We start from the raw sequence: 109,022 nt of genomic DNA on the forward strand, positions 1-109,022 counted from the left end.
CTGGCGGACGCGCCCTTGCCGGATCACGGCCTGTGACGCCTGGGACCCAACGAGCTGCGCCCGCCAGCCATCAGGCGACCGCCCGACCTACATCGCAATACACAGGGACCCAGGGGCAGGCGCAGGGCGTCGGCGACCGCCAGCTCCGCACCCAGTCCCCTGGGTCGGACAAGCGTTGCGCGCTTTCCGGGATGACGGGCGGGGTTGCTGGCGGGGTTTGCTTGAAGCGGTGAAACCTCTCACCCTCCCGCCCCTGCGGCGCGGGCCCCTCCCTCTCTCGAAGAGAGAGGGTTTGGTGGGGCGCGTCCCCAAATGAAAAAGGGGAAGAGCCCGGAAGCTCTTCCCCTCTTCGGCCTTGCGATCCCCCAGAGGGGGAGACGCCTTAGAACTCTTCCCAGCTGTCGACGGCCAGGGCGGCCGAGCCTTCGGTGGCGAAGGCGGCGGCGCGGGCCTGGGCGGCGCGGGCGGGGCTGGCGGCCGGGCGCGAGGCCGGGGTGGCGGCCCGCGGGGTCGAGGCGGCCATGGCGGCGCCGGCGACCTTGAAGCGGCCGACCTGCACGGCCAGTTCGCCGGCCTCGCCTTTCAGCGAGTGGGTGGCGGCGGTGGCTTCTTCCACCATGGCCGCGTTCTGCTGGACCACCTGGTCCATCTGGTTCACCGCGACATTGACCTGGTGCAGGCCGGTGGACTGCTCCTGGGCGCTGGCGGCGATCTCGCCGACCAGGGCGTCGATGCTGGCCACCTGGTCGACGATGGCGCGCAGGGCCTCGCCGGTCTGGCCGACCAGGGACACGCCGGCCTCGACCTGCTGGGTCGAGGTCGAGATCAGGCCCTTGATCTCCTTGGCCGCTTCGGCCGAGCGCTGGGCGAGAGCCCGCACTTCCTGCGCCACGACCGCGAAGCCCTTGCCGGCGTCACCGGCGCGAGCTGCTTCGACGCCGGCGTTCAGGGCCAGGAGGTTGGTCTGGAAGGCGATCTCGTCGATGACGCCGATGATGTTGCCGATCTGGCCCGACGACTGCTCGATGCTGGCCATGGCGCCGACCGCCTGGTCGACGATCCGGCCCGAGCGCTCGGCGCCGGTGCGGGCGCCGGCCACGAGGCTGGAGACTTCCTTGGCGCCCGAGGCGGTCTTGCGGACCGTGGCGGTGATCTGGTCGAGGGCGGCGGCGGTCTCTTCCAGGCTGGCGGCCTGCTGCTCGGTGCGGCGCGACAGGTCGTCCGAGGCCTGGGCGATCTCTTCCGAACCGGCGCGGATGCCGCCGGCGGCGCCGTTGATGCCGCGCATGGCTTCTTCCAGGCGGGCGGCGGCGGCGTTGAAGTCGGTCTTCAGCTGTTCGGCGTCGGGGGCGAAGGCGGCGGTGATGCGGAAGGTCAGGTCACCGTTCGACAGGTGGCCGAGGGCCTCGGCCAGGGCCGACACGGCGACGGCGTCTTCCTGGGCCTTGCGGGCCTTCTCGGCCTCGACGCGGGCCCGCTCGGCCTCGGTCAGGCGGCGCTGCTCGACGGCCTCGTCTTCCAGGCGCAGCTTGTGGATGGCGGCGTCCTTGAAGCTCAGCACGGCCTGGGCCATCTGGCCGACCTCGTCCTTGCGGCCGACGGCGGGGACCTCGATGGTGTTGTCGCCCGAGGCCAGGCGGCGCATGGCGGCGGTCATGGCGGCGACCGAGGCGCCGATGGTGCCCGACAGCATCCAGCCCATCAGGCCGGCGATGACCAGGGCGGCGATCCCGCCCAGCACCAGCGACAGGATGGCCATGTCCATGGCCTGCTTCATTTCCTTGGCGCGCAGGGCGACGCGCTCGCTGGCGGCGGCCGTCAGCTCGTCCTGAACGGCGCGGATTTCGGTGAGGCTCTTGCGGCCCATCAGTTCGCCAGCGGAGACGCGGCCCATCACCGGGTCGTTGGCCATCGCCGTCATGGCGGGCTCGGCGATGGTCTTGCGCCATTCGCCCATCGCGCCACGCAGGCGCTGGATGCGGGCCTTCTGTTCGGGAACGGTGGTCTTGGCCTCGAAGGCGTCCAGCGCCTGGTCGAACTGGCCAACGCCTTCCTTGTAGGTCTGGGCGAAGCTGTCGTCGCCGAGCAGGGCGTAGGCGCGCAGGGCGTTCTGCTGCTCGAGGACCAGGGTCATCATCACCTCGGCCTCGGTGGCCAGGGAGAGACTGCGCTGGTTGGAGACCGAGGCCTCCTGGATGCGCTGCAGGCTGGTGAACACCACGCCCGACGAAATCACGAAGGCGATGATCAGGGCGCTGAACGCGATCCCCAGCTTCGCCGATATCTTCAGGTCGTTGAAACGCATTTCGCCCAGGTCCCGACTTATCATTTGATGAGTGCAGGAACTGGGCGAAAAAACTTAAGCAGAAATTGTAAAACGCCGAAATAACGGCGCTATTCTACTTATTCAGATGCGACACAATACCGCATCACCCATCTGAACAGTAGACAGTTCACCTCCGAGATCACGGGTGCGCGCGCCCGCGTCGAGGGCGCCCTTGACCGCGGCCAGCAGGCGGTCGGCGGCTTCGACTTCCTTCAGCGACCAGCGCAGGGCCATCTCGAACGACAGGATGGCGGCCAGCGGATTGGCCAGGCCCTTGCCGGCGATGTCGGGGGCCGAGCCGTGGATCGGCTCGTAGAGGCCCGGCTTGTTGGGATCGCCGATGGCGGCCGAGGGCAGCATGCCCAGCGAGCCGGTCAGCATGGCCGCCGCGTCCGACAGGATGTCGCCGAACAGGTTGTCGGTGACGATGACGTCGAACTGCTTGGGGGCGCGCACCAGCTGCATGGCGCAGTTGTCGGCCAGGATGTGCTCCAGCTCGACATCCGGATATTCGCGGGCGTGCAGTTCGGTGATCACCTGCTTCCACAGCAGGCCCGATTCCATCACGTTCGACTTCTCGGCCGAGTGGACCTTGTTCTTGCGGCCGCGGGCCAGCTCGAAGGCCACGCGCCCGGCGCGCTCGATCTCGCTGGTGGTGTAGAGGGCGGTGTCGTAGCCCTTCTTCTGGCCGTCGGGCAGCACGTCGATGCCGCGCGGCTCGCCGAAATAGACGCCGCCGACCAGCTCGCGAACGAACATGATGTCCAGGCCCGAGACCAGCTCGGTCTTCAGGCTGGAAGCGCCAGCCAGGGCCTCGAAGCAGTAGGCCGGGCGCAGGTTGGCGTAGACGTTCATCGCCTTGCGCAGGTTCAGGAGGCCGGCTTCCGGGCGCAGGTGGCGCGGGGCGTCCGCCCAGTTGGGACCGCCGACGGCGCCCATCAGCACCGCGTCGCTGGCCAGGGCGCGATCACGGACCTCGTCGGTCAGCGGCGTGCCGTGGGCGTCGTAGCTGGCGCCGCCGTAGATGGCTTCCTCGACCACCAGGCTGGGCACGAGGGCGGCCGCCACGCGGCGCACCTCCGCGCAGACTTCCGGACCGATGCCGTCGCCGGGGAGCAGGAGAAGCGTAGCCATTTCAGATCTCGCGATAGGCGGAAACGTCGAAGGAGGACATGCGGCGCTCGTATACGCCAAGCTCTGCGCAGGCCGCGCGCCACGCGGCCATATGCGGCGAAGCGCGATGGAAGGCCAAGGCCGCTTCGTCGGTGAAGTGCTCGAAAACGCGGATCAGCCCCGGATCGAGGGGGTCCTCGGTCAGCGCGTAGTCCAGGCAGCCCGGCTCGCCGCGCGATCCGTCCACCTGGGCCGCCAGGTGCGGACGCAGGTCTTCGAGGCGCTCGGGCGCGATGCGGATGGAGCCGGCGAGGATCAGGGTCATTCAAAACACTCCCCCTTCCCCCTTGATGGGGGAAGGGTCGGGGATGGGGGTGGAAGCCTGTCAGGATGTAGCGCGAACCCAGCCGCCGCAGTCACCCCCACCCCAGCCCTCCCCCATCGAGGGGGAGGGAGCACGCCTTCAGTTCTCCAGCCAGGGCTGGCCGATGGCGCGCTTGCTTTCGAAGACGTCGATGTCGGTGGCGTGCTGCAAGGTCTCGCCGATGGCGTCGAGGCCTTTCAGCATCTTCTCCTTGCGCACCGGATCGATCTGGAAGCTGAAGGTCTTGCCCGAGGGCGAGACCACCGTCTGGGCTTCCAGGTCGACGCTGACCATGTGGTTGCCGCCCTTGGCCTCGTCCATCAGCACCGCGACCTCGTCGGCCGCCAGCACCACGGGCAAGAGGCCGTTGTTGAAGCAGTTGTTGTTGAAGATGTCGGCGAAGCTGGTCGAGATCACGCACATGATCCCGAAGTCCATCAGGGCCCACGGAGCGTGCTCGCGCGAGGAGCCGCAGCCGAAGTTGTCGCCGGCGATCAGCACGGACGAGCCCTTGTATTCGGGGCGATTGAGCACGAAGCCCTCGATCTCGTTCCCGTTCGGATCGAAGCGGAAGTCGAAGAACAGGCCCTTGCCCAGGCCCTCGCGCTCGACGGTCTTGAGGAACTGCTTGGGGATGATCTGGTCGGTGTCGATATTGGCCAGCGACAGGGGCGCCGCGCGGCCGTCGAGACGGGTAAAGGCTTGCATCAGTTCGTCTCCGACAGCAGGGCGCGCACGTCGACCAGGTGACCGGCGATCGCCGCCGCCGCCGCCATGGCGGGCGACACGAGGTGGGTGCGGCCGCCGCGGCCCTGACGGCCCTCGAAGTTGCGGTTGCTGGTCGAGGCGCAGCGTTCGCCCGGCTCCAGGCGGTCGGGGTTCATCCCCAGGCACATCGAGCAGCCCGGCTCGCGCCAGTCGAAGCCCGCGGCCTTGAAGATGGCGTCCAGGCCTTCGGACTCGGCCTGTTCCTTGACCAGGCCCGAGCCCGGCACGACCATCGCCTTGACGTGCGGGGCCACCATGCGGCCGTGCAGGAAGGCTTCCTGCACCACGGCGGCGGCGGCGCGCATGTCCTCGATGCGGCTGTTGGTGCACGAGCCGATGAAGACGCGGTCGATCTTGGCTTCCGAGATCGGCTGGCCGGCGGTCAGGCCCATGTAGTCGAGAGCGCGATGGGCGGCGGCGCGCTTGTCGGCGGTGGCGAAGCTTTCCGGCTCGGGAACATTGCCGGTGATCGGCACGACGTCCTCGGGGCTGGTGCCCCAGGTGACCATCGGCACGAGGGCCGCGCCGTCGATGACGACGGTGCGGTCGAAGACGGCGCCTTCGTCCGAGAAGAAGGTCTTCCAGTGGCTGACGGCCATGTCCCAGGCCGCGCCCTTCGGCGCGGCGGGCTTGCCCTGCACATAGGCGAAGGTGGTTTCGTCCGGCGCGACCAGGCCGGCCTTGGCGCCGCCCTCGATGGTCAGGTTGCAGAGGGTCATGCGGCCCTCCATGGTCAGGCTGCGCACGGCCTCGCCGGCGTATTCGATGACGTAGCCGGTGCCGCCGGCCGTGCCGATCTCGCCGATGACGGCCAGGGCGATGTCCTTCGCCGTCACGCCCGGACCCAACTGGCCGTCGACGCGGACCAGCATGTTCCTGGCCTTCTTCTGGCGCAGGGTCTGGGTGGCCAGCACGTGCTCGACTTCCGAGGTGCCGATGCCGTGGGCCAGGGCCCCGAAGGCGCCGTGGGTCGAGGTGTGGCTGTCGCCGCAGACGATGGTCATGCCCGGCTGGGTGCGACCCTGCTCGGGACCGACCACGTGGACGATGCCGTTGCGGATGTCGCCCATCGGGAAATACTCGATCCCGTTGTCGGCGACGTTGCGGCCCAGCGTCTGGAGCTGGAGGCGCGCCTCCTCGTCCGCCACGGCGTCGACGCCGGCGGCCTGGTTCTCGGTCGGCACGTTGTGATCGGCCACCGCAAGCGTGCGGTCGGGCCGGCGCACGGGGCGACGCGCGGCGCGAAGGCCGGCGAAGGCCTGCGGCGTGGTCACCTCGTGGATCAGGTGCAGGTCGATGTAGAGGATGGCCTCGCCGTCGGTTTCGTTGACGACGTGGGCGTCCCAGATCTTGTCGTAGAGGGTCTTTGTTGCGCGGGTCATAGCGATCCGCATCTAGGCCCGATGGGCGGGCGCGTAAAGCGAGGAAACGCCGAAAATCCGCTGTGTGACCGCCAAGCAGCGATCGATCCTGCCCCGGGGAAGCGTGCAAACAACGTCCGGGCGCACATTTCTTGCCCCGAAGCCTGGCCTGAAGGCTCGAGAGCGACGGTCGCCTTGGTCCCCATCCGGCAGGACGAGGACCATTGAACGCAACCTCTAACGACTAAGGGCGCGCCGGTCGTAGTGACCTGTCGGCGCGCCCTGGCATCGTTTGTACACTCCAGGGGCCGATGGCTCCGCCTGAAGAGGGCCGTCCACTAGAAAGGAGACGGTCTGGAAGCCCGCCGTGTCTGAACAGCGAGGGTGAAATCATCATGCCACAGAACAACGATCCGTCAAGATGCGTGCTTATGCACAAAGCTTGGCCGTTCAGCGGGCCGGGGCCTTGGCGTCCTCCTCGCGGACGCGCTTGAGCAGCCCCTCCCACGAACCCTTGGGCACGGGACGCATGCTGAGCAGGATCTGGTCGCCCCGGCCGTCGCAGTTCCAGTCGGCGAGCACCAGCCCGGTCTTGGGAACGTAGAAGGCGCCGGCGTCGATGACCTGGTCGCCGTCGCGGTCGACATAGAGCCGCCCCCTGACCTGGTAGAAAGTCATGTGGTGCACGCGGCGCACCGGCTTCATGTCGGCCCGGCGGATCCAGTCGCCGTCATAGCCGCCGGCGAAGAAGATGCGGATCTCGTTGAGATCGATCTCCATCCCCCGCCGGCCGTTGGGCGCCAGAAGCTCGGGCTCGTCCCTGGTCTGGGGCAGGTTCGGGGTCGTCAACGGCGCCCCCGCGCTCGCCAGTATCGCGATCGCCAGCAGGCCGGCCGCCATCGCCCTGCGCCGCATGACACCCTCCCCGCCCACTCGCGCCAAGATTGCGCAACACGCCCGGAGAGAGCAACCGCAAAAGCAAAAGGCCCCGGCGTTTCCGCCGGGGCCTTCGAACACTTCGCCGTAGCGAGCGAGCTGCTTATTCGGCGTCCTTGCGGACGTTGACGCGCTCGGCGATACGGGCCGACTTACCGCGACGGTCGCGCAGGTAGTACAGCTTGGCGCGACGGACGACGCCGCGACGCTTGACTTCGATGCTTTCGATGCTCGGCGACAGGATCGGGAACAGACGCTCCACGCCTTCGCCGAACGAGATCTTGCGGACAGTGAAGCTCTCGTGGAGGCCAGCGCCTTGACGGGCGATGCAGACGCCTTCGTAGGCCTGGACGCGCTCGCGCTCGCCTTCCTTGATCTTCACGTTGACGCGCAGGGTGTCGCCGGGACGGAATTCCGGGATCGCGCGGACGGCCAGCAGACGGGCCGATTCTTCTTGCTCGAGCTGAGCGATGATGTTGATCGCCATGATCATTTCTCCTTGGGCTTACCCGTTTTCGGGCCGCCTTTTGCCTGTTGATTGGCGAGATGCTTTTCCCAGAGGTCGGGACGCCGCTCGCGGGTCGTTTCTTCACGCATACTGCGCCGCCACTGGTCGACCTTCTTGTGGTCGCCCGACAGCAGCACCTCGGGGATGTCGAGCCCTTCGAACGTCCGCGGTCTCGTGTACTGCGGATGCTCGAGGAGGCCGTCCTCGAAGCTTTCTTCCAGCGTGCTCTCGATGTTCCCCAGCACACCCGGGGCCAGTCGAACGCACGCCTCGATCACCACCATCGCCGCCGCCTCGCCACCGGCGAGAACCGCGTCTCCGACGGAGACCTCCTCGAACCCGCGCGCGTCTAGCACCCGCTGGTCCACCCCCTCGAAGCGGCCGCACAGCACCACGACGCCAGGCGCCTTGGACCACTCCCTTACGCGCGCCTGGGTCAGGGGCCTGCCCCGGGCGCTCATGTACAAAAGCGGCCGCCCATCGAGCTCCAGGCTATCCAGCGCAGAGGCGATGACGTCCGCTTTGAGCACGGCTCCCGCGCCGCCACCCGCGGGGGTGTCGTCGAGGAAGCCGCGCTTATCCTTGGAAAAGGCGCGAATGTCCAGTGTTTCCAATCGCCACAGGTCGGCCTCCTTCCAGGCGGTCCCGATCATCGAGACGCCGAGCGGGCCGGGGAAGGCCTCGGGGAACATGGTCATGACGGTGGCGGTGAACGGCATGGGCGCGGTTTAGCGGGAGATGGGGGGATTGTCGAAGGGGGACCCCCTCAGTCGCTCCGCGACAGCTCCCCCAAAGGGGGAGCATCTCGGCGCCAATAGATCCTCCCCTCTGGGGGAGGTGGCCCGAAGGGCCGGAGGGGGGCCGTTTTCAGCTGCCGCTGAGCTGGAAGGTCATCAGCCACTCCCCTCTCCGTCGCCTTCGGCGACACCTCTCCCACAGGGAGAGGGTCCTGGTTTTGGAAAACCGCCTCACATCTGCTATATCCCCGCCTCGACCCCGCACATTCCTCGAATTTCCCGGACCGCCCCTTGAGCGTCACCCTCGACCTGTCCCGCGTCACGCCCTCGACTGACGCGGCCAAGCCGCCCGTCAACCTGTCGGGCTTGACCCGCCCGCAGCTGATCGCCGCCCTGACGCAGAGCGGCGTGGTCGAGCACGGCAAGGCCAAGATGCGCGCCACCCAGGTGTTCCGCTGGATCCACCATCGCGGCGTCACCGATTTCGCCCAGATGAGCGACGTGGCCAAGGAAACCCGCGCGCGGCTGGCCGAGACCTTCACCATCGCCCGCCCCGAGGTGGTCGAGCGCCAGGTCTCCAAGGACGGCACCCGCAAGTGGCTGATCCGCATGGCCCCCGGCATCGAGGTCGAGACCGTCTATATTCCGTCCGTCGGCCGGGTCGGGGCCCTGTGCGTGTCCAGCCAGGTCGGCTGCACGCTGAACTGCAGCTTCTGCCACACCGGCACCCAGCCGCTGGTGCGCAACCTGACCACCGCCGAGATCGTCGCCCAGGTGCAGATCGCCAAGGACGACCTGGCCGAATGGCCGTCGGACAAGGAAGACCGCCTGCTGTCGAACATCGTGTTCATGGGCATGGGCGAGCCGCTGTACAATCTGGGCCAGGTCTCGGACGCCATCGAGATCATCAGCGACAACGAGGGCATCGGCATCTCGCGTCGCCGGATCACGGTGTCGACCTCGGGCGTCGTGCCGATGCTGGAGAAGCTGGGCAATACGACCCAGGCCATGCTGGCCATCAGCCTGCACGCCACCAACGACGAGCTGCGCGACGTGCTGGTGCCGCTGAACAAGAAGTACCCGATCGCCCAGCTGATGGAGGGCATCCGCGCCTATCCGGGCCTGAGCAACGCGCGCCGGGTGACCTTCGAGTACGTGATGCTGAAGGGCGTCAACGACAGCCCCGACGAGGCCCGTGCGCTGGTCAAGCTGATCAAGGGCATCCCCGCCAAGATCAACCTGATCCCGTTCAACCCGTGGCCGGGCAGCCAGTACGAATGCTCGGACTGGGGCGCGATCGAGACCTTCGCGGCGATCCTCAACAAGGCCGGCTACTCCTCGCCGATCCGCACCCCGCGCGGCCGCGACATTCTCGCGGCCTGCGGCCAGCTGAAGAGCGAGAGCGAAAAGGTCCGCGCCAGCGCCCTGCGCAAGCTGTCGATGGCGGCCATGGCCGGCATGCTGGAAGACGACGCCGACGACGCGGCTTAGGGGCGCATTGCGGTCCTCCCTTCTAGCCCGTCATTCCCGCCACAAGCGCGGGAATGACGGGAGGATATGGGGGGTCCCCTCCCACGCGAGCCCCCTACGCAAGTCTCGCCAACCCGTGTTAGAGCTTGCCCCTCAAGTCCCAGGGGGTCGCGTAAACATGCCTCAGATCCAGTCGCCCGAGATCCAGGCCTTCGCCAACGGCCTGCTGACGACCCTGACCCATGTGGGCGTGACCATGGCCATGCTGATCGCCGGAGCGGCGATCTACATCCTCCTGACCCCGCATCGCGAGATCAAGCTGATCCGCGAGGGCAATGCGGCGGCCGCCCTGTCGCTGGGCGGGGTGATGACGGGCCTGGCCATACCGCTGGCCGCCTCGCTGGCGGCCTCGACATCGGTGATCGAGATCCTGCTGTGGGGCGTGGCCACGCTGGCGCTGCAGCTGCTGGTCTTCCGCCTGACCGACATGATGCTCAAGGGCCTGCCCGAGCGGATCAACGAGGGCGAGGTCTCGGCCGCCGCCCTGCTGGTGGGCGCCAAGCTGGCCACCGCCATCATCATCGCCGCCGGCGTGGCGGGCTGAGGCGAAAGGAACGGGCGGAGCGGGGCGCGTGCATTTCCCCAAGCTTCCAGACTGGCTGGTCTACGGCGCCGTGGTCGCCGCCCTTCTGGTGGTCGCCGTCGGCCGCCAGGAGCGCGCCGACGCGCCTCCGCCGCCGCCGCCGGTGCCCGGCGAGGAAGGCGTGCCCCTGGGCCCGGCCTCGCCCTTCGACCCGTCGATCGTGGTGCAGGTGCCCGACAAGCAGGAGCCGGCCTCGGGCACGGCCTTCTCGGTGGGGCAGAACGGCGTCTGGCTGACCGCCCGCCACGTGGTCGACGGCTGCAAGCAGGCCGCCATCCTGGTCGCAGACGGCCGCGGCGTGGCCGCGCGGGTGACCATCGACCCGCGCTTCGACGCGGCCATCCTGACCACCGAGGGCGGCGCCCCGGCCATGCCGGTGAACCTCGCCGACCCGCGCAAGGGCATGCGGGCCTTCCATCCCGGCTTCCCGCAGGGCCACGCCGGCGAGGTGGCCTCGCGCCTGATCGGCCGCGAGAACCTGGTGATCCACGGACGCGGGGCCCGCACCGAGCCGGTGCTGGTCTGGGCCGAGGTCGGCCGCACCGACAATCTGAAGGGCACCCTGGCGGGCCTTTCCGGCGCCCCGGCCCTGGACAGCGCCGGCCGCGTGATCGGCGTCACGGTGGCGGAGTCGCCGCGCCGCGGCCGCATCTACACCACCGCGCCCGAGAGCATGCGCACCCTGATCGCCCGCACGCCCCGCCGCGGCGGCGACGCCAGCGTCCCCGAATTCGCCCCGGGCGAGGCCATCACCACCGACAACTACGGCCGCATCGCCGACGGCCTGCGCCGCGACCTGCGCGTGGCCCAGGTGGTGTGCCTGGCGGTCTAGGGGCAGGCTTAGTTGAGCGGCGTATCGGATCCAATCATTCCAATCGCTTACTTCTCGTCATCCCGGAAAGCCCGCAGGGCTTGTCCGGGATGACGCATAGAAAACTCAGGACGCTTCAGGCGGGCTCGCAGCGCAGCGTCGTGCCCGTGAACGACCCGCGCGGCACGCGCAGCCGGCGCTCGACGAGCCAGGCCGGGGAGCCGCCACGGAGATTGCGCTGGAACCGCGCCGAGCAGCTCAGCCGGTCGGCGACCGTCTCGCCGCGCAGCTCGACCGGCCCGCCGTCGCGGATCAGCGTGAACTGGCACGTGCGACGGCCGACGGGCTGATCGCACTTGAAGTCGGCGACGTGCAGCCGGCTGCGGTCGCCGCCGGCGGCTCGATACCAGTTGACCTCCACGGATCGGCTGCGAAGCCTCTCGTGATGGCCGATCTCGGCGAGGACGGCCTCGTGGAACGCCTCGACCTCGCGCGGCGGGACGAGGGCTGCGGACAGGGCGAGGGCGAGCAGGAGGGCCATGCGGTCAAGCTAAGGCTGAAAGGCCAGGCGACGCAACCTTGAGGTAACGGCGTTCGCCAAGAGGGGGCGATCGACAGACCTCTGCGCCTGACCCCGCCCCCCTCCACCACTTCGTGGTCCCCCTCCCCCGCCTTGCGGGGGAGGAGTTTAACTTACGGCCACTTCACCTCGGGGGGCATGGAGCTGAGGATCGACTCGGTGTTGCCGCCGGTCTTCAGCCCGAACATCGTGCCGCGGTCGTAGAGCAGGTTGAACTCGACGTAGCGGCCGCGCTGGATCAGCTGCTGCTCGCGCTCCTCGGGGGTCCAGGCCTCGTTCATCCGGCGGCGCACCAGGGTCGGGTAGATCTCGAGGAAGGCCCGGCCGACGTCCTGGGTGAATTCAAAGTCCTTGGACCAGTCGCCGCTGTCGTGGTGGTCGTAGAAGATGCCGCCGATGCCGCGCGGCTCGTTGCGATGGGGCAGGAAGAAGTACTCGTCGCACCAGGCCTTGTACTTGGCGTACCAGTCCGGATCGTGCCTGTCGCAGGCGCGCTTGTAGGCGGCGTGGAAGTCGATGGCGTCGGGGAAGTCCTGCTGGCGCTGGTAGCCCAGCAGCGGCGTCAGGTCGCCGCCGCCGCCGAACCAGCCCTTGGTGGTGGCGATGAAGCGGGTGTTCATATGCACGGCCGGCACGCGCGGATTGGTCATGTGCGCGATCAGGCTGATGCCGGTGGCGAAGAACCGCGGATCCTCGGCGGCGCCCGGCATGGTCTTGGCCATCTCCGGCGGGAAGGTCCCGAACACCGTGGAAACGTGAACCCCGACTTTCTCGAACAGGCGCCCGCGCATCATGCCCATCACCCCGCCGCCGCCGGCCGGGCGATCCCACGGCTTCAGCTCGAAGCGGCCCGGCTGGTCGCCATAGAGCTCGGCCGGCGCCTCGTCCTCGAGGGTCTCGAAGGCGGCGCAGATCTGGTCGCGAAGGCTCTCGAACCAGGCCCGGGCGCGGGCCTTCCGGGCGTCGAGATCGGAAAGGGTGTCGGCTTGTTGCGTCATGGGATCGGCTTAAGCCCAAGCCCGATAACAGGCAAATCCGGGCGGCCGCATAAGGGGTTTTGCGGAAGATATAGATCAAAAACGGGAGCCAGCTCCTCCAAGGAACCCTCTCTCTTAGAGAGAGGGATTGCGGATGGCGCCTGAAACGCAAAAAGGCCCGGGATTGCTCCCGGGCCTTCCGTTCTCGACGAAGCGAGACGCCTTACTTGCCGGCGGCGGTGAGCGCGCTCATCAGGTCCGGCACGGCCGACTTATAGTCGGCGACCAGGCCGTAGTCGGCGACCTGGAAGATCGGCGCGTCGGCGTCCTTGTTGATCGCGACGATCACCTTGGAGTCCTTCATGCCGGCCAGATGCTGGATGGCGCCCGAGATGCCCACGGCGATGTAGAGCTGCGGGGCGACGACCTTGCCGGTCTGGCCGACCTGGTAGTCGTTCGGGGCGTAGCCGGCGTCGACGGCGGCGCGGCTGGCGCCGACGGCGGCGCCCAGCTTGTCGGCCAGGGGCTCGATGACCGCCTGGAACTCTTCGGCCGAGCCCATGGCGCGGCCGCCCGAGACGACGATCTTGGCCGCGGCCAGTTCCGGACGGTCGGACTTGACCATCTCTTCGCTGACGAAGCGGGTCTTGGCCGCATCGGCGCCCGAGACGCTCTCGACCGAAGCCGAGCCGCCCTCGCCGGCCGCCGCGAAGGCGGTCGGACGCACGGTGATCAGCTTCTTGGCGTCGGACGACTGGACGGTCTCCAGCGCGTTGCCGGCGTAGATCGGGCGCACGAAGGTGTCGGCCGACACCACCTCGATGATGTCGCTGATCGGGGCGACGTCGAGCTTGGCGGCGATGCGCGGGGCGAAGTTCTTGCCGCCGGCGGTGGCCGGGACGAGGATCGCGTCGTAATTGCCCGCGAGCGCCAGGGCCGCTTCGGCCTGAGCTTCGGCGACGCCGTGACCCAGGGCGTCGCTCTCGGCGACCAGAACCTTGCGGACGCCGGCGATCTTGGCGGCGGCTTCAGCCACGCCCGAGACGTCCTTGCCCAGCACCAGCACGTCGACGTCGCCCGACAGCTTCAGGGCGGCGGTGACGGTCTTGTGGGTGCCGTCGCGCAGGTGCGCGTTGTCGTTGTCGGCGATGACGAGAACGGCCATTACAGCACCCCCGCGGTCGTGAGCTTGGAGACGAGGTCGGCGGCGGTCTCGACCTTGATGCCGGCCGAGCGCTTCGGCGGCTCGGTGACCTTGACGACGGTCAGGCGCGGAGCGACGTCGACGCCGTAGTCGGCGACGGTCTTCTGCGCGATTTCCTTCTTCTTGGCCTTCATGATGTTGGGAAGGCTGGCGTAGCGCGGCTCGTTGAGGCGCAGGTCGGCGGTGATCACGGCCGGCAGGTCGACGTCGAGGGTCTGAAGACCGCCGTCGACTTCACGGGTGACCTTGGCGGCCGAACCATTGATCTCGATCGCCGAGGCGTAGGTCGCCTGCGGCCAGTCGAGCAGGGCCGACAGCATCTGGCCCACGGCGTTGTTGTCGCCGTCGATGGCCTGCTTGCCCATCAGGACGAGGCCGGGCTGCTCCTCGGCCACCACGGCCTTGAGCAGCTTGGCCACGGCCAGCGGCTCGAGGTCGGCGTCGCTGGTGATCAGGACGCCGCGGTCGCCGCCCATGGCCAGGGCCGTGCGGATGGTTTCCTGGGCTTGAGCCGGGCCGATCGAGACGATGACGACCTCGGTCGCAACGCCCTTTTCCTTGAGGCGCACAGCCTCTTCGACCGCGATCTCGCAGAACGGGTTCATCGACATCTTGACGTTCGCCAGGTCGACGCCCGTCTGGTCGGCTTTCACCCGAGCCTTCACGTTGTAATCGATAACCCGTTTGACCGGGACCAGAACCTTCATCGGTCTACGCCGCCTCCTGGCTGCTTCTCTTTCGAGGTTTCCCCTGCTTGGACAATCGACTTACCGCGTCCGCGCAGGTTTGCAAGTTTCCCCTGACGTAAGCGTAATGCGCTTTTTCAAGGATCATTCAAACAAATGTACGACACCTTCGCCAGCCTGTCGGCGCCCGATGGAAACCGGGCCTGCGAAATGGGGCTAGCCACATAGCGCGCCTGGTGCTTAAGACGCCGCCATGAACCGCGCCATCAACCGCCTGAAGATCATCTTCGTGGGCATCTTCATCGCCAGCATCGTCGGCGTGTTCGGCTACCACTACCTGTGGGTCTGGCCGAAGGCGAGGTGCGACGCGCGCCAGGACGCAGCCTGGGCCGGCAAGTGGCTCAAGTGCGCCAAGGTCTATCCGATCGAGAACCTGACCGGCCGCCCGGCCAACCTGCCGCCGATCAACACCGACACCTCCAAGATGGAAGGCCCGTCGGTCCGGAACCCGGAAAAGAAGTAACCGGGTCCCGCGCCGGAGCAGGGGTCTGCGGGTTTCAGGTCGAGGGCTCGCCTTCGCCCTGGGCGTCCTCGCCGGACTCCGCCCGCTTGGCGGCGCGTTCGGCGGCCTTCTCTGCGGCTTTCTCCGCGGCCTTGGCCGCCTTCAGGCGCTCGCGTTCCTGGCGTTCGAAATTGTAGTTCGGCTTGCGGGCCATTGGCGGTTCCCCTGAACAGAAGGTCCGCGCGTCAGGCCCGGGCCTTGCGCGCGGCGTAGCGGGCGTCGCGCTTCGCCTTGGCTTCAGCGTTGGTGAGCGCCTTGCGTTCCTTACGCGCCCCACGCTTTGCTGCAAGTGCTTCTTCGATCAGGGCCTCCTGGCGCCCGATGTTCCCGGCACGGACGAGGGCCCGTGCGGCCGAGCGTTCCTTGCGGACGGCGGCGAGTTCGGCCGCGCGCAGGGCGGCGCGGTCTTCGAAGTGGGGATCGGTGACGGTCTCCTTCGGCTTGAACTTGGCCAGCAGGGCCGCCTTGGCCCGTGCGGCGGTCTGGAGACGCTCGGCGTGGCCGACGTTTTGCGGTGAGCTCATCGAGATCCTTTCGAGAACGCCCGCGGGAGGATCCCGCGGGCGAGACGGCGTATGGGATCAGGCGGCCTGGAGCTGGCCGGCCGACATCTTGCCGCTGCGCTGGTCGCGCTCCAGCTCGAAGGCGATCTTCTGGCCTTCGTTCAGCGAGCCGAGGCTCGAGCGCTCGACGGCCGAGATGTGGACGAACACGTCCGCGCCGCCGTCGTCGGGCTGGATGAAGCCGAAGCCCTTGGTGGAGTTGAACCACTTCACGGTGCCGGTGGTCATGGGAGATATCCTTGCAAACAGGAGCAGCCGCACGGCCAAGATGGTCCGCACGATCAAATTGTCGGTGAGGTTTTGGATGGACTCGGGCGCTCGATCCTAAGAACAAGCGTGGAGAGCGGCCGAACCGTGTCGATATTCGATGGGCTCATAATGCCTGCCTGTGGATAACAACACAAGCGATTTCATTTCTTCAGGGAAGAGCCGGGTGTCGGGGCGGCCTGTTTTTCTTTTTCACATCCGCCCTCCCCCGGATCTTTTTCTGGCGGCGGGAGCAAAAGGCCAAGCTACGCGTTATCGTGCCATGCGTAAAAGTTCAGCCGTTCCGCGTACGGGCCAAGGCGCCCTGACCATCGCCCGCGAAAGCCAGGCGATCGCATTCTCGTTGCAGGTCTCGGCCGCCCCCGGCGGTCGCCGCATCGGCAAGGGCAGCCTGACGGGCGAGCCCGAGGCCATGCGCCAGGCCTTCCGGGCCGGCGACGCCCGCCTGACCCTCGACGACGGGACCGAGCACCTGATCGCCATCGTCGCCCACACCGAGGGCGACGGCACGGCCTATTTCGAGCTGCGCTGACACTCACCACCCCATCCACCGCCATCCCGGAAAGCGCGCAGCGCTTATCCGGGCCCTAGGCGGACTAGGCTCCACGTGTGGGTTCGCCGCCCGGCGACGGCCGGCTCGATGCGGCGGCCCCTGGGTCCCGGCTCTACGGCCCGCTGCGCGAGCCTCCGGCCGGGATGAAGACGTGAAAGCTCAGCCCCTAAGCTTGCCGGCCACCATCTGGCCGCTGAACGGGTCGCGTTCCAGCTCGTAGGCGATGATCTGGCCATCCTCGAGCGGCGGCAGGCCCGCCCGCTCGACCGCGGCGGCGCTGACGCGGATCTCGGATCCGTCGTCGCCGTCGGGCGCGATGGCGCCAAAGCCCTTGGCGGTGTCGAACCACAGCACAGTGCCCGTCGCCATGACGCTCCCCGTCAGCCCTCGCGGTGGGCTGACTATGAGGGCAGGTTTCGCGGCGCGGCAAGCCTTCCCCAACCGTCAACGCCCGGCCAGGGGCCAGACCAGCGCGATCAGGGCCGGCGCCGTCAGCAGGATCAGCAGCGACAACGGCGCGCCCAGGCGGGCGTAGTCGCCGAACCGGTAGCCGCCCGGCCCCAGCACCAGGGTGTTGCACTGGTGGCCGACGGGGGTGAGGAAGTCGCAGCCGGCCCCCACCGCCACGGCCATCAGGAACGGGTCGGGGCTGAGGCCCAGCCGCTCGGCCAGGCCAAGCCCGATGGGGGCGACGATCAGCACGGTGGCGGCGTTGTTGAGGAAGGGCGTGGCCAGCATCGCCACGGCCATCATCGCCGTCAGGGTCAGCAGCGGCGGCATGCCGTCGAAGGCCCCCGACAGCCAGGCGGCGATCAGGTCGGTGCCGCCGCTCTTCTGGATGGTGTCGCTGACCGGGATCATCGCGGCCACCAGCACCAGCACCGGCCCCTCCAGCGAGGCATAGGCCTCGCGCATGCGCAGGGCGCCGGTGGCCACCACCAGCACGGCGGCGGCAAAGAAGCCGGCCGCCACCGGCAGCACGCCCAGCGCCACCAGCACCATGGCCCCGGCCAGGATGGCGGCGGGCAGGATCGCATGGCGCACCCCGCCCAGCCGCACCTCGCGCTCGGCCAGCGGCAGGCAGCCCAGGGCCTGAAGCGCGCCGGGCAGCTGCTGCTCGCTTCCCTGCAGCACGAGGATGTCGCCGGCCTTCATGCGGATGGTCGCCAGCCGCCCCGCCAGGCGATAGCCCGACCGACTGACCCCCAAGAGGTTGACGCCGTAGGTTTCGTTCAGGGCCAGGCCCTTGGCGGTCTTGCCGATCAGGTCGCTCTGCGCGCCGATCACCGCCTCGACCACCCGCACCTCGTCGGTCGGCTCGTCCATCACCACCGGCCGCTTGGCGTCGGACAGGCGCAGGCGGGCCTTGAGGATCAGCTCGTTCAGCGCCTGCTGCTGGCCCTCGAGCAGCAGCACGTCGCCGGGCAGGATCTTGCGGTTGACGTGCGGCGAGGCGATCCGCTCGCGGCCGCGCAGTATGGCCACCACCGCCACGGCGTCCTCGGCGGCGCGTTTCAGGTCGCCGACCCGGTTCTGCTCGAAGCTCCAGTCGTCGGGGATCTCGACCTCGGTGACATAGGCGTTGGCCGCCAGGGCCGCGTCGATATCGACCGCCGCCTCGCGTCCGGCCGGCAGCAGGCGGTAGGCGAAGGACAGATAGGCGATGGCCATCACCGTCAGGGCCGCGCCCACCGGCATGAAGTCGAACATGGCGAAGGGCTTGCCCAGCGCTTCCTGGCGCACTTCGGAGACGATGATGTTGGGCGAGGTGCCGACCAGCACCGCCAGCCCGCCGACCAGCGAGCCGAACGACATCGGCATCAGGATCCGCGACGGCGGCACGCCGGTGTTCCTGGCCATGCGCAGGGCCGAGGGCATCATCAGGGCCAGGGCCCCGACGTTCTTGGTGGCCATCGACAGCACCGCGGTGATCGCCGCCATCACCGGCGCCTGGCTGCGCGCGGTCTTCAACCGCGGCAGCAGCGGGGCCATCAGGGTGTCGACGATCCCCGACCGCGACACCGCCGCGCTCAGCACCAGGGCGCTGGCGATGATGATGACGATGTCGTTGGAAAAGCCGTCGAAGGCGCTCTTCACCGGGATCAGGCCCGACACCACGCCGACGGCCAGGGCCCCGACGGCGATCAGGTCGTAGCGCCAGCGGCCCCAGACGAAGCAAAGCACCGTGGCGCCCACCAACGCGAAGGACAGTCCCTGCTGCAACGTCACCCTTCGCGCCCTCCCCCAAGCTTGGCTCTGGGAGACAACGGGCGGAGGGGCGATCCGTTCAGCGCTCCGCGCAGACCCTCAGTGCAGCGCCTGGGCCACCTTGGCGGCCAGCTGCTCCACCGTGAACGGCTTGGGCAGCAGGGCCACGCCCGGGTCGACCACGCCGTTGTGGACCACGGCGTTGCGGGTATAGCCGGTGGTGTAGAGCACCTTCAGGTCGGGCCGCAGCAGGGCGGCGGCGTCGGCCAGCTGCCGGCCGGTCATGCCCGGCATGACGATGTCGGTGAACAGCAGGTCGACCGAGCCCAGCTCCTCGATCAGCCGCAGGGCCGTCTCGCCGTCGGGCGCGTGGCGGACGGTGTAGCCCAGCGATCGCAGGCTCTCGACGCTGACGCGGCGCAGGCTGTCCTCGTCCTCGACCACGACGATCAGGCGATCGGGCGAGCCGGGCGCGGGCTCGGCCGCCAGGGCCTCGACCGGCTCGGCCCGGCCCACGGCGTAGTCGCGCGGCAGGTACAGCTTCACGCTGGTTCCGGCGCCGGGCTCTGAATAGATGCGGGCGTGGCCGCCGGTCTGCTTGGCGAAGCCGTAGATCTGCGACAGGCCAAGGCCCGTGCCCAGGCCCGGACCCTTGGTGGTGAAGAACGGCTCGAAGGCCTGGGCCGCCACGTCCGGCGACATGCCGTGGCCGGTGTCGGTGACGCTGACCATCACGTACTGGCCGGCGACCGCCTCGGGATGCAGGGCGGCGTAGTCGTCGTCGAGATAGGTGTTGGCCGTCTCGATGGTCAGGCGGCCGCCTTCCGGCATGGCGTCGCGGGCGTTGACCACCAGGTTCAGCACCGCGCTCTCGACCTGGGCCGGATCGGCGAAGGTGCGCCACAGGCCGCCGGCCAGCACCGTCTCAATGCGGATCGTCTCGCCCAGGGTGCGCAGCAACATGTCGGACATGCCCGCGACCAGGCCGTTGACGTCGATCGAGCGCGGCTCCAGCGCCTGGCGGCGCGAGAAGGCCAGGAGGCGCTTGGTCAGGGTGGCGGCGCGCACCGAGGCGTCCTGGGCGGCCAGCAGCCGGCGGTCCAGGCGGACGGCGTCGTCGCTATGGCGGCGGGCCAGCTCGATATTGCCGATGATCACCGCCAGCATGTTGTTGAAGTCGTGCGCGATGCCCCCGGTCAGCTGGCCGACGGCCTCCATCTTCTGCAGTTGGCGGACCTGGCCCTCGGCGCTCTCGCGCTCGGCCGCCTCCTGGCGCAGGCGGGCGTTGGCGTCGACCTCGGCCAGGTGCGCGCGCTCCAGCGCCCGCGCGTCGCGGCGGGCATGGCCCAGCCACAGCAGCACCACCGCGAAGGCCGCCCCCACCAGCACCGCCAGGCTGGCGAACAGGCCGTAGCTCAGCCGGCGGCTGGCGGCGATGCGCTCGCGCAGCAGCACCGTCTCGCGCGCCGACATGCCGGCCAGCTGCGAGCGCAGCTCGTCCATGGTGCGCAGGCCCTGGTCGCGGCGGATGATGTCCAGCGCCTCGCTGTCGCGGCCCTGGCGGCGCAGGGCGACGGTGGCGTCCAGCTCCTCGAACTTGGTCCGCATCAGCGGCCGCAGCGCGTCGACGGCCCGCACCTGTTCGGGATTGTCGGCCACCAGCTTCTCCAGCTCGGCGACATCGATGGCCACCTGGTCGCGGGCGGCGCGGTAGGGCGAAAGGTAGATATCCTTGCCGGTCAGCAGATAGCCGCGCTGGCCGGTCTCGGCGTCCTGCAAGTCCGACAGCACGACCATCAGCTTGCGCTGGACGTCGACGGTGTGGCGCACGCTGTCCAGGCGCTGCTCGTAGCTGCGCGCCGCCAGGATCGTCGCCCCGCCCAGCACCAGCAGGGCCAGCACCGACAGCGCCATGATGCGGTTCGGACGAAACACCAGCGCCATACTCGCGGCCCCCAACTCGCGCCCGGGAAAGCGAAGCGCTCAGCTTCCACGACAGTTGGACGAGTTGCCGCCGCCGGGCAAGCCGCCAGAGCGGGATCAGGCCGGCTCGTCGCCCTTCCAGCACCCCTTGAGGCTCGCCGCGGCCTGCGACCACCATCCGGCCACGGGCGAGTCCATGTCGCCATCGATCGTGATCGCGACAGCCGCGCCTTTCGCTCCGGTTCGCGCGCCCTGGTTCCAGAAGCTGTGAGCGATCCCGTCCAGGGGCGGCGGCTTGATGTCCTCCACGCCCACGCCGGGCGCCTCGGGGCGGACCGGCGGCAGGGCCTCCATCGCCTCCAGCGCCGCCTTCACGGCCGGGCAGGTGCGGGAGTCGGCCCAGACAAGGCCCTTGTTCCCCGCCAGGTCGCCGAACGCCCGCCGGATCACCCAGCGGCGCTCGCCGCCCGCGTCCCGGAGGGCGTAGAGGCTGTTGGAGGTCCAGAACTGGCCCAGGGCCGCGACCTGGTCGAGCGTCGCGAAGGGCCACGTGTCGCGGTGCCGGATCGCGCGGCTGGCGGCGCGGGCCGCAGCCGCGTCGGCGCGAACCGTTTCCGACGAGGCCGCGCGCGCCTCGACCACGGACGGCGCCGCCAGGACCGCGAGCGCCGCCGCCAGCATCATGCGCCTCAAACCGCCATGCCCTGGACCACCGCCTTCAGGCGCTCGATCACCGACAGCTTGTCCTCGATGAAGTCCTGGTCGATCCACCAGATCTCGACCTCGCGCATCACCTCGCCGACCAGCGGGCCCTTGGGCACGCCGGCGCGCATGACTTCCTCGCCGGTCATCGGGAAGCTCGGCGGATCCCAGTTCTCGGCCAGGGCCAGCAAGGCGCGCCACTGCGAGGTGGTGGCCGGCCGGGTCGAGCCGGCCCAGGCCAGCTTCACCCGGTCGGTGAAGGTGCGCAGGCTTAGGGCATAGACGGCCCGCCGGGCCTCGCGCGGGCTCATCCACGAGACGATGCGCGGCGAGGTGCCGACCGCCTCGATCAGCCGCTCCTTCAGGGCGTTGGAAAGCCGCAGCCGCTCGGCCAGCTCGCGGGCCAGCACGGCGTCGTCGGGGATCAGGGCGGCCAGGCGCAGCTCGACGTCGTTCTCGAACAATTGCTCGGTCTCGATGGCGACCAGGCCGTCGAGGCGGGCCAGCGACTTGACGAACGGCAGGATGGCGCCCAGCACGCCGGTGGCCGCCATCAGCCGCAGGGCCGGACGCGGATCCTCGGCCGCCAGCAGCTTGAGGATCTCCTTCTGGGTGCGCTCGGCGGCGCGGCCAGAGACCAGGCCCTTGAGCGCCTTGCAGGCGGCCAGGGCCTTGGCGTCGGGCTCGCCCTTGCCGTACCAGGCCTGGAAGCGGAAGAAGCGCAGGATGCGCAGGTAGTCCTCGCGGATGCGGGTCATCGGCTCGCCGACGAACACCACCTTGCCGTCCCTGGCGTCCTGCACCCCGTGGCCGGTGGGGTCGTAGAGCCGGCCCTCGCCGTCGACATAGAGGGCGTTGAAGCGGAAGTCGCGGCGCTGGGCGTCCTCTTCCCAGGCATGGGTGAAGGCCACCACCGCCCGGCGGCCGTCGGTGGAGACGTCGCGACGCAGGGTGGTGATCTCGAACGGGATCTTGCCGGAGACGGCCGTGACCGTGCCGTGGTCGACTCCGGTGGGGATGGCCTTCAGCCCCGCCTCGCCCAGCGCCTCGATCACCTGGTCGGGCGTAAGCGTGGTGGCGATGTCGATGTCGTCGACCGGCTTGTTCATCAGCGTGTTGCGCACGCAGCCGCCGACAAAGCGGGCGCAGCCCGGACGGCCCTTGGCCTCCAGGGCGGCGATCACCGCCTTGGTCTCGGGCCATGCCATCCATGGCGGCTGGCCGATGGTCTGGGTTTCCACGCGACGTCCCCCTTTACGCAACGGCAGGCCGCGGCCCGTTGGCGCGGGCGGTACGTCCTGCTTTCAAACGACTATTTCAGGGAATGGACGCTCGCGCCAAGAGCGGAAACGCGCTCGTCCCCAACTGTCGGAATCTTAGGCCTCGACCGCGACGCTCTCGGGGTGCAGCCGCTCGTACAGCGCCCGCAGCATCCCCGCCGTCGCGCCCCAGATGAACCGCTCGTTCCACGGCATGGCGTAGAAGAACCGCCGGCCGGTGGGCGTGTCGCGGTGCTGGCGCTGGTGGTTGGCGGGGTCCATCAGAAAGTCGAACGGCGTCTCGAAGACGTCGGCCACCTCGTCGGGATTGGCGACCAGCTCGCAGGCCGGGTCGACGAACCCGACCACCGGCGTCACGTGGAAGCCGGTCACCGTGGCGTAGCCCTGGATCAGGCCGGCCACCTCGACGAAGCGGGGATCAAGGCCCACCTCCTCGTTGGCCTCGCGCAGGGCCGTGCCCCACGGCGTCTCGCCCGGATCGCAGCGGCCGCCGGGAAAGGCGATCTGGCCGGTGTGGCTGCGCAGGGTGTCCGAGCGCCTGGTGAGGATGACGTTCAGGCTCTCTGGCCGCTGCACCAGGCCGATCAGCACGGCGGCCGGCCGCAGGGCGTGGGGATTGTCGATCTTCATCCCCGGATTGAGGTCGAAGTCCGAGCGCCAGTCGTTCTTCAGGCTGGGGTCGTAGGCCTCGATCGGGTCGAGCCGGCTCTTGATGAAGTCCCGGCGGGCGGCGGCGTTGCACTGGGGGATCATGCCCGATCACTCGCAACAGGCCCCACGGCGAACCAAGCGCCGTTCGAGGCCACGCCGAAGCGCGGGCCCTCCGGGGTGTCGCGCTCGGCAGCCATCTCGACCAGCTCGTAGAACACCGGCCGGGCGATCAGCGCCTCCAGGCCCCGGCGCACGTGCAGATAGGGCCGCGGCTCGCCGCTCGTGGGGTCCTCCTCGACGCGGATGGCGTGGTCGGGGCCGGCCACGACCTCGTCGCCGACATTGGTCAGGAAACGCAGGGCCTCGCCGTCGCGGTCGACGCGCACGGCGATGAACGGCGCGTCCTCGACCGTGATCCTCATCTTCTCCACCGGGGTGACCAAATGGAAGCCGTCGGGGTCGCGCCGCAGGATGGTCGAGAACAGGCGCACCAAGGCCTCGCGGCCGATCGGCGTTCCCTCGTGGAACCAGACCCCGTCCCTGGCGATGCGGATGTCGATGTCGCCGCAGTGGGGCGGGTTCCACAGGTGCACCGGCGGCAGGCCCTTGCCGCCGCCGGCCCCATCACCGGCCGCCTTGGCGGCCTGGGCGACGCCGTCGAGTCCGGAGCTGGCTGTGTCTGAGGGCATGGACCTCAGTTAGGTCATGCGCGCCCCAGGCTCAAGCGAAGCCTGGGGATGGTCTCACATGCTGCTTCGGTGCGTGATCCTCGTCCCTCGACAAGCTCAGGATGAGGATCATGTAAGGACTCGGGCAGCAGAAAAACCTCATCCTGAGCCTGTCGAAGCCTGCCCCGGGCGGGCCGCGCCAGCGGCGCGACCCGGGGGACGAGGTTTTCGCCCCTGACGCCAAGCGTGAAGCCCTAGGAAGCCGCCACGCGCCCTTCGAAGCCTTCGTCGCCGCCGGGGACCAAGGCCTTGAGCAGCACCCGGCGCTGGTCGGCGGGGCCGGGCATCACGACCTTGGCGGCTGGCGCGGCGGAAAAGCCGATGCGGGCGAAGTAAGGCGCGTCGCCGACCAGCAGCACGGCGTTCCAGCCGGCCTGCGTCGCGGCCTGACAGGCGGCCTCGACCAGGGCCTGGCCCAGGCCCGCGCTGCGCCGCTCGGAATCCACTGCCAGCGGGCCCAGGAAGGCGGCGGGCTTGCCGCCGATGGTCACCGGCCACAGCCGCACGCTGCCGATCACCTGGTCGCCGCGCAGGGCGACGAACGAGCAGGCGTCGAGCTTATGGTTGCTCTCGCGCAGCCGCTCGGACGACTTGGCGAAGCGGCCGGGCCCGAAGGCGCGGTCGACCAGCGCCTCGACTGCGGCGGCGTGCTGCGGGGCCTCGAGCTCGATCGAGGGGGCGTCTTGCGGAACGAGGGCGGCGGAAGAAGCGGTCATGAGGCGACGAGGATCCGGGTGCGAACGGGGGATTTATCCCCGGCGCGTGACGCGGCCGCGACGGCCGCCGTTCCCGGGGGTGCGTTAGGCGCGAACGGTGGTCCGCGCGGCGCAGGTTCGTCGTTGGCGTCGCATCGGCGGCGCTCTCCCCGTGGCAGAGGCGCGCGGCATAGGGCGCTATGACCCCCACGTCAACGAAATCGACGTGCTTATGAGACAAACGCGATTGCGACGCTTCGTCTCAAGGAGCAGGGTCCGCGCCGAAATGTCAGACCCCTCCGCCCTCCCCGCCGATCCCGACACCTCGACCCGCGCCCTGCTTCGCCAGCGCGACTACCTGCTGTTCTGGGGGGCGCGGTTCACGGGCACCCTGGGCGTGCAGATCCAGGCCGTGGCGCTGGGCTGGCAGGTCTACGCCATCGCCCGCCAGACCATGTCGATCGGCGAGTCGGCCTTCATGGTCAGCATGATCGGCCTGGCGCAGTTCGTGCCGCTGTTCCTGCTGACCCTGATCGCCGGCGAGACCGCCGACCGCCGCAGCCGCAAGCACATCGCCATGATCACCTTGGGCGTCGACACGCTCAGCGTGCTGGTGCTGCTGTTCATGGCCGTGCGGGGCATCCACGCCCTGTGGCCGATTTTCACCATGGCGGTGTTCTTCGGGGCCAGCCGGGCCTTCATGTCGCCAGCGGTCAGCGCCATGGGGCCGATGCTGGTGCCGCGCCCGCTGCTGCCGCGCGCCATCGCCTGGAACTCGCTGGCCTGGCAGGGGGCCTCGATCGCCGGACCAGCCCTGGGCGGGCTTCTGCTGACGCATTCGGCGGGCCTGGCCTTCGGCGGGGCGGCGGCGCTCTACATCGTCGGCCAGGTCCTGCTGGCGGCCATCAAGAAGTCGACCACGCCCGAGGCCCAGCCGGGCTCGCGCCTGGAACTGATCAAGGAGGGGCTGGCCTATGTGTGGAACAACAAGATCGTCTTCGGCTCGATCTCTCTGGACCTGTTCGCGGTGATCCTGGGCGGGGCCACGGCCCTGCTGCCCGTCTTCGCCCGCGACGTTCTGAACATCGGGCCCAGCGGCTTTGGCCTGCTGCGCGCCTCGCCGGCCATCGGCGCGACCCTCGTGGCGATCTACCTGGCCAGCAACCCGATCCGCCGCCACGCCGGCCGGATCATGTTCGCCGGCGTGGCGGTGTTCGGCGCGGCCACCGTAGTCTTCGGCCTGTCCAACCTGGTGTGGCTGTCGGTGGCGGCGCTGGCGGTGCTGGGCGGGGCCGACATGCTGTCGGTCTATGTGCGCCAGACCCTGGTGCAACTGGTCACCCCCGACGCCATGCGCGGCCGCGTCTCGGCCGTCTCGGGCGTGTTCATCAGCGCCTCCAACGAGCTGGGCGAAGTCGAGAGCGGCGCGGTCGCCTGGCTGCTCGGCCCGGTGCGGGGCGTGGTGTTCGGCGGCCTGGGCGCCATCGCCGTCACCGGCCTGTGGGCCTGGCTGTTCCCGGCGCTGAGGAAGGCGGATCGGCTGGAGTAGGCCTCAGGCCCCCGCCAGCTTCGCCAGCGCATCCCCGGTCATCCGCCGCACGGTCCACTCGTCCATCGCCGCCGCGCCCAGGCTGTCATAGAAGGCGATCGACGGAGCGTTCCAGTCCAGCACGGCCCATTCCAGCCGGCCCAGGTTCTCGGCCACGCAGCGGCGGGCGAGGTTGGCCAGCAGCGCCTTGCCCGCGCCTGCGCCGCGCGCGGCCGGCCGCACGAACAGGTCCTCCAGATAGATCCCGTGGCGGCCGACGAAGGTGGAGTAGTTGTAGAACCACAGGGCCAGGCCCACCGGCTCGCCGTCGATCTCGGCTATGTCGCAGAAGGCCTTGGGCGCATCGCCAAACAGCGCCGCCTCGATGTGGGCTTGCGTGGCCTCCACCTCGTGCAGCAGCTTCTCGTACTCCGCCAGGTCGCGGATGAACGACAGGATCAGGGCCGCGTCTTCGGGCGCGGCGGGACGGACGGTGACGGGCATGGCGGTTTCGGATGACTTCCTGGAGTTCGTGCTCGAGCAGCTGGCGCCCCTGGGAGCGCTGAAGCCCAAGCGGATGTTCGGCGGCGTCGGGATCTACGCCAATGGCCTGTTCTTCGCGATCCTCGACGACGACACCCTCTACCTGAAAGGCGACGCCGAGCTCAAACCCCGGTTCGAGGCCGCTGGAAGCCACGCCTTCGACCCCTTCGGCGAGGGCAAGCCCATGGCCTACTGGAGCGCCCCGGCCGAAGCCATGGACGACCCCGACCTGCTGGTGGAATGGGCCCACAGGGCGCTGGCGGTGGCGGGTCGGAAGAAGGCCAGGTGAAACCTCTCCCAGAGGGAGAGGGAGGGGCCCGCGCCGCAGGCGTGGGAGGGTGAGGGGCTAAAGCGCTGGCTATCTCTTCCGCCCGATCCCCCTTTCGCGGGGATTTTACGGGTGGAGAAACGGTTCAACCGATCACCACCCCCGGCGGCGGGACGCTGTCTTCGGGCACGAAGAAGTCGGGCATCAGGCTGGCGGTGGGGTCGACGCGGTACTTGTCGAACTCGCGCACGCCCTCGCCGTAGAGGAACGTGTCGTCGATCAGGAACTGGCCGGTGAACTCGCGCGACGGCTTGCCGAAGATCGCGTGGGCGGCGTCGGCCATGATCTCGGGCGTGCGGCAGTGGCGCAGGCCCTCCTCGCCGGTCAGGGCGAACTGGATGGCGGCGGTGGCGATGCCGGTGCGCGGCCACAGGGCGTTGAAGGCGATCCCATCGCTCCTGAACTCCTCCGCCATGCCCAGCACGCACATCGACATGCCGAACTTGGCCATGGTGTAGGCCACGTGGCCGCCGAACCACCGCGGGCTCATGTCGAGCGGCGGCGACAGCATCAGCACATGCGGATTGGCCGACTTCTTCAGGTGCGGGATGCAGGCCTTCGACGTCAGGAACGTGCCGCGCGTATTGACCTGGTGCATCAGGTCGTAGCGCTTCATGTCGGTCGACAGCGTGCCGGTCAGCGAGATGGCCGAGGCGTTGTTTACCAGGATGTCGATGCCGCCGAACCGCTCGACCGCCTGGTCGACGGCCGACTGCACGCTGGCCTCGTCGCGAACGTCGACCACCAGCGGCAGGGCCTGCCCGCCGGCCGCGGCGATCTCGTCGGCGGCGGTGTAGATGGTGCCCGGCAGCTTGGGGTGCGGGTCGGCGGTCTTGGCCGCGACCACGATGTTGGCCCCGTCGCGCGCGGCCCGCAGCGCGATGGAAAGGCCGATGCCCCGGCTGGCCCCGGTGATGAACAGCGTCTTGCCCGAGAGGCTCATGGCGCTCCCTCCTTGTTGATTGCCTCCACCCTAAGGCCGAACAGCCCCCTCTTGCAGCCCCGCGATTCTCGCAACATATAAAGTTACATGATTGACGACCGACCGGCGGGCGTCGAAGACGGCGGAGCCCTGCCCATGCGCATCGAAGACGGATCCAAGCACTTCCTGGCCGCCTTCTCCGACCCGGCGGCGGTGGCCCGCTACGCCGAGGGACCGCCGCGCTTCGTACCGGGCTTCCGCGACCTGCACCGGATGTGCGGGGTGATGCTGGCCGAGCGCGCGCCGGAGAACGCCCGAGTGCTGGTGGTCGGGGCCGGCGGCGGGCTGGAGCTGAAGGCGCTGGCCGAGATGCACCCAGGCTGGACCTTCGTCGGCGTCGATCCGGCGGGCGAGATGCTGCGCGGGGCCGAGCGCCTGCTGGGGCCGCTGAACGACCGCGTGACTCTGGTAGAGGGCTATGTCGAGGACGTGGCCGACAGCGAGTTCGACGCCGCGACCTGCCTTCTGACCCTGCACTTCCTGGGTCACGACGAGCGTCTGCGCACCGAGCAGGAGGTCCGCAGACGCCTGAAGCCCGGCGCGCCCTTCGTCGCCGCCCACGGCAGCTTTCCGCAGGATCCCGGCCAGCGCGACGCCTGGCTCGACCGCTACGCCGCCTTCGCCGTCGCCTCGGGCTTCGATCCCGTCCAGGCCAGGGGCGCCCGCGACGCGGTGTCGGCCAGCGTCAACATGCTCGCGCCGGAAGAGGACGAGGCCATACTGCACGAGGCCGGCTTCACCCACGTCACCCTGTTCTACGCGGCCTTCACCTGGAGGGCGTGGGCGGCGTACGCGTGAGGGGCGGGGGCTCACGCTTCAGCCCCGTCGCCCGACACCCCCGCCGCCCGGCCCCTTCCCCGTCCCGCCTTGATCGGCAGAAGCTCGTAGTCCAGCCGCACCACGCCCATGGCCAGGGCGGCCGTCCCGCGCAGGACGAGGCCCCTGGGCGGTCCGGCGCGGGCGGGAAACAGCGGCGGGCCCTCGCCCAGCAGCACCGGGGCGATCAGCAGCGACAGGCGGTCGAGCGCCCCCTGCTCGGCGAAGGCGGCCAGAAGTCCGGCCCCGCCCACCACCCAGGCGTCGCCGTCGTCGAGATCGCGCAGGCGGTCGACCAGGGCCGGCAGCCCCTCGCGCCAGAACCGCACCCCGCGCTGCACCGGATCGCCCCGCCGCGAGGTGACGACGAAGCCGCGCTTGCCGGCATAGGGCCAGCCCATGCCCAAGCTGGGGATCTGGTCGTAGGTCGCGCGGCCCATGACGACAGTGCCCACCAGGTCGATGAAGGCGCCGTAGCCGGGATCCACCTTTCGGAACGGCGCCAGCCACTCGACCCCGCCGCCGGCGTCGGCGACGCGGCCGTCGAGGCTGGACGCGATGAACCCGCGGATCAGCGCCATGCCCCCTCACGCTCCCCAACGTTCCCGCAGCGCCCGAGCCCTTCGCGTCCCGGTCGAGTCCACGATAGAGAACATTTACAGAACATCAACCACGATTAACCACTTTTCGAATCGCGATTAACCAGTGGCTAACCATGACCGTTCATTCCCGGGTAACCACGGGACTCCATGATTCCGTTGGGTGTTTTGCAAGGAAGCGGACATGTCGTTCGGGCCGGAAACCATCATTCAGGGCGACTGCATCGAGGCGATGAACGCCTTGCCCGAAAAGTCGGTCGACCTGATCTTCGCCGACCCTCCGTACAACCTTCAACTCGGCGGCGACCTGCTGCGTCCGGACAATTCCAAGGTCGACGCGGTCGACGACCACTGGGACCAGTTCGAGAGCTTCGCGGCCTACGACAAGTTCACCCGCGAGTGGCTGAAGGCCGCCCGCCGCGTGCTCAAGGACGACGGCGCGATCTGGGTGATCGGCAGCTATCACAACATCTTCCGCGTCGGCGTGGCGGTGCAGGACCTGGGTTTCTGGATCCTCAACGACGTCATCTGGCGCAAGACCAACCCGATGCCCAACTTCAAGGGCACCCGCTTCGCCAACGCCCACGAGACCCTGATCTGGGCCTCCAAGAGCCAGAACGCCAAGCGCTACACCTTCAACTACGACGCCCTGAAGATGGCCAATGACGAAGTGCAGATGCGCTCGGACTGGACCATCCCGCTGTGCACCGGCGAGGAGCGCATCAAAGGCGCCGATGGCGCGAAAGCCCACCCGACCCAGAAGCCCGAAGCCCTGCTCTACCGGGTGATCCTGTCGACCACCAAGCCGGGCGACGTGATCCTGGATCCGTTCTTCGGCGTGGGCACCACCGGCGCGGCCGCCAAGCGCCTGGGCCGCAAGTTCGTCGGCATCGAGCGCGAGGCCGAATATATCGAGCACGCCAAGACCCGCATCGCCCAGGTGACGCCGATCGCGCCGCAGGACCTGGAGATGACCGGCTCCAAGCGCGCCGAGCCGCGCGTGCCGTTCGGCGCCATCGTCGAGAACGGCCTGCTGCATCCGGGCGACACGCTGTACTGCGCCAAGGGCGCCCACGCGGCCAAGGTGCGCCCCGACGGCTCGATCGCGGTGGGCGACCTGACCGGCTCGATCCACAAGATCGGCGCCATGGTGCAGTCGGCCCCGGCCTGCAACGGCTGGACCTACTGGCACTTCAAGACCGACGCGGGCCTGGCCCCCATCGACGTGCTGCGCGCCCAGGTGCGCGCGGCCATGCCGCACGCCTGATCGCCTTCAAGTGAAGGAAGGCCCCATCGGCGTTCGCCGCTACTGGACGATCGGCTGCCTGGCGATCGTGCTGACCATGCTGTGCGTCTCGGCGCTGCCCCAGACGCCGCTCGGCTCGTTCTGGAACTATCTCGGGTCGGCCATCGAGGCGCTCGGTTGCGCCATCCTGCTGCTGATCGGGCGGCGGCGGCTGGGCGCGCGCGCCAACCTGGCCTTCCTGGGCCCGGTCATCGGCGCGATCATCGTCTGCGCCTTCTTCACCTGGAGTTTCATCAGCGGCCCGCCCGAAATCGCAAGGCCCGTCGTCAGCCCGCAGCTCTGCCTCAGCATCGCCTTGCTCGGCGTGGAGATGGGCAGCGTGCTGCAGTTCCTGATCATCGGTTTCATCGGCCAGGGCGGCGCGGTGAAGAAGGGCTGAGGGGCGCGAGCCCCTTCACACCTCGATCCCCAAGCTTCGTCATCCCGGCCGCAGCGTAGCGGAGAGCCGGGACGCAGGGACCGGCGCAATGCAGTCGACCCTGGGGCCCGGGTCTGCGGCGCGTTCGCGCCTCCGCCCGGGATGACGATCAAGGGTAGATGGTCCGCCCTGAATCCAGGCGTCGCCGGGTCCTCCGACAACCTGACGTCGGCCGCGCTTGACTCGCCGCCGACCGTCGCTCATTGAGCCCCTGACCCTCGCGGGAGACATCGGGATTCGATCCCGAGGCCGAAGGCGCAACCGCCCCGGAAACGCTCAGGCAAAAGGACCGCGCGGGTTTAGGAACGCTGGAAAGAAGCCTCCCGAAAGGGCGGCTCGCCGAAGGAGCAAGGCTTCTCTTAAGCAGAGGCCGGAATCTCTCAGGCCTAAGGGACAGCGGGGGCGCGACCAACCGGCGGAAGCCGGAACCGTCGCCGACCCCGTTTCGGAGCCCGCCGCGTGTCCACCGACGACCTCAAGAAGACCCCGCTGTTCGACGCCCACGTGGCGGCCGGCGCCCGCATGGTTCCGTTCGCGGGCTATTCGATGCCCGTGCAGTACAAGGACGGCGTGCTGAAAGAGCACCTGTGGACCCGCGAGCACGCGGGCCTGTTCGACGTCTCGCACATGGGCCAGGCCCGGCTGCGTGGTGAGAACCCGGCGAAAAGCTTCGAGAAGGTGGTCTCGGCCGACTACCAGGGCCTGAAGGCCGGCAAGCAGCGCTACGGCGTGCTGCTGAACCCCGAAGGCGGGATCATCGACGACCTGATGACCGCCCGTCCCGACGACGACGGCCTGTTCGTCGTGGTCAACGGCGCCTGCAAGGACAACGACTACGCCATCATCGCCCGCGAGTTGGCCGGCGAGGCGACCGTCGAGCGCCTGGAAGACCGCGCGCTGCTGGCGCTGCAAGGTCCCGAAGCCGCCGCCGTGCTGGCCGCCCACGTGCCGGAAGCGGCCGAGATGGTGTTCATGGACGCCAAGGCCCTGACCGCCTTCGGCGTCGACGCCATCATCTCGCGCTCGGGCTACACCGGCGAGGACGGCTACGAGATCTCGGTTCCGGCGTCGGACGCCGCCCGCATCTGGAACACCCTGCTGGAAGACGAGCGCGTCAAGCCGATCGGCCTGGGCGCCCGCGACAGCCTGCGCCTGGAAGCGGGCCTGCCGCTCTACGGCCACGACCTGGACGAGACGGTCTCGCCGATCGAGGCGGGCCTGAACTTCGCCGTCGGCAAGAGCCGCCGCGAGGCCGGCGACTTCCTGGGCGCCGAACGGATCACCAAGGAACTGGCCGGCGAGCTGGCCCGCGTGCGCGTGAACCTGAAGGTGCTGGAAGGCGCCCCGGCCCGTGAAGGCGCCGACATCGCCGACGCTGACGGCAACGTCATTGGCAAGGTCACCAGCGGCGGCTTCGGCCCCAGCTTCGGCGGCGCCATTGCGATTGGTTTCGTGCCCCCGGCCTACGCCGTAATCGGCGCGACGCTGAAAGTCATCGTCCGGGGCAAGCCGGCGGCCGCGCAGGTCGTCGCCTCCCCGTTCGTTCCCACCCGTTACGTTCGCAAACTCTGATCAAGGGCCAGGAAGATGCGTTTCACCAAGGACCATGAATGGGTCGCCGTCGAAGGCGACATCGCCACTGTCGGCATCACCGCCTACGCCGCCGAGCAACTGGGCGACGTGGTGTTCGTCGAGGTTCCCGAGGTCGGCAAGACCGTGGCCCAGGGCGAAGGCCTGGCCGTCGTCGAGAGCGTCAAGGCCGCCTCGGACGTCTACGCCCCGGTCTCGGGCGAAGTGGTCGAAGCCAACGCCGAGCTGGCCGACGCGCCGGAAACCGTCAACGCCGTTCCGGAAGCCGGCGGCTGGTTCGCCAAGCTGAAGCTCTCCAACCCGGCCGAGGTCGACGCCCTGATGGACCGCGACGCCTACGAGGCGTTCCTGGCGACGCTTTAAAGGAAGAACCCTTCCCCCTTGATGGGGGAAGGGCAGGGTTGGGGGTGACCCCACCGCAGTAGACACCCCCATCCCCGCCCCTTCCCCCATCAAGGGGGAAGGGAGAAGGACCTGATTGATGCGCTACCTCCCCCTGACCCCCGAAGACCGCGCCGACATGCTCGGCGTGATCGGCGCGGGCTCGATCGACGAGCTGTTCGTCGACGTGCCGGCCGTCGCCCGCCGCAGCGAGCCTGTGGACCTGCCCCATCACGCCGGCGAGATCGAGGTCGAGCGCGAGCTCTTGCGCCTGTCGCGCCGCAACCGCTCGGCGGCCGAGGGGCCGTTCTTCGTCGGGGCAGGGGCCTATCGCCACCACGTGCCGGCCACGGTCGACCACATCATCCAGCGGTCGGAATTCCTGACCAGCTACACGCCCTACCAGCCGGAAATCGCCCAAGGCACGCTGCAGGTGCTGTTCGAGTTCCAGAGCCAGGTCGCCGCCCTGACCGGCATGGATGTGGCCAACGCCTCGCTCTATGACGGCTCGACCGCCACGGCCGAGGCCGTGATGATGGCCCAGCGCGTCACCCGCAAGAACAAGGCCGTGCTGTCGGGCGGCGTCCACCCGCAGTATGTCGGCGCGGTCGAGACCCTGGCCCACGCCGCCGGCGTGACCACGCAGCGCCTGCCGGCCGCCATCGACGCCGAGGACGCGGTGATCGCCGCCATCGACCAGGATACCGCCTGCGTCGTCGTGCAGACCCCCAACGTGTTCGGCACGGCCACCGACGTCACCAAGATCGCCGAGGCCGCCCACGCCGCCGGCGCCCTGCTGATCGTCGTCACCACCGAGGCCGTCTCCTACGGCCTCTTGAAGTCGCCGGGCGCCATGGGCGCCGACATCGCCGTGGCCGAGGGCCAGTCGATCGGCAACGGCCTGAACTTCGGCGGTCCTTACGTCGGCCTTTTCGCCTGCCGCGAAAAGTTCGTCCGCCAGGCCCCCGGCCGCCTCTGCGGCGAGACGGTGGACGCCGACGGCAAGCGCGGCTTCGTGCTGACCCTGTCGACCCGCGAGCAGCACATCCGCCGCGACAAGGCCACCAGCAACATCTGCACCAACAGCGGCCTGTGCGCCCTGGCCTTCTCGATCCACATGAGCCTGCTGGGCGAGCAGGGCCTGCGCCAGCTGGCCTCGCTGAACCACCAGAAGGCTCTGGCGACCGCCAAGGCCCTGGCGGCCATCCCGGGCGTCGAGGTCCTCACCCCGCGGTTCTTCAACGAGTTCGCCGTGCGCCTGCCCAAGGACGCCGCCGAGGTCGTCGAGACCCTGGCCGCCCACGGCGTCATCGCCGGCGTGCCCTATTCGCGCCTGGAGCCGGGCGCGGGCCTGGACGACGTGCTGCTGGTCGCCACGACCGAGACCACGCTCGACACCGACATCACCTTCTTCGCCAAGCTGCTGGCCGGAGCCGTCCAATGAGCATGAACAATGTCGGACGCCCCACCCGTCCCGAAGCCTCGAATGACGAAGCCGAAGGCTTTAACTCCCTGTCGGGCGGCCGCGGCCTGCTGCAGGACGAGCCGCTGATCTTCGAACTGGGCGGCTGGACCAAGACCGGCGTCGACCTGCCCGACGCCGTTCCCGCCGACGGCGCCCTGGCCGGCCTGACCCGCGATGACGCCATCGGCCTGCCGGGCTTGTCGGAACCGGAAGCCGTGCGCCACTACGTGCGCCTCAGCCAGAAGAACCACGCCATCGACCTGGCGCTCTATCCGCTGGGCTCGTGCACGATGAAGCACAACCCGCGCCTGAACGAGAAGATGGCGCGCCTGCCGGGCCTGTCGGACATCCACCCGCTGCAACCGCAGTCGACGGTGCAGGGCGCGATCGAGCTGATGGACCGCCTGGCCCACTGGCTGAAGACCCTGACCGGCATGCCGGCCGTGGCCCTGAGCCCCAAGGCCGGCGCCCATGGCGAGCTGTGCGGCCTGCTGGCGATCCGTGCAGCCCACGAGGCGGCCGGGAACGGCCACCGCAAGACCGTTCTGGCCCCGACCAGCGCCCACGGCACCAACCCGGCCACGGCGGCCTTCTGCGGCTACACGGTCGTGGAAATCGCCCAGACCGACGACGGCCGCGTCGACCTGGCCGACCTGGAAGCCAAGCTCGGCGACCACGTGGCCGCGATCATGGTCACCAACCCCAACACCTGCGGCCTGTTCGAGCGCGACGTGGTCGAGATCGCCCGCCTGACCCACGAGGCGGGCGCGTACTTCTACTGCGACGGCGCCAACTTCAACGCCATCGTCGGCCGGGTGCGTCCGGGCGACCTGGGCGTCGACGCCATGCACATCAACCTGCACAAGACCTTCTCGACGCCGCACGGCGGCGGCGGTCCGGGCGCGGGTCCGGTGGTGCTGTCGGAGGCTCTCGCCCCGTTCGCCCCCACCCCGTGGGTGGTGCATGACGACAGCGGCTACAAGCTGATCGAGGAAGCGGAAGGGCCCGCCGCCCAGGCCTTCGGCCGGATGAGCGCCTTCCACGGCCAGATGGGCATGTACGTGCGCGCCTACGCCTACATGCTCAGCCACGGCGCCGACGGCCTGCGCCAGGTGGCCGAGGACGCGGTGCTGAACGCCAACTACATCAAGGCCCGCCTGAGCGACCTGATGAGCCCGGCCTTCCCCGAGGGTCCGTGCATGCACGAGGCGCTGTTCGACGACGCCTGGCTGGAAGACACGGGCGTGACCACGCTCGACTTCGCCAAGGCGATGATCGACGAGGGCTTCCACCCGATGACCATGTACTTCCCGCTGGTGGTGCATGGCGCGATGCTGATCGAGCCGACCGAGACCGAGTCGAAGGCCGAGCTCGACCGCTTCATCGAGGCCCTGCGCCTGCTGGCCCAGGCCGCCAAGGCCGGCGAGACGGACCGCTTCAAGAACGCCCCGCACCTGGCGCCGCTCAAGCGCCTGGACGAGACGCTGGCGGCCCGGAAGCCGAAGTTGAAGTGGAAACCTGTGGCCCCCGCGCCACTCGCCGCGGAATAGCTGCAACAGCAGCACGAATGCGGAACGGGGCGCCTTTACGGAAGGGCGCCCCGTTTCCATATGCAGCTTGTGAGACGAGGGGGCCGGCCTATTTCCGGAAACCGGCGGACCACAAGCCCCGTTCAGCCCCCCATGAACCTCGCCATCGCCATGCCGCCCGTGCGCCTCTCCGTTGCCGACGAACTCGCCCGCGAGCTTCTCGGCCGGATCATTCGCGGCCTGCTCGTGGCCCTTGGCCTGGTGTTCATCGCGGCGGGCTTTCTGATCGCGCCCCTGCCCGGCCCGATGGGCGTGCCGCTGACGGTCATCGGCCTGATGCTGGTGCTGCGCAACTCGTTCAAGGCCCGCAAGCAGTTCGTCCGCTTCCAGCACGCCCACCCCAAGCTGGTCTTCCCGCTGCGCCGCCTGCTGCGCCGCGAGCCCGAGGTGGTGCTGGTGGCCTGGCAGCAGGCCCTGCGGATCGAGAAGCTGGTCATCCCGCGCCGCTGGCGCGTGGCCAAGCGCTGGCGCAAGGCGCTCAAGCGCCGGGGCCAGCGCGCGGTCTAGGGCCCCCGTGAGCCGCCTCCAGTGACCCGGCGCGACCCCAGGGTCGTTCGCCGCCTTTCCAGCCTCCGTCGCCGCCGGCTGGCCTTCGTCGTGCGCGAAACCTTCGCCCGCGTGGCCCGGCTGCTGCTGATCGCCCTGGGCGTCCTGATCCTGCTGGCCGGCGCGGTGCTCACCCCCCTGCCCGGCCATGTCGGCCTGCCGCTGCTGGTGATCGGGCTGATGGTGGTCTTACGCAACTCGTTCCAGGCCAAGCGCCGCTTCATCCGCTGGCAGAAGCGTCACCCCAAGCTGATCTTCCCGATCCGCCGCCTGATGCGCCGCGAGCCGGAGATCCTGCTGGTCGCCTGGCAGCAGCTGCTGCGGTCGGAGAAAGTGTTCCTGCGGCGGCCGGGCTGGCGGGTGCTGAAGCGGGGGCGGAAGGCTGTGCGGAAGGCGCTGAGGCGGCAACAGGCGGCGGGCTGAAGCCCCATCTCCAACCTCCCGTCATTCCCGCCCTTGTGGCGGGAACCTCTGGTTCCGCCCGCACCTGAAACGCCGGCGGCGTGCCGAGCACGCCGCTCCCACCGCCCTTGCGGCTGACTGAGGGGTTCCCGCCACAAAGGCGGGAATGACGGGAGAAGGTGGAGGCTTCAACACGGGCCCAAAAAGAAAAAGGCGCGGCCCTTGCGAGCCGCGCCTTTCGATCTTTCAGCTGTCCGGGAAGGACTACTGCAGCTTGCCGCCGATCTGGCCGATGGCCGCATCGACCAGCGGGTCCGAGCCGGTCGCGACGCGGGCCAGCAGGACCGCCTCGGCGGCCTGCGAGGCGAGGTCGACGGCCGCGGCCTTGACGTCCGCAGCGGCCTGGGCCTCGGCCTGGGCGATCTTGCGCTCGGCCATTTCGGCGCGACGCTTGATCTGCTCCTCGAGCTTCTCCTTGGCCTCGGCTTCCAGGCGGATCGCGTCCGCCTTGGCCGCCTCGAGCATGGCCGAAGCCTGGCGCTCGGCTTCCTCGCGCTGGGCCTTGACCTCGGCGAGCAGGGCTTGCGCCTCCTCGCGGAGCTGCTGGGCCTCGGCGAGCTCGGCCTGGATCTTGGCGGCGTAGCCGTCAAGCGCGCCGAACAGGGCGCCGGGCAGGACCTTCAGCACGACCAGCAGGCCGAAGAAGATCACCAGGGCCGCCAGGACCCAGAACTCCGGGTTGGAGAAGCTGAACAGGGATTGATGTTCCATGTCGGCTACTCCTTAGGCCAGAGCCGCTTTGAGCTCGGCGGCCGAAGCCGCCTTGCCCGTCAGCTTCTCGACGATGGCGCCGGCCGTTTCCTCGGCCACCGTGCGGACGTGGCTCATGGCCTCGTCGCGGGCGGTGGTGATCGAGGCTTCGGCGGCGGCCAGCTTCTCGGCCAGAACGGCTTCTTCCTTGGCCTGACGCTCGGCGGCTTGCGCCGTGGCCTTGGCCTTGGCGTCAGCAGCGGTCTTCTGGGCCTTGGCGCGAGCCTCGGCGACCTCGGCCGCGGCCGCGCGGGCCTGGGCTTCGGCTTCGTCCTTCAGACGACGGGCGTCGGCGATGTCGCCGGCGATCTTGGCGCCGCGTTCGTCGATCGCGCCGCTGACGCGGGGCAGCAGGCCCTTCGACAGCACGACGTAGAGAACGGCGAAGATGAGCAGCAGCCAGACGATCTGACCGCCCCAGTGCTGGAACTGGAGCTGCGGAAGACCGCCGCTCTCGTGCCCAGGGGCTTCAGTCGACTCGACCGTGCCGTGATTTTCCGTCGCCATGGGCGAGGGCGCCTCTCAGCTAACGCCTGCCATCCGATGGGACGGGCAGGCTCGGTTCTAGAAGATCAAAGCGCGGCGCGGGCCGAAGGCCGGCCCCGCCGCGCTCTGGGGATTACGAGAAGAGGATCAGGAAGGCGATGACCAGGGCGAAGATGCCCAGGGCTTCCGTCAGCGCCATGCCGAGGAACAGCATCGGACGCTCTTGAGCGGCGGCGGTCGGGTTACGCAGCGCGCCTTGGAAATAGTTGCCGAACATGACGCCCAGGCCGACGCCCGCGCCGATCATGCCGAGCATGGCCAGGCCAGCGCCGATGTACTTAGCGGCTTCCGCTTCCATTGTGAGGCTCCTTGAGAATTCAGAGATAGGTTGAAGAGAAAAGGGTGATCAGTGGCTGTCGAGGTGCACGACGTCGTTGAGATAGACGCAGGTGAGCACCGCGAACACGAAGGCCTGAAGGAAGGCCACCATGAACTCGAGCGCCGTCAGGGCGATGACGGAGGAGAGGGCCAGGGCCGCGCCGGCCCAGCCCAGGACGCCGAGGCCGCCCAGGGCGACGACGAAGCCGGCGAAGATCTTCAGCACGACGTGGCCGCCCAGCATGTTGCCGAACAGACGAAGGCCCAGGGTGATGGGGCGGATCAGGAACGAGAGGATCTCGATCGGCACCAGCAGGAAATACAGCGGCCACGGCACGCCCGACGGGGCGAACAGCTTGAAGAACTTGAGGCCGTTCTTGGCGAAGCCGACGGCGACCACGGTCAGGATGACCATGATGCCCAGGGTCAGGGTCACGGCCAGCTGCGAGGTGGCGGTGAACACCAGGAACATGCCCTGGATGTTCATGAACAGCACGAACGCGAACAGGGTGAAGACGAAGGGCAGGTACTTCTTGCCGTCGTGGCCGATGATCGACTCGGCCAGTCCGTCGACCAGTCCGTAGAGCATCTCGCCCACGGTCTGCAGGCGGCCCGGCACCACGGCCTTGCGGGCGGCGGCGGCATAGAACACCACGATCAGGGTCGCGGCCAGCAGCATCGCGAACACCGAATTGGTGATCGACAGGTCGATAGCGCCCAGGCCCGGAACGGTCACGGTCGGCAGTTCCACGATCTTCTGGATCTGGAACTGGTGCATCGGATCGGCCATCGGCCCTAGTCTCTCTTCTGCTTGGGGGCGGTTGGCCCGTCCCCGTTGTCTACATCCTCGGCCGGAGCCTTGGACGCCTGCGCGCTCAGTTTCGTCGCCTTGCGGACGACGGAGAATATCGCGAGACCCGTGCCGATCAGCAGACCGCCGACCATCCCCCAAGGCCCCGTGCCGGCATAATGATCGAGCAGCCAGCCGAAGCCGAGCCCCACCAGAACGCCCCCGATCAAATCCGCCAGGAGGCGATAGCCGTCCTGGGAAGCTTTCTCGCCCGCCGCCTTGACGGGCTTTTCCGCCGCCTTCCGCGCCTCGAAAGCGTCGAGCCGAGCGTCCAGGCTTTGCAGGGCCTTGTCGTTCGGTTCGTCGGCCTTGGGCATGGGAAGCGGTCAGGTCCGAAAGCGCCCGCAGACGCGCCTGAAGAAGGCGCTTTTTCGGCCGGCTTGATCGCGGCGGAACCTATAGGGCGCGCTGCGGTGCGTCAAGATTGTGGAGAAACTACGCAAGGCGCTGTTTTCGCGAGGGAATTTCCGCAGGGTCAGCTGAACCACGGAATCCGGGTCTCCCAGGCGCCCCCATCCCCCGCCGGTCGCTCGCGCGCGACATTCCGTCCGTCGCCGAACCGGCCCGTTTGGATTGCTTTTCGGAGCGTTTTGGGGTTTAGAGACGCGCCTCTCCAACAGCACGAAGCTTCATGTCCTATCTGAAGAACACCGGATTCGCCGATCGCATCACCGCCCAGCAAGACGCCAAGAAGGCCATGCTGGCGAAATTCAAGCCGAAGGCCGCCGTTCAGGATCCTGATTTCGACAAGCGCGACGAGCAGCGCGCCGCCGAACTGGAAGCCGTCCGCGCCGCCCGCGCCGAAGCCAAGGAAATCGCCCGCCTCGAAGCCCTGGCCCGCCAGGAAGAGATCGCGGCCGTCAAGCGCGCCGAACGCAAGGAACGCAAGGCCGCCGAAATCGCCGAGCAACGCGTCCGCAAGGAAGAAAAAGCCGCGGCCCGCGAAGAGCTGAAGGCCCTGGGCCGCACCAGCAAGGCCTCGCGCGCCCACCAGTGGGGCAGCCTGATCGGTTGATCGAATGATGGGGAGACGCGCCATGGCCGCCTCCCCTTCCTTCACCCGCCGCCTGCCGCCGCCCGGCCCCCGGGCGGCTTTTTGCGTTTGTAGGGCCCTGTGATGGAACATCTGAGCGTCCAGCTGCTCGTCATCCTGTTCGCCGTGGCCTTCGTGGCCGGGACCCTGGACGCCATCGCCGGCGGCGGCGGCCTGATCACCCTGCCGGCGCTGCTGCTTTCGGGCCTGTCGCCGATCGCGGCGCTGGGCACCAGCAAGCTGCAAAGCACGTTCGGTTCGGTCTCGGCCACGCGGGCCTTCGCCAAGCGCGGCCTGATCGACTGGAAGACCGCATGGCCGATCGGCCTCACCGCCGGCCTGGCGGGGATCGCCGGCGCCCTGTGCGCCAGCCTGCTGTCGCCGAAATTCCTGGCCGGCCTCGTGCCGGTGCTGCTGATCGTCATCGCCGTCTATTTCGGCCTGTCCAAGGCCCTGAAGGCCGAGGACGGCCCATCCCGCCTGGCCCTGCCGGTCTTCGCCGGCTTCATCGCGCCGATCGTCGACTTCTATGACGGGATCTTCGGTCCGGGCGCGGGGGCCTTCTACATGGTCGCCATCGTCACCCTGCTCGGCTACGGCGTGCTGAAGGCCACCGCCCACACCAAGCTGGCCAACGCCGCCAGCAATGTCGGGGCGCTGGCGCTGTTCATCCTCAAGGGCGCGGTGATCTGGCCCATCGGCCTGGCCATGGCCGTCGGCGCCTTCCTGGGGGCGCAACTGGGCTCTCGCCTGGCCGTGCGGTTCGGGGCGCGGCTGATCCGGCCGCTGCTGGTGACCATCTCCTGCGCCATGGCGGTGAAGCTGCTGGCCGACCCGGGCAATCCCCTGCGGCAGATGGCGGCCGGGCTGTTCTGATCCCTCTCCCTGAAGGAATCCTGTCTCCGTAAAATCCCCGCGAAGCCCCCTCCGGCCCTTCGGGCCACCTCCCCCAGAGGGGGAGGATCTGGGACGCCAAGATGCTCCCCCTCTGGGGGAGCTGTCGGCGAAGCCGACTGAGGGGGCTCCCCCTGTCTACTGCGCCGCCACCAGCTCTTCGGCGGTGCTCAAGTCCACGCTGACGAGCTGGCTCACCCCGCGCTCGGACATGGTCACGCCGAACAGGCGGTCCATGCGGCTCATGGTCACCGGGTTGTGGGTGATGGCGATGAAGCGCGTCAGGGTGCGGCGGCGCATCTCGTCGAGCATGTTGCAGTAGCGGTCGACATTGGCGTCGTCGAGCGGCGCGTCGACTTCGTCCAGCACGCAGATCGGGGCCGGATTGGCCAGGAACACGCCGAAGATCAGGGCGCTGGCGGTCAGGGCCTGCTCGCCGCCGCTCATCAGGCTCATGCTGGCCAGGCGCTTGCCGGGCGGACAGGCGAAGATTTCCAGGCCCGCCTCCAGCGGATCGTCGCTCTCGATCAGCCGCAGCTCGGCCTGGCCGCCGCCGAACAGCGCCTGGAACAGGGTCTGGAAGTGGTTGTTGATGACGTCGAAGGCGGCCAGCAGGCGCTCGCGCCCCTCGGCGTTCAGCTCCTCGATGCCGTCGCGCAGCTTGGCCACCGCGCCCGACAGGTCGGCGCGCTCGATGCGCATGGTCTCGAGCCGCCCGGCATATTCCTGGGCCTCCTCTTCCGCGCGCAGGTTCACCGGGCCGATGGCGTCGCGCTCGCGTTCCAGGGCGAACAGGTGGGCCTCGACGCCGGCGGCGTCCTTGGGAACGGCCACGGCCTCGCCGGCCAGGTGGCGGCCTAGGGCCTCGGGCTCCATGCGGGCGCTCTCGCGAATATTGCCGGCAATCTCGGCGAAGCGCTCGCGTGCGGCGTCCAGGCGGGCGACCAGGGCGGCGCGGCGCTCGCGGGCCTCGCCGGCGGCCTGGTCGGCGGCGCGGGCGGTGCGGTCGGCGGTGATGCGGGCGGTCTCGGCCGCCTCCAGGGCGTCGCTGGCCTTGGCCCGGCGCTGCTCGGCGGCGTCGAACTGGTCGACGAGGACCAGAAGCTTTCCTTCCAGCTCGGCCGGAGCGGCGCGGGCGGCCTCCAGCGCGGCGGCGGCCTTGGCGCGGTCGGCCTCCAGGGCCTCGGCGCGCTTGGCGGCCGCGTCGCGGCGGCGGGTCCAGTCGCCGAGATCGCGCTCCAGGCTTTCCAGCCGGCGCTGGCGACCGGCGCGCTCGCGGTTCTCCAGGTCCAGGGCCGATCGCGCCGCCGAAGCGGCTTCGCGGGCGGCGGCGGCGGCCTGGCGGGCGGCTGCCAGCTGCGGCGCCAGGTCGCCGACCGAGCCGGCGGCCTCATGCTCGGCGCGGACGCCGGCCAGGGCCTCGTCGGCCTCGGCGCGTTCGGCCTCGAAGCGGGCGATGGTGTCGTCCAGCGACTGGGCGCGGGCCTCGCGCTGGGCGGCCTCGCGCTCGTAGCGGGCCACGGTCTCGCGGGCCTGGGTGAGCAGGCGTTCGGCGTCGGGCGGACCCCGGCGCTTGTCACGCAGGGCGTCCTCGGCGGCGCGCAGGCGGTCGGCGGCGGTCTTCAGGGCGGCGGTGGCGGCCTCGGCCTGGGGCGCGATCGCGTCGATCTCGGCCTCGACCTCGGCCAGGCGGGTGCGCTGCTCCAGCCGGACGGCGGCGGGCTTGGGGGCGTCGGCCTTGGCCACGAAGCCGTCCCAGCGCCACAGGTCGCCTTCCTTGGAGACCAGCCGCGCGCCCACGGGCAGGCTCTTGGCCAGGCGCTCGGCGTCGGCCCGGTCGACGAGGCCGACCATGGCCAGGCGCGCGGCCAGCTGCGCCGGCGCCTTGACCAGCGGGGCCAGGGGCTGGACGCCCTCGGGCCAGGACGTCGCGGGGGCCTCGGCGCCGGCCCAGTGCGAGGGGGCGCGGGCGTCCAGCGCCGCTTCCAGGTCGTCGCCCAGGGCGGCGGCCAGGGCCGCGCCGTAACCCTTGTCGGGCGTCACCGCGTCGAGGGCGGGCGAGAAGCCGCTCTTGGCGCGCGGGGCGGTCAGCTGGGCCAGGCCCCGGGCTTCCGTGCGCAAGCGGCCCATCTGGTCCTCGGCCTTGCGGGCGAGATCCCGGGCCGCGCCCTCGGCTTGCGCGGCCGTGGTGCGTTCGGCCTCGGCGGCCTCCAGGGCGGCGCGGGCGGCGGCCAGGGCGGCCTCGGCGTTGGAAAAGCGCTGACGCGCCTCGGCGGCGGCGGGGTCGACGGCCGGACCGACGGCGGCGCGCTCGGCCTTGGCCTGGTCCAGGGCGCGGACCGTGCGGGCCAGGCGGCTCTCGGCCTCGGCCAGGCGCTGGGCGGCGGCGCGGGCGCGGGCCTCCTCGGCGGCGGACTGGGCGGCCAGCCGTTCGACGGCGCTGTCGGCCTCGGCGCGAGCGGCCTCGGCGGCCTTGGCGGCGGTCTCCAGCTCGGGGCCGCGCTCGGGGGCGGCGGCGATCAGGCCGCGCACCTCGGCCAGTTCCGGCTCGATGCGGGCCAGAGAGCGACCAGCATCCTCGGCCGCCTGCTGCTCTCGGGCGCGGTCCTCGTCGATGCGGGACAGATCGGCCGACAGGCGCTGGAACTCGGCCGCGGCGGCGGCGGCGTCGCGCTCGGCGCGGTCCTTCTGGATCGCCAGCTGGCCCAGCACCGCCTGGGCGATGGCCGCCTCTTCGCGCAGCGGCGGCATGGCGGCTTCGGCGGTGACGATCGCGCCCTGGCCGGCGGCGGCGGCGCGGGCCGTTTCCTCGACCTCGCGGGCCGACTGCGTGGCCTCGGACTGGGTGCGCTCCAGCGTGTCGCGGGCCTCGGCCCAGCGGGCGAACAGCACCGCCCCCTGCACGGCGCGGATCTCGGCCGACAGGCGCTTGTACTTCTCGGCCTGGCGGGCTTCGCGCTTGAGGCGGTTCAGGGCCGTCTCGAGCTCGCGGGCCACGTCTTCCAGGCGGGTCAGGTTGCTCTCGGCGGCCCGCAGGCGAAGCTCGGCCTCGTGGCGGCGCGTGTGCAGCCCCGAGACCCCGGCGGCCTCTTCCAGGATGCGGCGGCGGTTCTGCGGCTTGGCGCCGATCAGCTCGCTGATCTGGCCCTGGCGCACCAGGGCCGGCGAGTTGGCCCCGGTCGAGGCGTCGGCGAACAAGAGCTGGACGTCGCGGGCGCGCACCTCGCGGCCGTTGATGCGGTAGGTCGAGCCGGCCCCGCGGTCGATGCGGCGCACGACCTCCAGCACCGGATCGTCGTTGAAGCTGGCCGGCGCGGTGCGGTCGGCGTTATCGATGGTCAGGGTGACGTCGGCGTGGTTGCGCGGCGGGCGGTTGCCGCTGCCGGCGAAGATCACGTCGTCCATGCCGCCGGCCCGCATGGCCTTGGCGGAGTTGGCGCCCATCACCCAGCGCAGGGCTTCCAGCAGGTTGGACTTGCCGCAGCCGTTGGGCCCGACGATGCCCGTCAGGCCAGGCTCGATCCTGAACTCCGTCGGCTCGACGAAGGACTTGAAGCCGGACAGGCGCAGGCGCTGGAACTGCACGGCCGCGCCCGCCCTCTAGCCCTTCAGGGCCTTGTCGATGGCTTGGGCCAGATCGTCCACGGTGACGTCGCCGACCAGCTGGGCGCCGTTGACGAAGAAGGTCGGGGTGCCCTCGATCCTGTCGCGCTTGGCCGAGGCCTCGACGCGGGCATTCAGCGCGGCGAGCGCGGCCTTGTCGTTGAGAGTCGCTTCCAGCTGGGCCTCGGTCAGGCCGAAGCGCTTGGCCACGCCCAGCAGGCCGCCCCAGTAGTCGCCGGTCTGGTACATGGACTTCTGGGCGGCGAAGATCGCGTCGACCGCCTCGAAATAGCGGACCGGCGGCACGCGGTTGGCCAGCAGGAAGCCGGCGCCGGCCAGGTCGTAGGGCGGGGTCAGGAACTCGCGGAACACCAGCCGGGCCTTGCCCGTGTCGATGTAACGCTTCTTGATCGCCGGCATCACGTCCATGGCCGTGTGGGCGCAGTGGCCGCAGCTCATCGAGGCGTACTCGACGATCTGCACCTTGGCCTTGGGCGAACCCAGCACATGGTCGCCCGGCTGGGCCGGCAAGGGCGCGGCGCGCGCCAGCGTCGGCATGGCGGCGGCCGCCATGCCCGAGACGATCAGCGCGCGCCGGTCCAGGGTCATGCCTACTTGCTCGCCGCAGCGATGGCGGCGTCCAGCTGGGCCAGCGGAGCCTCGCCGCCTTCGTCGTTCAGCTTCTTGCCGTTGATGACGAAGGTCGGGGTCCCCTTGATGTCGGTTTCCTTGGAGTAGCGCTCGATGCGGTCGTTGAGGGCCTTCAGGGCCTTCTCGTCGCTGACGCAGGCGTCGAACTGCTGTTCGTTCAGGCCCGACGACTGGGCGATGCGCAGCAGCACGCCGCGATAGTCGCCGGTGGTGAACATCTCTTCCTGCGAGCGGTAGACCGAGTCCAGCACCGAGAAATACTTGTCCTTGCCGGCGCAGCGGGCCAGCAGGAACGAGGCGGCGGCCACCTGCGGCGGGGCGGTCAGGAACTCGCGGTAGACGTAGTTCACCTTGCCGGTGTCGATGTACTTCTGCTTGAAGGCCGGGAACACTTCCTCGTTCCACTTGGCGCAGTGGACGCATGAGGCCGAGGCGTACTCGATGACCGTGACCTTGGCGTTGGGATTGCCCAGGCTCATGTCGTCGGCCGTGACGGTCGAGCCCGACTTGTTGCAGGCGGACAGGCCGGCGACGCTGGCGACCAGGGTCGCGGCGAGCAGGATCCGGCGAAGGGGCGAGCGCATGGTCGGGTCTTCCTCGAACGTGAACAGTGAAGTTAAGCGCGATTCTTTAGCCGCGTGAAAATGGCGCCGATGAGGCTTTCGCGCATCAGCGGCAACCCGCGAAGGTTGTCAACGCTCGTTGCGCAGCACGCCCCGGCCCAGCTTCAGCAGCGCCTCTTTCAGCGGGCCTTCGGGCTGGTCGGACAGGCTGGAGGCCAGGTCGCGTTCCTGGGCCGCGTCGAGCGGCGGCCGGCGGCGCGGGCGCGGCGGCGCCGAAGCGGCCGCGGCGACGCGAACGGGCCCCTGGATGATGCGCAGTCGGGTCACCGCGCCCTTGCCCAGCAAGAGGTCCAGGCGCTGGGTGATCTGGCCGACCTGGTGCTGGATCAGCGAGGCGACCGGGCCGTCGACGCGCAGTTCCAGCGTGCCGCCCTCGCCGGTGCGGCTCTTGATGATGCGGACGGGCTCGGTGCGGCGGGCCAGGCTCTCGCCGACGATCTCCTTCCAGCGGGCCTGCAGCGCGCCGGGGCCCTGGCCGTGCTTCTTGTCGAGTTCGCGGATGAACTTGGCCAGGCTCTTGCCGGCCGGCGGGGGCACGCGCATCGGCGGCCGGGTGCGGCGGCGCGACAGGATCTTCAGGGCCTCGTCGGCCGTGGGCAGCGTGCGGCGATACATTACCCACAATGCTAGCATGTCCCCCTCCCCTCGCGCGCGCGGATTTGCGATAGGAGGCGGACAATGACCGACGTCGCCGCGATCCGCTCCGCACTGCTTTCCTGGTACGACCGCGAGGCGCGGGTGCTGCCGTGGCGAACCGGCCCCGCCGCCGGCGCCATGGGCCTGCGCAGCGACCCCTACCGGGTGTGGCTGTCGGAGGTGATGCTGCAACAGACCACGGTGCCGCACGCCACGCCCTATTTCCTGGCCTTCACCCAGCGCTGGCCCACCGTCGAGGCCCTGGCGGCCGAGCAGGACGGCGAGCTGATGGCCGCCTGGGCGGGCCTTGGCTACTACGCCCGGGCCCGCAACCTCTTGGCCTGCGCCCGGGCGGTGGCCGGCCAGCACGGCGGCGAGTTCCCGGGCACGGAAGAAGGCCTGCTGGCCCTGCCGGGCGTGGGCGCCTACACCGCCGCGGCCGTAGCGGCCATCGCCTTCGACCGGGCGGCCAACGTCGTCGACGGCAATGTCGAGCGGGTGATGGCGCGGCTGTTCGCGGTGGAGACGCCGCTGCCCGACGCCAAGCCCGAACTCAAGCGCCTGGCGGGCCTGCTGGTCACCGACGAGCGGCCGGGCGACTGGGCCCAGGCGCTGATGGACCTGGGCGCCACCGTCTGCAAGCCCAAGGCCCCGCTGTGCGACCGCTGCCCGGTCGAGCCGTTCTGCGCGGCCAAGGCCAAGGGCGCGCCCGAGACCTGGCCGCGCCGCACCAAGAAGGCCGACCGCCCGCGCCGCCATGGCGTGGCCTATATCGTCAGCCGCCGGGGCGAGACGGCCCTGGTGCGGCGTCCGGACAAGGGCCTCTTGGGCGGCATGCTGGGCCTGCCGACCTCGGACTGGCGCGACCGCCCGTGGAGCGACGACGAAGCCGCCCGCGCCGCCCCGATCCTGGCCCCCTGGCGCGACCTGGGCGCGGTGGAGCACGTCTTCACCCACTTCTCCCTGACCCTGCGGGTGATGGTCGCCGAGGCCGACGTCGCCGGCGACTTCGTTTGGACCCCGCACGAGGGCCTGACCGCCCTGCCCAGCGTGTTCCTGAAAGCGGCCCGGGCCGGGCTGGAGCGGTTGGTTTAGGAACCTCCCCCACAGGGGGAGGTCCCCTTGCGCGCCCGCCTGCTCAAATCCCGAATATTGACTTCACATCCCATCATGCGAGCAATACGCCCCGACAAGGGCGGTGAACGCCCGGCATCGGGAGACCCGGCATGGCTATCGTTCAGACCACCCGGCGGACGGCGCTGGGCGTAGGCGTCCTCGCCCCGCTGATCCCCGGCCTGGCCTTGGCCCGCCCCCTTCCCCGCAAGCTGGTGCGCCCGACCGCGCCGTTCGACATGCCCTCGATCGGCGTGCCGAACTTCTCGGGCGCCAGGCGCTTCCCCATCACCGAGTTCGGCGCCGACCAGGGCGACCAGGGCAAGACCAGCGCCGCCATCTCCGCGGCGATCACGGCGGCCAACGCCGCCGGCGCGGGCGTGGTCGTGATCCCCGAGGGGACCTGGCCGACCGGCAAGGTGCATCTGAAGAGCAACGTCGCCCTGCACCTGGCCAAGGGCGCCACCCTGCTGTTCTCCGAAAAGCCCGCCGACTACCTGCCGGCCGTCCAGACGACGTGGGAGGGCCTGGAATGCTGGAACTATTCGCCGCTGGTCTACGCCTTCGACTGCGAGAACGTGGCGATCACCGGCCCCGGCCGGCTGAAGGCGAAACTCGACGTCTGGCGCGAGTGGTACAAGCGGCCCAAGCCGCACATGGACGCCCTGCTGGCGCTCTACCATCAGGCCGCCAGGGGCGAACCGGTCAGCGAGCGCCGGATGACGGCCGGCGAGGCCAATCTTCGCCCGCAGTTCATCCAGTTCAACCGCTGCCGCCACGTATTGATCGAGGACGTCAGCATCGAGGACAGCCCGTTCTGGGTGATCCACCCGTTCCTCTGCACCGACGCGGTCATCCGGCGGGTGAAGATCCGCGCCCACGGCCACAACAACGACGGCGTCGACCCGGAGATGAGCCAGAACGTGCTGATCGAGGACTGCGTGTTCGACCAGGGCGACGACGCGGTGTCGGTGAAGTCGGGCCGCGACCAGGACGCCTGGCGCTTAGGGGTTCCCACCCGCAACGTCGTCATGCGCGACTGCAAGATCAGGAACGGCCACCAGCTGATGGCCGTGGGCAGCGAGCTGTCGGCGGGGATAGAGAACGTCTTCGTCGACAACTGCCACTTCGTCGGCGACGGGAAGGGCGAGGACGGCTGGGCCGTGCCGATCGCCAACCTGCTGTTCGTCAAGACCAACGAGCGGCGCGGCGGGTTCGTGCGCAACATCCACATGCGCAATGTCAGCGCCACGAAGATCGCCGGCAGCGTGCTCGCGATCGACACCGACGTACTCTACCAGTGGCGCACCCTGGTCCCGACCTACGAGCGGCGGCTCACCGCGATCGAGGGCCTGCGGGTCAGCGACGTGCGGGTCGAGGAGGCCGGCTCGGTGTGCAGCATCAAGGGCGAGAAGGACCTGCCGGTGCGCGACGTGCGGCTGCGCCGGGTCACGGCCGGCAAGGTGGCCGGGCCGGTGACGACGGAGAACGTGGCGGGGTTCAATATAACCTAATCCCTCCCCCTCGATGGGGGAGGGGCAGGGGTGGGGGTGGCCGCGGCGGTTAGGCTGGCCCCAGGTCTTGAACCGCTGTCACCCCCATCCCCGGCCCTTCCCCCATCAAAGGGGGAAGGGAGAAGAGAAGAGCGGGCCGATCAGGCCCGCCCCTCCCCTGGTCCTACATCCGCTCGGGCGTTTCCACGCCCAGCAGGTCGAGCGCCAGCTCCAGCTGCTTCAGCGCCGTCTGGGCCAGGGTCAGGCGCGAGGCGCGCACGGCCGGGTCTTCGGCGCTCAGGATCGGGCAGGCGGCGTAGAACTTCGAGAAGCCCTGGGCCAGCTTGTAGGCGTGCTCGGCCACGAAGTTGGGGGCCTTCTTGTCGTAGGCCTCGCTCAGCGCGCCCTCGAAGGCGTCCAGCAGCAGGGTCAGGTCGCGTTCGGCCTGCTCGGCGACGATCACCGGGCCGCCTTGCGCGCCCTGGTCGGCGGCCTTGCGCAGGATGCTCTTGATGCGGACGGTCTGGTACAGCAGGTAAGGACCGGTCTTGCCCTCGAAGCTGGTGAAGCGGTCGAGGTCGAAGACGTAGGAGGTGCCGCGGAAGTTCTGCAGGTCGGCGAACTTCAGGGCGGCGACGCCGACCTTGTGCGCGGTCTCCTCGAAGGCTTCCGGCGACAGTTCCGAACCAAGGCCGGCTTCGCGCAGGCGCTCGCGGGCCTTTTCGCGGGCCATCTCGATCAGGTCGTGCAGCTTCAGAACGCCGCCGGCGCGGGTCTTGAACGGCTTGCCGTCGGCGCCGTTCATGGTGCCGAAGCCGATGTGCTCCAGGCCGCCCGGCTGGGCGTAGCCGGCCAGGTAGGCGGCGCGGAACACCTGCTCGAAGTGGTCGGCCTGGCGCTGGTCGACGCAGTAGAGGATCAGGTGCGGGTCGAACGACTGGCGACGATCCAGGATCGTCGCCAGGTCGGTCGTGCCGTACATGGCCGAGCCTTCCGACGAGACCACCAGCAGCGGATCGGGGCTTTCGACCTCGATCACCGAGCCGTCGGGCAGCTTCTTCTTCTTGGTCTCGCCCGGGCGGGCCACGCGGACGATGCGGGCGCCCTGGTCCTCGACCAGCAGGCCCTTGTCCTCCAGCTGGCGCACCATCGGCGCGATCAGCGGGTCGGCGTCGCTCTCGCCCTTCCACAGGTCGAAGTCGACGCCCAGGGCGTGGAACTCGCGTTCCAAGGCCACGCGGCTGACGTCGACGAAGTGCTTCCACAGCAGCCGATAGCCGAAGCGGCCGTTCTGCAGGTCGGCCGTCGCCTTGCGGGCGCGGTCGCGATACTCGGCGTCTTCCTTGGCGCGCGCGGCGGCGGCCGGATACAGGCGGTCGAGGTCGGCCAGGGTCACCCGGCCGGCGAACTCGGCGCGCACCTTGGCGGCGTCGGCGTCGGAGAAGTCGCGCGGGGCGTCCGGCAGCTTGTCCATCAGGGCGGAGATGAAGGCGTCCTCGTCCATCACCGCGGTGATGAGCAGGCCCATCTGGAAGCCCCAGTCGCCGAAGTGGGCGTCGCCCACCACCTGGTCGCCGCGGAAGCGGTACAGGCGCTTGATTGACTCGCCGATGATCGAGGCGCGCAGGTGGCCCACGTGCATCGGCTTGGCGACGTTGGGGCCGGCATAGTCGACCAGCACCCGGCGCGGATCGGCCAGCAGGCTGGCGCCGGCGCGTTCGTCGGCGGCGATCTCGTCGGCGCGGGCGGCCAGGGCCGCGGGGCTGACGCGCATGTTGATGAAGCCGACGCCGGCGATCTCGACCGAGGCCAGACGCGGGTCGGCCTTCAGCTGCTCGACCACCTGGACGGCGATTTCGCGGGGGTTACGCTTGGCGCTCTTGGCCGCGGCGAGTGCGCCGTTGCACTGGAAGTCGGCCAGGTCGGGCCGGTCGGACGCCGTGACGCGCCCGAAGTCGGGAGACAGTCCGGCGGCCTGGAAAGCGGCCGCGGCCGCCTCGCTCAAGGACCGCTTCAAATCGTTCATTGCTTAGGAGGAGTCCCTGCTTGCTGGGCTTGGGCGGCCTGGCCGGCGTTGACGCGGAAGCGCTTGCCGTCGCGGTTGAAGGCGGCCATTTCCGGGGTGACGTCGAAGCCGATCAGGACTTCGAAATTGCTGCCGCTCGTCGTGGCTTCGGCGCGCGGAATGGTGATGGTCTGCAGCTTCTCGGTGGCGTAGACGCGGTCGCCGCTGGCCGGGAAGGTGATCGGCAGGTCGAAATATTCCTTGGCCAGCACCGACTTGTTGCGCTCGGTCACGGCCACCCAATAGCGATAGGTCTTGCGGGTCTCGGTCGCTTCGGGACCGCGGCCCAGGGCGAACAGCACCTCGACCTGCATCTTGATCGGGTCGTTGCTCTTGTAGGCGCAGCCCGAGGACACGCCCTGGATCTCGCCGGTGTAGCCGGTGGCGGCGGCGCTTTCCTTGCCGCCCTTGAACTCGACATAGCGGCTGGCGTCGTACAGCACCTTGACGAAGGGGCACGGGCCGGCGTTGCGCAGCTGGGCCAGCGGAGCCTTGGGCTGGTTCCACTCCTCGTCGCGTTTCTTCTTCTTGGCGCCGCCGTCGTCTTCCTGGCCGCCGCCCTGGCCGCCGCGGCCGCCCTGGGCGTAGGCGCTGGTGGCGGTGACGGCGATCGACAGGGCCATCAGGGCGCTGAAGGCGACGGAAAGCGTGCGGCGCATGAAACGTCCGGTTCGAGAAGGATTGCCAGAAAGGGAAAGGCCCCAACCGGCGTCATGCAGCCTGATAAAGGCATATGCGTGACCTCGCAACGGGCGCACGTTGCAGCTTGGTCGTCAAAACGCCATGTGCGGCACGTCTGGCGCACGGACGCGCGAACGCTTAGGTTCCGCGCCATGACCACGTCCGCGCCGATCCGTCCCCCGGTCCGTCCCAAGCTCCGCCTGTTCCTGGCCAGCCCGCGCGGCTTCTGCGCGGGGGTCGACCGGGCCATCCAGATCGTCGAGCGGGCCATCGAGAAGTTCGGCGCGCCGGTCTATGTGCGCCACGAGATCGTCCACAACCGCCACGTGGTCGATCGCCTCAAGGCCCTGGGCGCGATCTTCATCGAGGAGCTGAACGAGGCCCCCGACGACCGCCCGGTGGTGTTCTCGGCCCACGGCGTGCCGAAATCGGTGCCGGCCGAGGCCAAGTCGCGGCAGATGATCTATCTGGACGCCACCTGCCCGCTGGTCTCCAAGGTCCATGTCGAGGCCCAGAAGCACTTCGACAACGGCCGCGAGATCGTGCTGATCGGCCATGCCGGCCACCCCGAGGTCGTCGGCACCATGGGCCAGCTGCCCGAGGGCACGGTGGCCCTGATCGAGGACATCGACGACGCGCGCACCTGGCAGCCCAAGGACGCCTCGAACGTGGCCTTCCTGACCCAGACCACCCTGTCGGTCGACGACACCGCCGACATCGTGGCCATGCTCAAGGAGCGCTTCCCCGGCATCGCCGCGCCGCACAAGGAAGACATCTGCTACGCCACCACCAACCGCCAGGACGCGGTGAAGATGCTGGCCGAGGCCTCCGACCTCATTCTGGTGGTCGGCTCGCGCAACTCGTCCAACTCGGTGCGCCTGAAGGAAGTGGGCCTGAAGGCCGGCGCCAAGGCCGCCTACCTGATCGACGACGCCTCGGGCCTGGACTGGAGCTGGTTCGAGGGCGTTTCGAGCATCGGCCTGACCGCCGGCGCATCGGCCCCTGAAGACCTGGTGCAGGGCGTCATCGACGCCATCAGCGGCCATTTCGACCTCGAGATCGAGGAACTGGTCGAGGCCCGCGAGACGGTGACGTTCAAGCTGCCCCGGCTGCTGACGACGGCTTGATCGGAGGTCAGAGCGCGTCAATGACGCGCGGGCGAAGCCAATCGGTAAGCTCGGAAATGCCGATCTCGCCGGCGGCGACCGCGAACATCGCCTTCGTCGCATCGTCTGGCTCAGCCGTGAGCCAAAGGCCGTTGTCCTCCAGGAACATGCCGAGCGTCATGAACGCCGCGCGCTTGTTGCCGTCGATGAAGGGGTGGTTCGACGCGACCGCGACGGCGTAGGTGGCGGCGAGTTCGATCAGATCCGTGACGCCCTCATAAGCATGACGGTTCACTGGACGAGCGAGGGCCGAGTTCAAGAGCCCCTGATCCCGTACGCCGCTTGCGCCGCCCGTCTCGGCCAGCACCAAGTCGTGCCAACGGACCAGCAGCGCCTCGTCGATCCAAACCGGCTCGTTCATCGGCGATTATTTCGCCAGCGCCTCGAAGGTCGAACGATAGCGTTCGAGGAAAGCCCGGCCGCGCTCGAAGCGCTCGTCCGTCGATCGCGCCGCCAGCGTGAACGGCCCACCCGCCTTGCCGTCAATGACCAGGGTGTCGCCGGCCTTGGCGCCGAGCAGGGCAAGCAGTTCTTCGGTCAGCTCGACCTTAACCGCCTCGCCTTGTTGCTCGATCTTGAGTTCGATCATGGAGCGCTCCTTGCGGCGAAACCATAACACGGCCCTCCCGCCGCCGACAGGAGCCGCTTGACCGCCAGCGCGCGGCGCCGCATCCCGCGCCCATGGCCGTCTACACCGACATCACCGACCAAGAGCTCGAAGCCTTCCTGGCCGAGTACGACCTGGGCGCCCCGGTTGCGTTCAAGGGCATCGCCGAGGGCGTGGAGAACTCCAACTTCCTGCTGGAGACGGAGACGGGCCGCTACATCCTGACGGTCTACGAGCGCCGCGCGCGGCCCGAGGACCTGCCCTATTTCCTCGACCTCCTGGGCTGGCTGGCCGATCGCGGCTACCCGTCGGCGCGGCCGGTTCCCGACAAGGCCGGCAAGACCCTCAAGACCCTGCGCGGCAAGCCGGCCGCCATCGTCGGGTTCATGCCGGGCCTGTCGGTGCGCAAGCCCAGCCCCGCCCACTGCCGCGAGGCCGGCGAAGGCCTGGCCTGGCTGCACCTGGCCGGCGAAGGCTATGCCGGCCGCCGCGCCAACGACCTGGGCCAGCCGCACTGGGCCCCGCTGTTCTCCAAGCACCGCCAGGCCGCCGAGGACCTGAAACCGGGCCTTGCCGCGACCATCGACAAGGACCTGGCCGAGATGGCCCTGGCCTGGCCGCGCAACCTGCCCACGGGCACGATCCACGCCGACTACTTCCCCGACAACGTCTTCTTCAGGACCGACGGCAAGTTCGCGGCGACCATCGACTTCTACTTCGCCTGCGACGACGCCTACGCCTACGACGTGGCCGTGACCCTGAACGCCTGGTGCTTCGAGGCCGACGGCAGCTTCAACGTCACCGCCGCCCAAGCCCTGGTCGCCGGCTACGAGCGCCGCCGCCCCCTGAGCCCGGCCGAGCGCGACGCCCTGCCGATGCTGGCGCGCGGCGCGGCCATGCGCTTCTTCCTGACCCGCCTGGCCGACTGGAACGCCACGCCGGCCGGCGCCCTGGTGCGTCCGAAGGACCCGCTGGAGTACGAGCGCAAGCTGGCCGTCCACCGCGAGGGCCTGTCGCTGTTCGGGGGCCGCGCGTGACCCCCAAGCTGATCATCTACACCGACGGCGCCTGCCGCGGTAATCCCGGCCCCGGCGGCTGGGGCGCGGTGCTGATGTACGGCGAAAAGCGCAAGGAGATCTGCGGCGGCGAGCTGGCGACGACCAACAACCGCATGGAGCTGATGGGCGCGATCATGGCGCTCGAGGCGCTGAACCGCCCGACCAAGGCCGAGCTGCACACCGACAGCCAGTACGTGATGAAGGGCGTCACCCAGTGGATCCCTGGCTGGAAGGCCAAGGGCTGGAAGACCGCCGACAAGAGCCCGGTCAAGAACGTCGACCTGTGGCAACGCCTGGATGCGGCGCGCCTGCGCCACGAGGTCGACTGGCGCTGGGTCAAGGGCCACGCCGGCCACGAGCACAACGAACGGGCCGACGAACTGGCCCGCCGCGGCATGGAAGAGACGCTGAAGAAGCGCTGACGAAACGGCAGGCTTCGCGCCACGCCTCCTGACCGATAGCCTCCCCGAAACACGACCTGGGGAGGCAAGACCGATGAACACGATGATCGCGCCGGTGCTGGCGCTGGTGAGCTGGACGCTGGTGATGTGGGCGTGGATGTACGCCCAGCGCCTGCCGGCGATGACCAAGGCCGGGATCAAGCCGCAGGACGCGCGGTTTCCCGGCGCGCTGGACGTGCTGCCCGACCATGCCCGGCAGGCGGCCCACAACTACAACCACCTGATGGAGCAGCCGACGATCTTCTACGCGGCGGCCCTGGCGATCTTCGTCGCCGGCCATGGCGACGCGACGGCCGTGGCCCTGGCCTGGACCTATGTCGCCCTGCGGATCGTGCACAGCCTGGTGCAGGCCAGCGTCAACATCGTGATGGCGCGCTTCCTGGCGTTCGCCCTGTCGAGCCTGGTGCTGGTGGCGCTGGTGGCGCGGGAGTGGGTGAGGCTGGCGGGGTGAGGGCCGCAAACCTGACCCCTCTCTCTCTTCGAGAGAGGGAGGGGCCCGCCGCGAAGCGGCGGGAGGGTGAGAGGTTTCACCGACAGCAGGAAAATCCCCATTCCTTCGGTTGCGCCGCTTTCACGAGCGAGCCGAAGCTGACGTCATGAACAGGGCAGTCAACGCCCGCAGGCTTCGCCGGGATCAGACCCTCGCGGAAAAGGCGCTTTGGAAGCTCGTCCGCAACCGTCGCCTCGGCGACTTCAAATTCCTGCGGCAGCTTCCGATCGACCGCTACTTCGCCGACTTCGTCTGCGAGGCTGGAAAGCTGATCGTCGAGCTGGACGGTGCGGCCCACGATGGACGCGAAGATCCCGACGCGCGGCGCACGCAAATCCTGGAACTGTTCGGATACATGGTCCTGAGGTTCCCGAACGAGCGCGTTCTGGCCGATCCCGGCGGTGTCGCCGATGACATACTGGCGGTGCTTGGTTCGACGAGGCTGTAACCTCTCACCCTCCCACCGCCTGCGGCGGCGGGCCCCTCCCTCTCTCTAAGAGAGAGGGCTCAGGAAGCCCCCTCACCCCTCGCTCTCGCACCAGGTCTTGATCAGCTGGTGCGCGATGGCCAGCGTCGGGGGGGCGAAGGCGTCTTCGATCTCGCCGCGGATCAGGGCCTTGGCCTCGTCCTTGTCGAACCAGCGGACGGCTTCCAGCTCGGTCTGGTCGGGGGCGGCCTGGTCGCTGTCGACCTCGGCGATCATGCCCATCATCAGCGAGGCGGGGAACGGCCAGGGCTGGCTGGAGTGGTAGCGGACCTTGACAGCCACCAGGCCGGCCTCTTCCTTCAGCTCGCGGGCGCAGGCCTCCTCGATGGTCTCGCCTGGCTCGACGAAGCCGGCCAGGGCCGAGAACATGCCGGCGGGCCAGGCCGCCTGGCGGCCCAGCAGGCACTTGCCGCCATGCACGGCCAGCATGATCGCCACCGGATCGGTGCGCGGGAAATGCTCGGCGTGGCAGGACGGGCAGATGCGCTTCCAGCCGCCGTCGGCGATGTCGCTCTTGTTGCCGCAGTTGGCGCAGAACGGGTGCTTGCGCCGCCATTCGAACATCGACTTGGCGGTGGCCAGGATGCCGGCGTCGGGCGCGGGCAGGGTCGCGGCCGCGCCGCGCAGATCCTCGAACCGGCCAAGCCCCTGAAGCGCGCCCTCGGACGGATCGGCCGCGCCCTCCAGGTCGACGGCGAAGACGGCGATGTCCTTCCACAGGCCCATGAACAGCAGGCGCTCGTCGGTGCCGGCCAGTTCCTTGGCCATGTCTGCGCGCAGATAGGCGATCTGGACGCCCGTCGGCTCGTCGTCGGCTAAAGGCGAATCCTCGACCAGGACCTTGCCGTTCCAGACGGCGACGGCCAGGGACTGGGGGTCCTCCAGCTTCTCGGCGATCCAGCTGGCGTCGCCTCGGCGCTCGCCGGCGCGGTCAAGCGGATTGCCCGCGAAGATGTTGACGATCTCGGAAAGCGGCATGGGTCGATTCTGTAGAGGCTGGCCGGGCAAAGTGTAAGGGGTTTTGGCGTCCGGCGCCCGCCCAGCGAAGGCCGGCGACAAAGAGTCGTCACGGGGCGGAGCGCTTGGCGCTTGCATATCGCGCGATGAGTCGCGATATACCCCCTCGGAGATCGGCGACGGACGATGGCCTCGCCAACCTGGTCAGGGCCGGAAGGCAGCAGCCACAACGAGATCACCCTCGGGTCGCCCGCCGGTCTCCACCTTACCCCTTAAATTCTGTCAGCAGACGCGATGCGGCCGCCCGCGAGCCTTTTGCCGCGCCGCCCGACGCTCTAGACTGCGCCCATGGCCGACCACGACCTCACGCCCGATTCCGCTCCGCCCTGGGACGAGCCCGCGTTCGAGCGCGAGGAGGCGCCCGAGCGCGACGAGAACACGGCCGACATCTTCGGCGAGGCGCCGCCCGCCCCTGCCCCCGTGGCGGCCAAGCCGCTGCCCGAGCCGGAAGCCGAAGAGGCCGGCGCGGCCTATACCGTGCTGGCCCGCAAGTACCGCCCGCGCACCTTCGAGGACCTGATCGGCCAGGAGGCCATGGTCCGCACCCTGGCCAACGCGTTCACCACCGGCCGCATCGCCCACGCCTTCATGCTCACCGGCGTCCGCGGGGTCGGCAAGACCACCACCGCCCGCCTGCTGGCCCGGGCCCTGAACTACGAGAGCGACACCGTCCACGGCCCGTCGGTCGACCTTTCCACCGAAGGCCGCCATTGCCGGGCCATCATCGAGGGCCGGCACATGGACGTGCTGGAACTCGACGCCGCCAGCCGCACCAAGGTCGACGAGATGCGCGAGCTGCTGGACGGGGTGCGCTACGCCCCCGTCGAGGCGCGCTACAAGGTCTACATCATCGACGAAGTGCACATGCTGTCGACGGCGGCGTTCAACGCGCTGCTGAAGACGCTGGAAGAGCCGCCGCCGCACGCCAAGTTCATCTTCGCCACCACCGAGATCCGCAAGGTTCCAGTGACGATCCTGTCGCGGACCCAGCGCTTCGACCTGCGCCGGATCGAGCCGGACGTGCTGGCCAAGCACTTCGACCGCATCTCGCAGCGCGAAGGCGCCAGGATCGATCCCGACGCCCTGGCCCTGATCGCCCGCGCGGCCGAGGGCTCGGCCCGTGACGGCCTGTCGCTGCTCGACCAGGCCATCGTCCAGACCGAGCGCGGCCAGACGGTCACCGCCGCCGTGGTGCGCGACATGCTGGGCCTGGCCGACCGCAGCCAGACCATTGCCCTGTTCGAACAGGTGATGAGCGGCAAGCCGGGCGAGGCCCTGACCACCTTCCGCCAGCTGTGGGGCTTCGGCGCCGACCCGGTGGTGGTGATGCTCGACCTTTTGGACCACTGCCACGCCGCCTCGGTAGCCAAGGCGCTGGGCCCCGAGGCCCTGTCCATGCCCAAGGAGCAGGCCGCGCGCCTGACCTCGGTCGGCGCCCAGACCAGCGCCGGGACCATGGCGCGCCTGTGGCAGATGCTGCTCAAGGCCCATGACGAGGTGCGCCGCGCGCCCGACGCCATGGCCGCCGCCGAGATGGCGATCATCCGCCTGTGCTACGCCGCCGACCTGCCGGGCCCGGAGGATGCGCTGAAGGCCCTGCGCGACGGCGGCAATCCGGGCGCTGGTCCGGGCGGCGGCGTCGCCGTGGGCGGGGGCGCGGCGCCGGGCGGAGCCGTCTCGGCCGCGCCGCGCGCCATGGCCGCCGTCGGCGCCGCCCCGGCCGCCCCCGTGCTGGCCTCGTTCGACGACGTGCTGAAGCTGATCGCCGAGAAGCGCGACATCGGTCTTCGCCTCGACGTCGAGCAGTTCGTCCGCCCGATCAGCTTCCGCCCCGGCGCCATCACCTTCGAGGCCGCCCCCGGCGCGCCCGGCAACCTGGCCGGACGCCTGGTCCGCGCGCTGAAGGAATGGACCGGCCAGCCCTGGCTGATCGCCGCCGAGGGCGGCGGCGGGGCCGAAAGCCTGATGGAGCGCCAGAAGCGCGAGGAGCGCGAAGCCCTGGCCGCCATCAAGTCCGATCCGTTCGTGGCCTCGGTGCTGTCGGCCTTCCCCGGAACCGAGATCGTCGAGATCCGCAAGGTCCTGGCCCCCGAACCCGCGCCGATCGAGCCGGACGAGGCGGAGGACTGATTTTTCCCCTTCCCCCTCGATGGGGGAGGGAACTTCGAACGAGGAGCAGACCATGAAAGACCTCAGCGGCCTGATGAAGCAGGCCCAGGCCATGCAGCAGAAGCTGGCCGACGCCCAGGCCCGCCTCGCCGAGGTGGTCATCGAAGGCACCGCCGGCGGCGGCATGGTCACCGTCACCTTGTCGGGCGGCGGCGACCTGAAGAAGGTCGTGCTGGACGACAGCCTGATCGAGCCGGGCGAGGGCGAGGTCATCGCCGACCTGATCGTCGCCGCCCACGCCGACGCCAAGAAGAAGCTGGAAGCCAAGCAGGCCCAGATGATGCAGGAAGCCGCCGGCCCGATGGCCGGCCTGATGGGCGGCATGCCCGGGATGAAGTTCTGATTTCGGACGCGAAAACCTCGTCCTTCGACAAGCTCAGGATGAGGTTTTCTACTGACGCGGCGTAATTTTGGTCCTCACCCTGAGCTTGTCGAAGGGCGAGGACCACGCACTGCCTGAACAAGAGAGACAATGGCCGCCTCCGCCGGACCAGAGATCGAGCGCCTGATCGCCTTGCTGTCGAAGCTGCCGGGCCTTGGACCGCGCTCGGGCCGGCGGGCGGCCCTGGCCCTGCTGAAGAAGCGCGACACGCTACTGGCGCCGCTGTCGGCGGCGATGGCCGACGCCCAGGCCAAGGTGAAGACCTGCTCCACCTGCGGCTCGCTGGACACCACCGATCCCTGCGCGGTGTGCGCAGACGGCTCGCGCGACGTGCGCCTGCTGTGCGTGGTCGAGGAGGTCGGCTCGGTGTGGGCCATGGAGCGCGGCGGCTCGTTCAAGGGCCGCTACCACGTTCTGGGCGGCCTGCTGTCGGCGCTGGACGGCGTGGGTCCCGAGACCCTGCGGGTGGGCGAGCTGCTGGAGCGGGCTTCCAGCGGCGAGGTCGCCGAGGTGATCCTGGCCCTGCCGGCCACGGTCGACGGCCAGACCACCGCCCACTACCTGGCCGATCGCCTGGCCAACACCAATGTGCCGGTGACCATGCTGGCGCGGGGCGTTCCCGTCGGCGGCGACCTCGACTGGCTCGACGACGGCACGATCGCCCAGGCGCTGCGGGCCAGACGGCCGGCCTAATGGCCCCTCTCCCGTGGGGAGAGGGAGGGGCCCGCGCTGAAAGCGCGGGAGGGTGAGGGCGTACGCCCTTTCCGGACTGTCCTGAAGACGCGGCGAGGACGACAGCGCGAAACGGCCGCCGTCTAAACCCCTCACCCTCCCAGGCTCCGCCTGGGCCCCACCCTCTCCCTCTGGGAGAGGGTGCGAAGACGTGGAGAGGTTTCAAAAAATGACCACCGCCTTGCCGATCACCCGCCGTTGCGCCAGCAGGTCGAACGCCTCGCTCCAGCGCTCCAGCGGAAGCTCGGCATGCACGTGCGGTCGGATCGTCCCGGCCTCGGCCATGGTCCAGACGGCGGCCTGGTCTTCGGCGCCCCTGTCGGGGAACTGACGGCTGTACTCGCCCGCCCGCACGCCCATCACCGAGATCCCCTTGATCAGCGGAATATTGGCCGAGACCGTCGGGATCCGGCCCGAGGCGAAGCCGACCACCAAGAGGCGCCCGTCGAAGGCCAGGCACCGCAGGCTCTCGTCGAAGACGTCGCCGCCCACGGGGTCATAGACCACGTCGACGCCTCGCCCGCCGGTGATCTCCTTGACCCGGTCGCGGAAACCGCCGGTGACGTTGACGACAGCGTCGGGGGCGTAGAGCCGCGAGACCTGCGCCAGCTTGTCGTCGGACGCCGAGGCGGCGATCACCTTCGCGCCCATGGCCTTGGCCAGATCGACCGCCGCCAGTCCCACCCCGCCGGCCGCGCCGTGCACCAGCACCCACTCCCCGGACTGAAGGTTCGCCCGCCGCGCCAGCGCCACCCGCGCGGTGAGATAGGCCGCGCCATAGGACGCCGCCTCGGCGAACGACAGCCGCGCGGGCTTGGGCTTCAGCGCCCGAGCGGGCACGGCGATGTATTGCGCGAAGGCCCCGGTGCGCGCGCCGCCGACCACCGCCGCGCCGATCTCCAGGCCCTCGACGCCCTCGCCCAGGACCGCGACCTCGCCGGCGAAGTCGAGGCCGGGGGTGAAGGGCAGGTCCGGCTTCAACTGGTATTCGCCGCGGGTCATCAGCAGGTCGGGGAAGTTGACGCTGGCGGCCCTGATGCGGACCAGAACCTCGCCGGGGCCGGGCGTCGGGGTCGGGACCTCGCGGACCGCGCAACCGGTGAAGTCGGGGGCGAGGCGCTCGACGACGAGGGCCTTCATGCTCCCTTCCCGTTGGCGGATGGGGGAAGGGTCGGGGATGGGGGTGACCACGAGGATTCAGCCGCAATCCGCGAAAAGACGCCGGAGCAGCGGACAGGCCGCTCCACCCCCATCCCACCCCTTCCCCCATCCGCCAACGGGAAGGGGTTCACTTTTCGATCTCCGCCCGCACCAGCGCGGCGATCTCGCGGCAGGCGGCGTCGGCCGCCGGCACCGCGCCGGTAAAGGCGGTGAAACCGTGGGCCAGGCTGTCGTAGCAGCGATAGGTGGTGGGCACGCCGGCCGCGATCAGCCGCTTGGCGTAGGCCTCGCCCTGGTCGACCAGCGGGTCGAAGCCGGCGGTGACGACGATGGCCGGGGCGAGGCCCGTCAGGTCCGCGGTCTTGTCGGGCGACAGGCGCGGGTCGGCCGGATCGGCCTCGGGACCCATGTAGTGACCCATGAACCACTCCATGATCGGGCGGCTCAGCGGATAGCTGTCGGCATAGACGCCCATCGACGGCGTCTCGCTGGCCACGTCGACGGCGGGGTAGATCAGGAGCTGGAAGGCCGGCTGGGCCTCGCCCGCGCGCCGCATCTCCTGGGCCAGCACGGCGGCGAAGTTGCCGCCCATGCTGTCGCCGCCGATCGCGGCCTCTCCCGGCGCCGCGCCGAAGCGGGCGGCGTTGTCGCGACCCCAGCGATAGGCGGCCAGCACGTCGTCGAGCCCGGCCGGGAAGCGATGGTCCGGCGCCAGGCGGTAGTCGACCGACAGCACGGCGGTCTTGGCTACGCGCGCCAGGATCCCGCAGAAGGCGTGGCAGGTCTCCAGATCCCCGATCACCCCGCCGCCGAAGTGGGCGAAGACGATCAGCGGCGCGGCGCTGTCCTGCTCGGCCGGGCGATAGGCGCGGATCGGGATCTGGCCGCCGGGGCCGTCTATCGTCAGGCTCTCGTTGCGCACCCCGACCTCGGGCGGACCCGAAACCGCCAGCAACCCCTTAGCGCTGCCCGCCCGCGCCTCTTCCGGCGACAGGGTGGTCATCGACGGCAGGCCCTTGGCCGCGTTGGCGAAGAACTGGAAGCGCGGATCCAGGGTGCGTCCGCCGCGATAGACGACGCCCCCGCCGCTCAGCGCCCGCAGGATCGGGGTCGGCAGCGACAGGATCGTCTTGAGGACCAGCTTCTGGACGTCGGCCATTCGGGGGCTCTTTCTCTCTGCTTCAGCGGAACCGCCCTCGTCCTTCGACAAGCTCAGGATGAGGGCTACAGGCAGGTCGGCGGCAGTAGAAACCTCATCCTGAGCCTGTCGAAGGAGGAGGTTTCGTTCTCACGGCCTGGGCAGGGCCGGCAGGCCGCCGAGGATCAGGCCGACGGCAAAGGCGGTGGCGCCCTGGGTGTCCATCGGCCGGCGCTCCAGCATCTTGTCGCCGACCTCGCGGGCCACGGCGATGCAGGCGGCGGTCAGGTAGTCGAGGTCCACGGGGGGAGCGTGGTCGCGCTCCAGCACCCGCTCGAAGGCCTCGCGCACCTCGGCGAAGACGGCGGTGACCTCGGGGGTGGCGCGCACCTGCGGATGGGTCTCGCCGGCCGGGCGGTTGACGCGCCAGGTCTCGTGCTCGGCGGCCAGGAAGTCGAAATAGGCCCGCATGGCCCCGCGCAGGAACGAGGCGAAGTCGGTCGCCTTCTCGAACTCCACGCGCAGCAGCGGCCGAAAGCGCCGCGCCCCGTCGTCGGCGAGGGCGTCGAACACCTCCTCCTTGGACTTGTAGTAGTTGTAGAAGGTGCCGGACGCGAGGCCGGTCAGGCGGATGATGTCGCGCACCGTGGCCCCGTCGTAGCCCAGCTCGCCGAACACCTGCCGGGCCGCGTCGAGGATGGCCTGGCGGTTGGCGGTCTTGGTGCGCTCGCGCTTGCCCGGGCGATTGTCCTCGCGCGGCGGCATGGCGGGGAAATAGGCGATGTTCGACATCGAGGCGCGGCTCTTTTGTTGGGCGGCGTCAATGACGCCCCGTCAGGATTTGAGCCTCGTTCCGGGCGCGGAGCAAGAGGGGATGCATCAAGATCCTCCCCCTCTGGGGTAGGTGTCGCCAAAGGCGACGGAGGGGGGTGTGGCTGATGAGACGGCCGACGCCCCGAAAGCTGATAACGTCCCCCCCTCCGGCCCTGCGGGCCACCTCCCCCAGAGGGGGAGGATCCTATGGCCGGACGAACGTCGCCTTGCAGCGGGCGTCGCAGCGGGCCCATTCGGACGGGCAGCTGTCGTCGTCGGTGTTGGCGCGGCAGAAGTAGTAGGTCTTGGCGCACACGGCCTTGCAGGCGGCCGGATCGGCGCCGGGCCTGGGCGACTGCAACGGGATCGGCGGCGGGATCACGGCCTGGGCGCTGGGGGCCGCCGTCGCCTCCGGCGCGGGGGTCGACAGCGTCCGCCGCGCATGGGTCTGGGCCCCGGCCGACGAGGCCAGGGCGGCGACCAGCAGCAGGGCGGACAGGGCGCGACGCATGGCTTCCGAGTCTAGGGACTGATCCGCCGAAAAGAAACCGCGCCCGGACGTCGCGGGCGCTCTCGACGAACGGCCCTGCGCCCCTACATTGAGACCCATGCTCAAGCACGCCGGACGCGCCCTTGCCGCCTTCACCCTGCTCTTCGTCTCCTTCGTCGCGACGGGCGGCGTGATGGCCGCGGTCGGACACAAGGCCCCGCGCGGGACCTTCGTCGACATCGGCGAGGGTCGTAAGCTGCGGCTCGTCTGCGAGGGCGAGGCCACGCACCCCGACCGCCCGACCGTGTGGCTGGAAGCCGGCGCCTTCGGCTTCGCCGCCGACTGGGGCGCGACCCAGGACGCCCTGGCCGCCGCCGGCTGGCGCGCCTGCGCCTATGACCGCGCCGGCATGGGCTATTCGCCCAAGGGTCCGGCCCCGCGCGACGGCCTGGCCATCGTGGCCGACTTCGAGAAGCTGGTCGCCGCCTCGGGCGAGACGGGCCCCTACATCCTGGTCGGCCACTCGATGGCGGGCCTGCGCCTGCGAGAATACGCCGGCCGCAACCCCGACAAGGTCGCCGGCCTCGTCCTGGTCGACGCCGCGACGCCGGAAGCGGCGAAGATCCGCCGCGCCCAGGGCTTCATCAAGTCGTTCGTGTTCATCTCGCGCGCGGCGGCGCTGGGGGCCTCGACCGGGCTCTACAAGCCGCTGGTCTACACCCGCCTGGGCGACAAGATCGGCCTGCCGCCGGACGCCAAGGCCGAAAAGCGCTGGGGCTTCGCCAACGGCCGCCACAACCGCACCTCGGCCCAGGAGGTCACCCTGTGGGCCCAGGCCTCCGACCAGGCGGCCGCCCAGCCGCAGTTCAGGCCCGAATGGCCGGTGGCCGTGGTCACCGCCGGCGCCCGCGTCGGCGATCGCGCCCAGTGGAAGGACATGCAGGCCGCCCCCGCCAAGGCCTCGCAGCACGGCTATGTCGATCACGTGGCCGGCGCCACCCACACCCGCCTGCTGGGCGGCGAATTCGCCGACCACATCGTGCGGGCCGTGGAGTTCGTGGCGAAGGCGCGGGGGACCCAGCCCCAGGCGCTGGTCGACGCAACCGCGCCGTAGAGCAGGAAACCTCCCCCTGTGGGGGAGGCGATCGCGCAGCGATCGGTGGGGGGAGTGATTGCCAGCTTTCAGTCGCCTCGAAAGCTGAAAACGTCCCCCCCTCCGGCCCTTCGGGCCACCTCCCCCAGAGGGGGAGGATCTTTGTTCAGCCTCCCAACTCCTCCGAGCGCTTCACCGCCGCCGCCAGGGCGCGCGGCAGCAGATCCCCGAAGCCGCCCTCGCCCATCAGCACCGACAAGGCCGCGGCCGTGGTGCCGCCGGGTGACGTCACCTGCTTGCGCAGTTCGGCGGGCTCCTCGCCGCCGGCCGCCAGCAGGGCCGAGGCGCCGGCGATGGTGGCGCGGGCCAGGCGGGCGCTGTCTTCGTGCGACAGGCCCTGGCCCGCGCCGGCCGCTTCCAGGGCTTCGATGAAGGCGTAGAGATAGGCCGGCGCCGAGCCGGAGACGGCGGTGGCGGCGTGCATCAGCTGCTCGTCGGCCAGCTCGACCGTGGCGGCGACCGGGGCCAGCAGGGCCTTGGCGGCCTCCAGCGCCTCGGCGGTGTCGGCATAGAGGCTGGCCGCGCCCTGGCCGATGGCCACGGCGGTCGTCGGCATCACCCGCGCCACGCGCCGGCCGCCGAAGGCCTCGGAAATGTCGGCCGCGCGCACCCCGGCGGCGATCGAGACGATGATGGCGTCGGGAGCCAGGTGCGGGACCACGTCCGCAACCGCCTCGCGCCAGATCTGCGGCTTGACCGCCAGCAGCACCACCCTGGCGGCGGAAAGCGCCTCCAGCGATGGATTGACCACCGCGCCGGGGAAGGCCTCAGCCGTCGCGGCCGGGTCGCGGACGATCAGGTCGGAGAGGGCGAAAGCCCCGGTCTTGCGCCAGCCCTCGATCAGGGCCCCGCCCATGCGGCCCGCGCCGAGCAGAAGGATGGGGGTCATGGGCAAAGCTCCCGCGTATCTGGTGTCGCAGGGCGCTTAGCGCGGCGAGGGGGCGGCGTCACCTGTTTGGTGAGGCGGCGACCGTTTGGCGAAAGAAGGCTTGGGGTTTTTGCTCGCGAAGCGGGGGAGGTGGCGCGGCGCTATCAGCGCCGTGACAGAGGGGGCGAGGGACGGAGAGCTGAGCCCAGTCTCGCCCCCTCCACCACTTCGTGGTCCCCCTCCCCCGTTCTACGGGGGAGGAACTTAGGCTCTTAAGCCTGGCCGACCGTCTCGAACATGCAGGCGGCCATGGCCTCGTCGGGGGTCTTGGCGCCGTGCAGCAGGAAGTCGAAGGCCGGATAGAAGCGGTCGGCGGCTTCCACCGCCGCGTCGATCATCGAGGCGGCCTGGGCCATGGTCGGGCGCTCGCCCGACGGCAGGGCCAGGGCGTGGCGGAACACCACCTCGCCGTCGTCGGTCCAGACCTCGAAGTGGCCCAGCCAGACCCGCTGGTTGATCATCGACAACAGCTCGTAGGCGACCGGACGCTTGGTCTTGGACGCCCGCAGGTCGAGCGAGAGGCACAGCTGCAGGCAGTCGGCCTCCGGACGCCAGGCGAACCAGAGCTCGTAATCCTTCCAGTCGCCGGTCAGGGCGAAGGCGAGATCGCCGTCCTCCGTCCGGTCGAAGGTCAGGTTTTCGGCGGCCAGCACGTGCTCGACCACCTCGAGGGGATCCAGCGCCAGCAGGACGTCGTCGTCGGGTTGGGTGTCCATCAGAACCTTTGGCCCCCGGGGGCGATGACGGGCGTGGGACCCGCCGGGTGTCGCCCACGAAAGAAGAGTCTAAGCTGCTTCGCGCGTTTGGCCACAACAGCGTTCACGCTTGGAGCGAGCGGTAAACGATTTATTCGCCCTTTTGCGCGGGTTTGTCGCCCTTCGGAGTCGCCTTCTTCGCGGCGGGCTTGGCGGCGACCTTTTCAGGGGCGGCCTTCTCGGCCTTCAGGGCCGCGACTTCGGCCTGCAGGGCGGCCACCTGGGCCTTCAGGACCTCGAGATCGTCGCGACGCACCAGGTCCAGCTCGGCGGCCCAGCGGTCGGCCTGGGCGCGGAACGCCGTCTTGGCTTCGTCGCCGGCGGTCTGGGCGATGCCCATCGCGGCCTGGGTGAACTTGGCGAATTCGTCGAGGAAGGGGTTCTGGCTGTGCATCTTCGTTCCGGCCGGGCGCAAATCGCCCACAGTTCTTTATATGGTGTGCGGGGGATGAAAGCGAACAGCGAACCGGGTATCCCTGCGACCATCTGTCCCGAACGGAGCCGAACGGCGTGATCTTTCCGGAATTCGACCCCGTCCTCGTCCAGCTGGGTCCCTTCGCCATCCGCTGGTACGCCCTGGCCTATGTGGCCGGCATCCTGCTGGGCTGGCGCTACGCGGTGCGGCTGGTGAAGACCCCGCGCCTGTGGGGCGGCCGCGCGCCGACCGCCACGCCCGAGCAGATCGACGATCTCGTTCTGTGGATCACGCTGGGCATCATCCTGGGCGGACGCCTCGGCTACATCCTGTTCTACAGCCCGTCGACGATCTGGACCCGCCCGCTCGAGATCCTGCAGGTCTGGCATGGCGGCATGAGCTTCCACGGCGGCTTCCTGGGCGTGTGCCTGGCCGTCATCCTGTTCGCCCGCAAGAACGGCGTCGACCTCCTGAAGCTGGGCGACCTGGTCGCGCCGGTCGCGCCGCTGGGCCTGCTGTTCGGCCGCCTGGCCAATTTCGTCAACGGCGAGCTGTGGGGCCGCACCACCGACGTTCCGTGGGGCGTGGTGTTCTGCAACGACCGCATCCGCGACCTCGAAGGCGGCGCCTGCGTCGCCGGCGAACTGCCCCGCCATCCCAGCCAGCTCTACGAAGCCGCGCTCGAAGGGGTGCTGCTGTTCCTGATCCTGCGCCTGGCCACCCACCGCTTTTCGTTCCTGCAACGCCGGGGCGGGCTCGTGGGCCTGTTCATGCTCTGCTACGGCCTGTTCCGCGCCAGCCTCGAAAACGTGCGCCAGCCCGACGCCTTCATGCCCAACTTCCCGCTTGGCCTGACCATGGGGATGATGCTGTCGACCCCGATGCTGCTGGTCGGCGGCTGGCTGGTGTGGAAGGCGCTGAAGCAGCCGGTCATCCCCGTCTCGCCCGCCTCGGAGCCGGTCCAGCCTTGAGCCTGAGCAAGCCAGCGCTTCTCGGCCGCCTGAAGGCCCAGATCGCCCAGGACGGCCCGATCAGCGTCCCGGAATACTTCACCCGCTGCCTGCACGACCCGCGCGACGGCTACTACGCCAACCGCCCTGCCCTGGGTTCGGACGGCGACTTCGTCACCGCGCCGGGCGTCAGCCAGATGTTCGGCGAACTCATCGGCCTTTGGCTGATGGAGACCTGGGACCGCCAGGGCCGCCCCGCACCGTTCCGCCTGGTCGAGATGGGGCCGGGCGACGGGACGCTGATGAGCGACATCCTGCGCGCCGCCCGCCTGCTGCCCGCCTTCCTGGAGGCCGCCGACCTGTGGCTGGTCGAGGTCTCGCCGGTGCTGCGCGCGGCGCAGAAGGAAAAGCTTGCCGGCGCGAGCGTGCAGTGGGCCGATCGGCTGGAAGAGGTTCCCGCCGGCGCGCCGCTGCTGCTGGTCGCCAACGAACTGCTCGACTGCCTGCCCGCCCGCCAGTTCGTGAAGACACCCGAAGGCTGGGCCGAGCGGGTGGTGGGGCTGGCCGAGGACGGCGAGCTGGCGTTCGGGCTGCGCTCTCTTTCTCCTCCCCCGCGTCGCGGGAGAGGGGGACCGCCGAAGGCGGTGGAGGGGGCGGCCGCCTCCCTGCCGCTTGACGCCCCCTCCACCACTTCGTGGTCCCCCTCCCCCGCCTTGGCGGGGGAGGAACTAGCTCCAGGCGCCATCCTGGAATCCTCGCCGGCCCAGGCCGCGCTGGGATCGGAGCTCGGCCACCGCATCGTTCGCGACGGCGGGGCGGCGCTGCTGATCGACTACGGCCGCGCGACGAGCGAGCCGGGCGACACGCTGCAAGCCCTCCGCGCCCACAAGAAGGAAGGCCCGCTGGACAGTCCCGGCCAGGCCGACCTGACCGTCTGGGCCGACTTCCCGTCGGTGTTGGAGGCCGCCCGGCAGGCCGGGGCGAGCGCGCCGCCGGTGATCACCCAGGGCGACTTCCTGCGCGCCCTCGGGATCGAGGCCCGCGCCCAGGCCCTGGCCGCCGCCCGGCCCGATCGCGCCGAGGTCGTCGCAAGACAGCTTGATCGCCTGACCGGAGCGGCGCAGATGGGCGATCTCTTCAAGGTCGCGTGCCTGAGCGCGCCGGGGCTTAATCCCCCGCTCTTCGAGGACGAGGCATGACCAAAGCATCGCTCCCCACCGTCCAGTCTTCGCTGCTGGCCTCCGTGCCAGGCCTGCGCCACGCCTTCTTCACCCGCAACGGCGGCGTCTCGCAGGGGCTGTACGACAGCCTCAATGTCGGCCGCGGCAGCCAGGACGAGCCGGCCGACGTGATCGAGAACCGCGCCCGCGCCGCGCGCTGGTTCGGCGCGGCGCGCGAAGACCTCAACACCTGCTTCCAGATCCACTCGACCATCGCCATCGTCGCCGACGGCTCGTGGGGCGACGCCCGGCCGCAGGGCGACGCCGTGGTCAGCAAGACCCCGGGCGTGGTCTGCGGCGCGCTCCACGCCGACTGCGCCCCGGTGCTGATCGTCGATCCGGAGGCCCGCGTCGTGGCCGCCGCCCATGCCGGCTGGCGCGGGGCGCTGGACGGGGTGGTGCAGGCCGCCGTCGACTCCATGGTCGAGCTGGGCGCGCGTCCCGACCGCATGGTCGCCGCCGTCGGCCCCTGCATCGGCCCGGACTCCTATGAGGTGGGCCTGGAGTTCTTCGCCAAGTTCGAGGCCGACTGCCCCGGCTCCAAGCGGTTCTTCAAACCCGGCAGATCAGACGAGAAACGCTATTTCGACCTGCCCGCCTTCGTCCTCGACCGCATCGCCACCGCCGGCGTCGAGCAGCGCGAATGGGTCGGCCGCGACACCTGCGCCGAGGGCGACCACTTCTTCTCCAACCGCCGCGCGGTGCTCAGCGGCCAGAAGGACTACGGCCGGCTGCTGTCGGCGATCATGCTGGAGGGGTAAGACAGGAAACCTCCCCCCGTGGGGGAGGAGGCCGAAGGCCGGTGGGGGGAAGTTCTCAGCTTCCAGGGCATCGGCCGGCACGGCGACCACTCCCCTCTCCGTCGGCTTCGCCGACACTTCCCCCACAGGGGCAGGTTTCTCCCGCCGCCCTGCGGCCTCAACGACACGAAACGTTCACGAAGCGCAACCTGGGGCCATAAGCGGGTTGCCCCCGGGCGGATCGCTGCTAGAAGGCCCGGCAACGGCGTCCCCCACCCGAGAATCCAAAATGAAGCTGCTGTCCGGCAACTCCAACCGTCCGCTGGCCCAGGCCATCGCGGAGTACCTCGACATGCCGCTGACCCGCGCCCAGGTGCGCCGGTTCGCCGACCTCGAGGTGTTCGTCACCATCGACGAGAACGTCCGCGGCGAGGACGTCTTCGTCATCCAGTCGACGAGCTATCCGGCCAACGACAACCTGATGGAACTGCTGATCTGCATCGACGCGCTCAAGCGCGCCTCGGGCAAGCGGATCACCGCGGTGCTGCCCTACTTCGGCTACGCCCGCCAGGACCGCAAGACCGGCGGACGCACCCCGATCTCGGCCAAGCTGGTGGCCAACCTGATCACCCGCTCGGGCGCCGACCGCGTCCTGACGATGGATCTGCACGCCGGCCAGATCCAGGGCTTCTTCGACATCCCGACCGACAACCTGCTGCCCTCGCGCCTGCTGGCCGACGACATCATCAAGAACTACCCGCTGGGCGACGACCTGATGGTCGTCTCGCCGGACGTCGGCGGCGTGGTGCGCGCCCGCGCCCTGGCCAAGCGCCTGGACGACGCCGACCTGGCCATCGTCGACAAGCGCCGCTCGGGCCCGGGCCAGTCGGAAGTGATGAACATCATCGGCGACGTGCAAGGCCGCCGCTGCATCCTGTTCGACGACATCGCCGACTCCGCCGGCACCCTGTGCAACGCCGCCCAGGCCCTGATCAACCACGGCGCCGTCTCGGTCAGCGCCTACGTGACCCACGGCGTGCTGTCGGGCGCGGCCGCCGAGCGCGTGGCCAATTCGGTGCTGACCGAACTGGTGGTCACCGACTCCATCGAGGCCTCCGACGTCACCAAGGCCTGCCCGAAGATCCGCTACGTCTCGTGCGCCCCGCTGATCGGCGAGGCCATCCGCCGCATCGCCAACGAAGAGTCGGTGTCGAAGCTGTTCGACTAAAGGACCTATTGTTCCGACCAATCCCCACAAAAGCGGGATTGGTCGGAGCAGGAGCCAGGGTCCGCCGTTAACCCCCGAAACCGCGCCGCCACATCGGCGCCACATTTTCCGTCGGCGAAATATCCAACGGAATCTGAGCTCTCGCGGAAATCGCGACATAGCCCCGCTTGTCAAAGTCTGGTTAACGGACTGACTGTCACAATGTCGCCTGTCGGCGATGTTAAGCCGGCTCCAGTCACACGGGGATGTCGTCAGCATGCTTTTCAACCTGCGTCCGCACGCCGCCATCACGGCCGTCGCGCTCGCCGCGGCCTCGATCCTGGCCAGCTGCTCCACCCCGCCCGCGCCGACGCCCCCGCCTGTCGTCAAGGCCCCGCCAGCCCCGCCGCCCATCACCCTGTCGAGCAAGGTGGTCGAGCGCGCCAGCGCCTTCCGCGGCTACATGCAGCGCGCCGGCGCCATCGACGCCAACTTCCAGAACGGCGAGCAGATCCAGGCTTCGCTGAAGGTCGGCGTCGGCTACGAGCAGAAGCACTTCCTCAGCGGCGCCATGTCGTACGGCGCGGTGCTGGCCCTGCAGGACCCGACCTTCGTGGCCTCGGTGCGCGCCTTCGCCGCCGATCCGGCCCAGCGCCAGCAGGTGATCAGCCAGCTGATCGCCGACCCGGCCTACGCCGTCGGCTTCAAGGGCAGCGACACCGCCGCGGCCCGCATCATCGACACCCTCGGCGCCGACGGCCTCAAGGTCTACCAGGCCGGCAAGAAGGTGAAGCAGTCGGCCTATGACGTGCAGCGCGTGGCCTGGTCCAAGGGCTTCGTCACCGAGCGCGACGCGCGCCTGGCCTACGCCAAGACCGCCTCGGCCGTCCCGGCCCTGGCCGACACCGCCGACGTGGCCCAGTTGCAGCAATCGGTCCTGGTGACGGTCAACGCCCCGCCGGCGCCGGCGCCGGCCGCCGCCAACATCGACGCCGCGCTCGACACGACCACCGCCCAGGCCGGTCCGCGCTCGGCTCCGCCGCCCTATCGCCCGCTGGTGATCCGCAGCATGGCCGTGGCCGCCCTGGCCGCCCTGGGCGCCGCCGGCGACGAGAACATGGCCACCATCGACGCCATCATGGCCGAGCCCAGCAGCGCCTCGTGCCTGAACATGGCCAAGCTGAACCTCTACCAGTGCCTGGCCGTGTCCAAGCCCCACTACGAAGACATCTTCTGCCTAGGCCAGCACATCATGATCGACACCGGCGCCTGCGTCATCAAGGCCTCGGGCGCGCCGATGCCGGTCGAGCCCCTGCCGCCCCCGCCGCCGGAAAAGCCGACCGCCAAGAAGAAGACGACCGCCAAGCCGGCGGCCGTGAAGAAGAAGAAAGCCTGATCCAGCCATCCCCGGCTGACAGCGAGAGGGCCGCCGGATTGCACCGGCGGCCCTCTTCGTGTATTGGGCGCCCTCCTGAAAACGTCGACCGAGCGGGGCAATCCGGCCTTGTGCGGCGATTTCGCATTCCGAGGGCATGGGCCCTCCAGAGAGAACTGACATGGCCGAGATCATCCTGAACGTTGAAATCCGTGAGCGCGCCGGCACCGGCGGCGCCCGTGAAACCCGCCGCGCCGGCCTCGTCCCCGGCGTCCTGTACGGCGGCGACAAGGACCCCGTGAACGTCGCGGTGAAGTCCAACGAATTCCGCAAGGCGCTCTACACCGGCAAGCTGCTCGGCCACCTGGTCACCCTGCAGCACGGCGAAGACAAGCAATCGGTCATCGCCAAGTCGGTCCAGTTCCACCCGGTCACCGACGAGCCGATCCACTTCGACCTGTTCCGCGTCGGCGAGCACCAGCTGATCAAGATCGAAGTGCCGGTGCACTTCAAGAACCACGAAACCTCGGTCGGCCTGAAGAAGGGCGGCTCGCTGGAAGTGATCCGTCACACCGTCGAACTGGCCTGCCCGGCCGACCAGATCCCCGAAGAGCTGGTCATCGACCTGGCCTCGCACGACATCGGCGACACCATCCGCATCTCGGAAGTGAAGCTGCCGGAAGGCGTGAAGCCGGCCGTGGACCGCGACTTCGTGATCGCGACCCTGAAGGCCTCGTCGGCCGCCCAGTCGGACGCCGGCGACACCACGACCGAAGGCTGATCCAGGCTCGGCTTGACGACCGAACTGACCTAAGAGACGGGCGGGCCTTCGGGTCCGCCCGTTTTCGTTTGGGGGCTCCGCCCTCGCCCTTCGACAGGCTCAGGGTGAGGACTACTGGAAGGCCCGCTCGAAATCCTCATCCTGAGCTTGTCCCCCGGGCTCGATCGAAGATCGACCCGAGGATGAACTCCGGACGAGGGTTTCGCTCCACCATTTCAGGACCGCGCCATGCTGATCCTCGCCGGCCTCGGCAATCCCGAAGCCAAATACGAGAAGAACCGCCACAACGTCGGCTTCATGGCCGTGGACGCCATCGCGCGGAAGTGGGGCACGGCGCCCTGGCGCGCGCGCTTCCAGGGCCTGGCCTGCGAGGGGCAGGTGCAGACGCCCGACGGCGTGGTCAAGCTGCTGCTGCTCAAGCCCAAGACCTATTACAACGAGGCCGGCCGCGCCGTCGGCGAGGCCATGAAGTTCTTCAAGCTGTCGCCGGCCGACGTCATCGTCTTCCACGACGAGATCGACATGGCTCCGGGCCGCTTCCGGATGAAGGCCGGCGGCGGGGCGGCAGGCAACAACGGCATCCGCTCGGTGACCAGCCAGATCGGCGACGCCTTCCGCCGCGGCCGCATCGGCGTGGGCCACCCGGGCGACAAGGCCATGGTCATGCACTACGTGCTGGGCGACTTCCACAAGGTCGAGCACCAGTGGCTGGACCCGCTGCTGGACGCGGTGACCGACGCCCTGCCCTTCGCCGCCGCCGGCGACGACGAGCGCTACCAGGCCGAGGTCCTGCGCCTGGCCCCCTCCCCCAAGGCCGACCCGAAGAAGCCGCGGGACTGAAAATCCCTCTCTCCGAGAGAGAGGGCGGGGCCCGCGCCAGAGGCGCGGGAGGGTGAGAGGTTTCACCGTCGGCCCAAGCTGGCGCCACGCGAATTGGTCAGTCCGCGCCAAGCTCTTGGGCACGCCGGATATCCCCTTTCGGAGCGGCCGCCGCTTCCCGCTTACGACCCTAGTCAGACATTGCCAGACATGGTCACCTTAGCCATGAACTTGACACGGATCAGCGTCATCGCGCTTGGCCTGGCGCTTTCGTCGTGCTCGGACGGCGGCTTCAACGGCCGCACCCAACAGTTTTCCGGCGTCTGGCTCCATGAGTTCGAAGGATCGACGTTTGTCGATGGCGCGACCAAGGTCCCGACGGAACGTCCAGATCCGAGGAAGACAGACTATCTGGAGTGGCGCGACTGGCCCCGTCTAGAAGCTCTCATGGAAACGAGCAGGGGCAATGGGAACTGTTACACAGTGCAGCCCTTCTTGGTCACCTTTTCCGGCCGCAGAACGCACTATCCGCTCTACAGCGAGAAACGCCTTGGCGGTGCAGGACATCTCGGGCTATGGCGTTCAAAGGTGACGGTGCAGAGACCGATCTCCGCGAAGCGGCTTGGCCCTTCATTCTGCTACGAACGCTAGCGTCCGCGTTCCACCCTTCTCGGAAGTTTCCGGCGACCGCTTCGAGGCACCAAGCACCACGTCTTCGCGGCGCTGACCGTCCGGTTGGCTGGCGTTCTGCACGGGCCGGAACGACCTACGATGCGCCTTCAATGAAAGGGGCCGGCGCAGTGCGACGGCCCCGGGTCCCGGATACGCACCAGGCGCTTTCCGAGATGAGGATGGAAGCGGTGAGAGGCTGTAACCTCTCACCCTCCCACCGCTTCGGGGCGCCCCCCCCCCCTCTCTCTTAAGAGAGAGGGGGTCACATCAGAACCGGTACTGAAGCCCCAGGTTAAACTGCCGGCCGGTGTGGGTGTAGACGAAGGTGCTGTCGCGGTCGGAGTCGATGAACTGCCGGTTGAAGCGATCGAAGATGTTCAGCCCCTCCAGCGACAGCTTCAGGCGGTCGTTGATCTGGTACGAGGCGGCCATGTCGAAGGTCAGGTTGGCGTCGTAGCCCTCGACGTCCTGCAGCGGGTTGTTGGCCGGCAGGGCGACGATCGACTTGTCGCGGTACGAGGCCGAGACACGGGCGCTGAACTTGGCGTCCTCGTAGTAGAGCGTGGCGTTGTAGGCGTTCTTCGACAGGCCCACGAGGTCGTTGGTGGTCACCCCGCCGGCGGCCAGGAAGTAGTCGATCTGGGAGTCGACATAGGTGTAGTTCACCAGCGCGCCGGTGTGGCGCAGGAAGCCCGGCAGGAAGGTGAAAGTCTGCTGGTAGTTGATCTCGAAGCCCTTCAGCGGGCCGCCGGGGGTGTTGACCGGGCGGGTGACCGTGATCGGGGTGTTGTCGGGATCCACGCCCGAGGTTCCGATCAGCGACAGCGGCAGGCCGGTCTCGCGGAAGGTCATCTGCTGGGACTGGTTCTGCACGTAGGTGGCGATGTCCTTGTAGAACACGCCCACGCCCAGCACCGAGCCCGGGGCGAAGTACCATTCGGCGCCCAGGTCCACGGTGGTGGCGCGGATCGGGTCGAGCTCGGGGTTGCCCGAGGCGATCGACGGCGTGCCGGTCAGGTTCAGGCTGCCGCCCGGGGTCAGGAAGCCGAGGTCAGGACGCGACACCACCTTCGCGGCCGAGAAGCGCACCACCAGGTCGTCGCGCAGGTCGACGGCGAAATTCAGCGACGGCAGCACGTCGTGATAGCTGTGCTCGGCGGTCACCTGCTGGGGCGTGGCCCCGATCTGGTAGCCGCGCGACGCCAGGTCGGTCTGGGCGATGCGGAAGCCGACGTCGCCGCGCACCGGCAGGCCGCCGATCTCCGTGCGCAGGTCAGCCTGCAGATAGGCCGAGGTGACCTTCTCCTCCACCCGGCGGATGCCGCCGTAGTTGGGGATCAGGGCGTACATGCCGCTGTCGCTGTAGAGGTTCTGGCTGGAGACGAACTTGTCGTAGTCGATCGTCGCCCAGGACGACGGGAAGACGTCCTTCTTGATGCCGTTGCCGCCGAAGTCGTCGACCACCTTGGTCACCGCCTGCAGCTGGGCCGTGGTCAGGGTCGGCACCAGGAAGTTGTTCGCGCGCTGGCGGGCCGAGGTGTCGAAGGTGAACTCGTGGTGGTGGGCGCCGACCTTGATGGTCAGGTCGTCGTCGACGGCCCAGGCCAGGTTCAGCTCGGCGGTCTTGTAGATGTTGGTGGTGAAGATCTGCGACAGCCGCACCTCGGCGTTGGGGGCGGCGAAGCTGTACTGGCTGGCGTCGGCGACGTTGAAGCCGTGGGTGATCTTGGGCTGGTCGCGATCGTCGCGGAAGTCGATCGTCATGCTCGTGTTGGGACGCTGGAACATGATCGTCGTGGTGATCGGCTGGTCGTAGTCCGACTTCGAATAGCCGACGAGGCCCGAGATGGTGATGTTGTCGGTCAGCTCGTGCTTGCCGTTGAAGGTGTACTGCTGGAAGACGTTCTGGAACTCGTCGTGCTGGGTGTCGGAGCGCACGTCGACGCCATCGAAGCGGGCATAGGCCACGTCGTAGACCGGCAGGCCGTTGTTGACCCCGGCGGTGTGGCTCGTGCCGGCCTCGCGCAGGATCAGCTCGCGGATGGCCGTCTGCGGCTTGCCGTTCTGGCTGATGGCCCGGGCGAACGAGAAGCCTTCCAGCCAGTTCTCCTCGCGCACCACGTCATAGTTCGAATAGAGGGCGTCGAAGCCGAACGAGGTGCGCTCGCTGGGCTTCCATTGCAGGGCCAGGGTGGCGCCGGTGCGCTCCTGGTCGTGGTGGAAGCGGCCGTAGCGCGGCAGGCGCGGGAAGAACACCGTCGAGCGGTTGCCCAGGTCGAAGACGGTGTCGTTGGCGGCCGGGCGCGGCACGCCGGTGGCGCAGTTGGCCGCATCGGTGCCGTTGGCGGCGTTGAAGGCGGGGTTGGGTATGGGACGGCCCACGGGGGTGCAGAAGCCGCCGTCGACCGTGGCCGGGTTCCAGCCGCCCGAGCCCCACTGGTCCTCGAGGAACTCGCGCTTGCTCCAGGCCAGCGAGGCCTGGGCGCCGAACTGGCCCCAGGCGGTGTCCCAGCGGTCGCCGAGCACGGCCGAGAGCTTCTTGTCGTTCTTCTTCGACAGGTCGTTGTAGCCCAGCGAGCCGCCGACCACGAAGGTGCGGCCCTTCTGGTCCAGCGGCTTGGCGATGTCGAGGTCGACGGTGGCGCCCAGCGAGCCCTCGATCACCTCGGCCTGGGCGGTCTTGCGCACGGCAATGCCGCTGAACAGCTCCGAGGCGAAGGTGTTGAAGTCGAAGCCCCGGCCAAGGTTCGCGCCGCGGTCGCTGGTGGTGGCGCCGCTGGTCGACTGGGCTTCCATGCCGTTGATGCGCACGCGGGTGAAGTTCGGCGGCAGGCCGCGCACGGTGATCGTGCGGCCCTCGCCGGCCACGCGGGTGATCGACACGCCGGGCACGCGCTGGATCGACTCGGCGAGGTTGGCGTCGGGGAAGTCGGCGATGTCTTCGGCCTTGATGGCGTCGACCACGCCCGAGGACTGGCGCTTGACGTTCAGCGCGCTCTTCAGGCTTTCGCGGAAGCCGGTGACGATCACCTCTTCCACCGCGTTCTCGGTGGTCTCGCCGGCGGGCGGAGAGGTTGTCTGGGCGCTGGCCGCGCCGGCCGCCAGGGCCGCCGACATCAGGACGGCCAAGGAACAGCCCGTCCGCAGACGCGAACCATACGAGGACGACGACGACATAGGTCCCTCCTGACGGCGGCGTCTCCATGGACCCGCCCTTATGTTTCCAACCCAAGCGCCGGTTTGCCCGGTCTGCTTATGTGTTCGTTGCGAGATAATCCCACATAGTGGATTGCACTCTCGCAATATAACGACATTAGGCAGACACACAGTGGACGCGCAAGAGGCGGCGTTGCGGGAACCTTCCGAAGCGGGCGGCGAAACCTCGCCCTGGAGCAGCCTCGCCGATTGACGGCCCGGCATGGGGGCCACACATAGCCGGGACGCATCCGGAGACCTTGTTGATGTTCCCCGCTATCGGCCTGTCGCTGATCTTCTCGATCGCCCTCTGCGTTCACGTCGTGCGCTCGGGCCAGGCGATGTATTGGCTGCTGATCATCCTGATGTTCCAGCCGCTGGGCGGGATCGTCTACCTGCTGGCCATCATCGCGCCGGAGTTCATGGGCGGGTCCAAGGCTCAGCAGATGAAGGCCGCCGCCCGCCAGGCGCTGGATCCGCAGCGGGAATATCGCGAGGCCAGCCGCGACGCCGAGGACGCCCCGACCGTCACCAACCTCTCGCGCCTTGCGGCCGCCGCCACGGGCCTTGGCAGGCACGAGGAGGCCGAGCGCATCTACGCCCAGGCCCTGCAGGGCCATTATGCCGACGACCCGGCCCTGATGCTGGCCCGCGCCAACAGCCTGATCGAGCTTGGCCGCGCCGCCGAGGCCCTGCCGCTGCTGGAGGCCCTGGGCGAGCAGGGCGAGAAGAGCCGCACGCCGCAGACCGCCCTGGCCCTGGGCCGGGCCCAGGCGGCGCTGGGCCGCACCGAGGAGGCCGACGTCTCCCTGCGCTGGGCCGCCGCCCACCTGCCCGGCTTCGAGGGCATGGCCCGCTATGCGGTGTTCCTGGGCGAGACCGGCCGCAAGGCCGAGGCCCGCGAGGCCCTGGCCGAACTCGACAAGCGGCTCTCCAAGACCCACCCGCGGTTCCGCCGCGAGGCCAAGGGCTGGCGTGAGATGGCGGCGGCTGCGGCGGGGTGACCCCCTCAGTCGGCTACGCCGACAGCTCCCCCAGAGGGGGAGCATCTAATTGGCGAGGCGTCGGACAAGATCCTCCCCCTCTGGGGGAGGTGGCCCGGAGGGCCGGAGGGGGGCCGTTTTCAGCCGCCGCTGAACGAGTCGACTTCGCAGCCGCTTCCCTCTCCGTCGGCTTCGCCGACACCTCTCCCTTCAGGGAGAGGGTCTCACTTCACCCTATCGATCAGCGCCATGGCCCCATGCGGCGCATTGACCTTCCCCTCGTGGATGATGAAGGCGAAGACGTCGCGCTGCCTGGCGGCCGGAACCGAGGCCTTGTCGATGCGCGGCAGGTCGGCCGGGGCGCCGCCGGCGGCCCAGGTCTTCAGGCGACCGGCCCAGGCGTCGAGCTCAGGCTCGGGATAGGCCGTGGCCACCGCGTCCGAGCCCGTCTGCAGGCGGGCATAGACGAAGTCGGCGGCCTCGTCGGCGAACTCGGGATAGTCGAAGTGCTTGGCGTAGACGCCGGCCACGCCGTGCTCCCTCAAGAGCGCCGGGAAGGCCGGGGTCATGAAGGTGTCGTTGCGCACCTCGACCGCGTGCCGCAGGCGCAGCCCGTCCTTCTCCTTGGGCAATAGGGCGAGGAACGCGCCGAAGTCGGCCTCGTCGAACTTCTTGGTCGGCATGAACTGCCAGAGGATGGGGCCCAGCTTGTCGCCCAGCTCCGTCAGGCCCTGGTCGAGGAACTTGCCCACCGACTCGCCGCCTTCGGCCAGCACCTTGCGGTTGGTGGTGAAGCGCGAGGCCTTCACCGCGAACACGAAGTCGTCGGGCGTCTCGTCGCGCCACTTCCTCCAGCTGTCGGGCTTGAAGCTGGAATAGTAGGTGCCGTTGATCTCGATCGCCGTCAGCTGGCGGCTGGCATAGGCCAGCTCCTCCTTCTGCTTCAGGTCGGACGGATAGAAGTGGCCGCGCCAGGGCTCGAAGGTCCAGCCGCCGATGCCGATGCGAATGTCGCCGCTCATGCGCGTTCCCTTCTTGTTCCGCGCAAACCTAGGCGAGGTCCGGCGATCCGTCGAGCCCTTAGCAAGGGCTGCGGGCTCGTTCGCCAAACTCCTCCCCCGTAGCGAAGCGTGCGGGGGAGGTGGCGCGGCGCCATCGGCGCCGTGACGGAGGGGGCGACGGCCGGCACGGCGCCCAGTCTCGCCCCCTCCACCCCTTCGGGGTCCCCCTCCCCCGCAAGCGGGGGAGGAACCTTTCGGCCAAAACAAAACCCGCGCCGGTCGCCCGGCGCGGGTTTCGTCTGTTTTCGGGTGCGTGGAACGCGGAGGCGCGACGAGCCGCGCCTCGACGGCGCTCTTAACGCGAAGCCTTCTTCGGCATCGGCAGCAGGCCTTCGCGCTGAGCGCGCTTGCGGGCCAGCTTGCGGGCGCGACGGACGGCTTCGGCCTTTTGACGGGCGCGCTTTTCCGAGGGCTTTTCGTAGTGGACGTGGCGCTTCATCTCGCGGAACGAGCCTTCGCGCTGCATCTTCTTCTTAAGGGCCTTCAGGGCTTGATCGACGTTGTTGTCGCGGACGAAAATCTGGACCAGGGGTGACTCTCCATTCGACGGCCCGACCAATTTCCCAAGTCCCTCTTGAGGGGCCGGGCGGGCGAATAAAAACCTTACGCCCTGGAAGGGGTGCTTCCGGGCGACGAGGGGCGGCAGATAGCAGAGCGAAGGGCGCGTGTCCATGCGCGACGAGCGCTAAACACCGGTGTAGACTCGGATTCATGAGCCAGACCGCCGCCGAAGCAACGCAGGATTGGGCCGACAAGGCCGAACAACGGGTTTTGGACGAGGCCCTGCGCCTGTCGCCGCGCCTGGGCTGGAACGCCAGCCTGGTCCGCGCCGCCGCCGCGGCGGCCCAGCTGTCGCCGGGGGAAACCGATCTCCTGCTGCCCCAGGGCCCGCGGGATCTCGCCGCCATCCTGGCCCGCCGCCACGACGCCAAGGCCATGGAATCGCTGGCCAAGTTCGACCCGGCGGCCCTGAAGATCCGCCAGAAGATCCGCGAGGGCGTCATCGCCCGCATCGACGCCGCCGCCCACGACAGCGAGGCCGTGCGACGCTGGGCCGCGTTCCTGGCCTTCCCGACCAACCTTCCGCTGGCGCTATCGCTGCTGTGGGAAAGCGCCGACCAGCTGTGGCGCTGGGCCGGCGACACCGCCACCGACGAGAACCACTATTCCAAGCGGGCCATCCTGTCGGGAATCCTGGTCTCGACCCTGGCGGTCGACCTGGCCTCGGGCCGCGAGTCGGCCCTCAAGCACCTGGACGCCCGCATCGAGGGCGTGATGGCCTTCGAAAAGTGGAAGGCGGGCGTGAAGGCGCCGAACCTGGCGGCGGAGTTTTTGAGCGCCCTGGCGAAGATGCGGTACGCGCGGGGCTAGGAGAGAGACCCTCTCCCTTTGGGAGAGGTGTCGCCGAAGGCGACGGAGAGGGGAGTGGCTGATGAATTTCCAGCACCCCGAAAGCTGAAAACGTCCCCCCTCCGGCCCTTCGGGCCACCTCCACCACAGGGGGAGGATCTTTACCCCAGCGCCCGCTCGACCGCAGCCAGCGCATGCAGGGTCGTGGTGTCGAACACCGGCACGGGGCTATCGACCTGGCCAACCAGCAGCATGATCTCGGTGCAGCCCAGGATGATCCCTTCGGCGCCGGCCTCGACCAGCCGGGCGATGACCTCGCGATAGGCCTGGCGGGACTCGTCCCGCACGACGCCGGCCACCAGCTCTTCGTAGATCACGCGATGGACCAGGGCGCGGTCGGCCTCGTCCGGAACCACCACCTCCAGCCCGAACCGCTCTTCCAGCCGGCCGCGATAGAAGGCGTGCTCCATGGTGAAGGCCGTGCCCAGCAGGCCGACCTTGCGCAGGCCCGCGGCCTTGATCGCCTGCCCGGTGGGATCGGCGATGTGCAGCAGCGGCAGGTCGACAGCGGCCTGAAGCTCGCCGGCCAGGCGGTGCATGGTGTTGGTGCACAGCACCAGGAAGTCGGCCCCGCCCCGCTCCAGCGCCTTGCCGGCGTCGGCCAGGCGGTCGGCCAGCTCGTCCCAGCGGCCGGCGTGCTGCAGGGCCTCGATCTGCGAGAAGTCGAACGACCACATCAGGCACCGGGCGGACGCCGTGGGCCCCCGCCGCGCGCGCACCGCCTCGTTGATCAGCCGATAGTAATGCGCCGAGCTTTCCCAGCTCATGCCGCCGATCAGGCCGATGGTGACCTGACCGCCCACCTCAGCCCTCCAGCGGCCGCAGGCGGTTGACGTGGCCCATCTTGCGGCCGGGGCGGGCCTCGCCCTTGCCGTAGAGGTGGATGCGGGTCTCCGGCTCGGCGGCCAGCTTCTTCCAGGCGTCGACCTCGGGACCGAGCAGGTTGGTCATCTCGACGCGGGCCAGGGCGGCCGTCGGGCCCAGGGGCCAGCCGGCGACGGCGCGGATGTGCTGCTCGAACTGGTCGACCTCGCAGCCGTCCTGCGTCCAGTGGCCGGTGTTGTGGACGCGGGGCGCGAACTCGTTGACCAGCAGCTTGCCGCCGGCCAGCTCGAACAGCTCCACCCCGATCACGCCCACATAGTCGAGCGCGGTGAGGATCTTGGCGGCGATGGCCTCGGCCTGGTCGCGTTCGGAGGGCGTGGCCTTGGCCGGGGCGATGGTGCGGCGCAGGACGCCGCCCTCGTGGTGGTTGTCCGACAGCGGATAGCAGACGATCTCGCCGTTGCGGCCGCGCGCGGCGATCACCGACAGCTCGCGGCCGAAATCGGCCGGGGCCTCGAGGATGGCCGGCTGGCGGCCGATCTTCTCGAAGGCGGCGATGGCGTCGCCCGGACGCTGGATCCAGGCCTGGCCCTTGCCGTCATAGCCCTCGCGGCGGGTCTTCAGGAGGCTGGGGGCGCCGATCTTGGCGACCGCGGCCAGCAGGCTTTCCTCGTCGTCGACCGGGGCGAAGGCCACGGTGGGCACGCCGATCTCGGCCAGGAAGGTCTTTTCGACGACGCGATCCTGGGCGGCGGCCAGGGCGGCCGCGCCCGGCGCGACCTCGCAGCCCAGGGCCGTCAGCTCGGCCACGGTGTCGGCCGGGACGTTCTCGAACTCGTAGGTGACGACGTGGCAGGCCTCGGCCAGGCGCTTGAGCGCCCAGCGGTCGTCATAGGCGCCGACGATCTGGCGGGCGGCGACACGGCCGGCCGGGCTGTTCTCCTCGGGATCGAGGATCACCACGTCGAAGCCGAGGCGCGAGGCGGCCAGGGCCAGCATCCGGCCCAGTTGCCCGCCGCCGAGGATCCCGAGGGTGGAGCCGGGAGGCAGAGGAAGAGCCGGAGAGGCGGTCATGGTCTTAGTCCTCGACGCTTTGCGCGACGCTGTCGGTCTGGGCCGCGCGCTGGGCGTCCAGCCGCTGGGCCAGGGCCGGGTCGGCCAGGGACAGGATCTGGGCGGCCAGCAGGCCGGCGTTCCTGGCGCCCGCCTCGCCGATGGCCAGGGTGGCGACGGGGATGCCGCCCGGCATCTGCACGATCGACAGCAGGGAATCGAGGCCGCTGAGGGCCTTGGACTGCACCGGCACGCCCAGCACCGGCAGCGGCGTCATCGACGCCACCATGCCCGGCAGGTGCGCGGCGCCGCCGGCCCCGGCGATGATCACCTGGTAGCCGGCCGCCTTGGCCGAAGTGGCGAACTCGACGAGGCGCTGGGGCGTGCGGTGGGCCGAGACGACCTGGGCCTCGTAGGCGACGCCCAGTTCGTCGAGGGCGTCGGCCGCCTTCTTCATCGTCGGCCAGTCTGAGCGGCTGCCCATGACGATGGCGACAGGCGGCGCGGACGTGGTCATCGGCGTCTTCCTCGAACGATGGAGGGTATACCAAGAAACCGGGGGCGGCCCCTTGAATCGCGCGCCTTATAGCGGGTCGCCCTTCCAGACCAAAGCCCGTTCTCGGACGTTCTCGCGCTGCTTTCCGCAGGTTGCGGCCGCCTCCTCCACCTGCGGCTTATTGGCGCCCGGCTACCACCGGCATTGTCATGGTTAATGAGAAAACGCAGATTTCCATTTCAGCTTGACCAGAAGTGATTCGCCGCACCTCCGATGAAGATTTCAGGCGCCCGCACCGAAACCTTCTCCGCGATCCGCCGCCGGGCGCTCGCCGACGCCGCCGGCGTCTCGGCCGCGCCGCGCGGAACCGTGACCGTCGACAAGGCCGGGTTCCTGGGCCTGGAGCCCGCCGACCTGACGCCCAAGGTGCAGGCCGCCTTGCAGACCCTGATGTCGGAGGTCGAGGACCTGCGCACCGAGGTCTCGCGCCTGAAGTATCGCCTCAACGAGGCCGAGACCCTGGCCGACATGGACGTGCTGGCCCCGGTGCTGAACCGCCGCGCCTTCCTGCGCGAGGTCCGCCGCGTCTCGGCCTTCGCCCAGCGCTACGGCTCGCCGGCCAGCCTGGTGTTCTTCGACCTCGACAACTTCAAGGCCGTCAACGACCGCTTCGGCCACGCCGCCGGAGACTCGGCGCTGAAAGCCGTGGCCGAGCGCCTGCTGGCCAATGTGCGCGAGAGCGACATCGTCGGCCGCATGGGCGGCGACGAGTTCGCCGTGCTGCTGACCCAGGCCGACAGGGCCACCGCCGAGATGAAGGGCGAGAGCCTGGCCGGCGCCATCCGCGGCGTCCCCGTGCAGTTCGGCGAATGGAGCGCGCCCCTGCACGTCTCGTTCGGCGTGCGCGAGATCGAGGCCGGCGCCGAGCCGGAGACCTCGCTGGCCGAGGCCGGCGCGGCGATGCTGGTCAAGAAGCGGGCGCGACTGGCCGCGGGCTAGGCGCTGGCCGCCCGCGACAATCGGTCTCGCCCTCGCGCACCACGAGAAACTTCAGCATTAACCGTTGTTAAACGGCGGTCGGGCTCTTGTGGCAGGCGAGCGGAGACGTCCGCGCCAGCCTTCTAGACCCCGGGGATTTCCTGATGACCGAACACGCCGAACCGGCCCTCGAGCTGATCTCGTTCTGCATCGGCGAGCAGGAGTTCTGCATCGACGTGAAGACCGTCCGCGAGATCCGCGGCTGGACCCCGGCGACCCCGATCCCGCATGCGCCGGGCTTCCTCAAGGGCGTCATCAACCTGCGCGGCGCGATCATGCCGGTCATCGACCTGCGCAACCGCCTGGGCCTGGGCGTCACCATCCCCGAGACCCGCCACGTCATCGTCGTCGTCGAGTGCCACGACCGCCTGGCCGGCATCCTCGTCGACGCCGTCTCCGAGACCTTCACCATCACCCGCGACCACCTGCAGCCGGCCCCGGACATGGGCGCCGACGAACTGCGCTTCGTGCAGGCCATCCTGTCGGTCGACACCCGCCTGATCACCTACCTGCGCATGGACGACGTGTTCCCGCCGCAGGTCAGCCAGGCGGCTTAAGACTTCTACACTGAGGAACCTCCCCCCGTGGGGGAGGTGATCGCGAAGCGATCGGTGGGGGGAGCGAGTGCGAAATCGGCCGCCTTCTCGGCAGCTGAAAACGTCCCCCCACCGGCCTTCGGCCGCCTCCCCCACTGGGGGAGGTTCTTTCCCTACGAAATCGCCGCCTGGGCCTTCAGCTTGCCCACCATGTCGGACGACAGGTAGCCGTCGGCCGGCAGCTGGCGGCTCTGTTGCCAGGCGCGCAGGGCCTTGCGGGTGCCGGCGCCGATAACGCCGTCGGCGGGCCCAGGATCGAAGCCCAGGCGCGCCAGGGCGATCTGGGCGGCCATGCGGTCGGCCAGCGACAGCGGCTGCTCCACCGGCCAGGACGCCACCAGCGGCCCGCCGCCGCCGAAGCGGTCGGCCAGCAGGCCGATTCCCAGGGCGTAGGAGGTGGAGTTGTTATATTTGCGGATGGCGAAGTGGTTGGGCAGGGCCAGGAAGGCCGGACCAGCCGCGCCGGCGGGCAGGATCAGCCCGGCCGGCGACGCGGCGTCAGCGGCCGTCCAGGGCAGGCCGTCGGCCCTCTTTACGCCCTTGGCTTCCCACCACGAGGGAACCTCGCGCGGCCCTTCTGCCAGGCTGTAGTCGAAGCCGGCCGGCAGGATCACTTCCCTGGCCCAGCCCACGCCGGGCTTCCAGCCGCCCTTGGCCAGCAGGTTGGCGGCCGAGGCCAGGCTGTCGGCGTCGCTGCGCCAGATGTCGCGGCGGCCGTCGCCGTCGAAGTCGACGGCCGTCGACAGATAGTTGGACGGCAGGAACTGGGTCTGGCCCATGGCCCCTGCCCACGAGCCCTTCAGCTGGTCGCGGGTGTCCTCGCCCGAGGCGATGATCTTCAGGGCCGCGATCAGCTCGCCCTCGGCCCAGCCGCGGCGGCGGCCGTCGGCGGCCAGGCTGGCCATCGAGCGGACCACGTCGAAATCGCCCTGGATCTTGCCGAAGGCCGATTCCATCGCCCAGACGGCCAGCAGGATGTCGCGCGGCACGCCGTAGCGCTGCTCGACCGCCGGCAGGAAGGCCAGCTGGTCGCGCTTGCCGCGGCCCACGGCCACGCGGTCGTCGCTGATCACGCCCTTGATGTAGTCGCCGACCGGCTTGGAGAACTCAGGCTGGCGGCCGTCCAGCGAGATGACGCGCGGATTGGGCGTCAGGCCGTTCAGCTCGCGGTCGACCACCGCCTGGGGCACGCCGGCGGCCACGGCCTTGGGCTTGAACTCGGCCAACCAAGCATTGAAGGCGGCGACCTGGCCGCCCGTCTCCACCGCGGTGACGGCGGACGGCGGGGTCGGGGCGGCGGGCGTGGAAGCGACCGGCGGCGGCGCGACGGGGGTCGACGGCGCCAGCGGGGCGTTGACGGTCGTGTCGGCGCAACCGGCCAGCAGCAGAACGAGGAATACGCGTCTATCCATCAGGGCAGGCTACCGGGGTTCGTGCGAAAGCTTCAATCACAAGGACGCCAGGACAAAGTGAGTTCCCGGTTCGCATCGCCTCTCCACAAGCTTTGCTCTAGAAGGCTTCGACATACTTGAGGCCGCGCGAGGGGTTCGACGTGCAACTGCTGAAGGGCCGGATCAACCGCGCCAGCTACTGGGTCATCGTCGGGGTGGCGATCGCCGCCATGCTGGTCTCGGCCCTGGTGTTCCGGCGCCCGCTGCCGGCCGCCCTGGTGGTGATGCTGATCGCCGCCGTCCCGCGCCTGCACGACCTTGGCCGCACCGGCTGGTGGGCCGGCGGCGTGTTCATCGCCCTCCTGGCGCTGTTCTTCGGCGGCGGCTTCGTCATCCCGCCCCAGGCCTACCAGAACGCCCTGGGCGTGGCCGTGCTGGCGCTGCCGGTGCTGCTGTCGGTCCTGGGCGGCCTGCCCGGCCAGACGGCCGACAACCGCTTTGGACCGCCGCCGCCCAAGGGGCTGTCGTTCAAGCCGGCGGTCCCGCCCGCGCCCCAGACGGAGGCTTGAGCGCAACACGGCGCGACGGCTGCGCGCAGCGGGGCCTTGGCCGATTGACTCATCGCCCCGTCTTGCCTATACGCACGCCCTCCGAAACATCCGGATGTTCCGGCGAGCTTGATGGCGCGCCCGAACCTCTCCGCTGACAACAGAGACGGTCATGAAGGTTCGCAGCTCGCTGAAGTCGCTGAAGGGTCGCCACCGCGACTGCAAGATGGTGCGTCGCAAGGGCGTCATCTACATCATCAACAAGACCGACCCGCGCTTCAAGGCCAAGCAGGGCTGATGACGCCGCCTGCGTCGCCCAGGGCCATGCTCTGGGACGTCGGCAACGTCATCGTGCGCTGGAACCCGCGCACGCTCTACGCGAAGATCTTCAAGGAACCGGCCGATCTCGACCGGTTCCTTTCGCATGTCGGGACCCTGGACTGGCATAGCGAAACCGACCGGGGCCTCTCCTTCGGTGAGAACATCGCCCTGCGCGCGGCCCAGTTTCCCGAGCACGCCGAGCATCTGGCCGCGTGGTGGGCCCGCTGGGACGAGATGTTCTCGGGCGCGATCGCCGAGACCGAATCCCTGATCGAGGACCTGGCCGCCGCCGGCGTGGCGCAGTACGCCCTGACCAACATGTCCAGCGAGGCCTGGCCGGGCGTCCAGGCCATGAGCCCCGCCTTCCGCCACCTGCGCGATCCGGTGGTCTCGGCCGTCGAACGCACCATCAAGCCCGAACGCCGGATTTACGAGATCGCCCTGGAACGCACCGGCCTGTCGCCCGCCGACCTGCTTTTCGTCGACGACAGCGCCGCCAACATCGAGGCGGCGCGGGCGATGGGCTTCCACGTCCACCACTTTGTCGATCCGTCCGCGCTGCGACCTGCGATTCAAGCCCACGGCCTGCTCTGAATCGGCTTTCCCTCGGGGCGCGTCCGAACTAGTTTCCGCGCCTCCGGTTTTCAGCCCCTTTTCGCGAGAGATCTCCATGGCCGACGACGCCATCCCGCACGCCGACGTTCTGAACTCCACCGCCCAGGGCCAGCTGAAGTCGATCATCGAGCGCGTCGAGCGCCTCGAAGTCGAGAAGGCCGAGATCATGGAGCAGATCAAGGAAGTCTATCTCGAGGCCAAGGGCAACGGCTTCGACGTCAAGGTGCTCAAGAAGGTGGTCCGCCTGCGCAAGACCGACCGCGCCAAGCGCCAGGAAGAGGACGCCATCCTCGACCTCTACCTCTCGGCCATCGGCGAGATCTGATTTTGAAAAGGCCCTCTCCCCGGAGAGGGCCTTTTTGCTAGGCTGGTCGCCATGCGCGCCAAGCCGCCCGATCGAAAAGCTCCGGACCCTCGCGCCCAGGCCCGAAAGGCCGCGCTGAGCGCCCTCAAGAAGGCCAGGCGCATGGCCGACAAGGGTGGGATAGAGCTGTCGGACTGGGAGGGCGAATTCCTGGGCTCGGTGGCCCAGCGCATCGAGACCTATGGCAGAGCCTTCGGCGACCCGGAAAAGGGCGGCGCCGGCCAGGCCCTGTCGGTCAACCAGACCATCAAGCTCAAGGAAATCACCGCCAAGGCCAAGGGCGAGCGCAAGCCGATGAAGCGCGGCAAGGGCTTCACGCGCAATGGCCGGCCGGAGGCGGCGGTGGAAGAGGCCGAGGACGAGGGGTAGTACGCGCATTTTCCGACCCTCTCTCTTCGAGAGAGGGCTCCCCCTAGAACGCTCCGCCCTCGCGCAGGTTGATGCCGTACTCCAGATAGGCCTTCATCGCGGCCATCATGTGCATCCAGCCGCCCGCGTTGCCGTGCGAGGCCTTCAGGCCTTCGGGGGTGTGGGGCCAGCCGGACTCGCTGATCTTGACCATGGTGTTCGCCGCATCCAGCGCCACGAAGGTCATCACCACCCGGGTGTCCGGGTCGCCGGGGATCGCCGAGCCCCATTCCAGCACGATGCGCTCGGGTGCGACCACCTCGCGCACCACCACCGGATAGCGCTCCTCGAACTCGGGGAACTGCCACAGCACGGTGGTTCCGGCGATCAGCGGGCCGCTGCCCTCGCGCAGGAAATAGCCGCTGAGCTTTTTCGGATCGACGACGGCGTCGAACACCTCGGCGGCGGGCTTGCGGATCTTCAGCTGCACCTCGAAGGCCAGCGGAGTCACATCGGATTTGGCGTCGCTGGACATGGCGGTCCTCCCTTGGCGAACGCCGGCATGTAAGGTTATAATTCTATAACATGTCAAGCGCCGCCCAAGACGACCTGCTGTTCAAGGCCCTGGCCGACTCCCGGCGGCGGCAGATGCTGGACCTGATGAAGGCCGCCCCGCGCACGACGGGAGCGCTGTGCGAGCACTTCGCCGGAACCCTGGACCGCTGCACCGTCATGCAGCACCTGGGCGTGCTCGAGCGGGCCGGGCTGATCGTCGTGCGGCGCGAGGGCCGGGTGCGCTGGAACCACCTGGACGCCGGCCCCTTCCAGGACATCCACGACCGCTGGATCGGCCCCTACGCCCTGGCGGCGGCCGACCTGCTGAACCGCCTGAAACACGACCTGGAAGGCGCGTGATTGCCGAACGCCGTTCGCCGGACTAGCCTCGCCGCCACAGACGGGGGAGGAACCGGTCCATGGCCATCCAACGCGGCGCGACGCGCCCCGTGCTGCTCGTCATCGCCGTCGCCACCCTGCTGGCCGGCACGCTGGACATCCTGGACGCCTTCACCTTCTGGGGCGTGACCAAGGCCGTGCCGCCGCCGCGGATCCTGCAGTCGATCGCCAGCGGCCTCTTGGGCAAGGCGGCCTTCCAGCGCGGCGCCGGGACGGCGGCCCTGGGCCTCTTCCTGCACTACTTCATCATGTCGGTGATGGCGGCGCTCTACGTGCTGGCCGCGCGGCGCCTGCCCGTGCTGGTCCGCCGGCCGCTGCTGATGGGCCTGGCCTATGGCGCGGCGACCTATGTGGTCATGAACTACGTGGTGCTGCCGCTCAGCCACGTGGGCCCGGCCGCCGCCTTCGCCTGGCCGCGCTTCATTAATAACCTGGGGGCGCATCTGGTGCTGGTGGGGCGTTCCCATCGTCCTGGTCGCCCGATGGGGTCAAGGCCAAGCTCCACAAGGAACTCCCGGCGCCGGAGCCGGCGCAATCTGACCGAGCATCTGTGCCGAAAGACACGAAAACAGTCTTTATTTCTTACCAAATACCGTCGTTCGCGAATTGCGATTAAGCTCGCATTAAGATTGATGCGACAAACTGTCGCCTGCGTAAATCATTACAATCATTGAACTAAGTGAGCGGAGCGGCCGAAAGGCGGCGTCGGAGGGGGTCGGTGCGTGGAGGCCGACCTGGCGACCCGTTCACGGGAACGAGACGATGGCCAACACCTACGAATTCCTGCTGCGCCGGAAAGCCGACCTGGAAGTGCGCATGATCGAGGCCCAGCGCCGCGCGCAGGAGCCCTTCGAAGGCGAACTGAAGGCGATCAGCGTGGCCCTTAGCGCCCTGGAGCGCGCCGGCCTGGCCGCCCCCGGCGAACCCGCCAGCTTCGCCGCCCCGGCCCGCCGCGGCCGCAAGCCGCGCGCCGCCCGCGACATGATCCTGATGGTCCTGGGCCGCGAAGAGGCGGCGATGACCGCCCCCGAGATCGTCCGCCAGCTGGAACGCCGCTGGAACCGCGCCCTGCCCCTGGCCGCCGTGCTGCTGGAGCTGCAGGGCCTGGAAGCCGACCACCGCGTCCGCCACGACGGCGCCGGCTGGACCGCCCTGGACGCGGAAGAGGCCGCCTAAGGCTCAAACACGGCGAAGGAGGCGACCTTCCCGTCCGGCGCCAGACGCAGCACGCAGATCAGCTTCGTCTTTTCCCATACGACCTCGTACAGGCTGGCCCTCAGGCCGCCGATCTCGTCATGGCGCAGCTGGACGAAGCCTGTCGGCTCGCCGAGCACCCCGAGGCCGGCGCGGTAGTCGGCCAGGACCGCCCCGTCGAGATGGGCCGAAAGCTCAGGCGTCAGCCGCGAGCGATCGAGAGTCCCGTCCGCCAGCTGCCTGCGCAGCGCCTTCGCCGTCGCCAGGGCCGCCTCGTCAATCGCCGGAGCGGCGGGCGCGGTGGCCGGCGGCGCGGCGGCGGAGGCTTCGGCGCCTGCAGGCAGCAGCATCGCCTCGATCGCGTCGGCGACCTGCCGGGGCGCGGCGCCGAAGTCGGCGTTGGCCAGCACCACGATCGCCGCGCCGTCGTCGGGATAGACCCTGTTCTCGGCCGCGAAGCCGGAGCTCAGGCCGTCATGGCGGACGCGCCGCCGCCCTCGCGCGGTATCGACATAGACCCCCAGGCCGTAATCGGTGAGCGTTCCGTCGTTCAGCCGGGCCGGCGTGGTCAGCGCGGTCCAGGCGGCCGGCGACAGCAGGCGGCCCTCCAGCATGGCCATGTCCCAGCGCGCCAAGTCCGAGGCGGTCATCGCAAGGCCCCCGGCCGCGAACTCCCACCCCCGCCCCACCGCCGGCGCCGCGCGCGGTGAAGCGGTGGCGATGCGGGTGTATGCCGCGACGTCGGCCGACCCCAGCGGCCGCTCGTAAGCCGCCCCAGCCCTGGCCATCCCCAAGGGCGTGAAAATCTCGTCGCTCAGCAAGGCCGGCAGCGACCGCCCCGAAGCATGCTGCGCCGCCAGTCCCGCCACGACGTAGCCCGTATTGCTGTAGGCCCACCGAGCGCCGGGCGCGAAGTCCAGCGGCGCGCCGCCCCATCGCCGGGCGATCTGCGCCGGGTCGACCGGGCGCTCGCCCTCGGCCGGCATGAAGTCGAGCATGAAGTAGCTGTTGTAGCCGGCCGTATGGTCCAGGACCTGGCGCAGGGTGATGCGGTCGGCGCCGGACAGCCCGGCCACATGGGCGGCCGCCTTGTCGTCGAGCCTCAGTTGGCCCTGGTCGGCCAGCCGCAGCAGGACCGCCGCCGTGAACTGCTTGGACACCGAGCCGATGTTGTAGCGCGCGTCAACGTCGGCGGGCGTGGGCGGGTCCAGGCGCTCGAGGCCATAGGCCTTGGCGAAGACCAGGCGGCCGCCGCGCACCACGGCGATGGACAGGGAGGGCGTGGGGCTATCGGCCAGCGCCTTGGCGGCGGCGGCGTCGACCCGGACGATCTCGGCCTGGCTCAGCGGCTGGGCCGAGACGCTGACGGGCAGGAGGGCCGCCAACGCGCCCACCAGCGGTCCAAGGATCCTGATCATGCCCCCTCCACGCGATCATGGAGGGGCAGGAGATCAGTTTACCGATGTAAGTTCAATCGCCGAAAGGCGAGGTCACGAGGCTTCCTTGACGTCGACGTCGATGCCCTGCTCGCGGACCTTGCGGTAGAGGGTCGAGCGGCCGATGCCGAGGCGCCGGGCGACCTCGCTCATGTGGCCGGCATAGACCTCGATGGCGTGCTGGATGAGGTCGCGCTCGATCTCCTCCAGGGTCCGCAGGTGGCCGTGGCCGTCGAGGATGCGCACCGGCGCCTCGCCCAGCGCGCCGGTCTCGGCGTGGGCGGCGGCGGCCTGGATCATCACCGGCAGGGGCTCGATCGGCGACGGCTCCAGCGGCGGGGCCACGACGCCCGAGATGGCCGGGAAGTCGTAGGGTTGCAGGTAGGGCGCGTCGGCCAGCACGATGGCGCGATAGACCGCGTTCTCCAGCTGGCGCACGTTGCCGGGCCAGTCGAAGGCGCAGAGGATCTGCAGGGTCTCGGGCGAGGCCCCGACCACGCGCTTGCCCTCCTCGACGTTGAAGCGGCGCACGAAGGCCTCGACCAGGGCCGGAATGTCCTCGCGGCGTTCGCGCAAGCTGGGCGCCTCCACCGGGAAGACGTTCAGGCGGTAATAGAGGTCCTCGCGGAACAGGCCCTGGGCGACGGCGGCCGACAGGTCGCGGTTCGTGGCCGAGACGATGCGCACGTCGACCTTGACCGACCGCTTGGAACCGATCGGGTCGATCTCGCCCTCTTGCAGCGCGCGCAGCAGCTTGACCTGGACGTCCAGCGGCAACTCGCCGACCTCGTCGAGGAACAGGGTGCCGCCGTCGGCTTCCTTGAACTTGCCCGAGTGCTTGTCGGAAGCGCCGGTGAAGCTGCCCTTCTCGTGGCCGAACAGGATCGACTCGACGAGGTTTTCGGGAATGGCGCCGCAGTTGACGGCCACGAACGGCTTGCCGGCGCGATCGGACGAGCCGTGGACGGCGCGGGCGATCAGCTCCTTGCCGACGCCGCTCTCGCCGGTGATCAGCACGGGAATGGCGCTCTTGGCGGCGCGTTCACCGATGCGCTTGACCATGGTCATGGCCGGCGAGGTTCCGATCAGGTCGGAGAAGGTGGTGCGACCCGAGACGCGCTTGTTCAGGCGGTCGACCTCGCCCTTCAGGTCGCCCATCGACAGGGCGTTGCGGATCGACACGGTGATCCGCTCCGGCGAGGCCGGCTTGATGAAGAAGTCGGTGGCGCCGGCCTGCATGGCCTTCACCACGGTGTCGACGCCGCCGCTGGCGGTCAGCACGATCACCGGCTGGGCGTAGCCGCGCGCGCGCATCTCCTTCAGCGCCTCCTGGCCGGGCAGGCCGGGCATGACGAGATCCAGCAGGATCACGTCGGCCGGCGCGCCGGCGGCCAGGTGCGCCATGGCCGCGTCGCCGTTCTCGGCGTGGCAGACCGCGAAACCTTCGCGCTCCAGCACCGCCTGGATCAGTCGACGTTGGGTCGGATCGTCGTCGACGACGAGCACCGTCTTGGTCATTGAAGGCCATCCACCAGAACCGGCCGCGCCCACGTGGAGAGCGACTCTTGTTGGTTCAGAGTGATACAGGCAGGGGGTAAACACCGGCTTTCGGAGAGGTGTCGCAGACCTTAACAGTGAGCCTTAACAACGGTTTACGCTGTTGGCGGAATTGCCCCCGCGACCAGCCCCCACTCCTCCCCCGCGAGCGGGGAGGGGGACCGGCGAAGCCGGTGGAGGGGGCGAGACTGGGCGCCGAGCTTCGTCCCTCACCCCCTCCGTCACGGCGCGTATCCGCACCGCGCCACCTCCCCCGTTGCACGAGGGAGGAGAAGAGCGCCTCATCCTTGCATGGTCGACGACGAAACCCTGCGCGCCCTGGCCACGGCCCTGCCCGAGGTGATCGAAACCTCCAATGGCCAGCAGGTCGCCTACGAAGTCCGCGGCAAGGGCCTGGCCTGGGGCTATCTGGCACGGCCTGCGCCCAAGGCCAAACGCGTGCTCGTGCCCGGCGTCATCGCCGTGCGCTGTCTGATCGAGACCAAGCAGATGCTGATCGAGGCCGCCCCCGAGCGCTTCTTCGACGACGACCACTACCGCGGCTTTCCGGCGGTGCTGGTGCGGCTGGCGGCCATTGAGACCGACGAGCTGGCGGGCCTGCTGCGCACCGCCTGGACGATCGTGGCGTCCAGGAGCCTGGTTAAGGCCCCCCCAAAAAAAGGATCGCCCCGGATGTCGGGTGACGTCCGGGGCGATGGGTCTTCTCAGTAAGGCAGTTCCGGCGCCGTCTGGGCCGGCGGGGTCCCGGCGGGCGGCGCCGTCGCGCCCGGGTCGGCGGTCGGGGTCTCGCCGTCGCCCAGGATGTCGCCGATCGGGTCCTCGGTCGGCGGCGGGGGCTCGGCCGTGCCGCCGGGGATCGGGGTGGCCTTCAGGCGCGGCAGGGCCGAGCTCATGAACACCTTCCAGATCTCGGCCGGCGGGCCGCCGCCGCTGACGCGCTTCATGGCGGTGTTGTCGTCCTTGCCGGTCCAGACCGCCGCGACGAAGCCGCCGGTGTAGCCGACGAACCAGGCGTCCTTGTAGTCGCTGGTGGTGCCGGTCTTGCCGGCGATGTCGTAGCCGGCGACCTTGGCGCGGCCGCCGGTGCCGCCGTTCACCACCTGGCGCATCATCTGGTTCATGTATTGCAGCGACGGCGAGCCGATCACCGACGGGCGCGGCTGCTTGTCGACGCTGTGGTCGTAGAGGACCTTGCCCGAGGCGGTGCGGATGCGCTCGATGCCGTAGCCCTTGGCCAGGAAGCCGCCGTTGGCGAACGGGGCGTAGGCCTGGGCCATCTCCAGCGGGCTGACCTCGACGGCGCCCAGGGCCATCGACGGGTCCAGCTGGATCTTGCTGGTGATCCCCAAGCGACGCGCCGTGGCCGCCACGTTGCTGGTGCCCACCTCATTGGCCAGGCGCGCGGCGACCGTGTTGATCGACTGGGCCAGAGCCGTCTGCAGGGTCATGGGGCCAAGGAAGGTGTTGGTGTAGTTGCGCGGCTCCCAGTTGCCGATCTTCACCGGCTCGTCGACCACCATGACGCTGGGATTGCGGCCCTGGTCCATGGCGGTGAGGTAGACGAACGGCTTGAAAGCCGAGCCGGCCTGGCGGCGGGCGCTGGTGGCGCGGTCGAACTGGCTCTGGCCGTAGTCCTCGCCGCCGACATAGGCGCGGATGCGGCCTTCGCCGTCGATGGCCACCAGGGCGGCCTGCTGGACGCCCTGCTTGAGGTGGCCCTCGACGCCCAGCTGCACGGCGCGCTCGGCCGCGACCTGGATCGGCAGGTCGAGCGTGGTCTCGACGACCAGGTCTTCAGTGGGTTCGCCGACCAGCGAGCGCACCTGGGCGTCGACATAGTCGGTGAAATACTGGGCGCGCTGGTTGGCCAGGGTGGCCGACACCTGCACCGGGGTCTTGAAGGCCTCGTCGCGCTGCTCGGGGGTGATGGCCTTCAGGCGCACCATCTCGTCGAGCACGACGGTGGCGCGGCGGGCGGCGCGCTCGCTGGCGCTGACCGGCGAATAGCGGGCCGGGCCCTTCATCATGCCGGCCAGCAGGGCGGCCTCGCCGATGGTCAGGTCTTTCGCGGGCTTGTTGAAATAGCGCTGCGAGGCGGCCTCGATGCCATAGGCGCCGGCGCCGAAATAGACCCGGTTCATGTAGAGCGCCAGGATCTGCTTCTTGCTGAACTTCAGCTCCAGCCAGACGGCCAGGATCAGCTCCTGGGCCTTGCGCTTGTAGTTCTGGGCCGGGCTGAGGAACAGGTTGCGGGCCAGCTGCTGGGTTATGGTCGAGCCGCCGCGCTGGGGGCCGCCGTCATGGGTGATGTTCCAGATCAGCGAGCGGGCGATGCCCCACGGGTTGAACCCGAAGTGGTGGTAGAACTGGCGGTCCTCGATGGCGACGAAGGCGGCCGGCACGTATTCGGGCAGGGCGTCGATGTCGACCGGCGGCGCGTACTGGCTGCCGCGCACGGCCAGGAGGGCGCCCGAGCGATCCAGGTAGTTGATCGAGGGCTGGCGGGTGACGTCGTAGAGCTTGGAGGTGTCGGGCAGGTCGCGCGCGAACACCGCGAAGAAGGTGACCACGAAGATCAGCCCCCACACGCCCAGAACCGTCGTCCAGTACAGCAGCGCCTGGAGGGGCGTGCGTTGAGTCTTCGCCGGCTTGTTTCCGCCGAAGGCGCCGTTAGCCATCTGTAACCCTAGGTCTCGTTAGCCCCGCCCGCGTGGCGGTGTCATAGCTCACGACGACCAAACACGCGATAGAATTGACGAGAGGTGAACACGGTTTAACCAAGCGGGGGAGAACCGTGCTGGGCAAGTCCCACAACCAGGAACCTCCCCCTGTGGGGGAGGCGATCGCGTCAGTGATCGGTGGGGGGCGTGGGTGCGAAATCGGTCGGGGTTACGGAAGCTGAAAACGTCCCCCCCCTCCGGCCCTCCGGGCCACCTTCCCCAGAGGGGGAGGACCTTGGGCGCCAGGATGCTCCTACTATGGGGGAACCGTCGGCAAAGCCGAGTGAGGCGGCGGATCTGCAAAATCCCCCGTTTCCGGCCTTGGCTCAGACTCCCGCCCCTGCCAAAAGAGCGCCGTGTCCACCGCCCTCGCCTCCCCGCCCTCGCTCGACGCCGCGCGCGATGTCCTGCGCCGCACCTTCGGCCACCAGGACTTCCGCGGCCTGCAGGCGCAGGTGGTCGGCGAACTGCTGGAAGGCCGCAGCGCCCTGGCGGTGCTTCCGACGGGCGGCGGCAAGAGCCTCTGCTACCAGATCCCCGCCCTGGTCCGGCCCGGCCTGGGCCTGGTGGTGTCGCCGCTGATCGCGCTGATGGCCGACCAGGTGGCGGGGCTGCAACAGGCCGGCGTCGCCGCCGAGCGCCTGGACTCGAACACCCTGCCCGAGGAGCGCGCCGAGATCTGGCGGCGCATCGAGGCCGGGCAGCTGGATTTGCTGTACCTGTCGCCCGAAGGCCTGATGCAGGGCTGGATGCTGGAGCGGCTGTCGCGCCTGGATCTTTCGCTGGTCGCCGTCGACGAAGCCCACTGCGTCAGCCAGTGGGGCCACGACTTCCGGCCCGAGTACCGGATGCTGGGCCGCATCGCCGAGGTGTTCCCGAACGTCCCGCGCCTGGCGGTGACCGCCACGGCCGACGCTCGCACCCGCGACGACATCCGCATGGAGCTGCGCCTGCAGGGCGCGGCCGAGTTCGTCGACAGCTTCGCCCGCCCCGAACTGGCGCTGAACGCCGAGCGCAAGCGCGGCAAGGGCCATGACCGGGTCATCGAGCTGGTCACCGAGCGGCCGGGTCGCGCCGGCGTCGTCTACGCCGGCAGCCGGGACTCGACCGAAAAGCTGGCCCAGATGCTGATCGACAACGGCGTGCCGGCCCTGGCCTATCACGCCGGCCTCGACAAGAACGTCCGCGCCCGGCGCCTCGAGCAGTTCCTCGAGGCGGACGAGGCGGTGATGGTGGCGACCATCGCCTTCGGCATGGGTGTCGACAAGCCCGACGTCCGCTTCGTGATCCACGCCGACCCGCCCGCGGCCATCGAGGCCTATTGGCAGGAGATCGGCCGCGCCGGCCGCGACGGCCAGCCGGCGGAGGGCATCACCCTCTACAGCAGCGCCGACCTCGCCTGGGCCGGCCGCCGCATCGACGCCCGCGAGGCCCCCGACGAGGTCAAGCAGGTTCAGAGCCGCAAGCTGCGGCAGTTCTACGCCATGCTGGAAGGCATGACCTGCCGCGCCGCCGCCGTCCGCCGCTATTTCGGCGAGGAGGGCGTGGAGCGCTGCGGAACCTGCGACATCTGCATCTCGCCGCCGACCGGCGTCGACGCCACCCAGGCGGCGCAGAAGGCTTTGTCGGCCGCCCATCGCCTGGGCGGCCGGTTCGGGCGCGGCCGGCTGATCGACCACCTGCTGGGCAAGACCAAGGACGTCAGCCAGCAGGAAGCCCAGATGTCGACCTTCGGCATCGGCCGCGAGTTCAGCCCACAGGGCTGGCGCGACCTGCTCGACACCCTGGTTTTCGAGGGCCTGCTACGCGAGGACCCCAACGAGGGCCGCCCCCTGATCGGCCTCGGCGACGGCGAAGGCGTGCGCCAGGTCTATCGCGGCGAGCGGCAGGTCTCCCTGCGCCAGGCCCCCGGGGGCGAAGGGGGCAAGAGCGGCGGCAGCGGCGGAAAGAGCCTGCGCCGGCGCCAGGCCCTGACCGTGCCGCCGGGCGACCAGATGCTGTTCGAGGCCCTGCGCGCCTGGCGCAAGGACCAGGCCTCGGCCCAGCACGTGCCGCCCTACGTCATCTTCCACGACGCCACCCTGGCCGAGATCGCCGCCGCCCGCCCGCTGACCCTGGCGGCGCTGGGCAAGTCCGGCGGCGTGGGCCAGGGCAAGCTCGACCGATATGGCGAGGCGGTGCTGAAGGTCGTCCGCGACAACTAGCCGGAGCCCGCTCGCTGGAGCCCGGCGGCGGGTGCGCGCAAAACGTGCGCGATCGCCTCTTGCCCGAACCAAACCGGCTCGCCAGGTGTTAGTCTCCAGACGCCTGGAGGCGCGCTCGCGTCGCGCCCCGAGAACAAGCCCTTTCACACCGGGAGACGCCGATGACCGACGCCACCATCAAGACCGACCTCGCCGGCGAAGCCAACGCAGCCAAGGCCAGCGCCAAGAAGACCGCCGCCAAGGCCACCGCCGCCGTCAAGAAGGCCGCCGCAACCATCGCCGAGACGACGGTCGAGAAGACCCAGGTCGCCCGCGACTACGTGCACGACAAGACCGACGCCGCCGTCGCCTGGTCCAAGCCCAAGGCCGAGGCCGCCCACAAGGCCGCCGAAGAGCACCCGCTGGCCCTGGCGCTGGGGACCTTCGTGGCCGGCGCGGTGTTCGGCTTCCTGCTGGCCCGCAACTTCGACCGGTAAGGTCCCGGGGGGCGGCGAGCCGCCGCCTTCAGCGCCTGAACGCAACGCCCGGCGGGACCGACCCGCCGGGCGTTTTCTTTTGGGCGCACAGGCTCTTCCCCCGTGCAACGGGGGTGGTGGCGCGGTGCGGATACGCGCCGTGACGGAGGGGGCGACCGCAGGGCACGGCGCCCAGTCTTGCCCCCTCCACCGCAGAGCCTGTCCTCGGGCGCGCGCTTCGCGCGACCCGGGGGCGGTCCCCCTCCCCCGTTGCACGGGGAAGGAACAAAAGAAAAGGGCGGCGCCGTCGCCGGCGCCGCCCTCCTTCAGTTCAGTCCTTGGCCCTCGATCAGAAGGGCGACTGGACCGTCAGTCTGACGCCCTGGCTGTCGCTGTCCTTCGTGACCATGTTGTCGAAGTCCAGGCCCAGCTTGAGGCCGCTCTTGATGGTCAGGTCGGCCCCGAGCTCCAGCCGCAGTTGGTCGCGGTCGATCGGATCCACCGTCAGGCGGTAGGTCGGCCCGCCCACCCAGTCGGTGTAGTTGAGCAGGGCGTCGTTGGCCTTCTCGAAGTCGTGCGAGTATTCCACCCGGAACCGCGGAGCCAGCAGGCCGGCCGAGGTCTTGCGGATGAACTCGCCGCGCAGACCCAGCGTACCCGTCAGGCTCTTCACCGTCTGGGCATGGTAGGTCAGGCCGAAGGGGCCGCCGCCGTCTTCCGAGAACTTGTCCAGGTTCGAGCGGCTGTAGGCGACACGGCCGTAGGGCGACAGCAGGCTGGTCTGCGTCCGGTGCTCCATCCCGAAGGTCAGAGCCGCGAACACCTGGTCGCCGTCACGCTCGCCGTTCACCAGCTCGCCCGTCGAGGTGACGTAGCGGCGGGTGTCGAAGTCGAGCGTGCCGTAGCCGAGGACCCCGTCGATGAAGGTCTTCTCGCCCGTCTTCAGGCTGGCGTAGAGGCCGGCGCTGTAGCTTTCGGCCTTGCTCTTGGTGCCCGACTTGCCGATCCGGCTGGAGTCGCGGCCGTAGCCGAGACCCAGGCCGAAGGCGAAGTCTTCGTTCACCCGGTAGTCGACGCCGCCGGTCAGGCCGTCGGTGGTGAAGCGGAAGCCGCTTTGCGACCCGACCGCGTCACGCATACCGAAGTCCGCCGAACCAGCCGCCCAGACGCCCCAGCGCTTGGGACCTGCCTGGCCGTCGTCGCCGTCGTCCTTCTCGGTGTAGCCAGCCGTGTCGGCGGGCAGCAGCGGGCTGGACGGATCGGCCGCGTCGTTCATGCCGAGGCTGGCGTACTTGCGGAACCGCTCGCGCGCTTCCAGGCCGTCATCGCGCTCGGTGCGACCGCCGTTTACGCTGACCCCGAACCCGCGACCCGCGCCGCCGCCGTTGTGCAGCTGCTCGAGGCGACGGTTGAAGTTGCTGATCTGGGCGTCGGCGAAGCGGACAGCCGCTGCATCCTGGGCCGCGATCAGACCCTTCACTTCCGGATCCTTCGACGGGTCCGGACGAGCCGTGACGATCACGTTGATCCGGCCGGGGGCCGAAGTCGCGAAGGCGTTGCTCAGGGTGTAGCTCACCACCGCCGTGCCCGCGAAGGCGTTGTCGGGGGTGTAGGTCAGGGTGTAGGCGCCCGACGAGGGGCTGGTCACCACGGCCGCGCCGGAATTGGCGGGCGTGATCGACACCACCGCCGCGCCGATGAACGGCCCGCCGCTGGCTCCGTTGACCAGATTAACGACCGCCTTCTGGCCGGCGAGGATCTCGACGGTGATCGGCGGCGCCGTCAGGGGCGCGGGGTTGACGGTGACGGTCACCGGAACCGGGTTGGACGCACCGAACGGATTGTTGATCCGGTAGGTGAAGCTGTCCGAACCGGAGAAGCCTGTGGCCGGGGTGTAGACGATGGTCTCGCCGTTCACCGCCGCCGTGCCCTTGGTCGGGGCGATGGCGACCGCGACGCCCGTGAACGGGCTGCCGGTGGCGCCTTGGGTGGCCGCCAGGGTCACCGACTGGCCGGCCAGGACGGTGATCGTCTGGGCCGTCTGGGTCGGGACCGCCAGCGGGTTGACCGTGACGGTGACCGTCGCCGGACCGCCCGTGCCGCCAGGGCCGGTCGCCGTATAGGTGAAGGTGTCCGTGCCGAAGAAGTTGGTGGCCGGGACGTAGTTCACCTGGAGGCCCGAGATCGTCGCCGTGCCGTTGGCCGGAGCCGTGGCGATGGCGATGGTCGTGATCGGACCGGTGTCGTTGGTGGTCACCGGGATGGCCACCGAGGCGTTGGCGTTGACGGTCGCGGCGTCGGCGACGACGACCGGGGCCGGGGCGGCGACCTGGACGGTGATCTGGGCCGGGGTGGACTGACCACCCGGACCGACCGCCGCGTACATGAAGCTGTCCTGGCCGTAATAGCCCGGGTTCGGCGTGTAGGTGATGGTCACCGACGGGCCGGACTGCGAGCGCATCCGCGAGGCGCTGGCGCTCACCACCGCCGTGCCGTTGGCCGGGGGTTGGGTGATGATGACGCTGTCGTAGAAGCCGTTGATCTCGCTGGACACGTCGATGACGGCGGCTTGGCCGGCCGGCGTGTCGGTGGCGACCGGCTCGACGACCGGCGGCGGGGCTTCGGCGACCTGCAGGGTGAAGGTCGACTGGGCCGTCGCCGGGCCGCTGCCCGTGGACGAGTCGGTGACCGTCACGGTCAGCGGGAACGAACCCGGCTCGGTGACTGTACCCGACAGCGTGCTGCCCGAGAAACTCAGGCCCGTCGGCAGGGCGCCCGTCAGCGTGTAGCTGTAGGCAGGCACGCCGCCGGCGGCTTGGAACGTGACGTTGACGTTCGCGCCATAGGCCTGGGCCGGGATCGAGGCCGGGGTCAGGGTCAGGTTCGACCCGGCGATGACCAGGGTCAGCTGGTTGACGCCCACCGCGCCGTAGGCGTCGGTCGCCGTGACTTCGAAGCCGAAGGACCCCGAAGCGGTCGGCGTGCCCGAAAGCGCGCCGGCGCTGCTCAGCGTCACCCCGGCCGGCAGGGCGCCGGTCATGGTGTAGCTGTAGGGCGCCGTGCCGCCGTTGGTGGCCAGCACCTGGTTGTAGGCCTGGCCGGCCACGCCGTTGGCCGGCGAGGTGGTGACCAGTGTGACCTGGGCGATCGCCACGCTATAGGCCTGGGCGACCGGGAAGCCGTTCGCATCCGTGGCGGTGACCGTGAAGTTGAAGGTCCCCGTCTGGGTCTGCAGGGCCGCGCCCGAGATCACGCCGCCCGGGCTCAGGGTCAGGCCGCTCGGCAGGGCGCCGGCGGTGACCGCGTAGCTGTAGGGCGAGGTCCCGCCCGCCGCCGTGAAGGTGGCGCTGTAGGGCACGGTGGCCGTGCCGGCCGGCAGCGGACCAGCCGCCGGCGACAGGGTCATGGACGGCGCGCCGACCACCAGGCTGTAGGCGGTCGGAGTCCCGGCATAGGGACCCGGCGCGCCCGAGCCGTCGCTCGGCGTGACCGTGAAGTTGAAGTTCCCGGTGACCGTGGCCGAACCGGAAAGGACGCCGGCCGGGCTCAGGGTCAGGCCGCTCGGCAGGGCGCCGGCGGTGACCGCGAAGGTGCGCGGCGCCACGCCGCCCGTCGCCGTGAAGTCCTGGCGATAGGCGATGAAGGCCGTGGCGCTCGGCAGGGCGCCGGCCGCCGGAGCGGTGATCGTCACCGTCGGAGCGTCGATGACGATCGGGAAGTTGGCCGAACCGATGGCGCCGTAGGCGTCGGTGGCCGTGATCAGCGGGTTGAAGGTCCCGGCGACGGTCGGAGTCCCCGAAAGGACGCCGGCCGTGCTGAGGGTCAGGCCGTCCGGCAGGCCGGTGGCGGCGTAGCTATAGGGGGCCGTGCCGGTCGTGGCCGTGAAGGTCGCGTCGACATAGGCCACCGCGACGGTCCCGCCGGGCGGCGTGCCGGCGACCACCAGGGTCGGCGCCGTCACGGTGACGGTGACCGTGGCCGGGGCCGAGGACCCGCCCGCGTTGTCGCCCGTATAGGTGAAGGTGTCCGTGCCCGAGAAGCCGGGCGTCGGCACGTAGTCGAAGGTGGCGGTCGGGCCCGAGCCGACCAGCGTCGCCGTCCCGTGGGTCGGGAAGGTGACGATGGCGACCCCGGTGGCCGGCACGCCGGTCAGGTTCGGCGCGATCGTGTTGGTGGTGCTGTTGGCGGCCACGGTCGCGGCCACCGCGTTGGCCGTCGGCGGAGCCGGGGCGTTCACGGTCAGGAAGTAGATGGTTTCGACGTGGTACGGGCCCGCGCCGGTTGTGGAGTCGGTGCTGCGGATCGTGAAGCTGAAGTTGCCCACGACCGTCGGCGTGCCCGAGAGGACCCCGCCCGTGCTGAGGGTGACGCCGGTGGGCAGCGAGCCGCCGCCAGCGACGATGTTGTACTGGTAGGGCGCGGTGCCCCCCGTGGTGGTCATGGTCTGGCTGTAGGCCGAGTGCTGGATCGCATCCGGCAGGCTGGCGGGAGTCAGAGCCAGGGTCGGACCATCGACCGTGGCGCTGAAGGCCTGCGTGGCGTTGTACGGAGCGCCCGCGCCGGTGGTGGAGTCCCGGACCTCGATATCGAAGTTGAAGGGACCCGCCGCGGTCGGCGTGCCCGTGATCTGGCCCGTCGACGACAGGGTCAGACCCGCCGGCAGCGACGTGCCGTTGGCCATGAGGAAGCTATAGGGGGCCGTCCCGCCGGCGCCGGCGAGGCTGGCGCTGTAGGCCTGGCCAACCGTCATGGTCGGCAGGCTGGTCGAGACGAAGCTCAGGGACGGATTGCTGAACGTGCCCGTGTAGGTCTGCGTGCCGAGGAACGGCGCGCCGGCCCCCGTCGACGAGTCCTGAGCGGTCACGGTGAAGCTGAAGGCGCCGGCCACCGTCGGCGTGCCGCTGACCTGGCCGCTCGACGACAGGCTGAGGCCCGCCGGCATCGAACCCGACACCGCGTAGCTGTAGGGAGCCACGCCGCCGCTGGCGGTGATGGTCCGGTTGTAGGCGACACCGGCCTGGCCGTTGATCGGCGAGATCGGGTCCAGCGCGATCGTCGGCGCGCCGATGGTCCAGTTATAGGTCGTCGAGCCCGTATAGGGACCCGCGCCGGAGCTGGAGTCGGTGGCCGTGACCGTGAAGTTGAAGACGCCCGCGCCGGTCACCGTGCCGGTGATCTGGCCGCCGGTCGACAGGCTAAGGCCCGTCGGCAGGGTCCCGCTGGTGCGGGCGAAGGTGTAGCCCGACGTACCACCGCTGGCGGTGATCGTCTGGGTCACCGTCGTGCCGGTGGTGACCGAGGTCAGCGAGCCGGGCGAGACCGTGATGGTCGGCGCATCGACCGTCAGGCTGTAGTTCTCGGTGATCTGGAACGGCCCCGAACCGCTGGAACTGTCCGTGGCGGTGATGCTGAAGTTGAACGGACCGCCCCCTTGCGTCGGCGTGCCCGAGAGCTGGTCGCCGCTGAAGCTGAGACCCGTCGGCAGGGCGCCGGTCAGGGCGTAGGTGTAGGGCCCGGTGCCGCCCGACGCCGCGAAGGTGCGGGTATAGGCGGTGGCGATCGTCGCATTGGTCACCGGGGTGTTCGGCGACAGCGACAGCGTGGGCGCGGCGATGGTGATGGCGTAGGCCTGCGAGTGGACGTAACGCCCGCCCGCACCCGTGCCGCCGCCGGTGCTGGAGTCGGTGGCTTCGATGTTGAAGTTGTAGGTCCCCGCGCCCGTCGGCGTGCCGCTGATGCCGCCGCCGGCCGAGAGGGTGAGACCCGGAGGCAGGCTGCCGTTCCAGGCGAAGGTGTAGGGAGCCGTGCCGCCCGAAGCCGTGACGGTGGCGGTGTAGGGGGCCGCGATCGTCCCGCCGGTCAGCGGCGAAGCCGGCGACACGGTGATGCTCGGCGCGGCGACCACCAGGGTGTAGGCCTGCGTACCGGAGTAGGTGCCGCCGGCCGTCGAGTCCTGGGCGCGGATGGTGATCGGGAACGAGCCGCCCTCCGTCGGGACGCCCGAGATCGAGCCGCCCGAGAAGGTCAGACCGTCCGGCAGCGTGCCGCTGTCGAGGGTGATGGTGTAGGGGCCAGTGCCGCCGCTACCCGAGAAGTTGGCGTTGTAGCTAGCTGCGACCGTGCCTTGCGGCAACGCGCCAGGCGTTGGCGAAACGGTGATCGTCGGCGCGCTGACCGTGATGCTGTAGGAGGCTTGCCCCTGGTAGTTGTTGCCGCTGCTGTCGGCGCCCGTGACGGTGAAGTTGTAGCTGCCCGTCGCCGTCGGCGTGCCCGAAAGCACGCCGCCGCTCAGCGAGGTCCCGGGAGGCGTGGCGCCGGCCGTCACGGAGAAGGTGATCGGCGCGACGCCGCCCGTGCTGCTGAACGACTGGCTGTAGGAGACGCCGGCTTGGCCGCCCGGCAGGGCGCCCGACGCAGGCGACAGGGTGATGGTCGGCGCGGCGATGTTCAGCGTGGCCGAGGCCGTGCTGGTGTAGCTGCCGTTGCCGCCCGAACTGTCGGTGACGGTGACCACGACCGTGGCGTTGGTCGCCGTGGTCGGGGTGCCGCTGATGACGCCCGAGCTGTTCATCGTCAGGCCGGCGGGCAGGCCCGTGGCCGAGAAGTTGTTGTAGGGCGGGTTGCCGCCGCTCACGGTCACGGCCGAGCCGCCATTGTTGTAGGCGACGCCGACCGTGCCGGTGGAGGCCGGCAGGGTGACCGAGAACACCGGGTCGTTCACGGTCACGGAGACCTGGCCGATGTTCGACGTGCCGCCGGCGTTGGTGGCGACCCAGTTGAAGGTGTCGGTGCCGCGGAAGCCGACCGGCGGGGTGTAGCTCATCAGGCCGGCGCTATCGACGGAGACCGTCGCGCCATAGGACGAGGCGCCGACCTGGTAGCCGGTCGGGCTTTCGGTAGCGTGCGAAGCCGCGCTGAACGTCGTCGCCGTGGCCGAACCGGAATTGTAGGTCAGGCCGCTGATGGAGAAGGACGAGGCCACCGGGGCCGGCGGCAGGCCGACCGTCAGGGTCGCCGTGGTGTTGGCGTTGTAGGGACCAGCGCCCAGCGAGCTGTCGGTGACGTTGACGGTGACGGTGAAGACGCCGCTGACCGAGGGCGTGCCGCTGATGACGCCGCCAGAGTAGGTCAGGCCCGTGGGCAGGCCGTTGATGCTGTTGACGGTGTAGGTCGCGCGGCCGCCCGAGAAGGTCACAGCCGCATTGCCGGCGTTGTAGACGCGCTCGACCGTGGCCGTGGGCGACGGCAGGGTCAGCGTGATCGTCGGATTGCCGATCGTGACGGTGACCGTCGCCGGCGCCGAGGCGCCGCCGATGTTGCTCGCCGTGTAGGTGAAGCTGTCGTTGGCGTTCCGGAAGCCGACAGGCGGCGTATAGGTCGCGATGCCGCTGCTGTTGACGCTGACGCTGCCGCCCTGGGCCGTGGTGGCCGAACCGACCGCGTAGTTGGTCGGCGTGCCGCCCCCAGTGATATAAAGAGACAGGTCGATGTTGGTCGTCAGGTTCGCGCCGTCGTTATAGGTGATGATCGACCCATAGGTCTGCGAACTGGCGACCGGCGGCGCGACGAAGGTGAAGTTGGACGAAGCCGAGCCGCCCGGCGTCGCCACCGCAACCACGACGGTGGCCGCCCCGTGGGCGGGCGTGTTGAAGACGATCGTCGTCGCGCTGGCCGAGGTCGGAGTCACGGTCGAACCGTCGACCGTCAAGACGGCGTTCGTCAGGTTCGTACCGGTGATCGTCACGCTCGTGCCGCCGGCGGTAGATCCGGCATTGGGCGACAGGTTCGATATGGTCGGCGCAGCGACGTACTCGAAGCTGGACGAAGCCGTGCCGCCAGTGGTGGTGACGACGACGGGAACGCTGGCGGCGACGTGCGCGGGCGTGGTGAACACCACCGAGGTCGCGCTGGTGGACGAGGGCGTCACGGTGACCCCATCGACGGTCAGGGTGGCGCCGGAAAGGTTCGTGCCGCTGATGCTCACGGAGGATCCGCCGCCGGTCGGCCCCTGGTTGGGCGTCAGTGACGAGATCGTCGGCGGAGGCACGTAGCTGAAGGTGGAGGTCGCCGTGCCGCCGGTCGTGGTCACGGCGACGACGACGTCGCCCGCGGCGTGGGCCGGCGTGGTGACGGTGATCGCGGTGGGGCTGGAAGAGGTGGGGGTCACGCCGACGCCGTCGATGGTCACGGTGGCGCCCGTGAAGTTCGAGCCGTTGATCGTCAGGGCCGTGCCGCCGGCCGTCGGTCCTGCGGTGGGCGACAGCGACGAGATCGTCGGCGGGGGAACGTAGGTGTAGTTGGTGGTGGCCGTGCCGCCGGGGGTGGTCACGGCGACCACGACGGCGCCGGCGGCGTGGGCGGGGGTGTTGAAGGTGATCTGGGTATCGCTGGCCGCCGTAGGGGTCACGGGCACGCCGTCGACGGTCAGGGTGGCGTTCGAGAGGGCCGTGCCGTCAATCTGCACGCTCGTTCCGCCGGCCGTCGGGCCCTCGGTGGGCGCGATGGTCGAGATCACGGGAACCGGCGGCAGGCAGCTGGCGGTGATGACGACCGTGCCGTCCGCCGAGGCCAGACCGACGATCCGGGATTCCAGCGCGTACTCCGACGAAGGCAGCGTCCAGCTGATGGTGCCGCTGGCGGCGAGGTT

The 109,022-nt window shown here is 69.6% G+C and carries 111 protein-coding genes, 1 other RNA gene, 2 pseudogenes and 1 riboswitch (1 of these 115 running past the window's edge); of the genes and pseudogenes, 54 read left to right on the top strand and 60 right to left on the bottom strand.

What is annotated here, in order from left to right; translation table 11 throughout:
• Window positions 1-382 precede the first annotated feature (382 nt).
• The 8 genes from SGCZBJ_RS13340 to trmD form a co-directional block, all read right to left on the bottom strand.
• Window positions 383-2,305: a methyl-accepting chemotaxis protein gene (locus SGCZBJ_RS13340; protein WP_101718495.1), complete on the bottom strand. Its 1,923-nt coding sequence runs from the start codon at window positions 2,303-2,305 to the stop codon at window positions 383-385.
• Between the two features lie 102 nt (window positions 2,306-2,407).
• Window positions 2,408-3,460, bottom strand: coding sequence for a 3-isopropylmalate dehydrogenase (gene leuB, locus SGCZBJ_RS13345; RefSeq protein ID WP_101718496.1), 1,053 nt, complete (start codon window positions 3,458-3,460; stop codon window positions 2,408-2,410).
• A gap of 1 nt (window position 3,461) precedes the next feature.
• Window positions 3,462-3,764, bottom strand: a complete 303-nt coding sequence (locus tag SGCZBJ_RS13350; RefSeq protein ID WP_101718497.1) for a putative quinol monooxygenase — start codon at window positions 3,762-3,764, stop codon at window positions 3,462-3,464.
• A gap of 138 nt (window positions 3,765-3,902) precedes the next feature.
• Window positions 3,903-4,511: a 3-isopropylmalate dehydratase small subunit gene (gene leuD / locus SGCZBJ_RS13355; RefSeq protein ID WP_101718498.1), complete on the bottom strand. Its 609-nt coding sequence runs from the start codon at window positions 4,509-4,511 to the stop codon at window positions 3,903-3,905.
• Window positions 4,511-5,953: a 3-isopropylmalate dehydratase large subunit gene (gene leuC / locus SGCZBJ_RS13360; RefSeq protein WP_101718499.1), complete on the bottom strand. Its 1,443-nt coding sequence runs from the start codon at window positions 5,951-5,953 to the stop codon at window positions 4,511-4,513. The genes leuD and leuC overlap by 1 nt, the downstream gene beginning before the upstream one ends.
• Window positions 5,954-6,382: 429 nt before the next feature.
• Window positions 6,383-6,847: a hypothetical protein gene (locus tag SGCZBJ_RS13365; protein ID WP_133149259.1), complete on the bottom strand. Its 465-nt coding sequence runs from the start codon at window positions 6,845-6,847 to the stop codon at window positions 6,383-6,385.
• A gap of 124 nt (window positions 6,848-6,971) precedes the next feature.
• The gene (gene rplS / locus SGCZBJ_RS13370; protein ID WP_101718501.1) at window positions 6,972-7,355 is read right to left on the bottom strand and encodes a 50S ribosomal protein L19; all 384 of its coding nucleotides are present in this window, start codon (window positions 7,353-7,355) and stop codon (window positions 6,972-6,974) included.
• A gap of 2 nt (window positions 7,356-7,357) precedes the next feature.
• Window positions 7,358-8,095: a tRNA (guanosine(37)-N1)-methyltransferase TrmD gene (gene trmD, locus SGCZBJ_RS13375; protein WP_101718502.1), complete on the bottom strand. Its 738-nt coding sequence runs from the start codon at window positions 8,093-8,095 to the stop codon at window positions 7,358-7,360.
• 309 nt (window positions 8,096-8,404) lie between these two features.
• Between trmD and rlmN the strand changes: the two genes are divergently transcribed.
• The 3 genes from rlmN (at window position 8,405) to SGCZBJ_RS13395 (ending at window position 11,058) form a co-directional block, all read left to right on the top strand.
• On the top strand, window positions 8,405-9,604 hold the full coding sequence (rlmN, locus tag SGCZBJ_RS13385; protein WP_101718504.1) for a dual-specificity RNA methyltransferase RlmN: 1,200 nt from the start codon (window positions 8,405-8,407) through the stop codon (window positions 9,602-9,604).
• A 157-nt stretch (window positions 9,605-9,761) separates the two neighbouring features.
• Complete coding sequence (locus tag SGCZBJ_RS13390; RefSeq protein WP_101718505.1) at window positions 9,762-10,187, top strand: DUF350 domain-containing protein; 426 nt, start codon at window positions 9,762-9,764, stop codon at window positions 10,185-10,187.
• A 28-nt stretch (window positions 10,188-10,215) separates the two neighbouring features.
• Window positions 10,216-11,058 (top strand): S1 family peptidase, encoded by an 843-nt coding sequence (locus SGCZBJ_RS13395; RefSeq protein WP_101718506.1) that lies wholly within the window; start codon window positions 10,216-10,218, stop codon window positions 11,056-11,058.
• 115 nt (window positions 11,059-11,173) lie between these two features.
• On the opposite strand, the gene SGCZBJ_RS13400 is transcribed toward SGCZBJ_RS13395, so the two are convergent.
• From SGCZBJ_RS13400 to SGCZBJ_RS13415, 4 genes are all read right to left on the bottom strand, one after another.
• Window positions 11,174-11,578: a hypothetical protein gene (locus SGCZBJ_RS13400; RefSeq protein WP_133149260.1), complete on the bottom strand. Its 405-nt coding sequence runs from the start codon at window positions 11,576-11,578 to the stop codon at window positions 11,174-11,176.
• Window positions 11,579-11,730: 152 nt separating this feature from the next.
• Window positions 11,731-12,615, bottom strand: coding sequence for an oxygen-dependent coproporphyrinogen oxidase (gene hemF / locus SGCZBJ_RS13405; protein WP_101718508.1), 885 nt, complete (start codon window positions 12,613-12,615; stop codon window positions 11,731-11,733).
• Window positions 12,616-12,817: 202 nt separating this feature from the next.
• Window positions 12,818-13,759, bottom strand: coding sequence for an electron transfer flavoprotein subunit alpha/FixB family protein (locus tag SGCZBJ_RS13410; RefSeq protein WP_101718509.1), 942 nt, complete (start codon window positions 13,757-13,759; stop codon window positions 12,818-12,820).
• Window positions 13,759-14,505, bottom strand: a complete 747-nt coding sequence (locus SGCZBJ_RS13415) for an electron transfer flavoprotein subunit beta/FixA family protein (protein ID WP_101718510.1) — start codon at window positions 14,503-14,505, stop codon at window positions 13,759-13,761. The genes SGCZBJ_RS13410 and SGCZBJ_RS13415 overlap by 1 nt, the downstream gene beginning before the upstream one ends.
• A gap of 232 nt (window positions 14,506-14,737) precedes the next feature.
• Between SGCZBJ_RS13415 and SGCZBJ_RS13420 the strand changes: the two genes are divergently transcribed.
• Window positions 14,738-15,007, top strand: a complete 270-nt coding sequence (locus tag SGCZBJ_RS13420; protein WP_101718511.1) for a hypothetical protein — start codon at window positions 14,738-14,740, stop codon at window positions 15,005-15,007.
• 34 nt (window positions 15,008-15,041) lie between these two features.
• Here SGCZBJ_RS13420 and SGCZBJ_RS25660 read toward each other — a convergent pair whose 3' ends face one another.
• Genes SGCZBJ_RS25660 through SGCZBJ_RS13430 form a run of 3 tightly spaced genes read right to left on the bottom strand, consistent with a single transcriptional unit; the run spans window position 15,042 to window position 15,837 of the window.
• On the bottom strand, window positions 15,042-15,200 hold the full coding sequence (locus tag SGCZBJ_RS25660; protein WP_165799321.1) for a hypothetical protein: 159 nt from the start codon (window positions 15,198-15,200) through the stop codon (window positions 15,042-15,044).
• A gap of 31 nt (window positions 15,201-15,231) precedes the next feature.
• Window positions 15,232-15,570 (bottom strand): DUF6481 family protein, encoded by a 339-nt coding sequence (locus tag SGCZBJ_RS13425; protein WP_101718512.1) that lies wholly within the window; start codon window positions 15,568-15,570, stop codon window positions 15,232-15,234.
• A gap of 57 nt (window positions 15,571-15,627) precedes the next feature.
• On the bottom strand, window positions 15,628-15,837 hold the full coding sequence (locus SGCZBJ_RS13430) for a cold-shock protein (RefSeq protein ID WP_101718513.1): 210 nt from the start codon (window positions 15,835-15,837) through the stop codon (window positions 15,628-15,630).
• 301 nt (window positions 15,838-16,138) lie between these two features.
• Here SGCZBJ_RS13430 and SGCZBJ_RS13435 point away from each other — a divergent pair, with 301 nt between their 5' ends.
• Window positions 16,139-16,408: a hypothetical protein gene (locus tag SGCZBJ_RS13435; protein WP_101718514.1), complete on the top strand. Its 270-nt coding sequence runs from the start codon at window positions 16,139-16,141 to the stop codon at window positions 16,406-16,408.
• Between the two features lie 180 nt (window positions 16,409-16,588).
• Here the strand turns inward: SGCZBJ_RS13435 and SGCZBJ_RS13440 are convergent, their stop codons facing one another.
• The 8 genes from SGCZBJ_RS13440 to SGCZBJ_RS13475 all read right to left on the bottom strand — a co-directional run bounded on the left by SGCZBJ_RS13440 (window position 16,589) and on the right by SGCZBJ_RS13475 (window position 24,637).
• Complete coding sequence (locus SGCZBJ_RS13440) at window positions 16,589-16,798, bottom strand: cold-shock protein (protein WP_101718515.1); 210 nt, start codon at window positions 16,796-16,798, stop codon at window positions 16,589-16,591.
• Window positions 16,799-16,873: 75 nt separating this feature from the next.
• Entirely contained in the window at window positions 16,874-18,658 is a 1,785-nt protein-coding gene (locus SGCZBJ_RS13445) for an SLC13 family permease (RefSeq protein WP_101718516.1), read from the bottom strand.
• Window positions 18,659-18,736: 78 nt separating this feature from the next.
• Window positions 18,737-20,581, bottom strand: coding sequence for a CHASE3 domain-containing protein (locus tag SGCZBJ_RS13450; protein ID WP_101718517.1), 1,845 nt, complete (start codon window positions 20,579-20,581; stop codon window positions 18,737-18,739).
• Window positions 20,582-20,677: 96 nt separating this feature from the next.
• Entirely contained in the window at window positions 20,678-21,253 is a 576-nt protein-coding gene (locus SGCZBJ_RS13455; RefSeq protein ID WP_133149261.1) for a hypothetical protein, read from the bottom strand.
• On the bottom strand, window positions 21,250-22,470 hold the full coding sequence (locus tag SGCZBJ_RS13460) for a CCA tRNA nucleotidyltransferase (protein WP_101718676.1): 1,221 nt from the start codon (window positions 22,468-22,470) through the stop codon (window positions 21,250-21,252). Before SGCZBJ_RS13460 ends, SGCZBJ_RS13455 begins: the two co-directional genes overlap by 4 nt.
• A gap of 168 nt (window positions 22,471-22,638) precedes the next feature.
• Entirely contained in the window at window positions 22,639-23,295 is a 657-nt protein-coding gene (locus tag SGCZBJ_RS13465; protein WP_101718519.1) for a CoA pyrophosphatase, read from the bottom strand.
• Window positions 23,292-23,882: a DUF1285 domain-containing protein gene (locus SGCZBJ_RS13470; protein ID WP_101718520.1), complete on the bottom strand. Its 591-nt coding sequence runs from the start codon at window positions 23,880-23,882 to the stop codon at window positions 23,292-23,294. The genes SGCZBJ_RS13465 and SGCZBJ_RS13470 overlap by 4 nt, the downstream gene beginning before the upstream one ends.
• A 233-nt stretch (window positions 23,883-24,115) precedes the next feature.
• A complete protein-coding gene (locus SGCZBJ_RS13475; RefSeq protein WP_101718521.1) occupies window positions 24,116-24,637 on the bottom strand; it encodes a GNAT family N-acetyltransferase in 522 nt (173 codons plus the stop codon).
• 265 nt (window positions 24,638-24,902) lie between these two features.
• On the opposite strand from SGCZBJ_RS13475, the gene SGCZBJ_RS13480 reads away from it, so the two are divergent.
• Window positions 24,903-26,165 (top strand): MFS transporter, encoded by a 1,263-nt coding sequence (locus SGCZBJ_RS13480; protein ID WP_101718522.1) that lies wholly within the window; start codon window positions 24,903-24,905, stop codon window positions 26,163-26,165.
• A 3-nt stretch (window positions 26,166-26,168) separates the two neighbouring features.
• On the opposite strand, the gene SGCZBJ_RS13485 is transcribed toward SGCZBJ_RS13480, so the two are convergent.
• Window positions 26,169-26,648: a GNAT family N-acetyltransferase gene (locus tag SGCZBJ_RS13485; RefSeq protein ID WP_101718523.1), complete on the bottom strand. Its 480-nt coding sequence runs from the start codon at window positions 26,646-26,648 to the stop codon at window positions 26,169-26,171.
• Here SGCZBJ_RS13485 and SGCZBJ_RS26115 point away from each other — a divergent pair.
• Window positions 26,647-26,976 carry a TfoX/Sxy family protein gene (locus SGCZBJ_RS26115; RefSeq protein ID WP_420808161.1) on the top strand — a complete coding sequence of 110 codons (330 nt, stop codon included), beginning with the start codon at window positions 26,647-26,649 and terminating at the stop codon, window positions 26,974-26,976. The two genes, SGCZBJ_RS13485 and SGCZBJ_RS26115, sit on opposite strands and share 2 nt — an antisense overlap.
• A gap of 124 nt (window positions 26,977-27,100) precedes the next feature.
• Here SGCZBJ_RS26115 and SGCZBJ_RS13495 read toward each other — a convergent pair whose 3' ends face one another.
• On the bottom strand, window positions 27,101-27,958 hold the full coding sequence (locus SGCZBJ_RS13495; protein WP_101718524.1) for an SDR family oxidoreductase: 858 nt from the start codon (window positions 27,956-27,958) through the stop codon (window positions 27,101-27,103).
• A gap of 135 nt (window positions 27,959-28,093) precedes the next feature.
• Between SGCZBJ_RS13495 and SGCZBJ_RS13500 the strand changes: the two genes are divergently transcribed.
• Window positions 28,094-28,795 carry a class I SAM-dependent methyltransferase gene (locus tag SGCZBJ_RS13500; protein WP_101718525.1) on the top strand — a complete coding sequence of 234 codons (702 nt, stop codon included), beginning with the start codon at window positions 28,094-28,096 and terminating at the stop codon, window positions 28,793-28,795.
• Window positions 28,796-28,806: 11 nt separating this feature from the next.
• Here SGCZBJ_RS13500 and SGCZBJ_RS13505 read toward each other — a convergent pair whose 3' ends face one another.
• Window positions 28,807-29,394, bottom strand: a complete 588-nt coding sequence (locus SGCZBJ_RS13505) for a dihydrofolate reductase family protein (protein WP_101718526.1) — start codon at window positions 29,392-29,394, stop codon at window positions 28,807-28,809.
• Window positions 29,395-29,596: 202 nt separating this feature from the next.
• Between SGCZBJ_RS13505 and SGCZBJ_RS13510 the strand changes: the two genes are divergently transcribed.
• The 8 genes from SGCZBJ_RS13510 to SGCZBJ_RS13545 all read left to right on the top strand — a co-directional run bounded on the left by SGCZBJ_RS13510 (window position 29,597) and on the right by SGCZBJ_RS13545 (window position 37,130).
• The gene (locus SGCZBJ_RS13510; protein ID WP_101718527.1) at window positions 29,597-30,679 is read left to right on the top strand and encodes a site-specific DNA-methyltransferase; all 1,083 of its coding nucleotides are present in this window, start codon (window positions 29,597-29,599) and stop codon (window positions 30,677-30,679) included.
• Between the two features lie 10 nt (window positions 30,680-30,689).
• Window positions 30,690-31,097: a hypothetical protein gene (locus SGCZBJ_RS13515; RefSeq protein WP_101718528.1), complete on the top strand. Its 408-nt coding sequence runs from the start codon at window positions 30,690-30,692 to the stop codon at window positions 31,095-31,097.
• A gap of 250 nt (window positions 31,098-31,347) precedes the next feature.
• Window positions 31,348-31,438, top strand: a riboswitch (glycine riboswitch).
• Between the two features lie 157 nt (window positions 31,439-31,595).
• Complete coding sequence (gcvT, locus tag SGCZBJ_RS13520; RefSeq protein ID WP_101718529.1) at window positions 31,596-32,708, top strand: glycine cleavage system aminomethyltransferase GcvT; 1,113 nt, start codon at window positions 31,596-31,598, stop codon at window positions 32,706-32,708.
• A gap of 15 nt (window positions 32,709-32,723) precedes the next feature.
• Window positions 32,724-33,089: a glycine cleavage system protein GcvH gene (gene gcvH / locus SGCZBJ_RS13525; RefSeq protein WP_101718530.1), complete on the top strand. Its 366-nt coding sequence runs from the start codon at window positions 32,724-32,726 to the stop codon at window positions 33,087-33,089.
• Window positions 33,090-33,207: 118 nt separating this feature from the next.
• Window positions 33,208-34,551, top strand: coding sequence for an aminomethyl-transferring glycine dehydrogenase subunit GcvPA (gene gcvPA, locus SGCZBJ_RS13530; RefSeq protein ID WP_101718531.1), 1,344 nt, complete (start codon window positions 33,208-33,210; stop codon window positions 34,549-34,551).
• Window positions 34,548-36,122, top strand: coding sequence for an aminomethyl-transferring glycine dehydrogenase subunit GcvPB (gcvPB, locus tag SGCZBJ_RS13535; protein ID WP_101718532.1), 1,575 nt, complete (start codon window positions 34,548-34,550; stop codon window positions 36,120-36,122). Before gcvPA ends, gcvPB begins: the two co-directional genes overlap by 4 nt.
• A gap of 132 nt (window positions 36,123-36,254) precedes the next feature.
• Complete coding sequence (locus SGCZBJ_RS13540; protein WP_058348592.1) at window positions 36,255-36,668, top strand: hypothetical protein; 414 nt, start codon at window positions 36,255-36,257, stop codon at window positions 36,666-36,668.
• Window positions 36,669-36,689: 21 nt separating this feature from the next.
• Complete coding sequence (locus SGCZBJ_RS13545) at window positions 36,690-37,130, top strand: hypothetical protein (protein WP_101718533.1); 441 nt, start codon at window positions 36,690-36,692, stop codon at window positions 37,128-37,130.
• A gap of 243 nt (window positions 37,131-37,373) precedes the next feature.
• On the opposite strand, the gene SGCZBJ_RS13550 is transcribed toward SGCZBJ_RS13545, so the two are convergent.
• The 5 genes from SGCZBJ_RS13550 to SGCZBJ_RS13570 all read right to left on the bottom strand — a co-directional run bounded on the left by SGCZBJ_RS13550 (window position 37,374) and on the right by SGCZBJ_RS13570 (window position 39,950).
• Window positions 37,374-37,880, bottom strand: coding sequence for a F0F1 ATP synthase subunit B (locus SGCZBJ_RS13550; protein ID WP_101718534.1), 507 nt, complete (start codon window positions 37,878-37,880; stop codon window positions 37,374-37,376).
• A 12-nt stretch (window positions 37,881-37,892) separates the two neighbouring features.
• Window positions 37,893-38,426 (bottom strand): F0F1 ATP synthase subunit B family protein, encoded by a 534-nt coding sequence (locus SGCZBJ_RS13555; protein WP_101718535.1) that lies wholly within the window; start codon window positions 38,424-38,426, stop codon window positions 37,893-37,895.
• A 112-nt stretch (window positions 38,427-38,538) separates the two neighbouring features.
• A complete protein-coding gene (locus SGCZBJ_RS13560; RefSeq protein ID WP_101713756.1) occupies window positions 38,539-38,763 on the bottom strand; it encodes a F0F1 ATP synthase subunit C in 225 nt (74 codons plus the stop codon).
• Between the two features lie 48 nt (window positions 38,764-38,811).
• Window positions 38,812-39,573 carry a F0F1 ATP synthase subunit A gene (locus SGCZBJ_RS13565; RefSeq protein WP_101718536.1) on the bottom strand — a complete coding sequence of 254 codons (762 nt, stop codon included), beginning with the start codon at window positions 39,571-39,573 and terminating at the stop codon, window positions 38,812-38,814.
• 5 nt (window positions 39,574-39,578) lie between these two features.
• Window positions 39,579-39,950, bottom strand: a complete 372-nt coding sequence (locus SGCZBJ_RS13570; protein WP_101718537.1) for an AtpZ/AtpI family protein — start codon at window positions 39,948-39,950, stop codon at window positions 39,579-39,581.
• A 314-nt stretch (window positions 39,951-40,264) separates the two neighbouring features.
• Here SGCZBJ_RS13570 and SGCZBJ_RS13575 point away from each other — a divergent pair, with 314 nt between their 5' ends.
• The gene (locus SGCZBJ_RS13575; RefSeq protein ID WP_101718538.1) at window positions 40,265-40,648 is read left to right on the top strand and encodes a DUF6481 family protein; all 384 of its coding nucleotides are present in this window, start codon (window positions 40,265-40,267) and stop codon (window positions 40,646-40,648) included.
• 102 nt (window positions 40,649-40,750) lie between these two features.
• On the top strand, window positions 40,751-41,542 hold the full coding sequence (locus SGCZBJ_RS13580) for a TSUP family transporter (protein ID WP_101718539.1): 792 nt from the start codon (window positions 40,751-40,753) through the stop codon (window positions 41,540-41,542).
• A gap of 156 nt (window positions 41,543-41,698) precedes the next feature.
• Here the strand turns inward: SGCZBJ_RS13580 and smc are convergent, their stop codons facing one another.
• The 4 genes from smc to SGCZBJ_RS13600 form a co-directional block, all read right to left on the bottom strand.
• Window positions 41,699-45,145: a chromosome segregation protein SMC gene (smc, locus tag SGCZBJ_RS13585; RefSeq protein ID WP_101718540.1), complete on the bottom strand. Its 3,447-nt coding sequence runs from the start codon at window positions 45,143-45,145 to the stop codon at window positions 41,699-41,701.
• A gap of 15 nt (window positions 45,146-45,160) precedes the next feature.
• Window positions 45,161-45,772, bottom strand: a complete 612-nt coding sequence (locus SGCZBJ_RS13590) for a thioredoxin domain-containing protein (protein WP_101718541.1) — start codon at window positions 45,770-45,772, stop codon at window positions 45,161-45,163.
• Window positions 45,773-45,774: 2 nt separating this feature from the next.
• The gene (locus SGCZBJ_RS13595) at window positions 45,775-46,398 is read right to left on the bottom strand and encodes a DsbA family protein (protein ID WP_101718542.1); all 624 of its coding nucleotides are present in this window, start codon (window positions 46,396-46,398) and stop codon (window positions 45,775-45,777) included.
• Between the two features lie 108 nt (window positions 46,399-46,506).
• Window positions 46,507-47,052, bottom strand: a complete 546-nt coding sequence (locus SGCZBJ_RS13600; RefSeq protein ID WP_101718543.1) for a DUF721 domain-containing protein — start codon at window positions 47,050-47,052, stop codon at window positions 46,507-46,509.
• 63 nt (window positions 47,053-47,115) lie between these two features.
• Between SGCZBJ_RS13600 and mutY the strand changes: the two genes are divergently transcribed.
• On the top strand, window positions 47,116-48,168 hold the full coding sequence (gene mutY, locus SGCZBJ_RS13605) for an A/G-specific adenine glycosylase (RefSeq protein WP_101718544.1): 1,053 nt from the start codon (window positions 47,116-47,118) through the stop codon (window positions 48,166-48,168).
• A 131-nt stretch (window positions 48,169-48,299) separates the two neighbouring features.
• On the top strand, window positions 48,300-49,700 hold the full coding sequence (locus tag SGCZBJ_RS13610) for a glycoside hydrolase family 28 protein (RefSeq protein WP_101718545.1): 1,401 nt from the start codon (window positions 48,300-48,302) through the stop codon (window positions 49,698-49,700).
• A gap of 163 nt (window positions 49,701-49,863) precedes the next feature.
• Here SGCZBJ_RS13610 and SGCZBJ_RS13615 read toward each other — a convergent pair whose 3' ends face one another.
• Window positions 49,864-51,705 (bottom strand): arginine--tRNA ligase, encoded by a 1,842-nt coding sequence (locus SGCZBJ_RS13615; protein ID WP_101718546.1) that lies wholly within the window; start codon window positions 51,703-51,705, stop codon window positions 49,864-49,866.
• Complete coding sequence (locus tag SGCZBJ_RS25890) at window positions 51,702-52,403, bottom strand: Tat pathway signal sequence domain protein (protein ID WP_101718547.1); 702 nt, start codon at window positions 52,401-52,403, stop codon at window positions 51,702-51,704. Before SGCZBJ_RS25890 ends, SGCZBJ_RS13615 begins: the two co-directional genes overlap by 4 nt.
• A 174-nt stretch (window positions 52,404-52,577) precedes the next feature.
• Here SGCZBJ_RS25890 and ispH point away from each other — a divergent pair, with 174 nt between their 5' ends.
• Entirely contained in the window at window positions 52,578-53,552 is a 975-nt protein-coding gene (gene ispH / locus SGCZBJ_RS13625) for a 4-hydroxy-3-methylbut-2-enyl diphosphate reductase (protein ID WP_101718548.1), read from the top strand.
• A gap of 7 nt (window positions 53,553-53,559) precedes the next feature.
• Here ispH and SGCZBJ_RS13630 read toward each other — a convergent pair whose 3' ends face one another.
• A complete protein-coding gene (locus tag SGCZBJ_RS13630; RefSeq protein WP_101718549.1) occupies window positions 53,560-53,952 on the bottom strand; it encodes a type II toxin-antitoxin system death-on-curing family toxin in 393 nt (130 codons plus the stop codon).
• A gap of 6 nt (window positions 53,953-53,958) precedes the next feature.
• Complete coding sequence (locus SGCZBJ_RS13635; RefSeq protein ID WP_101718550.1) at window positions 53,959-54,180, bottom strand: AbrB/MazE/SpoVT family DNA-binding domain-containing protein; 222 nt, start codon at window positions 54,178-54,180, stop codon at window positions 53,959-53,961.
• Window positions 54,181-54,272: 92 nt separating this feature from the next.
• Here SGCZBJ_RS13635 and thrB point away from each other — a divergent pair, with 92 nt between their 5' ends.
• The 4 genes from thrB to SGCZBJ_RS13655 all read left to right on the top strand — a co-directional run bounded on the left by thrB (window position 54,273) and on the right by SGCZBJ_RS13655 (window position 56,655).
• On the top strand, window positions 54,273-55,235 hold the full coding sequence (gene thrB, locus SGCZBJ_RS13640) for a homoserine kinase (RefSeq protein WP_101718551.1): 963 nt from the start codon (window positions 54,273-54,275) through the stop codon (window positions 55,233-55,235).
• Window positions 55,232-55,678, top strand: coding sequence for a ribonuclease HI (rnhA, locus tag SGCZBJ_RS13645; protein ID WP_101718552.1), 447 nt, complete (start codon window positions 55,232-55,234; stop codon window positions 55,676-55,678). Before thrB ends, rnhA begins: the two co-directional genes overlap by 4 nt.
• Window positions 55,679-55,751: 73 nt before the next feature.
• A complete protein-coding gene (locus SGCZBJ_RS13650) occupies window positions 55,752-56,168 on the top strand; it encodes an MAPEG family protein (protein ID WP_101718553.1) in 417 nt (138 codons plus the stop codon).
• A gap of 145 nt (window positions 56,169-56,313) precedes the next feature.
• Window positions 56,314-56,655: an endonuclease domain-containing protein gene (locus SGCZBJ_RS13655; RefSeq protein ID WP_101718554.1), complete on the top strand. Its 342-nt coding sequence runs from the start codon at window positions 56,314-56,316 to the stop codon at window positions 56,653-56,655.
• Window positions 56,656-56,727: 72 nt separating this feature from the next.
• Here the strand turns inward: SGCZBJ_RS13655 and nudC are convergent, their stop codons facing one another.
• On the bottom strand, window positions 56,728-57,672 hold the full coding sequence (gene nudC, locus SGCZBJ_RS13660; protein WP_101718555.1) for an NAD(+) diphosphatase: 945 nt from the start codon (window positions 57,670-57,672) through the stop codon (window positions 56,728-56,730).
• Between the two features lie 146 nt (window positions 57,673-57,818).
• Here nudC and ffs point away from each other — a divergent pair.
• The 5 genes and pseudogenes from ffs to recR all read left to right on the top strand — a co-directional run bounded on the left by ffs (window position 57,819) and on the right by recR (window position 60,955).
• Window positions 57,819-57,917: signal recognition particle sRNA small type (ffs, locus tag SGCZBJ_RS13665), an RNA gene on the top strand.
• Window positions 57,918-57,999: 82 nt separating this feature from the next.
• Window positions 58,000-59,841, top strand: coding sequence for a DNA polymerase III subunit gamma/tau (locus SGCZBJ_RS13670; protein WP_101718556.1), 1,842 nt, complete (start codon window positions 58,000-58,002; stop codon window positions 59,839-59,841).
• Window positions 59,842-59,893: 52 nt separating this feature from the next.
• Window positions 59,894-60,223, top strand: a complete 330-nt coding sequence (locus SGCZBJ_RS13675; protein WP_101718557.1) for a YbaB/EbfC family nucleoid-associated protein — start codon at window positions 59,894-59,896, stop codon at window positions 60,221-60,223.
• Window positions 60,224-60,233: 10 nt separating this feature from the next.
• Window positions 60,234-60,325 (top strand): annotated as a pseudogene (locus SGCZBJ_RS26525) (hypothetical protein); the annotation flags it as partial.
• A gap of 27 nt (window positions 60,326-60,352) precedes the next feature.
• On the top strand, window positions 60,353-60,955 hold the full coding sequence (recR, locus tag SGCZBJ_RS13680; protein WP_101718558.1) for a recombination mediator RecR: 603 nt from the start codon (window positions 60,353-60,355) through the stop codon (window positions 60,953-60,955).
• Between the two features lie 201 nt (window positions 60,956-61,156).
• On the opposite strand, the gene SGCZBJ_RS13685 is transcribed toward recR, so the two are convergent.
• From SGCZBJ_RS13685 to SGCZBJ_RS13700, 4 genes are all read right to left on the bottom strand, one after another.
• Entirely contained in the window at window positions 61,157-62,134 is a 978-nt protein-coding gene (locus tag SGCZBJ_RS13685; protein ID WP_101718559.1) for an NADPH:quinone oxidoreductase family protein, read from the bottom strand.
• A 148-nt stretch (window positions 62,135-62,282) separates the two neighbouring features.
• Window positions 62,283-63,314 carry an alpha/beta hydrolase gene (locus SGCZBJ_RS13690; RefSeq protein WP_101718560.1) on the bottom strand — a complete coding sequence of 344 codons (1,032 nt, stop codon included), beginning with the start codon at window positions 63,312-63,314 and terminating at the stop codon, window positions 62,283-62,285.
• 129 nt (window positions 63,315-63,443) lie between these two features.
• Window positions 63,444-64,085, bottom strand: coding sequence for a TetR/AcrR family transcriptional regulator (locus SGCZBJ_RS13695; RefSeq protein WP_101713963.1), 642 nt, complete (start codon window positions 64,083-64,085; stop codon window positions 63,444-63,446).
• Window positions 64,086-64,311: 226 nt separating this feature from the next.
• Window positions 64,312-64,617, bottom strand: a complete 306-nt coding sequence (locus tag SGCZBJ_RS13700) for a hypothetical protein (protein WP_101718561.1) — start codon at window positions 64,615-64,617, stop codon at window positions 64,312-64,314.
• Window positions 64,618-64,714: 97 nt separating this feature from the next.
• On the opposite strand from SGCZBJ_RS13700, the gene SGCZBJ_RS13705 reads away from it, so the two are divergent.
• A complete protein-coding gene (locus SGCZBJ_RS13705; protein WP_101718562.1) occupies window positions 64,715-65,710 on the top strand; it encodes an alpha/beta fold hydrolase in 996 nt (331 codons plus the stop codon).
• Window positions 65,711-65,855: 145 nt separating this feature from the next.
• Here the strand turns inward: SGCZBJ_RS13705 and proC are convergent, their stop codons facing one another.
• The 3 genes from proC to SGCZBJ_RS13720 form a co-directional block, all read right to left on the bottom strand.
• On the bottom strand, window positions 65,856-66,638 hold the full coding sequence (gene proC / locus SGCZBJ_RS13710; protein WP_101718563.1) for a pyrroline-5-carboxylate reductase: 783 nt from the start codon (window positions 66,636-66,638) through the stop codon (window positions 65,856-65,858).
• Window positions 66,639-66,889: 251 nt separating this feature from the next.
• Window positions 66,890-67,393: a type III secretion system chaperone family protein gene (locus SGCZBJ_RS13715; protein ID WP_101718564.1), complete on the bottom strand. Its 504-nt coding sequence runs from the start codon at window positions 67,391-67,393 to the stop codon at window positions 66,890-66,892.
• 130 nt (window positions 67,394-67,523) lie between these two features.
• Window positions 67,524-67,826, bottom strand: coding sequence for an accessory factor UbiK family protein (locus SGCZBJ_RS13720; RefSeq protein ID WP_101718565.1), 303 nt, complete (start codon window positions 67,824-67,826; stop codon window positions 67,524-67,526).
• Between the two features lie 116 nt (window positions 67,827-67,942).
• Between SGCZBJ_RS13720 and lgt the strand changes: the two genes are divergently transcribed.
• The 8 genes from lgt to SGCZBJ_RS25415 all read left to right on the top strand — a co-directional run bounded on the left by lgt (window position 67,943) and on the right by SGCZBJ_RS25415 (window position 75,590).
• Window positions 67,943-68,818 carry a prolipoprotein diacylglyceryl transferase gene (lgt, locus tag SGCZBJ_RS13725; protein WP_101718566.1) on the top strand — a complete coding sequence of 292 codons (876 nt, stop codon included), beginning with the start codon at window positions 67,943-67,945 and terminating at the stop codon, window positions 68,816-68,818.
• A gap of 2 nt (window positions 68,819-68,820) precedes the next feature.
• Window positions 68,821-69,996, top strand: coding sequence for a class I SAM-dependent methyltransferase (locus SGCZBJ_RS13730; RefSeq protein WP_101718677.1), 1,176 nt, complete (start codon window positions 68,821-68,823; stop codon window positions 69,994-69,996).
• A complete protein-coding gene (gene pgeF, locus SGCZBJ_RS13735) occupies window positions 69,993-70,778 on the top strand; it encodes a peptidoglycan editing factor PgeF (RefSeq protein ID WP_101718567.1) in 786 nt (261 codons plus the stop codon). The genes SGCZBJ_RS13730 and pgeF overlap by 4 nt, the downstream gene beginning before the upstream one ends.
• Window positions 70,779-71,046: 268 nt before the next feature.
• A complete protein-coding gene (locus tag SGCZBJ_RS13740; protein WP_101718568.1) occupies window positions 71,047-71,985 on the top strand; it encodes a ribose-phosphate pyrophosphokinase in 939 nt (312 codons plus the stop codon).
• 256 nt (window positions 71,986-72,241) lie between these two features.
• The gene (locus SGCZBJ_RS13745) at window positions 72,242-73,360 is read left to right on the top strand and encodes a hypothetical protein (RefSeq protein WP_101718569.1); all 1,119 of its coding nucleotides are present in this window, start codon (window positions 72,242-72,244) and stop codon (window positions 73,358-73,360) included.
• 160 nt (window positions 73,361-73,520) lie between these two features.
• A complete protein-coding gene (locus SGCZBJ_RS13750; protein ID WP_101718570.1) occupies window positions 73,521-74,120 on the top strand; it encodes a 50S ribosomal protein L25/general stress protein Ctc in 600 nt (199 codons plus the stop codon).
• A gap of 228 nt (window positions 74,121-74,348) precedes the next feature.
• Window positions 74,349-74,960 carry an aminoacyl-tRNA hydrolase gene (pth, locus tag SGCZBJ_RS13755; RefSeq protein ID WP_101718571.1) on the top strand — a complete coding sequence of 204 codons (612 nt, stop codon included), beginning with the start codon at window positions 74,349-74,351 and terminating at the stop codon, window positions 74,958-74,960.
• 189 nt (window positions 74,961-75,149) lie between these two features.
• Window positions 75,150-75,590, top strand: a complete 441-nt coding sequence (locus SGCZBJ_RS25415) for a hypothetical protein (RefSeq protein ID WP_133149262.1) — start codon at window positions 75,150-75,152, stop codon at window positions 75,588-75,590.
• 288 nt (window positions 75,591-75,878) lie between these two features.
• On the opposite strand, the gene SGCZBJ_RS13760 is transcribed toward SGCZBJ_RS25415, so the two are convergent.
• Complete coding sequence (locus SGCZBJ_RS13760; protein ID WP_240621505.1) at window positions 75,879-78,740, bottom strand: TonB-dependent receptor; 2,862 nt, start codon at window positions 78,738-78,740, stop codon at window positions 75,879-75,881.
• Window positions 78,741-79,072: 332 nt separating this feature from the next.
• Here SGCZBJ_RS13760 and SGCZBJ_RS13765 point away from each other — a divergent pair, with 332 nt between their 5' ends.
• Entirely contained in the window at window positions 79,073-79,810 is a 738-nt protein-coding gene (locus SGCZBJ_RS13765) for a tetratricopeptide repeat protein (RefSeq protein ID WP_101718573.1), read from the top strand.
• 203 nt (window positions 79,811-80,013) lie between these two features.
• Here the strand turns inward: SGCZBJ_RS13765 and SGCZBJ_RS13770 are convergent, their stop codons facing one another.
• Entirely contained in the window at window positions 80,014-80,811 is a 798-nt protein-coding gene (locus tag SGCZBJ_RS13770; RefSeq protein ID WP_101718574.1) for a DUF72 domain-containing protein, read from the bottom strand.
• Window positions 80,812-81,145: 334 nt separating this feature from the next.
• The gene (rpsU, locus tag SGCZBJ_RS13775) at window positions 81,146-81,379 is read right to left on the bottom strand and encodes a 30S ribosomal protein S21 (protein WP_081612876.1); all 234 of its coding nucleotides are present in this window, start codon (window positions 81,377-81,379) and stop codon (window positions 81,146-81,148) included.
• A gap of 182 nt (window positions 81,380-81,561) precedes the next feature.
• On the opposite strand from rpsU, the gene SGCZBJ_RS13780 reads away from it, so the two are divergent.
• A complete protein-coding gene (locus SGCZBJ_RS13780; protein WP_101718575.1) occupies window positions 81,562-82,221 on the top strand; it encodes a COQ9 family protein in 660 nt (219 codons plus the stop codon).
• A 140-nt stretch (window positions 82,222-82,361) separates the two neighbouring features.
• Here SGCZBJ_RS13780 and SGCZBJ_RS13785 read toward each other — a convergent pair whose 3' ends face one another.
• Genes SGCZBJ_RS13785 through purE form a run of 3 tightly spaced genes read right to left on the bottom strand, consistent with a single transcriptional unit; the run spans window position 82,362 to window position 84,655 of the window.
• Window positions 82,362-83,063 (bottom strand): aspartate/glutamate racemase family protein, encoded by a 702-nt coding sequence (locus tag SGCZBJ_RS13785; RefSeq protein WP_101718576.1) that lies wholly within the window; start codon window positions 83,061-83,063, stop codon window positions 82,362-82,364.
• Window position 83,064: 1 nt separating this feature from the next.
• Window positions 83,065-84,159: a 5-(carboxyamino)imidazole ribonucleotide synthase gene (locus SGCZBJ_RS13790; protein ID WP_101718577.1), complete on the bottom strand. Its 1,095-nt coding sequence runs from the start codon at window positions 84,157-84,159 to the stop codon at window positions 83,065-83,067.
• Between the two features lie 4 nt (window positions 84,160-84,163).
• The gene (gene purE / locus SGCZBJ_RS13795; protein ID WP_101718578.1) at window positions 84,164-84,655 is read right to left on the bottom strand and encodes a 5-(carboxyamino)imidazole ribonucleotide mutase; all 492 of its coding nucleotides are present in this window, start codon (window positions 84,653-84,655) and stop codon (window positions 84,164-84,166) included.
• 252 nt (window positions 84,656-84,907) lie between these two features.
• Between purE and SGCZBJ_RS13800 the strand changes: the two genes are divergently transcribed.
• Window positions 84,908-85,633, top strand: coding sequence for a GGDEF domain-containing protein (locus tag SGCZBJ_RS13800; RefSeq protein WP_101718579.1), 726 nt, complete (start codon window positions 84,908-84,910; stop codon window positions 85,631-85,633).
• A gap of 143 nt (window positions 85,634-85,776) precedes the next feature.
• Window positions 85,777-86,229 carry a chemotaxis protein CheW gene (locus tag SGCZBJ_RS13805; RefSeq protein WP_058348012.1) on the top strand — a complete coding sequence of 151 codons (453 nt, stop codon included), beginning with the start codon at window positions 85,777-85,779 and terminating at the stop codon, window positions 86,227-86,229.
• Between the two features lie 152 nt (window positions 86,230-86,381).
• Here SGCZBJ_RS13805 and SGCZBJ_RS13810 read toward each other — a convergent pair whose 3' ends face one another.
• Window positions 86,382-87,680 (bottom strand): lytic murein transglycosylase, encoded by a 1,299-nt coding sequence (locus SGCZBJ_RS13810; RefSeq protein WP_101718580.1) that lies wholly within the window; start codon window positions 87,678-87,680, stop codon window positions 86,382-86,384.
• Between the two features lie 140 nt (window positions 87,681-87,820).
• Between SGCZBJ_RS13810 and SGCZBJ_RS13815 the strand changes: the two genes are divergently transcribed.
• The 5 genes from SGCZBJ_RS13815 to SGCZBJ_RS13835 all read left to right on the top strand — a co-directional run bounded on the left by SGCZBJ_RS13815 (window position 87,821) and on the right by SGCZBJ_RS13835 (window position 89,876).
• Window positions 87,821-88,228: a DUF805 domain-containing protein gene (locus SGCZBJ_RS13815; RefSeq protein ID WP_165799324.1), complete on the top strand. Its 408-nt coding sequence runs from the start codon at window positions 87,821-87,823 to the stop codon at window positions 88,226-88,228.
• Between the two features lie 151 nt (window positions 88,229-88,379).
• Entirely contained in the window at window positions 88,380-88,505 is a 126-nt protein-coding gene (ykgO, locus tag SGCZBJ_RS13820) for a type B 50S ribosomal protein L36 (RefSeq protein ID WP_004616427.1), read from the top strand.
• Window positions 88,505-89,122: an HAD family hydrolase gene (locus SGCZBJ_RS13825; RefSeq protein WP_101718582.1), complete on the top strand. Its 618-nt coding sequence runs from the start codon at window positions 88,505-88,507 to the stop codon at window positions 89,120-89,122. Before ykgO ends, SGCZBJ_RS13825 begins: the two co-directional genes overlap by 1 nt.
• Before the next feature lie 76 nt (window positions 89,123-89,198).
• Window positions 89,199-89,468 (top strand): nucleoid-associated protein GapR, encoded by a 270-nt coding sequence (gapR, locus tag SGCZBJ_RS13830; RefSeq protein WP_058348015.1) that lies wholly within the window; start codon window positions 89,199-89,201, stop codon window positions 89,466-89,468.
• Between the two features lie 51 nt (window positions 89,469-89,519).
• A complete protein-coding gene (locus SGCZBJ_RS13835; protein WP_101718583.1) occupies window positions 89,520-89,876 on the top strand; it encodes a hypothetical protein in 357 nt (118 codons plus the stop codon).
• Window positions 89,877-89,919: 43 nt separating this feature from the next.
• Here SGCZBJ_RS13835 and SGCZBJ_RS13840 read toward each other — a convergent pair whose 3' ends face one another.
• Entirely contained in the window at window positions 89,920-90,390 is a 471-nt protein-coding gene (locus tag SGCZBJ_RS13840) for an SRPBCC domain-containing protein (protein ID WP_101718584.1), read from the bottom strand.
• A 50-nt stretch (window positions 90,391-90,440) separates the two neighbouring features.
• Here SGCZBJ_RS13840 and SGCZBJ_RS13845 point away from each other — a divergent pair, with 50 nt between their 5' ends.
• The 3 genes from SGCZBJ_RS13845 to SGCZBJ_RS13855 all read left to right on the top strand — a co-directional run bounded on the left by SGCZBJ_RS13845 (window position 90,441) and on the right by SGCZBJ_RS13855 (window position 91,985).
• Window positions 90,441-90,770 carry an ArsR/SmtB family transcription factor gene (locus tag SGCZBJ_RS13845; RefSeq protein WP_101718585.1) on the top strand — a complete coding sequence of 110 codons (330 nt, stop codon included), beginning with the start codon at window positions 90,441-90,443 and terminating at the stop codon, window positions 90,768-90,770.
• A 59-nt stretch (window positions 90,771-90,829) separates the two neighbouring features.
• Window positions 90,830-91,483, top strand: a complete 654-nt coding sequence (locus SGCZBJ_RS13850; protein WP_101718586.1) for a hypothetical protein — start codon at window positions 90,830-90,832, stop codon at window positions 91,481-91,483.
• Between the two features lie 88 nt (window positions 91,484-91,571).
• Window positions 91,572-91,985, top strand: a complete 414-nt coding sequence (locus SGCZBJ_RS13855; protein ID WP_101718587.1) for a hypothetical protein — start codon at window positions 91,572-91,574, stop codon at window positions 91,983-91,985.
• Here SGCZBJ_RS13855 and SGCZBJ_RS13860 read toward each other — a convergent pair.
• A complete protein-coding gene (locus SGCZBJ_RS13860; RefSeq protein ID WP_101718588.1) occupies window positions 91,982-93,421 on the bottom strand; it encodes a serine hydrolase domain-containing protein in 1,440 nt (479 codons plus the stop codon). The two genes, SGCZBJ_RS13855 and SGCZBJ_RS13860, sit on opposite strands and share 4 nt — an antisense overlap.
• Before the next feature lie 72 nt (window positions 93,422-93,493).
• Window positions 93,494-94,957, bottom strand: a complete 1,464-nt coding sequence (locus SGCZBJ_RS13865; RefSeq protein WP_101718589.1) for a sigma-54-dependent transcriptional regulator — start codon at window positions 94,955-94,957, stop codon at window positions 93,494-93,496.
• 330 nt (window positions 94,958-95,287) lie between these two features.
• Here SGCZBJ_RS13865 and SGCZBJ_RS13875 point away from each other — a divergent pair, with 330 nt between their 5' ends.
• Window positions 95,288-95,707, top strand: coding sequence for an MmcQ/YjbR family DNA-binding protein (locus SGCZBJ_RS13875; protein WP_240621506.1), 420 nt, complete (start codon window positions 95,288-95,290; stop codon window positions 95,705-95,707).
• Here the strand turns inward: SGCZBJ_RS13875 and SGCZBJ_RS13880 are convergent.
• Window positions 95,701-97,674: a transglycosylase domain-containing protein gene (locus tag SGCZBJ_RS13880; protein ID WP_101718590.1), complete on the bottom strand. Its 1,974-nt coding sequence runs from the start codon at window positions 97,672-97,674 to the stop codon at window positions 95,701-95,703. The genes SGCZBJ_RS13875 and SGCZBJ_RS13880 overlap by 7 nt on opposite strands.
• A 398-nt stretch (window positions 97,675-98,072) precedes the next feature.
• On the opposite strand from SGCZBJ_RS13880, the gene recQ reads away from it, so the two are divergent.
• Both recQ and SGCZBJ_RS13890 read left to right on the top strand, forming a co-directional pair.
• Window positions 98,073-99,920: a DNA helicase RecQ gene (gene recQ / locus SGCZBJ_RS13885; RefSeq protein ID WP_101718591.1), complete on the top strand. Its 1,848-nt coding sequence runs from the start codon at window positions 98,073-98,075 to the stop codon at window positions 99,918-99,920.
• Between the two features lie 161 nt (window positions 99,921-100,081).
• Window positions 100,082-100,396 carry a hypothetical protein gene (locus SGCZBJ_RS13890; protein WP_101718592.1) on the top strand — a complete coding sequence of 105 codons (315 nt, stop codon included), beginning with the start codon at window positions 100,082-100,084 and terminating at the stop codon, window positions 100,394-100,396.
• Between the two features lie 100 nt (window positions 100,397-100,496).
• Here SGCZBJ_RS13890 and SGCZBJ_RS13895 read toward each other — a convergent pair.
• Window positions 100,497-100,664 (bottom strand): annotated as a pseudogene (locus SGCZBJ_RS13895) (TPM domain-containing protein); the annotation flags it as partial.
• 60 nt (window positions 100,665-100,724) lie between these two features.
• Window positions 100,725-109,022, bottom strand: the 3' portion of a protein-coding gene (locus SGCZBJ_RS13900) for a putative Ig domain-containing protein (RefSeq protein WP_165799325.1). Its footprint extends 375 nt past the window's final position; 8,298 of the gene's 8,673 nt are visible here — the last part of the coding sequence; its start codon lies beyond the right edge, outside the window; its stop codon occupies window positions 100,725-100,727.

It is taken from the genome of Caulobacter zeae (assembly GCF_002858925.1).
Taxonomy (GTDB): Bacteria; Pseudomonadota; Alphaproteobacteria; order Caulobacterales; family Caulobacteraceae; genus Caulobacter; species Caulobacter zeae.

Coding starts and splice junctions, on each gene's coding strand:
- SGCZBJ_RS13340 (WP_101718495.1), bottom strand. CDS start 2,305: ATGCGTTTCAACGACCTGAAGATATCGGCGAAGCTGGGGATCGCGTTC.
- leuB (WP_101718496.1), bottom strand. CDS start 3,460: ATGGCTACGCTTCTCCTGCTCCCCGGCGACGGCATCGGTCCGGAAGTC.
- SGCZBJ_RS13350 (WP_101718497.1), bottom strand. CDS start 3,764: ATGACCCTGATCCTCGCCGGCTCCATCCGCATCGCGCCCGAGCGCCTC.
- leuD (WP_101718498.1), bottom strand. CDS start 4,511: ATGCAAGCCTTTACCCGTCTCGACGGCCGCGCGGCGCCCCTGTCGCTG.
- leuC (WP_101718499.1), bottom strand. CDS start 5,953: ATGACCCGCGCAACAAAGACCCTCTACGACAAGATCTGGGACGCCCAC.
- SGCZBJ_RS13365 (WP_133149259.1), bottom strand. CDS start 6,847: ATGCGGCGCAGGGCGATGGCGGCCGGCCTGCTGGCGATCGCGATACTG.
- rplS (WP_101718501.1), bottom strand. CDS start 7,355: ATGGCGATCAACATCATCGCTCAGCTCGAGCAAGAAGAATCGGCCCGT.
- trmD (WP_101718502.1), bottom strand. CDS start 8,095: ATGCCGTTCACCGCCACCGTCATGACCATGTTCCCCGAGGCCTTCCCC.
- SGCZBJ_RS13390 (WP_101718505.1), top strand. CDS start 9,762: ATGCCTCAGATCCAGTCGCCCGAGATCCAGGCCTTCGCCAACGGCCTG.
- SGCZBJ_RS13400 (WP_133149260.1), bottom strand. CDS start 11,578: ATGGCCCTCCTGCTCGCCCTCGCCCTGTCCGCAGCCCTCGTCCCGCCG.
- hemF (WP_101718508.1), bottom strand. CDS start 12,615: ATGACGCAACAAGCCGACACCCTTTCCGATCTCGACGCCCGGAAGGCC.
- SGCZBJ_RS13410 (WP_101718509.1), bottom strand. CDS start 13,759: ATGGCCGTTCTCGTCATCGCCGACAACGACAACGCGCACCTGCGCGAC.
- SGCZBJ_RS13415 (WP_101718510.1), bottom strand. CDS start 14,505: ATGAAGGTTCTGGTCCCGGTCAAACGGGTTATCGATTACAACGTGAAG.
- SGCZBJ_RS13420 (WP_101718511.1), top strand. CDS start 14,738: ATGAACCGCGCCATCAACCGCCTGAAGATCATCTTCGTGGGCATCTTC.
- SGCZBJ_RS25660 (WP_165799321.1), bottom strand. CDS start 15,200: ATGGCCCGCAAGCCGAACTACAATTTCGAACGCCAGGAACGCGAGCGC.
- SGCZBJ_RS13425 (WP_101718512.1), bottom strand. CDS start 15,570: ATGAGCTCACCGCAAAACGTCGGCCACGCCGAGCGTCTCCAGACCGCC.
- SGCZBJ_RS13430 (WP_101718513.1), bottom strand. CDS start 15,837: ATGACCACCGGCACCGTGAAGTGGTTCAACTCCACCAAGGGCTTCGGC.
- SGCZBJ_RS13435 (WP_101718514.1), top strand. CDS start 16,139: ATGCGTAAAAGTTCAGCCGTTCCGCGTACGGGCCAAGGCGCCCTGACC.
- SGCZBJ_RS13440 (WP_101718515.1), bottom strand. CDS start 16,798: ATGGCGACGGGCACTGTGCTGTGGTTCGACACCGCCAAGGGCTTTGGC.
- SGCZBJ_RS13450 (WP_101718517.1), bottom strand. CDS start 20,581: ATGGCGCTGGTGTTTCGTCCGAACCGCATCATGGCGCTGTCGGTGCTG.
- SGCZBJ_RS13460 (WP_101718676.1), bottom strand. CDS start 22,470: ATGGCATGGCCCGAGACCAAGGCGGTGATCGCCGCCCTGGAGGCCAAG.
- SGCZBJ_RS13465 (WP_101718519.1), bottom strand. CDS start 23,295: ATGATCCCCCAGTGCAACGCCGCCGCCCGCCGGGACTTCATCAAGAGC.
- SGCZBJ_RS13470 (WP_101718520.1), bottom strand. CDS start 23,882: ATGCCCTCAGACACAGCCAGCTCCGGACTCGACGGCGTCGCCCAGGCC.
- SGCZBJ_RS13475 (WP_101718521.1), bottom strand. CDS start 24,637: ATGACCGCTTCTTCCGCCGCCCTCGTTCCGCAAGACGCCCCCTCGATC.
- SGCZBJ_RS13480 (WP_101718522.1), top strand. CDS start 24,903: ATGTCAGACCCCTCCGCCCTCCCCGCCGATCCCGACACCTCGACCCGC.
- SGCZBJ_RS26115 (WP_420808161.1), top strand. CDS start 26,647: ATGGCGGTTTCGGATGACTTCCTGGAGTTCGTGCTCGAGCAGCTGGCG.
- SGCZBJ_RS13485 (WP_101718523.1), bottom strand. CDS start 26,648: ATGCCCGTCACCGTCCGTCCCGCCGCGCCCGAAGACGCGGCCCTGATC.
- SGCZBJ_RS13495 (WP_101718524.1), bottom strand. CDS start 27,958: ATGAGCCTCTCGGGCAAGACGCTGTTCATCACCGGGGCCAGCCGGGGC.
- SGCZBJ_RS13500 (WP_101718525.1), top strand. CDS start 28,094: ATGCGCATCGAAGACGGATCCAAGCACTTCCTGGCCGCCTTCTCCGAC.
- SGCZBJ_RS13505 (WP_101718526.1), bottom strand. CDS start 29,394: ATGGCGCTGATCCGCGGGTTCATCGCGTCCAGCCTCGACGGCCGCGTC.
- SGCZBJ_RS13510 (WP_101718527.1), top strand. CDS start 29,597: ATGTCGTTCGGGCCGGAAACCATCATTCAGGGCGACTGCATCGAGGCG.
- gcvH (WP_101718530.1), top strand. CDS start 32,724: ATGCGTTTCACCAAGGACCATGAATGGGTCGCCGTCGAAGGCGACATC.
- gcvPA (WP_101718531.1), top strand. CDS start 33,208: ATGCGCTACCTCCCCCTGACCCCCGAAGACCGCGCCGACATGCTCGGC.
- gcvPB (WP_101718532.1), top strand. CDS start 34,548: ATGAGCATGAACAATGTCGGACGCCCCACCCGTCCCGAAGCCTCGAAT.
- SGCZBJ_RS13540 (WP_058348592.1), top strand. CDS start 36,255: ATGAACCTCGCCATCGCCATGCCGCCCGTGCGCCTCTCCGTTGCCGAC.
- SGCZBJ_RS13550 (WP_101718534.1), bottom strand. CDS start 37,880: ATGGAACATCAATCCCTGTTCAGCTTCTCCAACCCGGAGTTCTGGGTC.
- SGCZBJ_RS13555 (WP_101718535.1), bottom strand. CDS start 38,426: ATGGCGACGGAAAATCACGGCACGGTCGAGTCGACTGAAGCCCCTGGG.
- SGCZBJ_RS13560 (WP_101713756.1), bottom strand. CDS start 38,763: ATGGAAGCGGAAGCCGCTAAGTACATCGGCGCTGGCCTGGCCATGCTC.
- SGCZBJ_RS13565 (WP_101718536.1), bottom strand. CDS start 39,573: ATGGCCGATCCGATGCACCAGTTCCAGATCCAGAAGATCGTGGAACTG.
- SGCZBJ_RS13570 (WP_101718537.1), bottom strand. CDS start 39,950: ATGCCCAAGGCCGACGAACCGAACGACAAGGCCCTGCAAAGCCTGGAC.
- SGCZBJ_RS13575 (WP_101718538.1), top strand. CDS start 40,265: ATGTCCTATCTGAAGAACACCGGATTCGCCGATCGCATCACCGCCCAG.
- SGCZBJ_RS13580 (WP_101718539.1), top strand. CDS start 40,751: ATGGAACATCTGAGCGTCCAGCTGCTCGTCATCCTGTTCGCCGTGGCC.
- SGCZBJ_RS13590 (WP_101718541.1), bottom strand. CDS start 45,772: ATGACCCTGGACCGGCGCGCGCTGATCGTCTCGGGCATGGCGGCCGCC.
- SGCZBJ_RS13595 (WP_101718542.1), bottom strand. CDS start 46,398: ATGCGCTCGCCCCTTCGCCGGATCCTGCTCGCCGCGACCCTGGTCGCC.
- SGCZBJ_RS13600 (WP_101718543.1), bottom strand. CDS start 47,052: ATGTATCGCCGCACGCTGCCCACGGCCGACGAGGCCCTGAAGATCCTG.
- mutY (WP_101718544.1), top strand. CDS start 47,116: ATGACCGACGTCGCCGCGATCCGCTCCGCACTGCTTTCCTGGTACGAC.
- SGCZBJ_RS13610 (WP_101718545.1), top strand. CDS start 48,300: ATGGCTATCGTTCAGACCACCCGGCGGACGGCGCTGGGCGTAGGCGTC.
- SGCZBJ_RS13615 (WP_101718546.1), bottom strand. CDS start 51,705: ATGAACGATTTGAAGCGGTCCTTGAGCGAGGCGGCCGCGGCCGCTTTC.
- SGCZBJ_RS25890 (WP_101718547.1), bottom strand. CDS start 52,403: ATGCGCCGCACGCTTTCCGTCGCCTTCAGCGCCCTGATGGCCCTGTCG.
- ispH (WP_101718548.1), top strand. CDS start 52,578: ATGACCACGTCCGCGCCGATCCGTCCCCCGGTCCGTCCCAAGCTCCGC.
- SGCZBJ_RS13630 (WP_101718549.1), bottom strand. CDS start 53,952: ATGAACGAGCCGGTTTGGATCGACGAGGCGCTGCTGGTCCGTTGGCAC.
- SGCZBJ_RS13635 (WP_101718550.1), bottom strand. CDS start 54,180: ATGATCGAACTCAAGATCGAGCAACAAGGCGAGGCGGTTAAGGTCGAG.
- thrB (WP_101718551.1), top strand. CDS start 54,273: ATGGCCGTCTACACCGACATCACCGACCAAGAGCTCGAAGCCTTCCTG.
- SGCZBJ_RS13650 (WP_101718553.1), top strand. CDS start 55,752: ATGAACACGATGATCGCGCCGGTGCTGGCGCTGGTGAGCTGGACGCTG.
- SGCZBJ_RS13655 (WP_101718554.1), top strand. CDS start 56,314: ATGAACAGGGCAGTCAACGCCCGCAGGCTTCGCCGGGATCAGACCCTC.
- nudC (WP_101718555.1), bottom strand. CDS start 57,672: ATGCCGCTTTCCGAGATCGTCAACATCTTCGCGGGCAATCCGCTTGAC.
- SGCZBJ_RS13670 (WP_101718556.1), top strand. CDS start 58,000: ATGGCCGACCACGACCTCACGCCCGATTCCGCTCCGCCCTGGGACGAG.
- SGCZBJ_RS13675 (WP_101718557.1), top strand. CDS start 59,894: ATGAAAGACCTCAGCGGCCTGATGAAGCAGGCCCAGGCCATGCAGCAG.
- recR (WP_101718558.1), top strand. CDS start 60,353: ATGGCCGCCTCCGCCGGACCAGAGATCGAGCGCCTGATCGCCTTGCTG.
- SGCZBJ_RS13685 (WP_101718559.1), bottom strand. CDS start 62,134: ATGAAGGCCCTCGTCGTCGAGCGCCTCGCCCCCGACTTCACCGGTTGC.
- SGCZBJ_RS13690 (WP_101718560.1), bottom strand. CDS start 63,314: ATGGCCGACGTCCAGAAGCTGGTCCTCAAGACGATCCTGTCGCTGCCG.
- SGCZBJ_RS13695 (WP_101713963.1), bottom strand. CDS start 64,085: ATGTCGAACATCGCCTATTTCCCCGCCATGCCGCCGCGCGAGGACAAT.
- SGCZBJ_RS13700 (WP_101718561.1), bottom strand. CDS start 64,617: ATGCGTCGCGCCCTGTCCGCCCTGCTGCTGGTCGCCGCCCTGGCCTCG.
- SGCZBJ_RS13705 (WP_101718562.1), top strand. CDS start 64,715: ATGCTCAAGCACGCCGGACGCGCCCTTGCCGCCTTCACCCTGCTCTTC.
- proC (WP_101718563.1), bottom strand. CDS start 66,638: ATGACCCCCATCCTTCTGCTCGGCGCGGGCCGCATGGGCGGGGCCCTG.
- SGCZBJ_RS13715 (WP_101718564.1), bottom strand. CDS start 67,393: ATGGACACCCAACCCGACGACGACGTCCTGCTGGCGCTGGATCCCCTC.
- SGCZBJ_RS13720 (WP_101718565.1), bottom strand. CDS start 67,826: ATGCACAGCCAGAACCCCTTCCTCGACGAATTCGCCAAGTTCACCCAG.
- pgeF (WP_101718567.1), top strand. CDS start 69,993: ATGACCAAAGCATCGCTCCCCACCGTCCAGTCTTCGCTGCTGGCCTCC.
- SGCZBJ_RS13740 (WP_101718568.1), top strand. CDS start 71,047: ATGAAGCTGCTGTCCGGCAACTCCAACCGTCCGCTGGCCCAGGCCATC.
- SGCZBJ_RS13745 (WP_101718569.1), top strand. CDS start 72,242: ATGCTTTTCAACCTGCGTCCGCACGCCGCCATCACGGCCGTCGCGCTC.
- SGCZBJ_RS13750 (WP_101718570.1), top strand. CDS start 73,521: ATGGCCGAGATCATCCTGAACGTTGAAATCCGTGAGCGCGCCGGCACC.
- pth (WP_101718571.1), top strand. CDS start 74,349: ATGCTGATCCTCGCCGGCCTCGGCAATCCCGAAGCCAAATACGAGAAG.
- SGCZBJ_RS25415 (WP_133149262.1), top strand. CDS start 75,150: ATGGTCACCTTAGCCATGAACTTGACACGGATCAGCGTCATCGCGCTT.
- SGCZBJ_RS13765 (WP_101718573.1), top strand. CDS start 79,073: ATGTTCCCCGCTATCGGCCTGTCGCTGATCTTCTCGATCGCCCTCTGC.
- SGCZBJ_RS13770 (WP_101718574.1), bottom strand. CDS start 80,811: ATGAGCGGCGACATTCGCATCGGCATCGGCGGCTGGACCTTCGAGCCC.
- SGCZBJ_RS13780 (WP_101718575.1), top strand. CDS start 81,562: ATGAGCCAGACCGCCGCCGAAGCAACGCAGGATTGGGCCGACAAGGCC.
- SGCZBJ_RS13790 (WP_101718577.1), bottom strand. CDS start 84,159: ATGACCGCCTCTCCGGCTCTTCCTCTGCCTCCCGGCTCCACCCTCGGG.
- purE (WP_101718578.1), bottom strand. CDS start 84,655: ATGACCACGTCCGCGCCGCCTGTCGCCATCGTCATGGGCAGCCGCTCA.
- SGCZBJ_RS13800 (WP_101718579.1), top strand. CDS start 84,908: ATGAAGATTTCAGGCGCCCGCACCGAAACCTTCTCCGCGATCCGCCGC.
- SGCZBJ_RS13805 (WP_058348012.1), top strand. CDS start 85,777: ATGACCGAACACGCCGAACCGGCCCTCGAGCTGATCTCGTTCTGCATC.
- SGCZBJ_RS13810 (WP_101718580.1), bottom strand. CDS start 87,680: ATGGATAGACGCGTATTCCTCGTTCTGCTGCTGGCCGGTTGCGCCGAC.
- ykgO (WP_004616427.1), top strand. CDS start 88,380: ATGAAGGTTCGCAGCTCGCTGAAGTCGCTGAAGGGTCGCCACCGCGAC.
- SGCZBJ_RS13825 (WP_101718582.1), top strand. CDS start 88,505: ATGACGCCGCCTGCGTCGCCCAGGGCCATGCTCTGGGACGTCGGCAAC.
- gapR (WP_058348015.1), top strand. CDS start 89,199: ATGGCCGACGACGCCATCCCGCACGCCGACGTTCTGAACTCCACCGCC.
- SGCZBJ_RS13835 (WP_101718583.1), top strand. CDS start 89,520: ATGCGCGCCAAGCCGCCCGATCGAAAAGCTCCGGACCCTCGCGCCCAG.
- SGCZBJ_RS13840 (WP_101718584.1), bottom strand. CDS start 90,390: ATGTCCAGCGACGCCAAATCCGATGTGACTCCGCTGGCCTTCGAGGTG.
- SGCZBJ_RS13845 (WP_101718585.1), top strand. CDS start 90,441: ATGTCAAGCGCCGCCCAAGACGACCTGCTGTTCAAGGCCCTGGCCGAC.
- SGCZBJ_RS13850 (WP_101718586.1), top strand. CDS start 90,830: ATGGCCATCCAACGCGGCGCGACGCGCCCCGTGCTGCTCGTCATCGCC.
- SGCZBJ_RS13855 (WP_101718587.1), top strand. CDS start 91,572: ATGGCCAACACCTACGAATTCCTGCTGCGCCGGAAAGCCGACCTGGAA.
- SGCZBJ_RS13860 (WP_101718588.1), bottom strand. CDS start 93,421: ATGATCAGGATCCTTGGACCGCTGGTGGGCGCGTTGGCGGCCCTCCTG.
- SGCZBJ_RS13865 (WP_101718589.1), bottom strand. CDS start 94,957: ATGACCAAGACGGTGCTCGTCGTCGACGACGATCCGACCCAACGTCGA.
- SGCZBJ_RS13875 (WP_240621506.1), top strand. CDS start 95,288: ATGGTCGACGACGAAACCCTGCGCGCCCTGGCCACGGCCCTGCCCGAG.
- SGCZBJ_RS13880 (WP_101718590.1), bottom strand. CDS start 97,674: ATGGCTAACGGCGCCTTCGGCGGAAACAAGCCGGCGAAGACTCAACGC.
- SGCZBJ_RS13890 (WP_101718592.1), top strand. CDS start 100,082: ATGACCGACGCCACCATCAAGACCGACCTCGCCGGCGAAGCCAACGCA.